Raw genomic sequence first — 115,343 nt, forward strand, 5'->3', positions numbered from 1 at the left:
GCTCAGCCGCGGGCGGTGCACACCTCGTCGGCGTAGGCGACCTCGTCCACGCTGACGACGGCGATGACGGTGAAGCAGTAGTCCCCGTCGGCGTCGAGCCCGTCCACCGCGGCCTCGGTCTCCCCGGGCACCACGGCGGCGAGCGAGGCGGGGACGCTGCCGAGCGGTCCTCCGACCACGTGGTGCGCCGCCTCTCCCCCGGTGTTGTCCTCCCAGGTCAGCACGACCGTGGCGCCGGAGTCCTCCAGTTCGACACCGGTGGGCGCCGCCTCGGCGACCACGTTCGCCCGCGGCGCGTCCGACGCGTCGTCGGAGGGCGAGGCGGAGGGATCGGCCGCGGACGGCCCCGGGTCCGCGCCGGACCGCACGACGACCACGACGCCCACCGCCACGGCGGCGAGCACGAGGACCGCGCCCGCGACGGCGGCGTAGAGGGGCCACCGCCGGCTCGGCATCGGGGTGGCCCGCACACGCGTCTCCGGAGGCGTCCACCCGGCGGGCGGGGCGGGAGGCCCGGCTTCGGCGGGGTTCCGGAACCCGGGCGAGGGCGGAGGCGGGGGCTCCCGTCTCGGCGGAGGACCCGACCAGACGTCCAGCCCGGCCCAGGGGTCGTCGGAGGGCGCCGGTTCGGGTGCGCGGTCCGGCGGCGGGGAGGGTCGGGGGGCGTGACCGCCCTCGCGCACACCGGTCGTCGGGTGACCGTCGGAGGACCCGTCCTCACCGCGGTTCACCACTGAGACGGTGTCGGGGTCGTCCCCTCCGCCCGCCTCGCGCGAGCCCGCGCCGGTGTCCCACCACGCGCGGACCCCAGGCTCGTCGGCGGTACCGGGCTCCCCGGCGAGAGACGACGGCGCGGCCTCCCCAACCGCTCGGTCGTCGTCTCCGGCTCGCTCCGAGGACCCCTGATCCGACTCCCACCACGCGGGTTCCTCTGGCGCCTCGGTGACGCTGACCGCCCCATCGGCCCCAGGCTCGTCGGCGGTACCGGCGTCCCCGACCGGAGGCACCGGCGCGGCCTCCACCGCCGGGGCGTCGTCTCCGGCCGGTTCCGAAGACTCCTGGATCGTGTCCCACCACGCGGGCTCCTCCAGCCCGACGGTGGTGTCGACCGCCCCCTCGGCCCCCGCGTCAGCGTCGGGCTCGGGTGGCACCTCCGGTTCAGGCCCACCGACCGCACCGTCCTCCCCGGCAGGAGACCTCGATGCCGCTTCCTCGGGCACGTCGAGCCCGACGTCGGGGGCGCCGGGAGCGACCGCCTCGGCCAGCGCCTCGGCGAACCCGGCGGCGCTGGCGAAGCGCTCGGACGGCTCCTTGGCCAGGGCCCGGCCCAGGACCGCCTCCAGAGCGGCGGGCACGTCCTCGCGCGCGATCCGCGGCGGAGCCTCGCCGAGCACGCGCTCCCGGTACCCGAACGGGTCGTTCGACGCCGGGTCGTCGAAGGGCGCGTGCCCGGCCAGCAGCGTCCACAGCGTGACCGCCAGCCGGTAGACGTCGGAGGCCGCCGAGTGCGGCTCGCCCCGCAGCGCCTCCGGCGGCGCGTACCGGACGGCGTGCACGTCGAGTCCCGCCGCGGGCGGAACGGCGTCGACGGGCAGGACGGCACCGGCGTCGGCGAGCACGGCGCCCTCGTCCGACAGCAGCAGGTTGCCCGGTTCCACCCCGTGGTGCAGCAGACCCAGGGCGTGGACGGCCCCCAGCGCCTCGGCGACGGCCAGGCCCACGCCCACGACCTCGTCGACCGGCAACGGGGAACGGCGGCGCAGGGCCGCACCGTAGTCGCCGCCGTCGGCACACGCCATGGCGACGAAGGGCCGTCCCGAGGTCGTGTGCCCGTCGCCGACCACCGGGACCACGCCCGGAAGGCCGGACAGCTCGCGCAGCCGCGCGACCTCGGTCGCCCCGTCCGCGTCGCGCATCACCTTGAGGGCGACCGGCTGGTCACCGCCGTCCGGCATCCCCCGGTACACGGTCGAGGCCGAGCCGCGGTGCAGGACCTCCAAGGAGTGGAATCCCGGCACCAGACTGCCTCCGCGCGGCCCACCGCTCACGAGGCCCCTTCCCTTCTCATCTCATCGGTCACGGACCCCGGCGCACGGCCCCGGCGGCGACTCACCGATCCCGCCACAACAGCGGGCGGGGGTCGAACCACCAGGTGAGCGCCCGCGCACGGCCCCGGCTGAGGCGGAGTGCCCGCGTCTGGCGCCGGACGCCCTCCGCGATGGACGACGCCTGCGCCTCGGGAATGGCGACGCCGGGAGCGAACGCGACGCGGTTGACCGCGCGGCCGAGCCACCCGAGGTCCACCTCGGCCCACCCCCGGGCGTGCGCGGGGAGCAGGTCCGTGACGAGGGCCAGCGTGTCGCTGACCGTGTTCCCCGGCGGCGGGGTGACCGAGCACAGGCGCAGGGCGTCGCGCAGCTCCCGCCACGCCCCGAGGACGCGGCGCTCGGGGGTGCCGGACCGCAGGCGGCGCCGCCCGCGGAGCAGCCGCAGCCCCGGAACGGCGAGCACGGCTCCGAGCAGGCCGCCCGCGATCGCGGCCGCCACCCACCACGGGGCCGGCGCCTCCTCGTCGTCGGCCTCGGACGCGTCGGAGGGCTCGTCCCGCGCGGCCTCCTGGTCCTCCGCGGTCTCGGCCTCCTCCGGCTCGGACGTGTCCCGGGCCGCCTCCTCCGAGGCGTCCGCGCCCTCCTCGCCGGGCGTGACCGAGAACGGCACCCATCCGACGCCCTCGAAGTAGACCTCGCCCCAGGCGACGGCGTCCCCCGTGCGTACCGTGTGCGTGCCGCGGCCCTCGTCCGATCCCGGACCGAAGCCGACGGCGACGCGGCTGGGCAGTCCGGCGGCCCGGGCCAGCATGGCGAAGGCGCTCGCGAACTGCTCCGAGGTGCCTCCGCCCCCGGGCTCCCCGGGGCTGGCCAGGACCGCGGCGACGTTCGCGTACCCGTGACCGCCGGGGGTCTCGGGGTCGAAGGTGTGCGACTCCCGCACGTACTCCGCCAGGGCGGTGGCGCGCTGGTAGGGCGCCCCCTCGCTGGCGACGGCGGCGACCACCTCGTTGAGGACCGGCGGCGCGCCCTCCGGGAGCTCCCGGTAGGCGTCGAAGACCCCTCCCACGGGCGTGGTAGCCCTCGCCAGCTCGTCCCCCCGCCAACCGGGGACCTCGCCGACGACCTGGTACGTGGTTCCGGCGACCGGGCCGTCCATGTTCACCACGGTGCCCGTGGACGCGTCGTACCCCGGCGACGGCAGGTCGATGCTGCGGGGGGCGCCGACGACCGGCACCCAACTGCCCGGCAGGTCCTCCCCCACCGCGATCTCCACACCCGTCTCGGTGGCGTGGGGCAGCGGCGGCACGGGTTCGGGGAGCGCCTGGCCCGCGGCACGGTAGCCCGCCTCGGGCAGCCAGGTGGTGCCGGTGAAGTCGGACATGGTCGCCCACCGCAGGCTCACCGGGTCGTCGGAGGTGACCGTGAGCAGCGGTTCGTCGGCGTCGGCCGCCCAACCGGAGAGGTAGCCGAGCGGATTGAGCGCCGCCTCCGGAGCCATGGGCGGGGTCAGCGCCTCGCGCGGATCGCCGGGTTCGGCGTCCCATCCGGCGAGGAGGAGCGGGCCTCCGAACACCGCGGCGGCGGCCGTCAGCGTCGCGACGGCTCCCGTGACCGCCGCCCGCGCCCACTGTCCGGGGGACGTCTCGCCGGGAGTGTCGACCTCGATGGTCAGCCCCGACGGATCCGACGAGGGGCTCCGGTCGTCCCCCTCCCGAGGGGCCGACATGACGACGGCGGCGGCGACCGTGAGCATGCCGATCGCGAGGAACCCGGGCGGCGCGACGGGCCCGTTGAGCACGGCGGCCCCGACCAGCAGCAGCAGACCCGGCAGCAGGGCGAGCGCCCGGCGGCGTCCGCACCAGGCGAGGGCGGAGGCGGCGGCGGCGAGCCAGGTGGCCAGGAGCGGCAGCGTCAGGGTGTCCACGTTCGCCGGGGTGGGCGCCGTGCTCGTGAGGATCCGCGCACCCGAGTGCAGGACCGCCTCCCCGGCCGCACGCCACACCCCGGTTCCGTCACCCGGCAGCCACACCGCGCACGCCACCACGGCGGTGAGCGGCAGCGGCAACCCGGCCAGGAGGCCGAGGGAGGCCGACACGCGCCGCCGCAGCAGCAGGGTCGCCACGACACCGAGCAGGGCGCTGGAGGCCACCACCGCGTAGACGTTCGCGGGCACCGCGTATCCGGGGGCGATCACCACGCCGCCCGCGGCCGAGGCCAGGAACAGTCCCAGCACGGCGAGCGGTCGGACACCGCCCTCCGGGGCCGGTCCTCGCACGGAGTCCGCGGCGGGCCCGGCCGTGCGCCGCGTCTCCCCCGGAGCCCGCGGCGGAGTCACCGTGACCATGGCGCCTCGTTCCAGCGGTCGGCGAACCCGGCCGCGTCGCCGGCGGTGAGCAGGGTGACGTCGGCGGGAGCGGCGGGGCGTTCCCCACCGCCGACGACGACCGCGACCAGGCCCGCGTAACGGTCGGCGAGCCGCGCGAAGGACCGCAGGTCCGCGCCGTCGAGCGCGCCGCTGACCAGGATCGCGGTGTCCCCGGCGGGGCGCGCTCGGGCCAGGGTCAGGGCGGCGTTCAGGTCGGCCGCGGGGGTCGCCCGCGCCTCGGCGAGCAGGTCGAGCAGCGGGGGCAGACCGCCCGTGCTCTCCCTGGCCCCGCCGCTGGCCAGGCGGAGTTCGCAGTGCAGCGACGAGCGGACGCCGGTGGCCAGGACGGAGGCGGCGGCGCCGGTGACCTCGTCCAAGCGCTCCTCGCCGCCGGGCGTGGGCCGGTCGTCGACGATGACGCACACCCGCGTCCTGGAGGTGTCGATGTACTCGCGCACGACGAGCTTGTCCAGCCGCGCGGAGCTGCGCCAGTGGACGTGGCGGAGGTCGTCGCCCCGGACGTAGTCCCTCAGGGCGTGGAAGGTCAGCGTTCCCGCGGGCGAGCCGTCGGCCGCGCCGTCGGGGTCGGCCACGCGGCCGATGGGGACCGCGCGCAGGTACTCCCAGCGCGGGTGGACCCACAGGCGGTCGGCCTCTCCGTAGTCGCGGCGCGCGGAGGCCAGACCGAGCGGGTCGGAGCGCCCGGACCGGAGAGGGCCGAGTTCGACCACCCCTCTGCGCGAGGCCGCGATCCGGTACTCCGCGTCGGCCGACGCGCGCCCGGCCAGGGGGCGCAGCCGAACCGGCCGCTCGCCGTCGGCGGCGCGCACGCGCTCCGTGATCCGCAGCGCCCGTCGGCCGGTGTTCCTCGCGTGGAGCGAGACGCGCACGGCCGTGCCCGGCGAGGTCCGGGTGACGGGGACCGAACGCCGCACGTGCACGGCGGCGGGACGCCCGACCACCAGCACCGCGAGCACCACCACGGTCACCGCCACACCGCCGAGCAGCGCGACCTCCTGGTACTGCGAGACCACCCCGACGCCCAGCAGGAGGACCCCCACCCCGACGACGAGCCATCCCCGAGTCGTCGGCATCAGTGGCCCGCCGGTGCTCCCGAGTCCCGCGGCGAGGGCGCCGGGGTCTCCCGCAGGATCTCCGCCAGGACGTCGGCGCCGGTGCGGCCGCCGACCGAGGCCTCCGGCGACAGCACGAGGCGGTGCGCCCACACCGGCTGGGCGAGGAGCTTGACGTCCTCGGGCTCGACGTGGGGGCGGCCCGAGGTGAGCGCGAGCATCCGCATCACGTGCGCCATGGCCACCGTCGACCGGGTGGACAGGCCCACGCTCAGCGCCGGGTCCGTGCGGGTGGCGTGCGCGACGCGCAGGACGTACTCGTAGATCGCGTCGTGGACGTGCACGCGCCCGGCGGCCTCGCGCATCCAGGCCATCCGCTCGGCGTCGCAGGTGGGCTTGAGGTCGCCGGGCGCGGTCAGCCGGTCGCCCCGGATGATCGCGAGTTCGGAGGCGGTGTCGGCGTAGCCCAGGGACAGCCGCATGAGGAACCGGTCGAGCTGGGCCTCGGGCAGCCGGTAGGTGCCCGACATCTCCACGGGGTTCTGGGTCGCCACCACCAGGAAGGGCGAGGGCACCGCGTAGGCGCTGCCGTCCACGGTGACCGTGCTCTCCTCCATGACCTCCAGCAGCGCCGACTGGGTCTTGGGCGAGGCCCGGTTGATCTCGTCGGCGACGACGACGTTGGCGAAGACCGGGCCGGGATGGAACTCGAACTCGCGCGTGGCCTGGTTGAAGACCGTGACCCCGGTGACGTCGGAGGGCAGCAGGTCGGGGGTGAACTGGATCCGGCGCCACGTGCCGTCCACGCTGGCGGCGATGGCCCGGGCGAGCGTGGTCTTGCCGGTGCCGGGGACGTCCTCCAGCAGGACGTGGCCCTGGGAGAGCATGGCGACGAGGGCCAGGCGCACGACGTCGGTCTTGCCGAGGACCGCCGACCCGACGGAGGAGACCATGCCGTCGAACTCGTCCGCGAGGAGCACGGCCTCGTCCGCCGTCACCGGTGTGGTCTGAGCCGGGAGAGCAGGGGTGTTCACAGAGGGTGGGTCTTTCCGCGAAGGGTGGTGATGAGGAGGAGGCGCCGTCGACTCCCGCGGGGAGGAGGGCGTCGGGAGCGCGCGCGAGGGCGCTCACCGGGGTGAGGGTACCGCGATCGCCGTGAGCTGGGGAAGGCCCGGGGCCAGGGGGGGGCGCCCCGCAGGAGCGCCCCCGCCGGAACACCCGGCCCTACGCCGCCAACCTGAACTTCTGTTGGTGCGGTGTGAGCGAACTGCCCATCCCGTAACTCTGCCCGGACGCTCCTTGCTCGAACGCCGAGGCCAGAGCGCCGAGCAGGCCCGCCGCGTTCCCGAGCGCGGCGCCCGCCGCTCCGACGAGGGTCGAGGCCAGGCCGCCGCCGGGAAGCGCGCCGCCGAGTGCTCCGAGCCCCTTGGCCCCGAGCTTGAGGGCGAATGCCGCGCCCTTGAGCCCGAGCACGGCTCCGCGCTTGAGCCCGGTGAAGGCGACGGCGAGGGCGATGCCCTTCTTTCCGCCGACGCGGCCCATGATCCACGGCGCGGCCCTTCCGCCGTGCGTCGCGAGCCACGAGGCGCCCCTCTGGCCGATCCAGCGGCCCGCGGGCACGATCGCCCTCTGCATCAGGAAGCGGCCCACGTGCGGAGCGGCGGCGCGGGCCGCGGTGCCCAGCACGGGGAGTGCGAGAGCGGCGAGAGGAAGAGCCATGGTGAACGTCCTTTCAGTCGTGCTTCGGCGAGTGCGGGAGGCCCGTCACGCGTCGAAGGTGTCGCCTCCGCCACCGCCGTCGGAGGAGTCCGGAGTGATCCGCACGGCGCCGACGAAGTTGGAGCGGTAGTACTGGGTGTCGAGCGGTACCTCCTCGATCGGCTTCCGCGAGTTCGCGGCGTGCACCATCATGCCTCCGCCCGCGTACATTCCGACGTGCGACGGACTCGACTGGTTCGGGTTGGTGTGGAAGAAGAGGAGGTCGCCGGGTTGCAGGGCGGAGACGTCCAGAGTTCCGTCGAGGACGCGTCGGGCCGTCCCACCCCTGTAGTCGGGATGTCGGGGGTTCCATTGTGTCTGTGAGACCCGGGGGATCTCCACCCCCGCCGCTCTCCACGCGGCCTGTGTGAGGCCCGAGCAGTCGTAGCCGTCTGGGCCTGTGCCGCCCCACACGTAGGGGAGCCCGATCTTGCTCCGCGCGGTCTGCACCGCCGCCCGGTGGCCCTCGCCCGCGTTGCCCAGGAAGGCGGCCTGGTCGACGCCGCCACCGCCCGGGGGGCAGTCCTGGTCCGAGTCGGACGCGGAGACGGTCTGGATGTTGAGTGACGGCGACGTCGGGGCGATGCCGGAGCCGCTGTAGTACTCGGCCACCTCCAGCACCTGGTCGACGTACCATCTGGCGCGGTTGTGCATGAAGATCGTGCACTCGATCGGGGTCAGATCCCCCCGCCCGCTCCCGCAGACGGCGGCGGAGCCGCGCTGCTCGGCCTGGTTGGCGTAGTAGGCGAGCCGGAACGCCCCGGACGCGATGTTGTCCCACGGGTCCCAGACGTTGACCATGCCGTCGTCGTTGCCGTCGATGCCGAAGTAGCGCGGGTTGCCGGGCATCTCGCCCACCTCGTAGTGGTAGTCCCGTGCTGAGACCGGCTCCTTCGGCATCCCGCCCCAGGCGTTGCCCGCGCTGCCCAGACGGCCGCCCGCTCGTCCGGTCTCCGGGTCCAGCACACCGAACTGGACGATCCCGGCCGCGCCGTAGGGGTTGCGCTGCCCCTCGACCAGACCGGAGTGCCAGTTCGGATCCGAGGAGACGTACTGGCCGTTCTGGGTCTCGATCGCGCCGACCGCGGCGACGATCTCCCACGGCAGCCCGTAGGCCTCGGCGGCGGTTCGGTGAGCCCGCAGGATGTTCTCGGGGATGTCCACGCGGACGGTCTTCTGGGACGAGCCCCGCTCCCCGTGCGAGCTGATGGTGATGACCGTCCTGTTCGCCGACGTCGACAGGGACGCCTGGACGACACCGCCCGACGACGCGCTCTCCGCCGAGGTGAAGCCGCTCGCCGTGGCGCCGCCCGGTCCGCACATGGTCGAGACGAAGGCGATGCCCGCCATGACCGCGAGTCCCGTGGCGCCGCCGCCCACGCGCGCGGCCGCGGCTCCCAGGTCCCCGCCACGGCCCCGGGGGGGCAGGAGGAATGCGAGGACCCGGCCCCACAGGCGGGTGACGGCCCCCCTCACGCCTCCTCCGCCAGGTTTCCGAGGGCGGCGTCCTGGAAGGCGTAGACCACCCATCCACCGCCTTCGGGGACCATGGTGACCGCGTACGACAGGGGTGCGTTGCCACCGTCGTCCCCGGTGTCCGTCAGGAACCGCACCTCCACCTCGAAGATGACCGACTCGGTTCCGATGTTGCGGATCCCGGTGACCGTCGCCGACGCACTGGTCCGCTGCGGATTCTGATCGCTCCCGCTGTTCGGGGTGCCGAGGATCTCGTATTCCAGCGCGCCGAAGAACTCCTCCGAGACCATCGGGGAGAGGCGGTCGAGACGCTGCTCGTCGCTCTCGTCCGGGTCGACCTCGCCATAGGCCTCGATGAACTGCCGTGCGGCCTCGGCGCCGGTCGCGAGGTCGGCTTCCGAGTGGGGCAGCAGCGACATGACGTCGTCGACGCTTCCGCCCCCGGTCGCCGAAGCGTTCTCGTCCGCGGCCGTCCCGGAGTCGGACGCGGATCCCTCGTCGTCCGACCCCGGCAGAAGCTGGAAGCCCAGGAAGACGAGGGCGGCGACCAGGACCGCGACGATCCCGAACACGATCGTCTTCTCCCGCGAACCCCCGGCGAAGTCGCTCATGCCGGACCCACCACTCTGATCATGGGCACCCACTCGTCGAGAATGCGGACACGAACGCACCATCCCTACCTGCGAAGAATCCGAAATGCAAGTGGTATGGAAAGCCGAAACCGTTACGATGAGCGATCATTCTTAACGGTTTGATCAAAGGTACGCGCGCGCCGTTCACCCGACGGACACGAGCTGGCAGGGTTGACGGGAGGAGTCCACCGCGTTGACCACGGCTCATCACTCAGCAGAGCCGATCGAACTCCTTCAGTTCGCGAATGAGAACATGATTCATTCGCTTTGTTTCTCAGCTTCGGACACCTTGCGCCACGCAAAGTAATCGTGACGTCGGTAGTCACTTGATCCTCTTCGGCTCGGGCCGGTATATATTGCCTGCCGTCCGGCCCCGGACCCGGCCCCAACGGTACTGCTGGCATCAACGTGTCCGCGCGGCTCCCGCGTCGGCCCGACGGGGGACGACACGTGCACGACGCGGACGGGGGGAGCCATGGCGAGGCGCAGGAAAGATACCGCCAGGGCGGAGGAGCCGCTGGCCGCGGCGCTACCGGGCTGGGCCAGGGAGATGGCCGTGCTCGGTTGCCACGGCGGGGCCGCCACCACCACGCTGCGCGTCCTGCTGAACACGCCCTGGGAGCTCGGCGCGTACGCGGCCGAGCGGGGACAGATCGACACCTTCGGCCGCCCCCTGGTCCTGACCTGCCGCAACAGCGTCGCCTCGACGGCGCGGGCGGCGGAGGTCCTCAACGTCCTCGAACGGAACGGACTGCGCCCCGCGGCCCTGGCGGTCGTGGCGGACGGCGCCGGACCAGAACCTTCCGAGTCCGCGGCGCGTCTAGGCCTGGTGCGGGACAGGGTCGGACTCCTCGTGCGGTTCCCCTTCGTCCCGTCGCTGCGCTACGTGGACGCCGCCGACGCGGACCAGGTGAAGCTACCGACGAGGGCCCGACGGGCCTTGGACCAGATCAGGAACGCCTGCCACGCGGCGGCCACCGAGACCCTGGCACGACAGGGCACAGGGTGAGGAGAACGGGAAACGTATGGACACCTTCCTGCACGCGAGTGACCTGGTCAACACTGCGGCCATGGCCCCCAGCTTCAACTGGAACAACCAGCCGGAGCTGCCCAGTTTCAACAACAGCACCAACCCGGTCCAGCAGATCATCAACTGGGGCCAGGGCATCATCGTCGTCATCGGCATCATCGGCATCCTCTTCGCCGCGGGCAAGATGGCCATCGGCAAGTTCGGCCGGTCCGACCTGGCCGCCGACGGCGTCGGCGGGCTGGTCTGGACGATCATGGGCATCTCCCTCATGCTCGTCGCCATCCCGGTCATCACGACGCTCGCCGGCGTCGGGGGCGGCGGCCAATGACGCTGGCAGGACTCCTGCCCGCGCTCGCTGACACCATCCACCTGAGCGCGGTGCTCCCCAGCGAGATTCAATGGAGCCCCGAGCCGAAACTGCCGGCGTGGGGGGCAGGGAGCGGCCAGGACGACGTGGATCCGATCGCGCGATTCATCAATCTGGCGCAGGGAGTCATCGTCGTTCTCGGGATCTTCGGCATCCTCTACTCGGCCGGGAAGATGGCGGTCGGGAAGCTGGGTCGGTCAGAGATGGCCGCGGACGGGGTCGGCGGCGTGGTGTGGACCATCATGGGGGTCTCCCTCATGCTGGTCGCCGTTTCCGTCGCCACCACGATCGCCGGGGTCTGAACAACGCCGAGAGAGCTCGGCACGGGGGAGGTGGAATCCTTGGAACTGGCAGGAACCCTCGCGATGCCGAGTTTCGAAACCAGTGGAAACGATCTCCTGGGCTACGTCGCCGGTATTGGTGTGGTCCTAGGCGTCCTCGCACTGATCATCGTCGGCGGTCGGATGATCCACGCCAACTTCACCGGTGACCCCTGGATCGCCGCACGCGGCATGGCCGACCTCCCGTACATCGTCCTGGCGCTGGTGCTCATCGTCGCGTCGGGCAGCCTGACCGCCATGCTCTTCCAAGGCTCCTACCACGACCCCGAGGAAGACGTTTCCGCCAGCATCCAAGAACTCGTGCAGCGACAGACCCGAGAGGAACGGGAATCAACCGAGTGCGGTCAACGCGCGCTCCGAACCGACAACGGCAACTACATCTGCCCCGACGACGACGGGTACGAAGAACTCAACCACACCGTCCCGTTGTCGGGTCCCGACGACCCCCGCTGCACGTTCGACGGCGCGGAGGACTGCTACGACTACTGTTTCGTACGGACTTTCGGCGCGTTCTCCAACCCCCCTTCCGGCCCCTGCACACCAGATGACGAGGATCTCATGGAGGCCTCGAACTGGAGCTTTGCCCCCTATCACTGCCCCAACCTCAACTCGGCGTGGTGGGGGGACAGAGGTAAAGCCTGCAAGGACAACCCGTTGGACGACCCCGGGGATATCCCCGAGGAATACCTCGATGGTCGTTTCCTGCCGCATGAAAACGAGCAGAGATACTACGCTTGCACACAATATCCACAATGGGTGAGAAGCAACCAGGACAAGAGAGAGGTCTACATAAACTTCTGCCCGTCGGATGACGATTAACAAGAGTGACCTGACCAAGAACCGAGGGGGTGGAGTCAATGGATGAGGACAGGGTCGAAGGATGGGTGACGGAGAGCCTCCAAGGAATCATCGATCGCATGTTCGATATTCTGCTCGAGACTGAATTCGACAGCCCCATCTACAATGCGGACCGCCGGGGAACGGGCGCTCTCAATCTCCAGATCGACCAGGGCATCCTGCAGCTTCAGGACGTCTTCAACCCCTTGGTTCTGTTCCTCGCCACACTGGGCATCCTGTTGGCGGCCATCCGACTGCTGTGGACGCGTCGGCTCGACCCGATGATGGACATGATCCGCGGCCTGCTCACGGTCATCGTCGTCACCTTCGGCGGGATCTTCCTCATCTATGTCCTGAGGAACTTCAGCACCTCACTCAGCTCCATGATCCTCCAGACGGGGACGTTCGGGGACCAGGGCACCTTCCTCGAATCCGCGCAGCAGGTCTATCCGAGCATCATGCGTGTGGGCGTCGGCGACAACGACCTGGGTTTCGGGGACAACGAGGTCGCCCGCGGCGCTCTGAGCTCCATGGTCGGGCTCGCGGTGATCCTCGGCCTGATCGCGCAGATGGTCGTCCTCGCACTTCTGAACGCGATCGTCTACCTCCTCGCCTGCCTCCTGCCGTTGGCCGCGGCGAGCGCGATGATCCCTGGCCTGAAGATCTTCTCCAAGGTCATCGGCTGGCTGTTCGCCTGCTTCCTGTACAAGCCCCTCCTGCTGATCATGTACCTGGCCGGGCTGGTCATCCTCGCGAGCGCGAACGAGGACGACCACCTGCTCAAATACCTCCTCGGGGCGGGAATCATGCTCCTGGCCACCGGCGCCCTCCCCGTGCTGATGAAGCTCATGAGCTCGGGAAGCGTGTGGATGATGGCCTTCGCGGCGGGCGGCCTCAACTCCATCACCAGCGGCGGCGGTGGCGGCGGAAGCGGTAGCAGTGGAAGCAGCGGAGGTGACAACGGGGGCAGCGGCGGGAGCGCCAACGCCGACCCCGCCAACGCCATGAACAGCGCCAACTCCGGAACCGGCGGAGCCCAGGCCGCCGCGGCCGGAGCCAACGAACGCGCGGCGGGCGTCGCGCGCAACCTCGACGAGGGCGGTCCCGGCGCGGGCGGCGACGGGTCCGTGATGGCGGCGAGCGCCTCCGACACCGGATCGGGGGCCGCGGCGACCGCGGCCCTGGGCACGCAGAACGGTCAGCTCTCCGCACTGGGCGGCACCGGCGACGGGGGTCCTGGCGCCGCCGAGGGCGCGATGAACGGCGGCGCCGACGGCGGCGCGGACATGGCGGCCTCCGGCGCGGCCGAGTCCGTCAGCTCCACGGTGAGCGGTTCGGACTCGTCGTACAGCCAGACGGTCGCGTCCGGCGCGGACGACGCCGGCGGGGGCGCACCCGCATCGGGCGGCGACGCCCCCGGCGGCGCGGTGTCCGGCTCGGACGCGCCGGGCGGCGCGTCCATGGTCTCGGACGGCGGCGGCTCCGCCTCGGGCGGAGGCGGATCGGCGCCCTCGACGGGAGCGGGTTCGGGATCGCTCGCCGACGGAGCAGACGGAAGGATGGTCTAGGTGGTTCGCACGTACGGAGGTTGGCGCCGCCGACGCAGCATCGGGTTGTTCGGACTGGGGCTCAACGCCACGCTCTTCCTGCTCGGCGGCCTGGTCCTGCTGATGCTGTCCGGCATGTTCGCGCCGGCGTTCGCCCTCTACCTGCTGCCGGTCCTGACGGTCGCCTTCCTGTTCGCGGCGGTGCCCGTGCGCGGCGAGTCGCTGCTGGCCTTCCTCCTCGCGCGACTGCGGTGGTGGTGGGCCAAGGTCCTCGGGCACACCCGCTACCGGGCGGGCGTCATGGTGGAGCACCCGCGCGCCTTCCAGCTGCCCGGCATCCTCGCCCCCGTCGCCCTGCTCTCCTGCGAGGACGGCAGGGGCGGCAGGTTCGGGCTGGCGTGGAACCGCCGACTGGGGCACATGACCGCGACGATCCTGGTCTCGTCGAACTCCGTGTGGCTGGCGGAGCCCTCCGACGTCGACACCTGGGTGGCCAACTGGCACCAGTGGCTGGCCTCCCTCGGCTACATGCCCTGGGTCCAGTGGGTCACGGTGACCGTCGAGTCCCGGCCCGCCCCCGGAAGCGCGCTGCGCGGCAGCGTCGAAGCGGACATCGACCCGAAGTCCCCCGCGGCGGCCAGGAAGATCATGCGCGACCTGGTCGTGAACGCCCCCACCGTCAGCGCCCAGGTCGAGACCCGGATCAGCGTCACCTTCGATCCGCGCAAGTTCCCCGTGGCGCCCAAGGACCGCATGCAGGCGGCCGTGGAGATCAGCGGCTACCTCAACCAGATCGAGACCAGCCTCGCCAGCACGGGCGTGTCGGTCCTGGGCCGGGCCACCCCCGAGCAGCTCGTCGCGATGGTGCGCTCCGCCTACGACCCGACGGTCGTCAACGACCTCAGCTCCATGCTGCACGACAAGCCCCAGGACATCGGGACGCTGGACTGGACCGACGCCACGCCCGTCGAGGCCGAGGTGCACCACGACCGGTACACGCACGACAGCGGGACGAGCGTGGCGTGGATCTGGCAGGAGGCGCCGCGCACCCACGTCACCAGCACGGTGCTCGCCGAGCTGCTCTCACCCACCCGCTGGATCAAGCGGACCACGCTGCTGTTCCGGCCCTGGCCCGCGGCCGCCGCGGCACGCGCCCTGGAACAGCAGAACGCCGCCGCCCAGTACAAGAGCGACCTGTCCGCGCGGGTGCGCCACCGGGTGAGCGCCCGGGACCGCCAGGACGTCGCCTACGCGCAACAGGCGGCCCAGGAGGAGACGCGCGGCGCGGGACTGGTGCAGGTGAGCCTGTACACGACCGCGACCGTGGACGACGAGGAGAGGCTGAAGCAGGCGGTCGCGCACACCGAGTCGGCGGCGGAGACGTCCCGTATCCGGTTGCGCCGGGCCTGGGGCAGCCAGGACGTGGCCTTCGCCACGACACTGCCGCTCGGGGTGTGCCCGCCCTTCCTCATCCAGCGCGGCATGGGTTAGGGAGGAGCGACCGTGGCGATCATCGACCGGCAGAGCCGGCGGGAGGAGCGCCGCCTGCAGAAGGCGGAGCGCAAGCGCCTCAAGCAGAAGGAGGCGCAGAGGGCCCAGTCGAGTCAGCCCGACCGCTCGAAGGAGCGGGACCGGGAGGTCATCGCGCCCCTGCAGGGATGGAAGCACCGGGGCGGCGGCGCCTCGCCGAACATCCCCAACGCGGTCGAGTACCAGGCGACCACCGCTCAGGCGTGCGGGCTGTTCCCGTTCGTCACGAGCAGCAAGCCCCCGTCGGTCGGCACCCCGATCGGACGCGACCTGCTGTCCGGGGAGGCCGTCTGCCTCGACCCGATGGCCTGGCTGCGCGCCGGGCTCATCACCAACCCCGGCTGCTTCGTCCTGGGGCAGCCGGGCACGGGGAAGTCCACGTTCGTCAAGCGGCTGGTCACCGGAGCGGTCTCCTTCGGCTCCCAGGCCATCATCCTGGGCGACACCAAACCGGACTACACCGACCTGATCCAGCACCTGGGCGGCCAGGTGATCCGGATCGGGCGGGGCCTGGACCGGATCAACCCGCTGGACGCGGGCCCCCTGGGCTCGGTGATGGGACGCCTGTCCGAGGTGGAGCGGGAGAAGCTGCGCTGGGAGGTCCGCTCCCGGCGGATCTCGCTCCTGATGGCCCTGTGCACCCTGGTCCGCGAGGACCGGATCAGCAACTCCGAGGAGGTCGTGCTCGGCGCGGCGGTGGACCTCCTCGACGAGCGGCTGTCCGGGCGGCAGCCGACCGTCGTCGACGTGCTCAACGTCGTGGAGGAGGGCCCCGCGTCGCTGCGGTCGTTCGCCCGGGCGGACGACCGGGACCAGTACGACAAGCGCGTGGACGACCTCGTCTTCACCCTGCGCCTGCTGTGCACCGGCTCCCTGGCGGGTGTGTTCGACGCCGAGACCACGAGGCCGCTCGACATGGAGGCGCCCGGGATCAGCGTCGACATCTCCCGGGTCGGGGCCGCCGGGGACAAGCTGCTGACCGCCGCGATGCTGTGCACGTGGAGCTACGGGTTCGGCATGGTCGACGCGGCGTCCGTGCTGTCCCAGCTCGGACTCATCCGCCGCCGGTCCTACATCGGCGTGATGGACGAGCTGTGGCGCGCCCTGCGCGGCGCCCCCGGCCTGGTGGAGTTCGCCGACTCACTCACCCGGCTCAACCGCTCCAAGGGCATGGCCTCGATCATGGTGACGCACTCCCTCAACGACCTGGAGGCGCTGGCCACCGAGGAGGACCGGGCCAAGGCGCGGGGGTTCGTCGACCGCTCCGCGATCACCGTCCTGGCGGGGCTGCCGCCGCGCGAACTCGCCGCGGTCAACCGGATCACCCCGATGACCGGCCCCGAACAGGGTCTGGTGGCCTCGTGGTCGTCGCCGGACTCCTGGCAGCCCGGCGCACGCCACCCGGGGCGCGGCAAGTACCTGATCAAGACGGGAGCCGAACGCCTCGGGATCCCGGTGCAGATGACGCTCACGAGCGACGAGCTCCGCCTGTACGACACCGACCAGGCGATCCGGGGAGAGTGAGGTCGGCCATGGCCCGCGAGAAGGAGAAGTACCAGGTCCGCGGAGGCGCCGCCGCCGCGGGCGCGCCCCCGCTGCTCATCCTGCTGGCCCTGTGGGGCGCGGTGGGGCTGTTCTTCCTCTTCTGGCTGTCGGCGCGGCTCGTGGCGGTCGCCACCGGGGGCGCCGTCGGCGCGTTCGGCGTCATGTGGGTGGTCTCGCTGCTCACCTGGGACACCGACGCGACGTGGCCGGGCACGCCCAGCGCCGCGGTCGTCGTGGTGTTCGCGCTCCTGTCCACGGCGGCGGTCACCGGTACGTGGCGGCTGCTGCGGTGGTTGAGGAACCGGCTGTACGGGCAGCCCGACGCGGTCACCGCGCTGAACAAGGACAACGAGACGGTCGCCGAACTGGCCCGTCCCGAGGCCGCCGACAAGGCGGTGCGGCTGCGCAAGCACTCGCTGCGCGGCATGAAGGGCAAGGGCCTGCCCGAGCCCCAGGTCGGGCTCGTCCTCGGCGACATGAAGAGTCCGACGGGCCGGGGGGCGGGGCCGCGCCTGTTCGCGTCCTGGGAGGACACGATCCTCGCCTACATGGCGCCCCGTGCGGGCAAGACGACCGCGATGGCCATCCCCTACGTCCTGGACGCGCCCGGCCCGGCACTCGCCACCAGCAACAAGGGCGACGTCTGGGCCGCCACGGCGAAGATCCGCGAGCGCACGACGGGCGAGCGGGTCTGGCTGTTCGACCCCCAGCACATCACCCACCAGGGCCAGGAGCTGTGGTGGAACCCGCTGGCGAACGTCCGCAGCGTGGAGGACGCCTACCGCCTCGCCGGTCACTTCGTGCTGACCATCGACGACGACTCCAAGAAGGACATGTGGGGTCCGGCGGCCCGGGCGCTGCTCTCCCAGCTCATGCTCGCCGCCGCCCTGGGGCGGGAGAACCTGGCCAAGGTCGGTGAGTGGCTGCACGACACCAAGCTGCCGCAGCCGGTGGACCTGCTCTTCGACCACGGCTTCACCGCCTACGCCGAGGCGCTGCGCGAGACCCAGAACATCGTCGCCGAGACCCGCGACGGCATCTACACCACGGCCCGGACCGCCGCCCGTTGCCTGGACGACCCCGAGATCATGGCGTGGGTGACGCAGCCGAGGCACGGGACGGTGCCGGAGTTCGATCCGCGCGACTTCGTCACCACCCGGCAGACGCTGCACCTGCTCAGCAAGTCGCGCGCGGCGTCCGCGCCGCTGATCGCCGCCCTCACCGACGCGATCTTCCTCGCCGGTGAGGAGGCCTCCGAGGGACAGGGCGGCAGGCTCGACCCGCCGCTGGTGGCCGTGCTGGACGAGGCCGCCAACATCTGCAAGATCGCGGACCTGCCCGACATGTACTCCCACCTGGGGTCACGCGGGATCGTCCCGGTCACCATCCTCCAGAGCTATCGGCAGGGGGTGCGGGTGTGGACCGAGAACGGCATGGAGGCCATGTGGTCGGCCGCGACCGTCAAGGTGTTCGGCGCCGGGCTCGACGACCACAAGATCGTGGACGCGCTGTCCAAGCTGATCGGCCAGCACGACGTGTCGACGTCGTCGTTCAGCTTCGGCGAGAACAAGGGGAACTTCTCGGTGCAGCTGAGGCGCCAGGAGATCATGCAGGGGTCCGACATCCGCCAGATCGACAAGGGCGAGTGCCTGCTGTTCGCGACGGCGGCCAAGCCCACGCTGCTGCGGATGCGCCCCTGGTACAGGACCCCGAAGGCCAAGCTCATCAGTGCCGCGATCAAGGACGCGGAGGAACAGATCACGATCGGCGCGCGCACGCGCTACGACACGCCCGTCCGCAGGTGAACCACCGCCGGTGACACCCGGACCGACCGGCGAGGAGGACGCCCGTGGCCGAACCGAACTCCGCGGAGCCCGCCCATGGGCTACGCGTGGGCTGGTTCTTCCCCAGGACCCGGCTCCGTCGGGAGGTGGAGCGGCGGATCCAGCAGATCGGAGTCGAGAGACTGGCGGCCGGCGACATCCTGGAGATGTACACCCGCTACAACCGCTCGCGAGACGGGCTGAACGGAGTCCTCCGGGCCGCGTACGAGCGCGGGGAACGGACGGCGACGGCGGCACACCAGGCTTACGTGAAAGCGCTCGACGAGCGCGCGGCGGACCTCGGGTCCGCCACCGATCCAGTGAGGGGCCCGGTGACCGGGGAGCGCCTCAGCACCGCCCTCAGGACGGACGTCGAGAAGGCGGACGCGGCTCGGCGGACGTTCGACGCGGCCATGGGCGCAGCGCACGACGAGGTCATGCCCGGTTCGAGGAACACCAGAACGTGGAGTCAGCCCGCCGAGGTGCGAACCACGCCGCCCGTGACCCCTCCCACACCCCAGGAGTTGAAGAACCGCCCGATATCCCTGGCCAAGCCCCCGCCGAGGACCGCCCGTATCGAGCCCGCCGCGCGCAGGGAGACCCCGCAACGGCGACGGGGACGGGGGCGGGGTGCGTGACGACGTGCTGGGGCCCGTGCCCCCAGCCGGTGACACCCGTTCGATCCGACCGGTGAGAAGGAGAGCGACCATGGCGGACCGAGGACCTGTGGAGCGGGGTCCGGGGACCGGGTTGCCGGCCCGGCCCTCCCCGCTCTTCCGCGAGGCCCTGCGGCGGTGGGACGGAATCGACAGGCAGTGGAAGGAGGCGACCAGCGAGATCGGGCGAGTCGAGAAGGCGGTCCAGGAATCCCTTGACCACGCGCGGAAGAACCGCCCCGAGCACCTGGCCACGGTCCAGGTGGGCGGCGCCCAGGCCGAGAAGCTGGCGTTCGACGCGGTGGTCGACTTCCTCGACACGCTCAGGGTCCGCCGGTTCAACCTCAGGTCGGCCGTGCGCGGCGCGGGAGCAGCGGCGACGGAACTCGCCGACATCGTCTCCAACGACCGCGTGCTCGAAGAACAGAGCCGGCGGCGGCTCCAGGAACGGTTGGACAAGGCCATGGAGAAGGCACGCCCCGAGTGGCTCTTCGCACGTCAGGACTCCCGCGCCTCCCTCCACGGGCCACGGGTCCCCAAGGCGCCCCGGAAGGCGCGCGGAACCGTCGCCGCCACCCGGCGGCGGCAGGCAAGGACCTCGCGTCCAGGCCGGACACACTCATGAGGAACGTCCCAAGGCACCGAACACCGGCGCACGAGTCCGACTGACCGGCGAGAAGGAGAGCGACCATGGCGGACCCCATCCCCAGGCGCGGGCCGGCGCCGCGGGCCGTCCAGGCGACCAGGCGGATCCTCCTGGCGCCACAACGGTTCTTCGCCCGCCGAGCCATCAGGAAGCTGATGGAGAAGGCCTCCGACGACCTGACGGAAGCGTCACAAATGTTCGAGACCGTCCGTGCGCGCGCGGATGAGGTGAGGACCGCCGAGACCGCGGGTGTGGTCGGAGGCGTGGTCCGGCCGGTGACGTATGCCTACGACGACTACAAGGCCCGCCTCGACGACCGTGTGCGGCGCCTGAGGAGACTCTCCCGGAGCGGGACGCCGTCAGGTTGGGACGCGGATTTCAACGCGCTCCTGGTGGCAGGGGAGGGGCGGGATTTCGGGGAGAAGGCGGAAAGGGCCCTCCGGGACCTGACCGCCCTGGAGAACGCCCGAGCACGGAACCGGGAGGGGCAGGGCGCCTCCCCGCTCTACCGCGATGTCGAGCGGCGGTTGGCCGCCGCCAAGGACGACCGGCGGACGGCGTTCGACGCTCCGACGGAGGTTCGCAGGGCCGCCCGGCTGTCCGAGGACCACGCGAGGGAGAACTACCGGCATCTCCTGCCCGAGGTCGAGTCGAGCACTGCCCGGGCCGAGAAGGCCGTGGACACGGCGTGGTCCGGCTTCATGGGCGCGGTCGGCAGGCGCGAGGCCGCTCTCGGATCCGCCCTGCTCGCATGGGGCAGGGGAGAGATGTCGGACGCCGACGTCCGCCGAGTCCTCGCTGACGACCGGGCCACGGCGGCGTCGAGCCAGGCGGAACTCCAGAGGAAGATCAGCGAGGCGATGGACAGCGCGCGCCCCGCCTGGCTCTTCGAGATGGACGGTCCTCACGTGAACCCCGCGACGCACGGCACACAACCACGGACCGCGCCCACCGACGTGCCCCCGGCCCTGCACGACCAGACCCAGCGGACACCCACACGCACCACCGGCAGGACCACCGTCAAACCAGCGGCACGGCGCCCCTTCACCCGGCGCGGGAAGGGACCGCGGGTGCGATGAGGCGCCTCCATCCGTAGATGAACCGGCACAGCTGACATCCGAACCGACCGGAGAGGAGCACGACCGTGGCGGACCCGAAACCGGTCTCGCCACCCGTATGACCGGCGACCGGGCCAGGGAAGCGGCATGTGACGACCTGACCAGGGGTCCACGACCCACAGCCGACAGCACCCGTTCGATCCCACCCCAGAGGAGTCAACCATGGCCCACCCCGACCCCAGGCCCGGACTGCCGACAAGGATGCTCCAGGGGCTCTCGCGGGCCGCGATCGGAGCGGTCGACGTGCCCCTCCGGTCCCTCGGCCTTCTCGTGCGGGCACCCGGCCTGGCCCTGCGCCGCCGAGAGGTCAGGAAGCGGATCGAGGAGATCAGGAGCGCCAGGGCGGACGCAAGCTTCGCCCTGGACCAGTTCGACCGTTTCGCCGAGTCCGAGGGGCGGGCGGGACGGGCGACCCCGGACAGTCGGGAGCTGGGCGCGCAGAGGGCGGGAGACGCCTACGGTGACTACACGCGCGCGCTCGACCTGCGCGGGGCGCAGCTCCGGTTCGCCGCGGACCCGTCGAGGAGTCTGGTGACGGGTGCGGACCTCAGGGGCAGCCTCGAACGCGATCAGCGGGAGGCGGAGACCGCCCGCAGGGATTTCGAGCGGGAGTTGCGCGCCGCGAGGCGCATCGCCGCTCCACCCGCGTCGGAGAGCACCCCGGGAACACGGACCACGACCGCTGAGGACGTGTCCCGCCCCGCCCTGCACGACCAGCCGCGGCGGGGGAGCCGCGCGCGCGACGCCGGTGGTAACGCCGCGTCAGAGAATCAGAAGACCTCGAAGCGCCGCGGCCGGGCCCGTTCCACGGTCCGGGCCGCGGAGGTCCGTCCGCGGCGGAACGACTCCGCGCACAGGGGACGGGCACGCTCGTGAGACCGACGGAGGACGACATGGCAGACCCCGGCATCACGCGACTGGTGGGGGACGCGCTGCTCCCGAACCGGCTCACCCCGCTCCACCGGGACGTCAGGAGTCAGCAGGAGCAGACCGAGGCCGACGTCCGCATGGCGTACGCGGCGGAGGCACGGGTCCGTGACTTCGCCGGGAAGTTCGTGGCGAACGTTGCGCAGGAGAACCCCGATCTGACGGCCGCGGCCGAGGAACGCCGGAACCAGGTCCTCGGTGACGTCGAAGCGATGCGCGGCGAGTTCGTCCTCGGGGTCTACAGACGCCAGGCGTGGCTCGAGGGCGTCGCGCGGCCGGGGCCAGGAGTGTCGAAGAGACACCTCCACGACGCCCTGGACAAGAACACGAGGGACGCGGCGGAGGACCGGCGGGAGTTCCACCGCCGCCTGTCCGAAGCGGAGCGTAGCGTCCACCCCGACCCGAGCTTCAGGGAACCCCTCGTGCCGCCCGCCGCGGAGCCGTCTGGGACTCGGGCCGCCTCCGCCGTCACACCACCGCCTCATGCCGCCCTGCACAATCGGCCAAGGCAGCAGACGCCCACGCGCGGCACCGGCGCGGACGCCGCATCGGAGCAGCGCAAGGCCCCGGGGCGCAACGGCCCGGCGCGTTCCACGGTGCGGGCGGCGGAGACCCGTCAGCGGAGGAACGGTTCCGAACACAGGGGACGGGCACGCCCGTGAAACCGAGGGAGGACGACATGGCGGACCGGGACTCCGAGCTCCGGAGTGCGGCCGATCAGCAGTGGGCCAACACCCTGGCCGACTGGGACGAGGCGAAGCGCCGCGTCATGCAGGTGCGGGAGACCGCCCGGAAATCCGTAGAATACTCGCGGGAGAACCGCCCCGAGCACCTCCCGACCATCCGGTTGAGCGGTGATCAGGCCAGCGATCTGGCGGTCGCGGCGGCGGGCGACTTCATCGACACGATCACATCACGGCAGTTCGATCTCAGATACGCCATGGGCGTCTGGGGAGACGGGGTGACCCCAGCGGTCCTCCACGACATCGTCACCCGGGACAGGCACGAGGAGCAGACAAGCCGGGAGAAGCTCGACAAGGCCATGGGGAAGGCGATGGACCTGGCACGACCCTCCTGGCTCTACAAGACGTCGCAATCCGCCGCCGCATCGGAGACTGTCACCGCACGGGCACACGCCGCGCCGACCGGCCTGTACGCGCCGCGACCCCCGAGGACACGCGGCACGGCACGCACCACCGTCAGCGCGGCGAGGGCGGCTCAACGGCGGGGCGCCCAACCCCGCAGAGGCAGGGCGCAGTCGTGAGACGCCTCCTGGCGTATGAACCGCCGACGTCGGCACTCCCCTATCACCAGACCGGCAAGGAGTAGTTCCATGGCCACCCCTGCAGCCACTGAAGCTCCACCCGCCCCCCAGGCCGGGAGTGAGTCAGCCGAGCGCGCGCCCGTCCGTTCCCCTGACGCCCACCAGCGGCGCGGACTGGATCGTGGAGCACCGGCCCAGACCACCGGCGGGAACGGCGACATCGCGTCAGAGACCGTGGGCGCGATGACCACGATCGCCAGCATCGCCTCGAAGGTCCTGGACTTCGTGTCGGGTCTCTTCATGATGGCCCTCAATGCCCTGATGAGCCTGATCAACCTGCTGGTCGTGCGGCCTCTCGCCTACCTCGCGCGTCGTGGGCTCCGCCGCCGCGTCCAACGCGGGCGCGTCTCGACCCGCACGCGCGTCCGGGCGGCGAGGGTACGGGCCAGGCTCGCCAAGACACGGGCGCGCCGGGCTCTGAGAAAGGTCGCCAAGCGTGCCGAGGACCATGTGCGATCAGAGAGGGAGCGCGGCGAGGGGTTGGTGACCGCGGCCGAACGCCGACGGGACGCGGTCGTGGGCCGGGCGGAGACCCGGGCCAGAACCGAACTGGCCGCTGCCGAGGCGAGGCGCACGGCACGGATCGCCAACGCCCGCGAACGCGCGAACCGCGTGGTCGCGCAGGCGAGGCGGACCGGGGACGCGGACGTCCGGCGCGCGACGCAGGAAGGGGAGCGACTGCGCAGGGCCGCGTCCGGCAGGGGCGCCAGCGCGGAGAGGGACGCGCGGGCCCAGGCGGACGCTCTCGTGCAGAGGGCGAACGACAGGCGCACGGGACGCGTCGCACGAGCGAGGAACAGGGCCAACCAGTGGGTCACCGCGGCGGTGAACGCCGGTGACGCGGACGTCCGAGCCGTGCGCGCGACGGGCGACGCCCGAGTCGACGACGCCAGGCGGCGGGGCGCCCGCTGGGTGCGCACGGCCGAACAGGACCGCGATCAGATCGTGCGGACCGCGATGGACCGGGCCGATCTCGCGATCCGGAACGCGCAGTCGGCGCATGACACCTACGTCGGTCAGATCGACCACCGCGTGGAGGATCTCAAGGGCCTCGCGAAGAGGGACGTGCCGAAGGACGACGCGAAGGAGCTCCTCCGCTGGAACGCTGCCAAGGGAGGCGTCCAACGACGGAAGTTCAACGAGCGGATGGCCGCGGCCGACCCCGCGAACATCACCCTGCCCGCGGCGCCCGCGACCACGGCAGCGGCGACGGGTGGCGCACCGGCTTCCCCCGCTGCGACCGGTGCACCCGCGGCCGCTCCGGCGACCACGCACGGCCGAGGCCTCAACGGTGCCCGCGCCATCCGCAACGCCCGGCACGCGGCCCGGGGGCGGGGCGCGGGCGCGGTCAGCGGCAGGATCGCGCGGATGCGCACCGCGATGGCGAACAGGTCGGGCGCCGGGCGGGCCGGTCGTCGGACCCCGTGACGGTGAGCCCCCGCCCGCGGAGAGGAGACTTAGTAGGGCATGAGTGAGAACAGACCGGGGAGCGCTCAGCTCATCGGTGAGGAGGCGGACGCGCGGCGACGCACCGCCGCGCGGTTCGCCGAACTCCGGAAGGCCGTCGGCTCGGAGTCCGGTGACGGTAACAACGGCAGCGGCGGCGGCAACAGGGAGATCGCCGAGGCACTGCTCCTCGCCGCCCTGGGCGCCACCGTCGGCCGCGGCGGCCTCAGCAACGCGGGCTCCCTCTCCAGAGCCGCCCTCCACGGCTCCCTCCACAAGCGGAGCAGCCAGAGCAGGGGCGAGGGCTTCTTCCCCGAGGAGCACGTCGCGTTCTCGCCCAACGTCTCCATGGCGGGGCTCACCCTCGCCCGGCAGGGCGACCCACGCATGGTCGCCCAGGCTCTGGGGCTCGACGTGGACAGGGTCCGCGAGGTCCAGCGGAACCTCCGCATCCAGGACATGGACACGGTCCTGCGCGGCGACTACGACCGCGGGGTGATCGAACAGGCGGCCCGGGTCAACGTCTGGCGGCAGGGGCCGGACCCGAACACCCCGCCGGAGCAGCTCTGGCGGCGCGCGCTCGGCGAGGACGCCGACCTCAGCGGGATGAACGCCCGCGAACTCGCGCTGACCTGGCTGAGCGCGGCCAACTCCACCGAACCCGGCGCCCGGGAGGCGCAGGAGAGGGTGTTCGACGAGCTGGCAGAGAAGCACCCGCAGGTCGCGGAGGCGATCGAGCGGCACACGAGGAAGGACGTCAACTTCGTCGGCGACCCCCACTCCGCGCGCATCGACGCCAACTCCGTCATGTCGGCCGCGTCCCCGCAGGCGAACGGCCGCCCGATGGAGACGATGGAGCAGCTCTGGACCAGGACGATCCCCACGTTCAAGGACCCCAGGGAGAATCTCGACAAACTCCGGGACACCGCCGAGTCGCTGACCGCCGCGGTCGTGGACGGCAGGGCTCCCGTCACCTCCCTGGGCGAACTGCGACAGAACGCGAGTGCCAACAAGGCTCTCCCCGGGTTCGCCAAGGACTACCAGGAGGGGAGGCGGCTCGCACAGGCACGCGCCGACAAGGGCCAGCTGAACGCCTTCCCCCAAGGGGACGGCATCCTCTACGCGCTCGACAAGGGCCGCGGCTTGCCGGTGGACGAGCAGCCGCGCGGCCGGGCCGAGTTCATCGCGGCGGGCAACGCGGTCAAGGCGGATCTGCGTGCGCACGACGCCTCGCGGTCGGCGAACCCGCGCCTGGTGATGGACTCCCGGCTCCCCGAGACCCTCGGTCAACTCGGTCAGGCACAGCAACTGGCCGGTGCCAGCGCGGTCGCCCGCCCGCAGGAGAGCCGCACAGCCGATGCGCGGGCCAGTGCCACCACCGGGAACTCCGACGTCCGGTACCCGCGGGGTGAGGCCGCACGCGAGGCGCATCGCGACGGTGGCGGCGTGCGGCTCGGAAGGCTCGACGGAAAGCAGGTCGCAGCGGGCAACCGCCACACCAGGGACTCGGGCACGCGGTATCGGCACGGCGAGACCCTGAAGGCCGTCAAGGGTGAATCCCCCGTCGGTCTGCCGAAGAAGCAACGCCAGGCTCGCGCGGCTCTGGCACGGCTGAAGGTGCAGGAGACCAACAGCAGGCGCACCGCGAGGACCACCAGGACGCGCCGCGCCGCCGCCCGATGACCCGGCCGCAGGCCCCGACACGTTGAACACCGTGGGAAGAGACGACGCAGGACATGAGCGCTGAGCAGAACCAGCAGGTGAGCGGGCAGACGGAACTCCCCGAGGGCGTGTGGGGGGAGCCCGAGTACGCGGAGCGGCTGAGCCCGGGGGCGCCCGGCCTCACCTCGGAGGCCCCCGACGTCACCGCCGCGGTCGCCGGGGTGGACGCGGGCGGCGACGGCGACGGGATCGAGGACGAACCGGCTCCGGAGCCGGTGTTCAAGAACGTCGAGGAGTTCGTCCGCCTGCGGTTCCTGCCGGTCTACGTCCGTCCCGAGGGCGGCCAGTTCCGCTGGTGCAAGGAGTGGTGGCGGCACGCCGAGGCGGTCTCGCGGTTCCAGGCGCTGTGGCACGCGTGGGAGGTGCTGCGCTGGGAGGCGGGCACCGGCATGGCCGTCTGGTACCGCGACCACCTGGACTTCCAGATGAACATCCTGCTCGGTGACACGGGTCCGTTCCGGGAGTGCACGTCGCGCCGCCACCAGGAACCGCGACCGCTGCCCGCCGAACCCGCCCCCGAGGGCTGGTTCGAGGACGAGTGGTGATCGCGTAGGACGGACATGACGAAGGGACCGCGGGGACTCCGCGGTCCCTTTCTCGTGGTTCCCGACTGTTCACCCGGCGGTCGCCGTGCCGATCCCCGTCGAGGAAGGTCCCGTCCACCCGTCCCAGTAGACATGTCCCGGCCCGCGAACGCGGGGATGGACGGACCGGGAAGGCGCGCGGGTGGACCCCCTCCAGTTGGTGATGACGCTCGGCTCCGCCTTCATCAGCGCGACCAGTGTCCTCGTCGCCTCGGTCGCCCTCGGCGCCCGTTGGGAGGGACGCAGCGAGTCGGACCGGGAACTCGCGGACGCCAAGGCCTACGAGATGCGGGTGATGCGGGACCCCCGCGTGACCGAGGTCAGGTACCTCGAGGCTCTTCTGAGCGCGTACGACTCCGCGCACAAACCCGTGGACAAGGACCTGGAGAGACGCACGCAGCTGGTCAGCCGGGCCGAGAGCGAGGCCCAGACCCGCGCGAGGTTCGTCCAGACCTACCTGGAGACGCTGCGGGACTACGAGCAGGTCTCCGGGCGGGTGCTGGACCACGACCGGACCAGGGGGGTGCGCGGCGTCCTGCGGAGCGCGCGCCGCGGCCTCACCCGGCCGTTCAGGGGTGAGCGCGCGCCCGGGCCCGCCACGCGCAGCGGCAAGGGGGTGCGGATGTGACCGAGGCCATCGTCATCGCGCTCGCGGCGGGGCTGCTCGCCACGGCCCGGTGGGCGCTGAGCGGCTTCCACGCGGCCCGCCGTGTGCATCCGCCGCGGGGGTGGACCGAGACGGACGCGAGAGCGGACGCGGAGCGGGCCCTGGAGCGGTCGGGCGACCTCGGCGCGTCCACGGGGCACGTGCGGGCGTGGCGCGATCTGCTGTCGGCCGCCGCTGAGGAGGCGGCGCGGGCGCCCGTCGGGGGTGAGGCGCCCGAGGGTCGTGAGGCCCTGCGGAGTGCGTTCGACCGGGAGGAGCGCCGGATCCGATCAGCGCTCTCCGACCTGGAGACGCCCGGGGCCTCCGGCCCCGCCCGATCCGGCGACGCGTGGGAGGGGACTGACCAGTGGAGTGGTTGATCGCGGCCGGGGCGGTCCTGGGAACGGTCTTCGGTTCCGCCGTCGTCGTGTTCCGCCGGAGTCTGGAGAAGGCACGCGAGGGCGGCCGTTCCAAGGTCGAACACGTCAGGGCGGAGGCGGAACGGATCCGCGCCCGGGCCAACGCGCTGCTCCTCGAGACCGAGGTGAAGGCGCCCGGACTGCGCACGCGGGCCCAGAGCGCGGAGCAGGCGGGAACCCAGGGCCGCACCGCCGACGAGATCCTGGAGCGGCAGCGGGCGGCGGAGGCCTCCGCCCGCCGGTCGGCGCAGTCCTTCAACGCGGCCCTGGGCCAGCACCGGAGAGGGTTCGACGTGCTCCGGGACGTCGGGCTGCTCCGTGACGGCGCGGCTGGGCCGACGGTCGACGTCAGCCGTCCCCCGGCACGGGCGCGGGAGGACGCGGCCGAACTCGGGCGTCTGATCCAGGAGTTGGAGTGGTTCAGAGTCAACGGCGACGAACTCGGCATCAGCGGCCCGCTGTCCACCCCGGTCGCGATCACCGAGGGCGAGGTCGCCTCGATCAGGGCTGAGCTGAGCCGACCGGACCGCGTCGACAAGCGGCGCATCCACGCGCTCACACACGCGGTGCCGCTCGGACGCGATCTACTCGCGGAGAGCCCGGACCGGCCCGATCGCGCCGGGGAGGGGCTGAGCCGTGGACGCACCCCGGGGACGGTGTCCGGATCCGACCCGCTCAAGGAGGTTCCGACGACCCTGACCGCGGCTCTGGAGAAGCAGAGGCAGAGGGGGACGGGCCGACCCGAGATGCCGCGGCGCCTGAACGTCGAGAAGGCCCGCCAGAGGGTCCCGCGGCCCTCGGGACCGAAACCGTGAGACGTGGAGGAGGAAGCGCTGATGGGCACACTCGACGTGGGTGACGTCGTCACGCTGCTGGTGGCGGTCGCGGCGGTGGCGGTCTGCGTCTGGGTCGCCTCCGAGTCGGTCAGACGGGTCCGGGGACACCGGTTCGACCACCCGTCGGCGCTGCTCGGCAGGGACGGACAGACTGAGGAGCACGCGCTGCGCCGCGGCTTCCTGGAGCGCCGGTACGCGCTGGTGGACACAGCGAGCGCCCAGGTGCGCGAGGGCGCCCGTCTGGGCGGCTCCGGGGCGACGGCCGCCGACCTCCCCGACCCGGTGCGGGTCGTGGCGGATCTCGACCGGGACCTCGCGCGTCTGGACTCCGAGGAGAAGTGGCGCGTCGATCGGCTGCGGGCGGAGTTCGAGGACCGGCGGAAGCTGGCCGAACGCCGGCGCGACGCCGCCCGGTGGCTGGACGTCGCGTGCGTCGGGGCGGCTTCGCTGGTGGCCGGAGGCTCCATGGCCGCGGCGGTCGCGACGCTGTTCTGACCGGCCCGGTCCGCCCTCGTCAGACGGGGACGCACCGGGCACGGCTGGGTGTGGCGCCGCTGGGGTCACGCCACACCCGGGGAAGGGGAACACCGGTCCGGGACGGTCAGACCGTGGTGGTGTTCCCGCGGAAGCGCTCCACGTCCTCCTGCTCCCAGCACTCCACGTTGGCCAGCTCGGGCATGGTGTCCTTGGTGAACACCGGGTCCTTGCCCTGCTTGCGCTGCTGGACGAAGTCGCTGAGCAGTCGGCACGCGATCGGCGCCAGGAAGGCCAGCGCGGCCAGGTTGACCAGGGCCATGAGCCCCATGGTGGTGTCGGACAGGGTCCAGACGACGCCGCCGGAGCCGATCGCGCCGAGGAAGGTCACCACGATCACCACCGCCCGGAAGCCGGTCATGGCCGCGGGGTTGCGGGTCAGGTAGCTGACGTTGGCCTCACCGTAGAAGGTGTTGCCGAGGACCGAGGTGAAGGCCACCAGCAGGATGATCAGCGTGAGCAGGTGCAGCGCCCAGGAACCGAGGTTGGCCTCCAGCGCGTTCTGGGTGAGCGTGGGACCGGCCTCCGCGCCGTAGGTGGGGTTGGAGACGAGGATGATGAACGCCGTGGTGGAGCAGACGATCAGCGTGTCGAAGTAGACGCCCAGGGTCTGCACGAGGCCCTGCTTGACCGGGTGGCTGACCGCGGCGCTGGCGGCGGCGTTGGGCGCGGAACCCAGGCCCGCCTCGTTGGAGAACATGCCGCGGCGCATGCCCTGCACGATCGCCGTGCCGATGCCGCCCGCGGCGATCTCCCGCAGGCCGAACGCGTGGGTGACGATCTCGGCCAGGACGGCGGGGACCTGGCCGATGTTCATCGCGACCACGGCCAGACCCATCACGAGGTAGACCCCGGCCATGAACGGCACCAGCAGCGTCGCGGTCTTGGCGACCCGGCGCCCGCCGCCGAAGATGATGACGCCGGTGACGGCGGCGAGGACCACGCCCACGGCGTAGGGGATCCACGAGGCGGCGTCGTTCCCCGTGGCGGTGGAGACCGTGTTGGAGATGGCCGCCGCGATGGTGTTGCTCTGCACGCTCGTGAACACCAGGCCGAAGGTCACGGTGATGATGATCGCGAAGAGCACGCCCATCCACCTGGACCGGAGCCCGTACTCCATGTAGTAGGCGGGGCCGCCGTAGTAGCCCTCCTTGCCCCGTGACTTGTAGAGCTGGGCGAGGGTGGACTCGACGAAGCTCGCGGCGCCGACCAGCAGCGCCATGGCCCACATCCAGAAGATGGCGCCGGGGCCGCCGAGGGCGATCGCGGTGGCCACGCCGGCGATGTTGCCGGTGCCGATGCGGGCGGCGGCCGACACGGCGAAGGCCTGGAACGCGGAGATGGGCTTGCCGCCGTCGGCCGCGAGACCGGGGTCGCCGCGCATGGCGCGGAACATCTCCGGGACGAGACGGAACTGCACGGCGCCGGAGCGGACCGTGAAGTACAGGCTCAGGATGATCAGCAGGGGGATGAGCAGGTACGCCCAGAACACATCGTTGAAGGCGACGATGCCCTCGTTCACGGCATCCACAGGGGGACTTTCCCTTCGTCGTCGGCGGAGACGGCGTTGTCTCGCTCCGCGACCGATTCATGTCCCGCGGGGGGCAGGGCGGGTGTGCGTGGTCTGATCTGCTTCCGGACACGGGGTGACCGATCCGCCGAGGTCATCGCCGCGAGTCACCTGGAGACCCGTGGGGGTGGTTCGGGCCGCGGACCAGGAAACGGCAAATCCGACGCGAACGCAAGATAGATCACGAGTGGCCATGACCCCCACCACTCGGCCCCTCGGCACGCACCACGGGGCACGAGGGGCGGAGCGGGCCTGGCACGGAACACCGACACCGGCCCGGGAAGGACGTGCTGAACGGGCGTTTCCTCCGAAACGGGACCGCGTCCCACCGAATGCGGAACGCGGTGCCATCCCGGAACGCGCCCGACCAGAGCGGAATTCTGTTGTGACGCGAATCACATCCACAATACCGCCAAGGCGACAGGGAATGGCTATACGCACACGCTCAGCGACCACCCGAGAATTCGATGTTATGCAATCGAGACATGTTGCGGGCGTGTTAACTCGTTCGCTACTGTCGCCGCCGTGGTACAACTTCGTATAGCTCTGGCCCAGACCAACCCGACCGTGGGTGACCTGGAAGGTAACTGCGACAGCGTCGTCGCGCACGCTCGCCTCGCGAGTGACGCTGGAGCCCATCTCGTCGTTTTTCCCGAGATGGTCGTGACGGGATACTCGGTCGAGGATCTCGCCCTACGGGACGCCTTTGTCTCCGCGTCCGTCAAAGCCACTCATGCCCTCGCGGAACGCCTTTCGGCGGAGGGTCTCGGACACCTTCCGGTGGTCGTCGGCTTCCTCAGCCGGAGGGAAGGGCCCGGCCCCCGGTTCGGCCAACCCTCGGGCGCCCCGCAGAATTCGCTCGCGGTGCTGCACCACGGCCGGATCCGCCTCGCGTCGGCCAAGTACCACCTGCCCAACTACGGCGTCTTCGACGAGTTCCGCTACTTCGTCTCCGGGGACACCCTCCCCGTCCTACGGCTGCACGGCGTCGACATCGCCTTCGCCATCTGCGAGGACCTGTGGCAGGACGGCGGCCCCGTCGCCGCCGCGGCCGACACCGGGGCCGGGATGCTCATCACCCTCAACGGCTCCCCCTACGAGCGGCACAAGGACGACGTGCGGCTCGGACTGTGCCAGCGGCGCGCACGCGAGATCGGCGCCGCCATCGGCTACGTCAACATGACCGGCGGCCAGGACGACCTGGTCTTCGAGGGCGACTCCCTCATCGTCGACGCCGACGGGGAGCTCGTCGCCCGGGCCGCGCACTTCGAGGAGGAACTCCTGGTCACGGACGTGCGCCTGCCCCGGGCGCTGCCGGGTTCGGACCAGCTGGAGCGGACGGGCGGCTTCCGGATCGTCCGGTACACCGTGTCGGACCAGCCCCTGGCGCCCTACGAGGCGCGGCGACCCGTGCTCACCCCCCGGCGCGACCCCCTGAGCGACCTCGGCGAGGTCTACACCGCGCTCGTCACCGCCGTGCGCGACCACGTCCGCAAGAACGGGTTCACCTCGGTCCTGGTGGGCGTCTCCGGCGGCGTCGACTCCGCGCTCACCGCCACCATCGCCGCCGACGCCGTCGGGGCGGCCAACGTGCACGCCGTGCTCATGCCGGGCCCGGACACCGGAGACGGGGCGCTGGGCGACGCCGAGGACCTGATCAAGCGGCTGGGACTCACCCGCAGGCTCTACCCCGTGCACCAGCTGATCGACGCGCTGAAGTCGGCCGTCGCCGTGGAGGGACCGGGGCGGCGCGACCGGCTGACCCAGGCCAGGGGCGCGCTCGTCCTGGCCCTGTCCCGGGAGGAGGGGCACCTGGTCCTGGCGACCGGGAACAAGAGCGAGCTGGCGACCGGGATGTGCGTCCACCACGGCGACGGTGTGGGCGCCTACGCGCCGCTCAAGGACTGCTGGAAGACCCTGGTGTGGGAGCTGGCCCACTGGCGCAACGCCCGCGACGCCAAGGAGGGGAGGATCCCGCCGATCCCCGGGCGCTCCGTCAGCCGCGACCCGATCGGAGCGTGGGACACGGTGACCCCGGAGGTTCCGGTGCCTCCGGCGTACGAGGTGCTCGACGCGCTGCTGGACGCCTACATCGGCACCGACCAGGGCGCCGCCGCGCTGGTCGCCGCGGGTTTCGACGCGGACCTGGTACGCCACGTGATCAGGCTGGTCGACCGGGCCGAGCACAAGCGCCGCCACTACCCGCCGGGCCCGAAGATCACCAAACGCAACCTGGGACGGGACCGGCGCCTGCCGATCACCAACCGCTGGCTGACCTGATCCGGTCGCCGCGGGAGCCGACCCGGGAGCGGCCGTGCGGGCGGCGTCCCGGCGGCCGGACGGCCGCTCCGACCGGTCCGCGCGTCAGGAGAAGAGGGGAAGCGCCGCGGCCACCAGGGCGACCATCGCGGCGACGGACAGGACGAGGAGCACGGCGTCGGCGGCCAGCGCCGTGCGCCGGCGCCGGCGGTAGCGCGCCAGCTCCTCCTCGGTCTCCGCGTCGATGCGTTCGAGTTCCTCGTCCGCCCTGGTCCGCCGCTCCTCGAAGGACGCGTTCAGCGCCTCCAGTTCTCGGCGCAGGCCGTGCTCCTCGGCGATGGCCTCGGTTCCGTCAGGCACGGTCGTGTCGTTCGCCAGCGCCTCGACGACCCGCTCCTTGCGGTCGATGAGTTCCCTCTCCACGCGCAGTGCGGCCGAGGCGACGTTCTGCCTCCTCCGTGTCCCCTCGTTGCGCACGCCCAGCCCGGCGTCGAAGAGACCGCGCTGGCGGATCCTCAGGAAGGAGTTCCCCGCGATGACCGCGGCCGTGAGGAAGAAGACGTAGAAGGCGAGCTGGTCAATGTCCATCGGGGTGGTCCTTCGGGCGGAGCGGCGGGAGTGCGCGGCCGTTCGGCGGGCCTGCCGGGTCGGGTGTCGACGGGATCGGGGTCGGGGTCGGGGTCGGGGTCCTCATGTCAGCGACCCGCCCGCCTGGTGATCCTGGACAGAAGACCCCCGCGACGCAACTCGACGAGCCCGCGCGGGTCCGGCGAGGGCGACAGGTTCCGGCCCTGACGTGCCTTCTGGTCCCCGTCCAGCGTCTTACCGGTGTCGTTGTGGAACTGCCTCGCCGCCGCGCCCGACAGGGTGAGGTGCCCGGTCTCCCTGAGCGTCGTGAGGATCTTCTCCCCGGCCTCCATGCCGTTGTTCCTGACGATGTCCTCGATGGTCTTCGGGTAGTCGGCCAGGATGTTGCTCACCCAGTTCTCGAAGTCGGGCAGCTTGCCCTGTTCGAGGGCGTCCCGGGCGCCGAACCGGATGTCCATCCCGAGGATGTTGTAGGCGTCCTTGATGTGCCGGTCCATGAGGTCGAGGTTGTCGCGTACGGCGGCGATGCTCCTCTCGGTGGCCCTGACCTCCTCCACGGAGAGAAGGTCCTCGGGCTGGTACCTGGACGCCTCGATCAGGGTCCTCATGTCGTCCGGGGAGACGCTGTTCCGCTGGAACCCGCCCCGCCTCAGACCGGCCACTCCCCTCAGGACCGCCGCCGGAGCCTGTGACTCCCGCGCCAGAGCGGCGGCGTCGTCCCTGGAGAACCGCTCCCCGTTCGCGATGAGCGTCAGCGTCCGCTCCGAGAGCTTGGACTCGTGCAGCAGGCTCTGGAGTTCGGCCGCACCGAGCCCCGTCCGCTTCGCCAGGCGATCCATCACCTCTCCGGCGAGGACCGGCGTGTTCGGCAGCAGCGGCCTGATCGTGACGGTGGACCCCGGCCGCATCATCTCCTCGAAGGTCTGGTCGGTGAGGCCGTGGGCACGGAGGTTCTCCACGACCGCGTTCACGACCCCCAGCTGGCGTTCGAGGATGAGCAGGTTGGTCGAGGCCTCCAGGGTGATGGCCTCGCCCTCCATCCTGGCGGCGGACTCGGTGAGGGGGAACTCCTCCCGGTTCCACACCTCGGTGTTGATCTGCCGGGCGATCTCCTGGATTCTGACGCGTTCGTTCTCGGTCAGCTCGTGGAGGTCGTGATCCGACTTCGCCTTCTTGATGGGCAGGTACCTGCTGGCCGCCCTCGCGGCGTACACGCCGAAGCCGAACGCGCCCAGGTTGGCGATCGTCGCCGCGAAGGTGGACAGCACCGTCCCCAGCGTGCCGCCGAGGCCCGAAAAGAACTCAAACAAGGTCTTCCTCCCGCCCTACGGCCGGGTCGTGTCCAGAGGGATCGGTCACCCGACGAACAAGGCGCTGACGAGCAGTGCCACGAGCACGGCCATGCACGCGGCGTGGACGTAGCGCATGGACACCCGCCGGCGCTCCTCGGTTCGCCCAGCACCGCCTGTGGAGCTCGTCTTCTGCTCCCGCTCCACGGAGTCGGCGATCTCCCCGTCGAGCTCGGCGACCATGGCGGAGTACTCCGCGATCCGCGCCTCGGCCTTCTCCGAGAGGTCCGGGGCGAGTTCCTCCGCGTCCGAGAACGTGCGGTAGTTGGCCATCCCGACCATGTTGTCCAGGACCGCGCTCTTCTCCAGCACCGCGCTCCTGCCCATGCTCAGGGGGTTCTCCCTCAGCTCCGACCAGCGGGTCTCGTTGAGGGTGTCGTGGAAGTCCGGAAGGCTCCTGGGATGGACTCCGGACCTGTCCAGGAGTTCCGTCACGACGAACCTGGCGGCGTAGAGGAGCAGGACGACCGCACAGACCACGGACAACATGGACCCACCTTCGACTGATCCGACTGAGACTTCCCGGGTCGGGGACCCGAACGGCTCACGAGAGCTTCGACCTTCTGTTCTCGGCGCCACCGCTCGCCGCTGTGAGCTGCCCCTTGAGGGCGACTCCGTGGCGCGCGGCGACACTCTCCCTGTCCCGGAAGTCCTGCACGCGGTCCTGCCCCTCCTTCTTGGCGAGGTAGCCCGTGATCGCCTTCCTGTGGAAGGGGATGGACCACAGGTTGGTGAGGTGCTGGCCGATGTTCTCCACCGCGGTCCGGATCGTAGTGGCGACCCGGCTCACGCGTTGGACGTAGATGTTGTCGAGGTCCGCGACCCTCAGGTAGGCGGGTGTGTTCTTCGCCTTCTGTCGCCGGGCCTCCCTGGCCTGCTCGTCGTTGAAGGCGTGGATCTCGTGGCCCTGGAGATCGTTCTTGGCCATGGCGGTGTCCAGGTACGACTTCCAGAACACGCCGACGGCCGCCCCGCCCAGGAGGTTCAGGTAGATGGGCGAGGACGAGATCATCGCCCACAGGGCCGACCCCAACTGCCCCAACGACGCCAGATCCATTGGTGTGGTAGCCCTTCGACGCGACCAGCGGAAGACGACGGACCGCTTCGGCGCGACCGCGCTCACGGAGGCGAAGCGTCCACTGTCAGCGGGGGTCGAGAGCAGGGATCCCCGGTGAACGTGTGAGAAGTGTGCCCCGCGGAAAGCCTTGCTGAACAGGAGATGAAGCGCGAGGTGGGGTACATCATAGGGATCATCGGGTCATTTGTCCCCTCCCGGCAGGAAACGCACCACCTGTCCCAGGTCAGCTCCGGTCGGTGCAGACCTCCGCCGAGGGGGCGAGGACCTCGGCGGACTCCACCGCGACCACCCGGAAGCAGTACTCCACGGTGGGGTTGAGCCCGCTGATCTCCACCTCGGCCGCGCCGCTCTCCACGTCCGCCATCGACGACGACGCGCCGCCGACCGGTCCGCCCACCACGTAGTGCGGGGTGTCGCCGCCGGTGTTGTCGGTCCACGTCAGGGAGACGCTGAAGGACTCGTCGACCACCGCCACATCCGTGGGAGCGATGTCCGCGCCGGTCTCGGGCCGGGCCTCCCCCTCCTCCACCGCGGGTTCGGTGCTCTCCCCGCCCTCGGCGACGTCGGACGGCGCGTTCTCGGGAGCCCCGGAGGACGCGAAGGAGCTGACGAGGACGTAGCCGCCCGCTCCCAGGGTCACGACCACGAGGACCACGAGGCCCGCCAGCGTGAGCACGCCCGTCAGCCTCGTGCGCCGCTCGTCCGGGTCCGTGGGGTCGCCGCCGATCCCGGAGGACGGCCGCCAGTCGGCGGGTTCGCCGGCCGACCACGGCGCCGGTGCGGGGGGCTGGGCCCTCGGGCGTACCGGTTCCGCTGGCCGGACGGGCGGTTCGGGACGTCCGAACGGCGGCGGAGGCGGCGGGGCGGGGTGGGACGGCGCGGGGGTGGCGGGGCCGGACGGCACGGCGTCGCCCGGCGCCTCCCGGGCGGGCTTCCGGTCGGCGTCCTCCGGCTCGGCGGGCGGGTTCCCGTCGGCGCCCGACGGCGTGCGGACCTCGGGCGGGGCCGCGGGCGCGGGCCGCTCCGCCGCGGGCGCGGGGCCGGGCTCCGGGTCCTCCCACCAGGGAGGTTCCCCGTCCGCCTCGCGTTCCCGCGTCGACACCCCGTCGGCGGAGGCGTCATCGGCCCCGGTGGAACCGTCCGGCTCCGCGGACGTCCCGCCCACCGGATCGCTGTGTTCGGGCTCCTCCCACCAGGACAGCTCCCCGTCGGGCTCGGCCGACGGCTCGCCCAGCGGCTCCGTGCCCACGGACCTCTCCCACCACGGAGCGTCCCCGGCTGCCTCCGCCGGCCGGATCACCGGCGTCGGCTCGGTGCCCTCCGGCTCCGCGTCGTCGGGGTCCTCCCACCACGGGACCGCCGCGTCGGGCTCGGTCGGCCTCTCGTCCTCCGGCGCGGTGGCGTCGGCCTCCTCCCACCAGGGCGTCTCCCCCTGGTCCTCCTTCGCGGTCTCGCCCAGCGTGGTCACCGGCGCGAGCCGGTCGGCCTCGACCTCAGCGCCCTCCTCGGCGGACTCGTCGGAAGCGGGCACGTCGGAAGCGGGTTCGTCGGAGGCAGGCACGAGCCCGGCGTCGGGGTCGGGGCCGGACGGCGACCGCTCCAGCCGCAGCGCCTCGGCGAACTCCTCCGCGCTCGGAATCCGCTGGTCCGGGTCCTTGACCAGCGCCCGGCGCAGGACGGCGTTCAGCCAGTCCGGCACGTCCTCACGGGGCAGGTCGGACACAGGCGCCGTGAGCAGGCGCGTCCGGTACTCCTCCAGGCCGACGGGCGCGTCCTCGTCGTCGAACGGCGCGCGCCCCGCCAGGAGGGTCCACACCGTGGACGCGAGCCGGTAGACGTCCGACGCCGGGCTCGGACGGGCGCCGCGCAGCTCCTCGGGCGGAGCGTTCCGCAACGTCGCCCGCGAGTGGTACACGGGCGGGAACGGGTGGTCCGTCGGCAGCGCCGAACCGAAGTCGATCAGGGTCGGACCGGCGTCGGTCCGCAGGATGTTGGCCGGGGTCACCGCGTGGTGCAGCAGGTCCAGTCCGTGCACGGCGGCCAGTGCCCGTGCGATGGCGGCGCCCACCCGGACGGCCTCGTCGACGGGGATCGGGGTCCCGCGCCGGAGGAAGTCCTCGTAGCTGCCGTCGGGGGCGTACTCCATCAACAGGTACGGCCACCCCGCCTCGGTGGTGCCGGCGCCGAGCAGCGGCTGGACGCCGGGGCTGAGGGAGAGCTCCTCCCACAGGCCGGTCTCGTCCCGTCTGCCCTCGATCGGCCGACTCCCGAGGACCTTGGCCACCACGGAAGCGCCGTCGAAGTCCAGTTCTCCCTGGTACAGCACCGCGTCGTCACCGCGGTACAGCGTCGTCAGGGAGTGCGTGCCCGGAACCGGCGAGGCCGGTTCCTCCCGACGGCCGTTCCTCCTCATGCTGTGCCTCCTGACCACGTTCCCCGTGTGCGGCGGAGGGCACGAAGGCGCGGATGGACCCGTCCGACGTGCCGCCGTCAACCTTGATGCTCGGAGGAACGGAGAAGTTCCCGGGGGCGTCGCCTCCCGCCCGGCTCAGGGAGCGTAGCGCGTCGGGCCCGCGTCTGGAGGCGCTGGGCTGGACGACGTCACCGACGTGCCCTCGGGGCAGGGAGGGGCCGTCCGACGCCTAGCCGTCATCCGTGCGGCCCGCGGAGCCTCTGGTCACGGAGTATTCTTTTTCTTGCTGGAGATTCCCGTGAAATAACGACGCCGCAAAGCTCCGGCGCTCTCACCCATTTCACGGCCAGGAACTTGCTTTTCACCGGCAGGCTTCTCGTTCTTGGGCATCTCCTTAGGTGTGAGCGACCTCTCCCAGAGACTGGGCTTCTTTCCCTCATTCGACTTACTCGACCCTGATTTCTGACTGCTGTTTCCAGGCGTCGGGTTCTCAGGCATCGGCTTAGGGGTGAAAATGCCCATTCTTTGCTTCCTTCGTATCCGTTGCCCCACAACATTGCCGGGCAAATAGGAGGGGTGTGGTTCCTGGTCGCGGCGCCGGTCTTCCGCATTCGTGTGGGCCGTGGCGACAGCGTCCCGGCATCGCCCCGCCTACCGAGGGCCGACCGCTGTCAGCGGATCACCTGCCGCGCCCGGGGCTGTTCTCGCCGATATTGCGCAGCCTGGATTCGAGATCCGCACGTCGGTGCCGTGATTCCGACTCCCTGTCGCGTTTCTCTCGGGCCGCCACTTCCCTCGGAGAGTCGCGCTGCGCGTTCCTCCTGCGGGCGGACAACTCTCGGGGACTCATGCGGGCGATGTCCTCCGTGCCCCGGATCCCACTGCCGTCGTCGTCGGCCATGAGGCCTCCTTGTCTGCAAGATCGTGACCGTGCGGCCCTTCGGCGCCCCGTACCGATGGCCGATCTTCGACGAGAACCCGCCACCGGGTCAAGGGGTCTCATGGGGGGCAGGTGCCGCCGCGCGACGAACGTGCGGGCGCCGACGGACGGCGCGACGCCTCCCGAGCGACTACCATCCCCTCAACAGGCGGTCGCAGCTGTCCCCAGCCCCGGACTCCCCCCGACGGATTGGACCCCCAGTGCCAGAACCGCGTCCCCTCCCCGCCACCACCGACCAGCGCCGCGCCGCGCTCGACGGGGTCGCGGCGGCCTACCTCGAACTACTCGACCCGCGCGCCGCCTTCTCCGCGATCCCCGGCGACCTCGTCGAACGGGCCATCGACGCCTGGAGCGCCCGACAGGCGAACGCGACGACCACGTGGGACGCCGCCCGGCGCACGGCGTTCCCCCACGGGGCCCGCGATCACGGAAATCTGGTCGGTCTGGCCGAGGCCTTGCTGGACAGGGGGCATCCGCTGGCCGCGGCGGCGGTCCATGCCGAACGGCTGCGCGCGTCCGACTACCGGGAGCGCGCGTTCCGCACGAGGCGCGCGGACATCGAGCAGTCGATCGCGCGCCTGCTGGAGCAGGCCGACCGCCCCCGCGACGCACTCCAGATGTACCTGTCCGCGTTCGAGGGGTTCTCCGCGGATCCCCACCGCTCCGCGTCGGTGAGGGAGTGCAGGGACGCGGTGAACAGGGTCCTCGACGCGCTCGGCGACGCCGACGGAGCGACGGTCCAGGTCGCCCAGGCCCGCGCCGAGGAGGCCGTGGCGGCCGAGGTGGAGCGGCTCGCGCGCGAGGACCGCGAGACCTTCGCGAACGGCAGGTCCACGGACGGCACGACCCGGTCGGAGTTCCGGAGCACCGAAGAGCTCCTCGACAGGTGCAAGCAGCATCTCGACGACAAGGAGTACGGCAGGGCGGAGGCGGTCGCCCGGGAGATCCACACACGGTTCACCGGTTGGGCGCCCACGTTCCACGGCATCCTGAACGCGACGATGCTCGCCGGACTCCTGGAGGCACGCGGCAGGGCGGCGGAGGCCGAGCCGCTGCGCGAGACCGCCTACCGCGCGTCCGCCCGTCTGTACGGGCCCGGCGATCCGCGGACGCTGGAAGTCGTCCGTGACTACGTCGACAACCTCAGGCTCAGCGGTCAGTACGAGAAGTCGTCCGCGGTCGCCAAGGCCGCGCAGAGAAAGGCCGGGAGGGCGCTGGGGAAGGCCCGGAGGATCCGTGACCTCCTCCGCTCCCCCGGACTCCGCGGCCTGCCCTCGGTCGTCGGAAAGGCGCTCGACGCCGCGATCACCTCACTCTCGATCAGCCACCAGCTCAGCCACGTGCGCGCCCTGACGGGCTTCGAGTCCGTCGAGGCGGGCCAGGGGGCGCGGCCGGGCGGCGAGGTCCGCCAGGGCCCTCCCCAGCTCTACACCAACACCGGGCACCGTCTGAGGGACGCCGTCGGGGGAACCCACAGGGACGGAAGGGCCCGGCAGGCTCTGTCGGGGATGCGGAGAGCCGTGACGGGCAACCGGCCGGGCGCTCCGCGGACCCTGGGCTGAGGACCCGCGGCGCGCCTCCTCAGCGGCCGTACGGGGGCTGTCGGTCCGGGTACGGCCGGCGTGCCTCGCGGAGGGTGTCCGGGCTCCCGATCCCCCGGGGGAACGGGGCCCGGAGCGCGGACGGGTGCGTGCCGTGCGCCAGGAGGGCGCGCTTGAGCCCCTCGACGTCGCGGACGCGCGCGATCAGGTAGTCGCCGTCCCCGGTCACGAACTCCATCCCCTGGCCGGGGCGACGCTTGGTGAAGTTCCCGTCGGTGCGGAGCGTGATGTCGCGCAGGCGGAAGCGCGCCCCGCCCGCGTAGACGATCGCGTCCGCGCGCAGCCGCGCGTGCCGGCTCTCCCCGACCTCCCCGAGGAACGGGGCCACCGCCTCCAGGAACGGCATCCTCGACAGCGTCAGCACCCCGTCGCGCACCTGGATCCGGACCGAGGCGACCCGGGAGATCCACAGGCTCACGAGAACCCCGGCCGCCAGCACCACGAGCACGTACGCCGTCGCCGGTCCGGCCTCGTACCGGAGGTAGAAGGCCGTGGACAGGGCGACGAACGGGACGGGGAGCAGGAAGCCGAACAGGCGCACCAGCGGGGCCACGGTGACCCGTTGGCGGTGGCGCGGTGCTGCGGGGTGGGGATGCGACACGGTGCTCACTTCCGGGGGATCGGCGTCTCCTCTGTCCGTCCGACGTGCGCCGCGGCCGATCGGTTTCCCCCGGATCTCAGCTGGGCTCGTCCGACGCGCCGTCGGTCGGCTCCGCCGTGGGCTCCTCGTCCGGCCGCGGACCGAAGACGAAGCGCTGCCGGTCCCGCACGAGGATGGCGTGTCCGCTGTCGTTGACCGCCTCCACGTACGCGGAGAGCTCGTCGGCGACGACGTCCATCGTCCGCGCCTCCAGGACCAGCTGTTCGTCCGCGCCGTCGTTGGTGCGGGAGTCGGCGAAGACGAGGCCCCCGTGCGCGAAGGCCGGCGAGATCGACACGTCGTCCTCCTCCAGCCCCCACAGCACGTCGCCCTCCGCGAGGTCGACGGCGACGAGGGTCGCCTCCCCGCTCGCCTGGGGCAGCAGGAGGGTGCCCGTGGTGCCGTCGTAGAGGCTGCCCGCCGCCTCCGCCGGGTCGAAGGGCTCGCCGACGGGGTTGGGGCCGGGTTCCTCCAGGGCCCACAGGAGCCCGCCGTCGCCGCGGTCGTAGGCGGCGAGCGTGGACGGCTCCTCGCGACCCGCCCAGCGCACGACCACGACGTCCGCGCCGGGTCCGGCGCCGTCGGCGCCCTCGTCCGCCTCACCGGGCAGCGTGTACAGGCCGAGGACGCTCGGAACCGGGGCCGGAGCCGAGGCGGGGCGTCCCAGGTCCTCGTCGACCCCGCTGACCGACCACAGCTCCTCGCCGGCCGCGTCCCCGTCCAGCGACGCGGCGCGCACGACGGGGCCGCCGGAGGCCATCAGCACTCCGCCGTCCCAGGCCGCGACGGGGACGCCCGCCACGGGCGCGTCCTCGTCCGTCCGGTCGCCGCCGTCCTCGGCGTCCTCCTCCGGTTCCTCGGCGGGTTCCCCGCCCGAACCGGTCGGGGACTCGTCGTCCGCGGGCGCCGGCGCGTCGAACGCGTACTCCCACAGGGTCGCGCCCTCGGTGTCCAGGACCGCGTAGTCGCCCTCGGGGGCGTCGAAGCTCCACCCGTCGGGGTACCGGACGGTGACGCCGTCGAGGTAGGTGTCGCCCTCCTCGGCGGCCTCCCACACGCGTTCTCCGAGGGCGTCCAGAACGAAGGCTCCGTCGTCGTCCGTCATCCGCATGACCGTCGCGCCGGACAGGTCGGTGTCGAATCCCCGGAACCGCGCCTCGCCCTCCCAGAGCGTCCCGCCGGTGGCGGCGTCGTGCAGCAGGTGGCGGTCGGCGCCGCCCGAGCTGATGAGGAAGGCCGCGCCGACGGGGCTGATCCGCACGCCCAGGGGGTCGTCCAAGATCTCGTGGACGTCCGCCTCGTCGCCGTGCAGGAAGCGCAGGACGGCGCCGTCGATCCCCGGCGGCGCCTCTCCGTCGAAGGAGGTCGGAAGCGGTGAGGGCGGACCCTCGGGTTCCGGCGCGGGCCGACCCTCGGGTTCGGGGTCGGTGGTGCACCCCGCGGCCAACAGCACCGCGAGACCACAGGACAGCACCTGGGGCACGCGTGGGCTGCGCATGGACGGTGACTCCCCACGAACGATGACGTATACGGCAAATCCTAGGTCGGCCCCATCGCGGCGACACGGGCGGGCGTCCACTCGTTACGGAGGTGTAAGCGTCGGGGACCGCCCGTGGCGTGCGCCTCGCGGTCAGGGCGCCGCGGGACCGTCGGCGCCGGGCTCCACCTCGACGACCGTGCTGCCCCGGACCCCGTACTCCGCTCTGCCGCCCGTCAGTTCGGCCAGGCGGACGCCGAAGCCGGGCAGATCGGGCTCGGGCAGGGCCACCTCGATCCGGACGCGGTCCTCGTAGGCGACGTCGCGCACGACCAGCGGCGAGTCGCGCAGGTCGCTCTCCAGCCGACCGCCGAGCACGTAGTCGGCGAACACGTCCACGACCAGCAGCCGCCGCCGTTCCAGGACCCCGAACTCGTCCACGGCGGCGGACACGGCGTTCCCGTAGGCGCGGATGAGGCCGCCCGCGCCGAGTTTCACCCCGCCGAAGTAGCGGGTGACCACGGCGACCGTGTCGGTGAGGCGGCGGTGCCGCAGGACCTCCAGCATGGGCACCCCGGCGGTGCCGCCGGGCTCGCCGTCGTCGCTGGAGCGCTGGACGCCGCCGTCCTCGCCGAGCACGTAGGCCGTGCAGTTGTGGTTGGCGTTCCAGTGCTCCCTGCGCCGCTCGGCGATGAAGTCGCGGGCGGCCTCCTCGCTGTCCACCCTGGCCAGCGCGCAGATGAACCGGGACTTCCGGATCTCGGTCTCGTGCTCGCCGCCGCGTCTGATGGTTCGCATGTCGCCTGTTCAGCAGGGGTCGTGGGTCGACTCCAGTCTGCCACCCCGCGGCGGGTCGGGCGGCGGACGCAGAATGGTCGTATGGACCACGCCTCGATCGACGCCGCCCACGCCCTCGCCGACCCCGTGCGGCGCCGACTGTACGAGTACGTCGCCGCCTCGGACGACGACGTCAGCCGGGGCCGTGCCGCCGACGCGCTCGGACTCCAGCGCACCCTGGCCGCCCACCACCTCGACCGGCTGGTGGACGCGGGCCTGCTGGAGGTGACGCGGCGCAAGGTGAGCGGGCGCGAGGGTCCCGGCTCGGGCCGCCCCGCCAAGCTCTACCGGCGCGCGGAGCGGGAGCTGTCCCTGCACCTGCCGCCCCGCGACTACCAGCTGGCCGCGCGCCTGCTGGCGGAGGCGGTCGAGCGGCACGGGGCGGAGGAGGCCCTGCACGGCGCGGCCACGGCGGAGGGGCGGCGGATCGGCGCGGCGAGCGACGCCGCTCCGCTGCCGGAGTTCCTGCGGGAGCGCGGCTACGAGCCCGAGGACACCGGGGACGGCCTCCGGCTGAGGAACTGCCCGTTCCACGCACTCGCCCGGGAGTTCCCGCCCCTGGCCTGCGGGCTCAACCTGGCGCTGCTGCGGGGGGCGCTGGAGGCGCGGGGCGAGGACGGCGGGCGCGCCCGGATGGACCCCGCCCGGGGCCGGTGCTGCGTGGTGGTTTCCAAAAACAATGAGGATTGACATAGAAGTGTCCGCCGTGGTGTCCTGTGCCCCATGGACACCTCCGCCCCCGCGTACCACCTGGCCCAGCTGAACATCGCCGTCCTCCGCGCGCCGCTCGACGACCCCTCGATGAAGGACTTCGCCGACGCCCTCGACCCCGTCAACGCCCTCGCCGACGCCTCCCCCGGCTTCGTCTGGCGACTCAGGGAGGACGGCGAGAAGGACGCCACCCACCTGCGCCCCTTCGGCGACGACGTCCTGCTGAACTTCTCCGTGTGGGAGGACGTCGACGCCCTGTGGAACTTCTCCTACCGCACCGAGCACCTGGACTTCCTCCGCCGCCGGCGCGAGTGGTTCGAGCACATGCGGCAGGCGTACATGGTGCTGTGGTGGATTCCTGCCGGTACGATCCCCTCCGTCGAGGAGAGCGGGCGTCGACTCGACCTGTTGCGCGAAAACGGCCCCTCCCCCGAGGCCTTCGACCTCAGGTCCCCCTTCCCGCCCCCGACGCACCGCGATTCGCACGTTTAGTTATCCTCGGGACACCTTGGGTAACGTTGCGGTGGACCACAGCGATCACACCGGGAGTCCCGTCATGCGCACGACCTCGCTCACCGTCGGTCTGGTACTGACCGCGCTCGTCACCGCCGGATGCGCCGGCGACGGCACGGACACCGAGGGGGACGGCACGGCGACGGACGCCCCGACCCTCCGCCCGACGGCCTCCCCGAGCGTCACCGCGTCGATCTTCATGCCGCCCGGCCAGAGCGAGGCCGCCATCACCTACGACGAGACCGCCGTCCCGGAGGGGGCCACCTCCGACATCCAGGTCCGCGTCGAGAACGGCGAGACGTACGTGCAGTTCACCGGGACGGGCCTGGAGGCCGACCGCGACTTCGGCGCGCACGTGCACACCCAGCCCTGCGGCGAGGACCCCGCGGACGCGGGTCCGCACTACCAGAACGAGGCGGACCCGGCCGCGGGCGGGGGCGAGCCGTCGACCGACCCCGCCTACGCCAACCCCGAGAACGAGGTGTGGCTGGACTTCACCAGCGACGACGGCGGGAACGGCTTCGCCGCCGCCACCGTCCCGTGGGAGTTCCGCGACGGCGAGGCCAACTCGTTCGTCCTCCACGACCACCACACCATGACCGAACCGGGTGAGGCGGGCACCGCGGGAGACCGCCTCGCCTGCGTCACCGTGGCGTTCTGACCCGGGCGGCGTGCGGTTCCGGCACGTTCGCTCGCCGGAACCGCCCCGGAGGGACGCGCGCACGCGTCCCGTCCGGGTGGGTCCTGGTCGCCGCCCGCGGGCTGTTCCTCCTCCTCGTGGCCCGCCTGACCCGGTCGGAGGCCGCCGCGGGGTGAGGGCCCCGCGTCAAGGCAGCAGGCGCCGGAGCAGCAGGCGCTCGCCGAGCGTCCACGCGGTCGTGGTCAGCAGGTACAGCCCCGCGGCCAGCGGCACGAAGGCCGCGAACACGACGGTCGTGAAGCCGATCCACGACACCGCCCCCGCCATGGGCGACGGAGCGGCCCCCAGGGCGGGCAGCACGAGGTAGCGGCGGCTGGCCCACGCCACCAGGGCGAGCAGCGCCAGCAGCACCGCGAACACCGGGGCGGCCTGGAACCCGTCCGCGCTCGCGCCCAGGGTCGCCCCGAGCTCGACGCCGAGGAAGGTGTGCGCCAGCAGCGGCTCGTCCGCCACCGCCGCACCGGTGAACACCCCGTACACGCACAGGAGCACCGGCGCCTGCGCCAGGCTCGGCAGGCAGCCCGCCAGCGGGGAGGTCCCCGCCTCGGCGAACACCCGGCGCTGTTCGTCGACCAGCCTGGCCGGGTCGTCGCGGTACGTGGCGGTGAGCTCGGCCAGCTGCGGCGCGAGTCGGGCCCGGGCCTTCTCCGCCCGTACCTGGGCGACGCCCAGCGGGAGGAGGAGCAGGCGGACGAGGATCGTGAGGGTGACGACGGCGGCTCCGGCGGCGAGCCCTCCGACGAGGGGAGCGAGGAAGGCGGTCAGGGCGGCGAGCACCGCCGACAACAGGGACACGGCGGCCGCGATCGGCCCGAATCCGTACAAGGGTGAGGCCCTTCGTCTGGGTGGGGTGGTTCAGACGTCTGGCCGCTCGGAGAACGGGCGCGCGGAACGCGCGCGAGGGGTCAGAGAGCGGCCGGAAGGGCCGGTCCCGGGGCTCTGGGACGGGGCCTGCCCGCCGCGTCCGGGTCGCACAGGGTGAGCACGGGCAGGCGCTTCGACCTGCGGCGCATCGCGCGCGCCACCGCGCTCGCGGAGTCGGCGGCGGGCCAGGGGGCGAGAGCGCCCAGGAAGTGGAGGGCCAGGACCGCGCCGACGGCGGCCAGCAGGGCGAAGGCGCCCGGCAGGGGCACGAGTTCGGTCGGGAACAGGCCCAGGAGGAGTGCCTCGGCCACGGCGAGCAGAACGGTCACAGTGGGCACCTCCTCCTCCGCTCGGTCCGACCGAGCCTACCAATCGCCCGACACTCCGTCGGAGCTCCCGCCCTTTCATCTGATCCTGTAGCTAAATGACACAGAGTAACCACCTCCGTGCCCGCGCCGGCACGGCCGAAGAGGGGAACCCCGTGCCGATCCGCCCAGCCAACCTCGCCACCATGTCCGCCACCATCGCCGGAGCGGTCTCCGGGCTGACCAACAGGGAGGACGCGTCGTCCACCGTGCGGGTCACGTTCGAGTCGGGGTTCGAGCAGACGGTCCGCAACGGCGGCTGCAGGACGCTCCGGACCGGTCAGGGCGGAGTCGTGGAGGTGGACTCCGAGGCGGGCGTCCGGTTCGCGCTCTTCTCCGGCACCAGCTGCCAGGGCAGCCGGGCGCTCGCCTCCGGCAACGGGGCCGTGCGGTTCGGCGTCCCGGTCCTGGCCGGAGCCATCGTCATCGGCTGACCCCCCTGCGCACGGACCGGCCGGGCAGGCGGTCGGTCCGGCGGCCGTCCCGGACGGTGAACTCCCCTCCGACCAGGACGTGTTCGATCCCCACCGGGGCACGGCGGGGCTCGGCGTAGGTGGCTCCGGCCGCGACGGTGCCGGGGTCGAACACCACCAGGTCGGCCACGGCCCCGACGTGCACCACGCCCCGGTCGGTGAGGCCGAGCCTGCGGGCGGCCCGCGAGGTGAGGTGGCGGACGCACTCCTCCATCGTGAACACGCCGAGGTCGCGCGCGTAGTGGCCGAGGTAGCGCGGGAACGTTCCCCAGCCGCGCGGGTGGGGCCGTTCCCCGACCAGGATCCCGTCACTGCCCCCGGTGTGCGAGCTGTGCCGCATGATCGTGCGGATGTTCTCCTCGTTGCCGACGTCCATCAGGCAGCCGGAGCGCAGCCCGTCGGCGACGAGCAGGTCGAGGTAGAGCTCGCCGGGCTTGCCGCCGCGCCGGTCGGCGAGGTCGGCGACGGACGAGCCGACCGCCCACGACAGCACGGGGTCGCCGACCCCCGTGACGACCAGGGTGGACCAGTCCAGGGGGACGCCGTGGTTGCCGTCGGTGCCCTCGACCTCGATCTCGTGCAGGACGCGGACGCGGACTCCGTCGTCGCGCAGGCGCGCCACGGTGGCCGCCGCACCGCCCTCCTGCACCCAGCCGGGCAGCGGTGCGGCGAGGTAGGTCGCGCTGGCCGTGTAGGGGTAGCTGTCCAGGGTGACGTCGAGCCCGTAGCGGACGGTGGCCTCGTCGACGGCGTCGAGGACCTCGGGGGCGCGCCCGCGGTTGAGCGGGAAGTTGACGTGGCAGTGCGCGAGGTGGAGGGGCACGTGGGCCCGGCGGGCGACGTCGAGGCACTCCTGGTAGGACTCGACGGCGCGGGAGCCGTAGTTGCGGTGGTGGGGGCAGTAGTAGCCGCGCGCCGCGCGGACGGGTTCGAGGAGGTCGACGAGCTCGTCGTCGTCGGCGTACATCGCGGGTGCGTAGGTCAGGCCGGTGGAGAGTCCCTGCGCGCCCTCGTCCAGGCCCCGCGCGATGATCGCGCGCATCCGCTCGGTCTCGTCGGGCGTGGGCGGCCGGTCCCCGTCGCCGACGACGGCCATGCGGACATTGCCGTGCGGCACGAGGCAGGCGACGTTGACGGGGGCGCCGCGGTCGACGAGGTCCAGGTACTCGCCGACACCGCGCCAGGAGCGGTCGAGGTCGGGGGCGCCGTTCCATCCGGCGATGCGGGCGCGGATCTCGTCGGCGGTGGCGTCGGTGACGGGCGCGTAGCCGAGGCCGTCCTGCCCGACGACCTCCAGGGTGACGCCCTGGAGGACCTTGGCCTCGTGCGCGGGGTCGGCGAGCACGGCGAGGTCGGAGTGGGCGTGCATGTCGATGAAGCCCGGGGCGACGACGAGCCCGCCCACGTCGACGACCTCACCCGTGGTCCGGACGGTCCCGGGCGGGGAGAGGTGGCGGACGCGGCCTCGCGCCAGGACGACGTCGGCCGCGCGGGCGGGGACGCCGGTCCCGTCGACCACGCGTCCGCCGGTGAGAACGGTCTCGGACTGCACTGTTCCTCCGTTCGCGGTGCGCGCGGCACCCGTTCGGCGAGCCTCCGGCCGTGTTCCGGTGTGACCACGATACGCCGTACCCACCAGAATCGTTAGGTTTGTTTCCTGTTACTTCCGGGAAACCGCTCGTGACGCGGCACGGGCACCGTCCCGGGCAGATGCACGTGCCGACAGAGCCGGTCCCGCATCGCGCGCCGGTTCCCGGTCAGCCGTCGTCGGCCTCGAACTCCTCCAGGCACAGGTCCAACAGGGCCTGGACCCGGTCGGTGAGCCGCACCCGGTCGTGCGCCCGCAGCGCCGTCGCCCCCTCGATCAGCCGCACCCGGGTCAGCCCCAGCAGCACGGCCGCCACCAGCGAGGCGTGCACGGGCGCGTCCTCGCCGCCGAGGTAGGCGGAGAGGGGTTCGAGCATGGCGGACTTGAGCCGCCCCTGGTACACGGCCTGGAGGTCGGGGTCCCCCGAGGAGTGGTCGAGCGCGCGCTGCAACGCCGTGCCCTCGCCGTGCAGACGGCCGACGGCGTGCTCGGCGAGGCGACGGGTGAGGGTGTCGGGCTCGCCCTCGATCAGCCCGGGGAAGACGCCGTCCTCGCGCAGGATCTCGGTCAGGAGCCCGCGTTTGGCGCCGAAGTAGCGGTTGATGAGGGCGACGTTGACCCCCGCGTGCGCGGCGATCATCCGCGACGAGACCGCGCCGTACCCCTCGCTGGTGAACAGCTCCCGGGCGCTCTCCAGGATGCGGGCGCGCGTCGCCTCACGGCCGCGCGTCGGCGCGGAGCCGCCTCCGGTTCCCTCCGGACGGACCATGTGCACACCCTTCGGCGGACGCGGACTGACTCTGAGATATCCAGGTTGACACCTCCGCCACCCACACGCATACCGATTCGGCGGCACAGATACTGATTTGACAGGTCAACAGCGTTTACATATACCGGATCACGGACGCCCCGCCCCCGGCAGTCAGCCGCGGGGCGTTGCCGCGCCCGGATTCGGGGGACCCATGGAACAGTCGGTACGGCACGAGCGCGACCCCGGAGGCGGGCTCCCCGAACCCGGGCCCCGGCCCCTCTCCGCCGCGACCGCCGACGCCCCTCCGACACCCCCGGCGGCCCCGCCCGACGCCGCGGTGCCCCGGCGGACCGTGCGCCGCGTCATGGCCGGGCTGGTCCTGGCCATGCTCACCTCCATGCTCACCAACTCGATCATCGGGACCGCGCTGCCGACGATCATGGGCGAGCTCGGCGGCCAGGACCGCCTGGCCTGGGTCGCCACCGCGGCGCTCCTGACGATGACCGCGTCCACACCCGTCTGGGGCAAGCTCTCGGACGTGTGGGGGCGCAAGCTCCTCTTCCAGATCGCGCTGGGCGTCTTCATCGCCGCCTCGCTCGCCGCGGGCACGGCCCAGGACGTCGACGCGCTGATCGCGGCCCGCGCGCTCCAGGGACTGGGCCTCGGCGGCCTGGCCACGCTGCCCAACATCATCCTGGGCGACGTCGTGCCGCCCCGCGAGCGCGGCCGCTACAGCGGCCTGATCGGTATGGTCTTCGGCGTCTCCACCGTCCTGGGACCGCTGGTGGGCGGGTTCCTCGTGGACAGCCCGCTGGGCTGGCGGTGGTGCTTCCTCATCACCGTGCCGCTGGCCGTCGTGGCCTTCGCCGTCATCCAGGCCATGCTCACCCTGCCCGCCCGGCCCCGCCGGAGCGCGCCCGTCGACTGGCTCGGCGCCGGTCTGGTGTTCAGCGCGGCCAGCACGCTGATCGTCCTGCTCAGCCTGGGCGGCACCCAGATCCCCTGGACCTCGCCGACCGCCGTCGCCCTCGGCGCGGGGACGCTGCTGCTCACCGTCGCCGCCGTGCTCGTCGAACGGCGCGCCGCCGACCCCATCGTCCCCACCCGCCTGTTCCGCGACCGCACGTTCGTCCTGGCCTCGACCGGCTCGGTCTGCGTCGGCGTGATGATGTTCGGCCTGATCATCTACATGCCGCAGTACCTCCAGATGGTGCACGGCATGTCTCCGACGGTCTCCGGGCTGATGACCCTGCCGCTGGTCGTCTCGTTCCTCGTCACGTCGATCGGGTCGGGGTTCGCGGTGAGCGGGAACGGCCGGTGGAAGGGGTACACGGTCGCTGGCATGGTCCTGGCCGTCGCTGGCTTCGCCGTCCTCAGCGCGAGCCCGGTGCTGCCGGGCCTGGCCGTGGTCGTCGCGGGGCAGGCGCTGGTCGGCCTCGGGATCGGGCTCAACCTCCAGCTCCTGCTGCTCGCCACGCAGAGCGCCCTGCCCACCGCCGACCTGGCGTCGGGGACGGCCACCCTGACGTTCTTCCGCAACCTCGGCGGCTCGACGGGCGTGGCCGCGCTGGGCGCGGTGATGGTGGCCCGGCTCAACGCCGAGCTGGGCGCGGCGGCGGACGCGGCGCCCGCGGACGGGGCGGCACAGGACTGGGCGGGCGCGGCCGAGGCGGCACAGGGGTCACCGGAACTGGTGCACTCGCTGCCGGGACCCGTCCGGGAGGTGATCGTGGGCGCGTTCGACCACGCCATGCAGGGCGTGTTCGTCGCTGGAGTCCCTGTCGCCGTGCTCGGCCTGGTCGCGGTGCTGTGCATGCGCGGGGTGCCGCTGCGCGGCGGGAACGCGCCCGAGCCGGACGGTCAGAGGTAGCGGCGGAAGCCCTCGTGGGAGGCGTCGAACCCGAGCGCGGCGGAGAAGCCCGAGGCACGGTCGCGGCTCTCGTGCGCGAGCAGCTCGACCTTGTAGCAGCCGGCCCTGGTCGCCCGGTCCAGGGCGTCCTCCATCAGCGCCCGACCGATGCCGCCGCCGCGCCGCTGCGGGTCGACCACGAGGTTGTCCACCACGGCCCACGGCTGGGCGTCGTGCGTCAGGTTCGCCACGATCAGCAGGTCCAGGGTGCCGATGATCTGGCCGCGCTCCTCGGCGACGAGCACCATGCGGTCGGGGTCGCCCTCCATGCGCGTCCAGGCGCGCACGGCCGCGGAGGACATGCGGACGTGTGCGCTCTGCGTGTCGGTGGAGTCGCCGAGTTCCCTGAGCAGACGCAGAATCGCCCCGAGGTCGGACCGGATGGCCGCGCGTATCATCATGGCTGACGGCATCGTAGCCGACAGCCTGCGACAAGGCGGACGTCGGCCTACAACTGGCCACAAAACGCCAAGGGCGCGTTCGGTGGATGCTGCTCGTCGCGCAGCAGGGCAAGTGTCCGCCGAACACGCCCTGGGGGCGGGACCGCTGGTCCCGCCCCTTGTACCCGGTGATCGGACCGGGTGCGACCGTGGCCGCTACTCCCTGCGGAAGATCCGCACGCCCTCGTCGCCCTTCGGCGGCTGCGGGGACTCCGGACGGTTGTACACCCCGGTGATGTCCGTGTCGGCGGCCCCGCCGGGAGGCGTGACCGGCTGCTGCGGTCCGCTCGGCACGCCGGGCCCGCCCGGAGCCGGAGCGCCGGGGGCCGGGACGCCGTGCACCGGACCGCCGGTGGGCGGAGCCGCGGCCTGCGGCGGACGCGGAGCCGCGTCGGCGACCTTGGGGCCCTCCTGCGCGTTCTGCCCGGGCAGGGACACCGGCGTGATCCGGACGGTGGCCTCGTCCGACTCGGGCTTGACCGGGGTCAGCTTCGTGGTCGCCTCGTCACCGAACCCGGGGGCGTCCGCGGGCTTGGACGTGTCCACGGGCTTCGGGGCGTCGGCCGGCCTGGCCGCCCCCGCGGGCTTGGCCACCGGGACCGGCTTGGCCGCCGGGACCGGCTTCGCGACGCCCGCGGGCCGCGCGTCCTTCGGCTCCGCGGCGGTGTCGGCGGCGGGCTTGGCCGCCTTGGCCTTCGGGTCGGGCGGCGGGAGGATGTTCTCCTCGCGGCTCAGACCCGTCTCCAGCGCGCCCGCCTTGTCCTCGGCCGTGACCAGGTCGGCCAGCGTCGAGTGCATGTCCTTCAGGCGGCGGAGGGCCTCGGCGTGCGTCGCGGTCAGGGTCGCGAGCCTGCGGTCCGCGGTGTCGTGGATCTTCTTGGCCCGCGTCTCGGCCTCGTTCAGACGGCGGTCGCCCTCCGTCTTGGCCTGCTCGCGCAGCTGGTCGGCCTCCTTCTTCGCGCTGGAGACCATCTCGTTGGCCTCGGTGCGCGAGGAGGACACGATCCGCTCGGCCTCCTTCTCGGAGTCCTTGCGCCGCTTGGCGATCTCCTCCTCGGCCTTCTGCCGGGTCTCCTCGACCTCGGCCGCGACCTTGGCACGACGGTCCGCGGCCTCCTCCTCGGTGATCCTGAGGATCTCGGCCATCCGCTCGCTGATCTGCTCGTGCTCAGGCTTGACCTGGGCCTTCTCCCGAGCGATCGCGAGGTCGCGCTTGTACTGCTCCAGCTCGTCGTCCATCCGCTGCAATCGCTCGCGGAGGTCCTTGAACTGGTTGTCCATCCGTACGAAGTAGTCGTCGACGTGCGCCTTGTCGTAGCCGCCCTTGCGCACCGTCGGGAACCTGTCTTGTTGCAGTCCGCCGCCCGGCAACATTTCGCTCATGTGCCTTTCATGTCCTTAACACCGTCCGACTGCACGTCGCAGAAGGTGAGTTGCCCCGTACCCAGTTGTCGGCGGGACACCCGCCGGACCCGTTGGCCCGGGTCGCGCCCGCGGGCTGTCCCGCCCCGCCGCGCCGACCGGATGGGGGAACCGGCCTCGCACGGAACGTCACGTCGTGGACACCGTCCAGGCGACCACGGTAGACCCCGGTGACACGACCCCGTCAATATCCCCGACGGGTACATCACCGTGTGGCCGCTGGTCACGTTCTTACTAAGGTAAGCGCGATCATCCCCGGGCGGGGGCTGAGCGGTCAACTCCTCCCCCACCTTTCACGAAAATCACGCATACTCGGGCAGCCCGAATGCCAACAGCACGTATGGAGGACCTGAAATGGACGCCATGGCCAACGATCGCCCGGACGGCACGGGACCGATGATCGGCGGGGCCCCGTTCGGCGAGCCGGACATCGACCCCACCGCCTGGATCGCCCCCGGCGCCGTCGTCGTCGGCCGGGTCCGGCTCGGCGCCGAGAGCAGTGTCTGGTACGGATCGGTCCTGCGCGCCGACACCGAGGACATCGTGGTCGGCCGGAGGGTGAACATCCAGGACCAGTGCGGGATGCACTCCGACCCCGGCCAGCCAGCGATCCTGCACGACGGCGTCAGCCTGGGACACAAGGCGATGGTGCACGGCGCGGTCGTCGAGGAGGGCGCGCTCATCGGGATCGGCGCGATCGTCCTCGGCGGCGCCCGTGTCGGGAGGGGCGCGCTCGTGGCCGCCGGGTCCCTGGTTCCCCCCGGCAAGACGGTGCCGCCGGACACGCTGTGGGCGGGCGTGCCGGGCAGGGTCGTCCGGGAGTTGAACGACGACGACCGGAGCGTCCTGGAGCACACCCCGACCGCGTACGCGGGCTACGCCGTCCAGCACCGGGACGTCGCCTGGCGCTGACCGCCCGGTCCGGGGAACCGACGAGAGCACGGGTCGGCGGCGCGGGAGGGGCGGACGCGGTTCCATCCCTGACTAGACCGGGTGACCCGGCCACTGGTCCGCACGGGTCATGTGCGCCCGACCGCGCCCCGCGTAGCCTGGGGGGTCCCACGCCCCGTGGCCAGGGTCCGTCGCGCCCGCGCCACGCCGGACCGGAAGCGGGCGTTCCGTCACCCGACCCGCGGCACCGCTGTCATCCGGGAGGTGTGCGTACGTGGACCACGACCCCGGCGCCCGCCCGCGCGACCCCCTCCACCTCCACGACCACGTCGCGCTGGACGAGATCGAGCTGTACGCCGAGGTGCTCATCGCCGTGGCCGACGCGGACGGACCGCTCAGTCCGTCCGAGATCGACCGCGTGCTCGGAGTGATCCGCTCCAACGGGACCCCGGCCGCACCCGGCCCCGCCCGGCCGTCGCCGCCCGTCCGACCGGTCGGGGCGCGGTCACCGGACGCGGGCGCGGACGCTCCCCCGCCGACCGGTCCCCGCTCCGGCGCCGCCGGCGGCGGTCGGCCGCTGCCGACCGCGGGCCGCCTCCTGCCGGGACCGCGTGTGCTGCCCGACTCACCGCAGCCGCCCACGCCGACCCCCGTGTCCGGAGCGGCGACGCTCCCCCACCCCTTCGCGCCGCCGCGCACCGGTCCGTTCACGCCGCGCGTCTCCCGGGCGGCGCTCCTGCGCCTCTGGTCGGGCTGACCCGGGCGGGACCGGGTCACCGGCGGTGGGCGCGCGGGACGCGCTCACAGGGGCAGGACGGCCCGCAGCAGGAAGCCGCCGTCCCCGGTCCGCGCCGCCGACAGCGAGCCGCCGCCCGCCGCGACCCGCTCCGACAGCCCCGCCAGCCCGTTGCCCGAGGCCGCCTCCCTCCGCTCACCGGACCGCGCGCGGTCGTTGGCCACCTCCACGACCAGCGCCCGCGGACCCGCGCTGGCGTCCGCGGTCCGCGTGAACACGATCCGGCACCGGGTGGCGTCGCTGTGCCGCAACACGTTGGTCGCGCCCTCGCGCACCACCCACGCGGCCAGCGCCGCCGCCCCGGGCGAGGCCTCCACGCCGTCCAGCCCCGTGACCGTGACCTCCGTCCGGTCGGCGCGCAGGACCGCGCTCACGGACGCCACCTCCTCGGCCAGGCTGACCTCCCGGTAGCCGCTGACCGCCGCGCGCACCTGCGCGAGCGACGTGCGCGCCAGCGCCCGGACCTCGGCGATCTCCGCGGCCGCCCGTTCGCGGTCCCGTCCGGCGAGCCGCGAGGCCAGTTCCGCCTTGACCGCGAGCGCCGACAGGCTGTGCCCCAGCAGGTCGTGCATGTCCCGGGAGAACCGCAGCCGCTCCTCCGTCACCGCCAACCGGGCCCGCGCGCGCTGGCCGGCCACCGCGTCGTTCACGATCTCCCAGAGCCACACGCAGGTCAGCATCCCCACGCACAGCATGAGCGCGTACACGATCCCCAGCGCCCACGTCACCAGGAACGGGACGATCTGGACGTCCACCTGGGTGAACGGGATGAGCAGCCACGGCAGGGCCAGGGTCAGCGCGCTGACCGCCGCCCCCCGGCGGCGCGAGGCGACGAACACGACGACCGCCCACCACAGCGCGAGCACGATCACGCGGTGGAGGGGCGACTGGACCGCCGCGCAGCACAGCACGATCAGGACCACCGACCCCCAGTACGGGCCGGGGGCGGGCTCGCGCCGCCCGTCCAGCCTGCCCAGGAAGAGGAGGTGCAGCAGGACGGCCGCCCCGACCGCGAGGGGCAGGGCGACGACGGAGGGCCACAGCGCGATCCCCTCCACGGCCGCCGACACCGCGTCCAGGAGTACGAAGAAGACGAACAGGGCGTCGAGCATGGACATCGACGCCACGAGTGCCCGCCGGGCGACGCGGATCCTCCGGTCGGCTCCCGCGTCCTCGCCGTTCCCGCCCCGGCCCGTGCCGAGTCCGCCGGTCACCGCGCTCCCCTCTCCGCCAGGGCGGTCTCACCGGTCTCCGCCGTCCGCCGTCCCACGGGCAGCACGGCCCGTACCAGGAAGCCCCCGTCCCCGGTCCGCGCCGCCGACAGCGAGCCGCCGCCCGCCGCGACCCGCTCCGACAGCCCCGAGAGGCCGTTGCCGAAGACCGTGCGGTCCCCGGACGCTCCTCCCGCCCGGTCGTTGGCCACCTCCACCACGAGCGTCTCCGTCCCCGTGCCCGGGTCCCTGGTCGACGTGAAACCGATCCGGCACCGGGTGGCGTCGCTGTGCCTCAGCACGTTGGTCACCGACTCGCGCACCACCCACGCGGCCAGCGTCTGGGTGTCCCGGGGCAGGTCCAGCCCGTCCAGTCCGGTGACGACGGCCTCGGCCCGGCCGGCGCGCACCAGGGCGGTCACCGACTCCACCTCGTCGGCCAGGCGCACCTCGCGGTACCCGCTCACGGCGCAGCGCACCTGCTGGAGGGAGGTGCGGGCCAACGCCTGGACCTCCGCCATCTCGGCCGCCGCCCGCTCCGGGGACGCCTCCAGCAGGCGCCCGGCCAGCTCGGACTTGACCGCGAGCGCCGACAGGCTGTGCCCCAGCAGGTCGTGCATGTCCCGGGAGAACCGCAGCCGCTCCTCCGTCACCGCCAACCGGGCCCGCGCGCGCTGGCCCTCCACCGCGTCCGTGGTGGCGTCCCACAGCCAGAGGGAGGCGGCGGAGGCGCCCGCCATCAGCAGCGCCTGGAAGAACGCGACGACCCACATCACCGCGAACAGGGCCACGGAGTGCTCCCCGGGGGACAGGGGCAGGTACAGCCAGGTCACGACGGCCAGGGCGGCGGTCACCCGCGCCGTGCGCCGGGTCGGGGCGGCGAACACGGCCAGCCCCCACCAGACGCCGACCGTGAACAGGGCGAACACCGGGTTGGCCATGAGCGCGTAGGTCGCGCAGACCAGCCCGAGCGAGCCCCAGTAGAGCCACGGATCCGCGTTCCGCCGCGCGTTGATCCGCCGCCAGACGATGACACAGAGCAGCGCGGCCGCGCCCACGGCCGGAACCAGGCACAGCGTCGGCGGCCAGGGGGCCGGGTCCTCCAGCTCGGCACGGGCCACGACGTCGACCACCGGCCAGACGAGCACCCCCGACACACCGCTGAGGACCGTCACCAGGATGACGAGCCGCGCCGCCCTGAGCTTGAACCCGTAGCGCCCGTCCGTGCCGTGGGCTCCTCCCACGTCGCCGCCCACGCTGCCTCCCCGCCTCCGGTGACGGCCCGCCGCCCGCCGGGCCCCTTCGAGTATCGGTGCTCCGTGCGGCGCCCGCACGCGCGGAAGGCACCGGGGAGGGGGGTGCCTCCGCGGCGCCTCCGCGCTCGTGGCCCGGTCTCACGCCTGGCGGGGGTCCCACCGGAACACGCGCTTGACCAGCAGGGACAGCAGCACCATCCACACCAGCACCACGCCCACCTCGGGCAGCGCCGCCAGCCACAGCCCGAGGAAGCCCGTGGGCTCCGCCCCCGCGTACCCGCCGAAGACGTCGTACCCGGAGTAGGCCGCCTGGGCGAGCTGGGCCGTGGGAGCCACCGGCAGCAGCTCGACCGCCTGGCGCACACCGTCGGGCAGGAAGTCCAGCGGGAAGTACACGCCGCCCAGGAGCAGCAGGCCCATCATCGGGAGCACGGACACCATCTGGGCGCTCTCGGCGTTGCGCACGTACGGCGTGACGAGCAGGCCGACCAGGGTCATCACGGCGGCGTTCAGCGCCACGGCCACCGCCAGCATGAGCGGGTCGCGCGGGGTCTCGCCGAGCAGCACGGCGATCAGGCCGACCATCACGACGGCGGCGGCCAGTGAGAAGAGGACGATGATCGCGGTCGTGGCGCCGAAGACCACCAGCGGGGGCACGCCGCTCACCCTCAGCCGCTTGAGCACGAGGGACTCGCGGCGGGCGGCGAAGACGTTGGAGGCGTGGCCGACGCCGACGAACACGCCGGTGGTGCCCAGCACCCCGGCCATGGCCAGCTCGGCCGAGCTGACTCCGTCCAGCACCTCGGAGGCGGGCATCTGCGAGGTGAGGAGCAGGAACAGCAGCGGCATCGACAGGATCCACCAGGCGGTCTTGTACCGCACGAACAGGGTGAATTCGGTGCGGGTCAGCCTCAGTGTCCGCCGGACCCAGTGGAGGGAGGGGCGGGTGGTCGGCGCCTGCGCGGTGGTCGCTGTGGTGGGGCTCACGGTGGCTCCTCGGGTGGGACGCGCCGGGGGCGGCGCGGGTCTCGTCGGGGATGGGACGGGGGTCAGACCAGGTCGGCGGCGCCGTCGGCGACGCTGAGGAAGACGTCCTCCAGGGAGGCGCTCCGGACCTGGAGGTGGCGCAGGGTGGTGCGCCGCTCCCCGGCCCAGGCCAGGAGGGCCGCGACCGCGTGGTGGGCGCGGTCGGCCACGTCCGCGTGCCTGACGGTGTAGGTGGCCCAGAGGGCGTGGTCCCTGGTCTCCACCGCCAGGTCGGCGCCCTCCAGAGCGGGCAGGTCGTCCGTGCTGACGTCCTCCGGGACGGCGAAGGCCACCCGGTCGCCCCAGCCCTCCACCACGTCCGCCAGCGTGCCCTCGACGCGCACCTCGCCGCGGTGCATGATCGCGAGCCGGTCGGCGAGCCGCTCGGCCTCCTCCAGGTAGTGCGTGGTCAGCAGGATGGCCACGCCGTCCTTCTTCAGGTCGGAGAGGGTCCGCCAGGTCTCGATCCGCGCCTCGGGGTCCATGCCCGTCGTCGGCTCGTCGAGGTAGAGCACCTCGGGGGCGGTCACCAGGGCCAGGGCGAGGTCCAGGCGGCGCTTCTGCCCTCCGGACAGCTGGCGGACCGGGACCGCGCGCTTGTCGGTGAGGCTCACCATGTCCAGGACCTCCCCGGCGCCGCGCGGCTGGGCGGCCAGGTCGCGGGCGAGGTCGACGGTCTCCTGGACGGTCAGGTCCTCCATCAGGCCGCTGCCCTGGAGGACCGCGTTGGTGCGCTCGCGGATCGCGGCGGGTTGGCCGTAGGGGTCCTCGCCGAACACGCGGACGGTGCCGGAGCTGGGGCGGCGGAACCCCTCCAGCGTCTCGATGGTGGTGGTCTTGCCCGCGCCGTTGGTGCCGAGGAGGGCGAACAGCTCGCCGGGGCGGATCTCGAAGGAGACGCCCCTGACCGCCTCGAAGTCGCCGTAGTGCTGCCGGAGGCCGCTGACGGCCACGGCGGGTCCGCCGGTCGCGGCGCTCGTCGGGCCGTCGGGGGCTGCGGTGTGCGCTCTCGTCGTCATGTCCACCATGCTCGCGAACCGCGTCCACGCCGACCAGACGCCGTTGTCACCGCCTCGCCGTGCGGAACCACCCGGCTTCGGCACTGACAGATGTCACGTTCCGGGGCCCGTCCCCCTCCCAGAATGGGACCACGACGAGGAGGCCCCCATGCCCCAGACCGATCCGCCCCGAACCGATCCCCCGACCGTCCCCGACACGGCCCTCCGGGAGGCCACGGACCACTACGTCGACCACCGCGAGCTGCTGTTCTCCGTCGTCTACGGCATGCTCGGCACGGTCGCCGACACCGAGGACGTCCTCCAGGAGACCTGGCTGGCGTGGTCCGCGCGCCACCGGGACCGCACGGCGCCTCCCGTCGGGCACCCCCGCGCGTACCTGGTCCGCGTGGCCGTCAACCAGGCCCTGGCGCGGCAGGAGGCCGTCCGCCGCCGCAGGGAGTCCTACCTCGGCCCGTGGCTGCCCGAACCGCTCGTCACCGGCGAGGACGCCTCCGCGGAGGTCCTGCGGACCGAATCGGTCTCGCTCGCGCTCCTCGTCGTCCTGGAGTCGCTCTCGCCGCTGGAGCGCGCGGTGTTCGTCCTCCGCGAGGTCTTCGGCTACGGGAACACGGAGATCGCGGGCATCCTCGGCCGCACCCCGGCGGCCGTCCGCCAACTGGGCCGCCGCGCCCGCCGGCACGTGCGCGCCCGGCGCCCCCGCTACGAGGCCGATCCCGGACTTCAGCGGGCCGTGACCGGCAGATTCGTCGAAGCGGCCCTGAGCGGGGACGTCGCGACCCTGATGGAGGTCCTCGCCCCTGACGTGACCATGTGGAACGACGGCGGCGGCAAGGTCCGCAGAGCGAGCCGCCGTCCGATCGAGGGGCGCGACAGGGTCGCCCGCTTCCTCGTGGGGATCGCCACCGGCCGTGACCCGATCAGGGAGTTCACGCACGAACTGGTCAACGACACCCCAGCCGCGCTGCTGCTCCGCGAGGGGGAGCTCTTCGCCGCGGTCGTGCTCGACCTGCGAGGCGACCGCGTCAGCGACATCTACACCGTCGCCAACCCCGACAAGCTCGCCCACCTGCGCCCGTCCACCGCCGGGAGGACCTCGTGACCCACCCAGAGAACCCGCCCCGCCTCTCCCCCGGCGACACCGTCCCCCCGAGGGAGCTGACCACCATCCGCTCCGAACGCGTCCCCGTGCCCGACCCCGACCGGCTGGTCCACCTCCAGTTCCGGCGGTTCGCCGGATGCCCGGTGTGCAACCTCCATCTGCGCACGGTGGCCCGCCGGTACGACGAGATCACCGCCGCCGGCGTCCGGGAGGTGGTCCTGTTCCACTCCAGCGTCCGCGACATGCTCCCCCACCAGGGAGCGCTGCCGTTCGACGCCGTGGCCGACCCCGACCGGGAGCTGTACGCCGAGTTCGGGGTGGAGCGCGGGGTGCGCGCGCTCCTGCACCCCCGGGTGTTCACCTCGCCGCTGCGGCCCCGCAGCTGGGCGGTGATCCGCGACGGAGTCCGCGCGGGGGCGCCCCTGACCGGGTCGCCGGACGGGGACGACATCCTCGGGCTGCCCGCGGACTTCCTCGTCGGCTCCGAGGGGCGGATCCTCGCCCGCAAGTACGGAACGCACGCCGACGACCAGTGGTCGGTGGACGAGCTGCTGGCGCTGGTGCGCGGGCGGACGTCGGCCTGACGCCGCGACGACGCGGTACCGGCCGTGCCCCGGGCTGGCGGAAGGAACCGGGACACGGCCGGTCTACGGGTGGGACAGGCGGGCCTGCTCCGCGAGCAGGTGGTCCAGATCGGCCCAGGTGGCGGCTTCGATGCGGTTCACCATGCCGCGCGAACGCTGGTCGTCGGTGAGTTCGGGCAGGCACAACCGGCGCTGGGCGACCAGGCCGCCGTCGTGCGCACCGATGACCCACCGTCCACGGATGGCCGCGGCGACGCGTGCCTTGGCTCCGGAGCGCTGGTGTCGCGTCACGGCGACTCCCGGCGGGGTTCGGGGACCGTGGCCGAGAGCAGCATGTCGGTCGCGGCCTCCACGTCGCCGGACTCCAGAGCGGCATCGATCGCGATCGCCACGGCGACCGCGTTCGCCCGCGTGGTCGCCGTGCGGACCGCCTCGGCGTCGGGCGTCGCCCCGCCCGGCACCAGGAGCGCGGACCGGATGGTGTCGAGGAAGTCCTCGATCCGCATGTCCATCACCGGCCTCGCCTCCTCTTCCCGAGGGTGCGGCCGTCGGTGCCCGTCAGGTCAGCCCGTGCGCGGAGGTTCATCGGACCGCCTCCAGCCAGATCTCGACCGCGCGGGCGATCAGCGTGGAGGCGAGGATCCACGCGGGGGCGGGGTCGGCGTAGCGGCGGACGCGGTGCGCTCGGCGGCGGCGTCGCGTGGTCATGACCCCACCCCCGCGAGCTCGTGCCAGCCGCGCAGAGCGACGGCCAGGTCCTCCAGGTCGACGGACGGTGTCTCCGGAGGCGCGGTGACTCCGAAGGTGAGGGTGTCGTGGCGCTCCTGGACGGCGGGCCGCAGGGTGCGGCGGAGCTCGGCGGCCAGGAGGTAGGGGCGCGCGAGCGTGGGGTCGTCCACCGGGGTCGGGGGCGGCGGGGTCGACGAGACGGACGCCCGCCGGGGAACCGGGGGGCGGGGCCGGGGGATCGGGTGGCGGCCGTCCAGCGAGGCTGGCCGGAGGTTGAAGCGGGCGTGGCGTCCGCAGGGTGGGGGCCACAGCCTCAGGATCAGGTTGCGCAGGTATCGCACGGGGCGACCTCCTGTTGAGCACAGAGGGTTGACGCCGGATGGGTGGTCCGGCGGGGACGAATACAGGAACCATAATGACCTTGTCAGACTGACAGGTCAATAGGACCTCGTCAGACTGACCGGAATGACCGGTTCTGAGTAGGAGCTTTATGATCCAGAAGGCACCACCCGACCCAGCGAAGGCAGACGTGGCAGCACAGAAAGACCGACCGAGCATCGAGCGGCGCCGGTTCGCCGCCGAGCTTCGGAGCATGCGCGAAGCCGCCGGAATGACCATCGAAGAGGCACGCCTCGCGCTCGACTGGTCGTCCGGTCGCCTCAACCACATCGAGGGTGGCCGCCACTCCGTCCCAGACGTTTCGGCGCTCAAAGCCCTCTTGGACCTCTACGAGGTCAAGGACCCAGCCCGAAGAGACGCGCTCCTCGCACTGCGCAAGGAGGCCCGGCAACGGCCCTGGTGGCACGAGTACGAGGACGTCCTCGACGACGGCTACGTCGGGTTCGAGGCCCGCGCCCGCCGCATCACGGCCTTCCACCCGATCGTCGTGCACGGGCTGCTCCAGACCCCGGCCTATGCCGCCGCGTCCGCTCGCGCCTCACTGGCCCGCACGGAAGAGGAGATCGAGCGCATCGTCGAGGCCCGGATGGAACGGCAGAAGCTCCTCTCCCGACCGGACGCCCCCGAGTTCCGGTGCGTCCTCGACGAGGCCGTCCTCCTCCGCCTGGCCGTGGCTCCGGATCTCGCTCGTGACCAACTCCGCCACCTCGTCGACGTCGCCGAAGCTGTCGACACGGTCACGCTCCAGGTGTTGCCCATCAGCGTGGGCCTGCACGGCTGCATGCATGGGTCCACCGTGCTCCTCGACTACGAGGATGAGCGGGACCCCAGCCTCGTCTACCTGGAGACGCGTGGTCGAGGCACCTATCTGGATTCTTCGGCGCAGGTGGCCGACTACCGGGTCGCGCTGGACGACGTCGCCGCCGAATCCCTGTCCAGGAGCGCCAGCATCGATCTGATCAAGAGCATGATCACCGACTAGAGGTAGGCCGTCGTGCATTCATCCCGTGAGTTCCACACGTCCAGCTACAGCGCCAACGAAGCCGCGTGCGTCGAGGTGTCGGAGGGCGCCGAGACGCTCGTCCGCGACACCCGGAACAGGACGGCCGGGCACCTTGGGTTCCCCAGCGGGGAGTGGACGGCAGTCCTCCGAGTGCTCCGCCTGGCGCGCTAGCCCGAGCGTGCGGAGGCCCCCGACACGTGGTCGGGGGCCTCCGTGTACTCATCCCGCGCCGAGTCTACCGAGCGGGGGCGGACGCGACCAGCGTCCGAACGGCCCTGAACGGCTACGGGCGCGCCACCTCGTTCGTCGGATCGTCCAGCCACACGTGCTGCCCGTCCGGCGTGACCGTGAGGCCGAACCGCGTGTGCTCGGGGCTCCCGAGGCCCTTCCACCACGCGTAGGCGGCCTCCAGTTCCTCGAACAGCCGCCGTGGCCCGTGCTGGCGCACCGTGTACTCGGCAGAACCCGGTTCGATCCGCCACGACGCCCAGGACTCGGCGTAGGGATCCATCAGGTACACCGTGTACGAACCGCACTCGGGATCGTCATCGTCGAACACCACGACGGAGGTCATCGCCGGAACGCGCAGGCCCACGGCGAAGCTGGCGTCGAAGCCCCCGACCGGTTCATAGGGATGCAGACCGGTCATCAGCTCATCGACGTCGTGCTCGGGCAGCACCCGGTCCTCGACGGCCCCGTGCGGGGCACGCTGGGCACGGGTCCACATGAACGCCGCGTCCCCTCCGAAGTTCCCCTGAGCCGTCGCCCCATCGGAGCCGACGCGGAGACGGAGCAGGGTCCCGCTGTGGAAGACCGTTCCGAACGGGGTGAGGACGATCCCGGCCGGACGTGTCTGTTCGACCCACGCGTAGGGGACGGCCCGCACGGCCGCGGTGGCCACGACACGATCGAACGGCGCGTTCTCCGGGTGCCCCTTCTCACCGTCGCCGTGGACGACCTCGACCGGCCAACCGGCGCGCTCCAGTGCGGCGGCGGCCCGCTCGGCCAGCACGGCGTCGATCTCGATCGTGGTGACGTTCTCGACGCCCACGACGGAGGCCAGCAGCGCGGCGTTGTACCCGGTCCCCGTGCCGATCTCCAGTGTGCGCAGACCAGGTGAGAGATCCGCCGCGTCGAGCATTCCGGCGACGACCGCGGGCATGGACGCCGTCGACGACACGTACCCGGGCCCGCTGTCGTCCCCGTCGTCGAGCTGGACCGCGACCGGGGCGTCGGAGTAGCAGATCTCCAGCCAACGGTCGGGGTCGTCCTCGCGTCGGAGGGCCTGTGGGCGGCCGTCGGTGTCCCTGACCCAGACGGTGTCCGGGATGAACTCGTGGCGGGGCACCCTCCGAAAGGAGTCCCGCCACGCTGTGGGCATGCCCTGCGCGAGGCGGGACCGGAGAGTCTGGTCGTCGGTCACTTGTCGTCCCGCTCGTGCTTTCCGCCGCCGCTCCCTCCGTCATTGGGGGTGGGCGGGGGCGGGGGCTTGTCCTTCTGCCCGTCCCAGCGGGAGGGATCGTCATGCTTCCCCACGGGCACCTCCGGGGGTTGGGGACACCGTCACGTCAACGGTAACCGCGCGCGATCGGACTATCACAGGAATGGCCGCATGTGGCCTGACGAGCATGCACACACCCACACCAGACCTCCGACAACACGCGGGGCCGGCCCCGACCCGCAGGTCGGCGCCGGCCCCGCGCCGGGTCCGTCGTCGGATCAGGCCTCGGCGGGCTCCTTCTCCCCCGCGGCGGGGCTCTCGCCCTTGACCGAGCGCAGCAGGAGCTGGGAGACGTCCACGACCTCCAGCGTCTCCTTGGCCTCGCCCTGCGACTTCTTCTCGTTGATCGCGTCGCCGAGCATGACCTGGCAGAACGGGCACGCGGTGGAGACGGTGTCGGGGTTGGTGGTCAGCGCCTCGTCCACCCGCTCGGTGTTGATGCGCTTGCCGATCCGCTCCTCCATCCACATGCGGGCGCCACCGGCGCCGCAGCAGAAGCCCCGCTCCTTGTGGCGGTGCATCTCCTGCGTCTTGACGCCCGGGACCTTCGCCATGATGTCGCGCGGCGGCGTGTACACCTTGTTGTGGCGGCCGAGGAAGCAGGGGTCGTGGTAGGTGATGTTCTCGTCCACGCTCCGGACCGGCGTCAGCCTGCCCTCGTCCACGAGCTTGGCCAGGAGCTGGCTGTGGTGGACGACCTCGTACGTGCCGCCGAGCTGCGGGTACTCGTTGGCGAGCGTGTTGAAGCAGTGCGGGCAGCTGGCCACGATCTTGGTGACGCCCGCCTCGTTCAGCGTCTCCACGTTCTGCTGGGCGAGCATCTGGAAGACGTACTCCATGCCCAGGCGGCGCGCGGGGTCACCGGTGCACGCCTCCATGCCGCCGAGGACGGCGAACTTCACGCCCGCGATGTCCAGCAGCTCGGCGATGGCCTTGGTGGTCTTCTTGGCCCGGTCCTCCAGGGCGCCGGCGCAGCCGACCCAGAACAGGTACTCGGTGTCCGGCGACAGCTTGTCGTCGACGACCTCGACCTCGACCGGGTTCTCCTGCTCGGCGAGCTCCTGGATCCAGTCCATCCTCCGGTCCTCGGCCATGCCCCACGGGTTGGCCTTGTTCTCGAGGTTCTTCAGGAGGGTGTTGGCCTCGGACGGGAAGTTGGACTCGACCATGACCTGGTAGCGGCGCATGTCGAGGATGTGGTCGATGTGCTCGATGTCCACCGGGCACTGCTCGACGCACGCGCCGCAGTTGGTGCAGGCCCACAGCTCGTCCGGGTGGATGACGCCGCCCTCCTCCTCGGTGCCGACCAGCGGCTTGTTGAGGAGAGCGAGGACGTCGACGCCCGCGTGGCTCTCGTCGGGCTTCTCGGCGAGGGTCTCCTCGGTGATGCCCTGGAGCAGGTACGGGGCCTTCTCGTAGGCGTGCCGCTGGAGGTCGAGGATGACCTTCTTCGGCGACAGCGGCTTGCCGGTGTTCCAGGCGGGGCACTGGGACTGGCACCGGCCGCACTCGGTGCAGCTGCTGAAGTCGAGCAGGCCCTTCCAGGTGAAGTCCTCGATCTTGCCCGCGCCGAACGGGTCCTCGTCGGGGTCGGCCTCCTCGAAGTCGAGGGGCTTGACGCCGCTCTTGTCCATCATCTGCTTGGCGGCGCCGTGCGACGGCGCGCCGTCGGCCTTGCGCTTGAAGTAGATGTTGACCGGCGCGAGGAAGCGGTGCCAGCCGACGCCCATGGTGAGGTTGACCGCCAGGACGACGAAGAACGCGTAGCTGATGACCAGCTTGAACGCGGCCACGAGGGCGATGGCGGGATCGGCGACGGCGGCCTCACCGGGCAGCACGGCGCCGACCGCGTGCGAGATCGGGGTGGCCCAGACCGGGAACGGGAACTCGCCCGAGGCGACCTTGAACCCGCGGATCGCGAAGATCGCCAGCAGCAGGCCGATGATGTAGGCCTCGACGTAGTAGGCCGTCCAGTGCTTGGAGTTCATGAAGCGGGACGCGCGGCCGATCCGCTTCGGGCCGTACAGCAGGCGGTAGCCGGTCAGGCCGAGGATGCCGACGAGGCTGGCGCCCGCGATGATCTCGATGGCCAGGCCGTAGACCGTCCAGTCGTGGATCAGCGGCAGGTGGAAGTGCGGATCGAAGACCTCGCCCTGGGCCTCGATGACGGTGAACACCAGCAGCGGGAAGGAGACCATCACGAACCAGTGGGCCACACCGACCCACGGCCGCTTGAGCATCCTCGTGTGCCCGACGATCTCGACGAGCGTCATCGTGAGCCGCTGCCCGAACGGCCCCTTGCGCTCCGGCTCCACCGGACGGCCGATGCCCACGGTCCGCACGATCTGGCGAAGCGCCAGGGCGAACATGGTGAACGCGACCACGGCGAAGACCGAGGTGATGATGCCCAGTGTCAGGTACAGCATCGCCCGTGGCCTCCCATCCTGCTGTGTCGTCCGGTGCGCCACACACCGGCGGTCGAAACATATGTTACTAGTGAGTAATAGCCCGGCCGCCACCGACCCGCCCCCGCCGCGGGGACCGTCGGCGGCGCCCGCGCCGCCACCCGGGTTCGGAGCCGGGTCGCGGGACCCGGCCCCCGTCCGCGCTCCGACGCCGCTGGGCGCCGACACCACGGAACCACGCGGGCACTCCGCGGACGACCGCGAACACACCACGCACACCTTTATGTGTAGCTGACATCTGTCACGGAAGGGCACCGCGGGGCATCCGTGACGTGACCGGTTCTCCCGCGCGCCGCCCTCAGGGTTCCCCTGGGCCGGAGTCAAGGATCCCCCCGACTTGGCCCGGGTTTGCGCCATTTCCTCCGTGAAGTCCACCCAGCCGGGAACACCAGGCCTGGGCCGACCGTTGTCCGTGCGTAGACAGCAACTTGAGTCGGGTGGACTCAACTGATTTGACAGCGATCACCTGACGAAGCAAACTTACGTCTGAACGACTCAATCTTGACGGAGGTAGCAACCATGGCTCGTGCGGTCGGAATCGACCTCGGTACGACGAACTCGTGCGTCGCTGTCCTGGAGGGCGGCGAGCCCACGGTCATCGCCAACGCCGAGGGCTCCCGCACCACCCCCTCCGTCGTCGCCTTCGCCAAGAACGGTGAGGTCCTCGTCGGTGAGGTGGCCAAGCGCCAGGCGGTCACCAACGTCGACCGCACCATCCGCTCGGTCAAGCGCCACATCGGCACCGACTGGACGGTGAAGATCGACGACAAGACCTTCAACCCGCAGCAGATCAGCGCCTTCATCCTCCAGAAGCTCAAGCGCGACGCCGAGGCCTACCTCGGCGAGGACGTCACCGACGCGGTCATCACCGTGCCCGCCTACTTCAGCGACGCCCAGCGCCAGGCCACCAAGGAGGCCGGCACGATCGCGGGCCTGAACGTCCTGCGGATCATCAACGAGCCGACCTCGGCCGCCCTCGCCTACCACCTGGAGAAGGAGGACGAGGCGACGATCCTCGTCTACGACCTCGGCGGCGGCACCTTCGACGTCTCCCTCCTGGAGGTCGGCGACGGCGTCGTGGAGGTCAAGGCGACCAACGGCGACAACCACCTCGGCGGCGACGACTGGGACCAGGCGGTCGTCGACTGGCTGGTCGAGCGGTTCAAGAACGCCAACGGCGTGGACCTGTCCAAGGACAAGATGGCCCTGCAGCGCCTGCGCGAGGCCGCGGAGAAGGCCAAGATCGAGCTCTCCAGCTCCAGCGAGTCGGTCATCAACCTGCCCTACATCACGGCCTCGGCCGAGGGCCCGCTGCACCTGGACGAGAAGCTCACCCGCGCCGAGTTCCAGCGCCTGACCTCCGACCTGGTCGAGCGGACCAAGACGCCGTTCCAGCAGGTCATGAAGGACGCCGGGATCCAGCTCAGCGGCATCGACCACGTGGTCCTGGTCGGCGGTTCCACCCGCATGCCCGCCATCGCGGACCTGGTCAAGGAGATGACCGGCGGCAAGGAGCCCAACAAGGGCGTCAACCCGGACGAGGTCGTGGCCGTCGGCGCCGCGCTCCAGGCCGGTGTGCTCAAGGGCGAGGTCAAGGACGTCCTGCTGCTGGACGTCACCCCGCTGTCGCTGGGCATCGAGACCAAGGGCGGCGTGTTCACCAAGCTCATCGAGCGCAACACGACCATCCCGACCAAGCGCTCGGAGATCTTCACGACGGCCGACGACAACCAGCCGTCCGTGCAGATCCAGGTCTACCAGGGCGAGCGCGACATCGCCCAGTACAACAAGAAGCTGGGCGTCTTCGACCTGACCGGTCTGCCCCCGGCGCCGCGCGGCGTCCCGCAGATCGAGGTCGCCTTCGACATCGACGCCAACGGCATCGTCAGCGTCACCGCCAAGGACCTGGGCACCGGCAAGGAGCAGTCGGTCACCATCTCCGGCGGTTCGGCGATGTCCAAGGACGACATCGACAAGATGGTCCGCGAGGCCGAGCAGTACGCCGAGGAGGACCGCAAGCGCCGCGAGGAGGCCGAGGTCCGCAACAACGCCGAGTCCCTCGTCTACCAGACCGAGAAGGTCATCAAGGACAACGAGGACAAGATCCCGGCGGACGTGCGCTCCGAGACCGAGGCGGCCGTCGCCGAACTGAAGACCGCCCTGGAGGGCTCCGACGTCGAGGCGATCCGCTCCGCGAGCGAGAAGGTCGCCCTGGCCAGCCAGAAGATCGGTTCCGCGATCTACAGCCAGAGCCAGGAGGGCGCCCCGGCCGACGCCGGGCAGACCTCGTCCGACGCCGACGACGCCGACGTCGTGGACGCCGAGATCGTCGACGAGGACAACGGCAAGGGCCCCCAGGCCTGACGCCGAGGCCGACGGACGAGTGGAGGAAGGAGGGCGCGTCACAGATGGCGCAGTCGGACAAGACCAACGGCTCCGGCGACGGTGAGGAGCACCAGGGACCGGTGATCCGCGACAACCGCCGGATCGACCCGGAGACGGGCCAGGTCCGCGACCCCAAGGCGGCCGAGGCCGCCGCGGAGGCCGACGAGGCCACCGAGGCCGAGGAGACCATCGAGGTCCCCGACACCCCGGAGGCCGTGGTGACCGAGGCGATCAACGCGGACGAGCGGGTCGTCGAGCTCACCAACGACATCAAGCGGGTGCAGGCCGAGTACGCGAACTACCGCAAGCGCGTCGAGCGCGACCGCGTGGCCGTCCGCGAGGTGGCCACCGCCCAGGTCGTCGGCGAGCTGCTGCCGATCCTGGACGACATCGGGCGCGCCCGTGAGCACGACGAGCTCACGGGGGGCTTCAAGGCGGTCGGCGAGGCACTGGAGTCCGTGTCGGCCAAGCTCGGCCTGGAGCGCTACGCGGAGGCGGGCGAGGAGTTCGACCCGAACCTCCACGAGGCGCTCACCCTGGTCCCGGCGCCCGACGTCTCCGTCCAGACGGTGATCGAGGTGTTCCAACCGGGGTACCGCATCGGTGAGAGGATCCTCCGGCCGGCCCGCGTGGTCGTCGGGGACCCCGTCGAGGGCGCCTCGGCCGGGTCGGACGAGACCGGCGACGCCGACGCCTCCTCCGACGGGGGCGAGGAGACGGACGGCAGGTAACGGGTTCGCCCGTGGTTCCGCTCCGGTCGTGTCCGCCGTGTGGACGGCGGGCATGACCGGAGGGACCGGGGGCGTGCTCCCCGGACGCTGCTCGCCGCGCCGCGGAGCACGTGTCCGCGGACCACGCCCCGACCCCGGTTCCGCACGGAGGCGGGACACGTGTAAGCATCGGACGCAACCGGCACCAGCGGGAGAAGGCACCAGTCGATGAGCACCAAGGACTACCTGGAGAAGGACTACTACAAGGTCCTCGGAGTCTCAAAGACCGCCTCGAAGGACGAGATCAAGCAGTCCTACCGCAAGCTCGCCCGGGAGAACCACCCCGACGCGAACACCGACGACCCCAAGGCCGAGGAGCGTTTCAAGGAGATCTCCGAGGCCTACAACGTCCTGTCGGACGACAAGCGGCGCAAGGAGTACGACGAGGCGCGCTCGCTGTTCGGCGGGTCCTACCGTCCGGGCGGCGGCACCGGGCCCGGCGGATTCGACATGGGCGACCTGTTCGGCCAGGGCACCGGCGGCGCGTCCGGCGGCGAGCGGCTGAGCGACCTCTTCGGCGGCCTGTTCGGCGGCCGGGGACGCGGCGGCGGGGGCGGACGCAGCCGCCGCGGCACCGACGTCGAGACCGAGACCACACTGAGCTTCCGCGAGGCGGCCGAGGGCGTGACCCGCTCCTTCCGCCTGTCCAGCGACGCCCCGTGCCCCGCGTGCCGGGGCACCGGCGCCAAGGCGGGCACGGCCCCGCGGATGTGCCCGAAGTGCTCCGGCACCGGGCACGAGAACACCAACCTGGGCGGCTTCTCGCTGTCCGAGCCGTGCGGAGAGTGCAAGGGCCGGGGCCTGGTCGTCGACGACCCCTGCGGCGAGTGCCACGGCAGCGGGCGCGGCAAGAGCACCCGCACCATCCAGACGCGGATCCCCGGCGGCGTGACCGACGGCCAGCGGATCCGGATCAAGGGCAAGGGCGCCCCGGGCGAGCACGGCGGCCCGGCCGGCGACCTGTACGTCGTCGTCCACGTGAAGGAGCACGCGGTGTTCGGTAGGAGCGGCGACAACATCACCATCACCGTGCCGGTGACCTTCCCCGAGGCCGTCCTCGGCGCGGAGGTGCGCGTCCCGACGCTCAACGGGTTCCCGGTGACCGTGAAGGTCCCGCCGGGCACCCCGAACGGGCGCACGCTGCGCGTCCGCGGCAAGGGGGCCAAGCGCAAGGACGGCACCACGGGCGACCTGCTCGTGACCGTCGAGGTCACCGTTCCGACGAATGTCAGCGGCGACGCGCGCGAGGCGCTGGAGAAGTTCCGCGCCGCGACGACCGACCACGACCCGCGCGAGGGACTCGAGGCGCGGGCGAAGGGTGCGTGAACGACGTGAACGACTCCTTCGGCGCCTTCGGCGCCGACGCTCCGGTCTACGTGATCTCGGTGGCCGCGGAGCTGGCCGGGATGCACCCGCAGACCCTGCGGCAGTACGACCGGCTGGGGATCGTGTCACCGGGGCGGACCTCCGGTCGGGGCCGGCGCTACTCCATGCGCGACGTGCAGCTCCTGCGCGAGGTGCAGCGCCTGTCGCAGGAGGAGGGCATCAACCTCGCCGGGATCAAGCGGATCCTGGAGCTCGAACACGAGGTCGAGCAGCTGCGCGAGCAGGTGTTCCACCTGGCCAACGAGTTGGAGGCGGCACGGCGGGCGGTGGCACGGCGCGGGCGCCCCGCTGAGGGCGGGGGCGCGCGCGGCGAGCTGGTGCGCCGCACGCGCGTGACGATCTTCAACACGGCCGAACGGCCGGAGGACGACGGGACCCGGGACTCCGGTTCCGGGCAGGGCGGTTCCCGGCAGGACCGCGACGACGAACAGGACTGACGGGGCTCCGGAACGGCTGCACGGGGGCACGGTCGGCCATGACAAGTCACCCTGGGTGACGGGACTGGTGAAAGGAGTCACCGGACGATGAACTACAAGCTCACGAAGAAGAGCCAGGAGGCCCTGTCGGTGGCCGTCCGGCGCGCGACCGCGGACGGCAGTCCGGAGGTGGACCCGCTCCACCTGCTGGCCGCGCTCCTGGACCAGGCCGAGGGGGTGACCCGCCCGCTGCTCAAGGAGGTGGGCGCCAACCCCGACACGCTCAAGGACCGGGTGGAGGCGGCGATCGACGCGCTGCCGAAGGCGGCCGGGTCGACGGTCAGCTCCCCGAACTCCTCCCGCCAGCTCATCGTGTCGATCAACACCGCGGCCAAGCGCGCCCAGCAGCTGGAGGACGAGTACGTCTCCACCGAGCACCTGCTGGTGGGGCTGGCGACCGACGGCGGCGAGGCCAGGCGGCTGCTCGACGAGGTCGGCGCCACGCCGGAGGCGCTCCTGGACGCGTTCGAGCGGGTGCGCGGATCGGCGAAGGTGACGTCGGAGAACCCCGAGGACACCTACCAGGCGCTGGAGAAGTTCGGCGTCGACCTGACCGAGCGGGCCCGCGAGGGCAAGGTGGACCCGGTGATCGGCCGCGACGGCGAGATCCGCCGCGTCATCCAGGTGCTCAGCCGCCGGACGAAGAACAACCCGGTCCTCATCGGCGAGCCCGGCGTGGGCAAGACCGCGGTCGTGGAGGGGCTGGCCCAGCGGATCGTGGCCGGGGACGTGCCGCAGTCGCTCGTGGGCAAGCGCCTGGTGAGCCTGGACCTGTCCGCGATGGTCGCGGGCGCCAAGTACCGGGGCGAGTTCGAGGAACGGCTCAAGGCGGTGCTCTCGGAGATCAAGGAGTCCGAGGGCCAGATCATCACGTTCATCGACGAACTGCACACCATGGTCGGCGCCGGCGCGGCCGAGGGCGCCATGGACGCGGGCAACATGCTCAAGCCGATGCTGGCGCGCGGCGAGCTGCGGATGGTCGGCGCCACCACGCTGGACGAGTACCGGGAGCGGATCGAGAGGGACCCCGCCCTGGAGCGCCGGTTCCAGCAGGTCATGGTGGGTGAGCCGTCGGCGGCGGACACCATCGCGATCCTGCGCGGGCTCAAGGGCCGCTACGAGGCGCACCACAAGGTGCAGATCGCGGACGCCGCCCTCGTGGCCGCCGCGACCCTGTCCGACCGGTACATCACCGCGCGGTTCCTGCCCGACAAGGCGATCGACCTCATCGACGAGGCCGCGTCCCGGCTGCGGATGGAGATCGACTCCAGCCCGGTGGAGATCGACGAGCTCCGCCGCGCCGTGGACCGCCTCAAGATGGAGGAGCTGGCGCTGGCCAAGGAGTCGGACCAGGCGAGCGTCCAGCGCCTGGAGCGGCTGCGCGCGGACCTCGCCGACCGGCAGGAACAGCTCAACGCGCTCGTCGCCCGCTGGGAGCAGGAGAAGGCGGGCCTCAACCGGGTCGGCGAGCTCAAGGGGCAGCTGGACGACCTGCGCACGCGCGCCGAGCTGGCCGAGCGCGAGGGGGACTTCGCCCAGGCCTCCCGGCTGATGTACGGGGAGATCCCGCAGCTGGAGAAGCAGATCGAGGAGGCCTCCAGCGCGGAGGAGGAGGCCGCGAGCTCGGGCGGCGACACGATGGTCAAGGACGAGGTGGGCGCCGACGAGGTCGCCGACGTCGTCTCCTCGTGGACCGGCATCCCCGTCGGACGGCTGATGGAGGGGGAGACCTCCAAGCTGCTGCGCATGGAGGAGGAGCTGGGTCGGCGGCTGATCGGCCAGAGGGACGCCGTGGCCGCGGTGTCGGACGCGGTGCGGCGCGCCCGCGCGGGGATCTCCGACCCGGACCGGCCCACGGGTTCGTTCCTGTTCCTGGGCCCGACCGGTGTCGGCAAGACCGAGCTGGCCAAGGCGCTGGCGGAGTTCCTGTTCGACGACGAGCGCGCGATCGTGCGGATCGACATGAGCGAGTACTCCGAGAAGCACTCGGTGTCGCGCCTGGTGGGCGCGCCCCCCGGGTACGTGGGGTACGAGGAGGGCGGTCAGCTGACCGAGGCGGTGCGCCGCCGCCCCTACACCGTGGTGCTGCTCGACGAGGTGGAGAAGGCGCACCTGGAGGTGTTCGACACGCTGCTCCAGGTGCTGGACGACGGTCGGCTGACCGACGGCCAGGGCCGCCACGTCGACTTCCGCAACACCATCCTCATCCTCACCTCGAACCTCGGGTCGCAGTTCCTGGTCGACCAGTCGCTGCCGGAGGAGCAGCGCAGGGACCGCGTGATGAACGTGGTGCGGTCGACCTTCAAGCCGGAGTTCCTCAACCGGCTGGACGACGTGATCATGTTCGACGCGCTGTCCACGGAGGACCTGGCGCGGATCGTCGACCTCCAGGTGGAGAAGCTGCGGCGGCGTCTGGCCGACCGCCGCGTGGAGCTGGACGTGACCGCCGGGGCGAGCGAGTGGCTCGCGCTCACGGGCTACGACCCGAACTACGGCGCGCGTCCGCTGCGCCGCCTGGTGCAGTCCTCGATCGGCGACCCGCTGGCCCGGGAGCTGCTGTCGGGTGAGCTGGCCGAGGGGGACACGGTCGTGGTGGACGTCGACGACGGCGCGGACAGGCTGGTCGTGACCCCGGTGCGGGCGCAGGCGCCGGCGGTCTGACCGGCGCGGCACGCGGGGCCCGTCCTCCCGGGAGGGGAGGGCGGGCCCGCGTCGTGCTGTCGCAGACACTGAGCCCACTCAGATGATATCCTTCACTAGGAAGATTCGATATCGGAGAAAGGGATCATGAGATGTCAAGAACGGTCATCGACATTGACGACGACGCCCTGACCGCCGCTGCGGAGGAACTCGGCACCAAGAGCAAGGTGGAGACCGTGAACAGGGCCCTTCGCGAGGTCGCTGCCCGGAGACGGTCGCACGAGTTCCTCGATCTGATCGAGGGCATGGATCTCGACCTGGACCAGCGGACAATGAAGGAAGCCTGGCGTTGACCCTCTACCTCGTGGACAAGTCGGCCTACGAGCTGGTGAAGCGGAGCCCGGAGGCCAAGGAAGCACTCCGGGCTCTCGTCTCACCCGGCAACGCGATCGCCATGTGCGAGATGATCGCGCTGGAGCTGCTGTACTCGGCCAGGAACACGACCGACTACGAGCGTCTCCGCGCCGGATACGAACGGCTGCCATGGTTGGCGACGGACCACCGGGCGATGCGGCGTGCGATCGAGGTGCAGCACGAGCTCGCCCGCAAGGGCCAGCACCGCCGCCCTCTGCCCGACCTCATCATCGCGGCGACGGCGGAGACGCATGGGGCAACGATCGTCCACTACGACAAGGACTACGACCTCATCGCCGCCATCACCGGCCAGCCCACCTCGTGGATCGTCTCCGCCGGGACGGTCTGACACAGTCAGTTCTCGTCCTCCAGGGCGTGCACGTCCTCACGCGTGATCACCGTGCCCAGGTGGACCACGGGCAGGCCGGTCTCCACACCGCGGGACACCGCACCCGCGCCGCCACAGGTCGGATCTCGACGGTCGTCACACATGCTCGAATCCTTGCATCCGCGCCCCGGCGTCGGCTGGGCGCACGGATCGGCCGACCTCAGCGCCCGAGCAGCTTCGCCTCCACCTCCGGGTCCAGGCCGACCGCGGGCCGGTCGGCCCGCCGCGGCGCCTCGCCGCCCAGGGCACGCAGCCACGACCAGGTGTCCGCGACGGTCTCACCGACCGGGCGGCAGCGCAGGCCGGTGGCGAGGGCGCGCGACACGTCGCCCCGGTGCAGGGTGTCGTACAGCTCGCCGGGCGGCAGCCAGATCGGCAGCTCCGTCCAGGGCTGGACGCCCGCGTCGAGGATCCGCCGGGGGTCGGTCCAGACCAGCTCGGCGTCGGAGCCCGTGGCCGCGGTGCACGCCTCCAGCAGCGCGCCCATCGTGGTGTGGCCGGGCGGACTCACCAGGTTGTACGGGCCGCCCAGGCCCGACTCGACGGCGTCGAGGATCCAGGCGGCCATGTCGCGGACGTCGATGTACTGGAGCGGGAGGTCGCGCGGGCCCGGGGCCAGGACGCGGCCGCCCCGGGCGATCCGGTCGAGCCACCAGGGCAGGCGCCCGATGTTCTCGTACGGGCCGATGATGAGCCCGGCGCGCGCGAACAGCGCCCGGTCGCCGAAGACCGCCTCCACCGCGAGCTCCCCGCCCCGCTTGGCGCGCGCGTAGTCGGCGGCGTCGCCGTCCTCGGGCGAGCCCTCCACGACCGGCCCGTCCTCGTCCAGCCCCGCGGCGGCCGGGTAGGTGTACACGGACCGGCTGGAGACGTACGCGTAGTGGCCGACCCGCCCGTCGAGCAGGCGCGCCGACGCCGCGACGGCCGAGGGCGCGCCCGACCACGTGTCGACGACCGCGTCCCACTCCCCCGACCCCAGCTCCGCGAGCCCGCCCGCCCCGGTCCGGTCGCCGTGCAGGACGGCCACGCCCCCGGGGGCCGGATGGCGGCCGCGGTGGAACACGGTGACGTCCCAGCCCCTGCCGAGGGCCGCCTCGACGACGGCCCTGCCCACGAACGCGGTGCCGCCCAGCATCAGAAGTCTCATGTCCGGCAGTCTGGCGGTTCGCCGGGGCGAAGGCCAGACCTTGCTGCCGTCAGCAGAAGCGCGGCGGCGCGGGCACCCGGGGAACAGCGTTTGCCCGCGCTTACACCAACCGGGAGGAAGCCCGGTCTAGCGTGGACAACGCCGCCGGGGGGAGGAGCGATGAGTCGGACCGTGACGGACGTGGAGTCGCTGTGGGAGGCCGTCGACCGGCACACGGCGGCGATCGGGTCGAAGCTCGTCGGCTGGCGCCACCACCTGCACGCGCACCCCGAACTGCCCAACCGGGAGCGGGACACCGCCGCCCTCATCACCCGCCACCTGTGCTCGCTGAACCTGGACGAGGTCCGGACGGGTGTGGCCGGGTACGGCGTCGTCGGCGTCCTCAGGGGCGGCCTGCCCGGCGACCGGGCCGTCGCGCTGCGCGCCGACATCGACGCCCTTCCCGTCAGGGAGGACAGCGGTGTCGACTTCGCCTCCACCGTCGTCGACGAGGACTACCCCGGCGGGCCGTTCCCGGTGGCGCACGCGTGCGGCCACGACTGCCACACGGCGATGCTCATGGGCGCCGCCGAGGTCCTGTCCGACCTGCGCTCGGAGCTCCCGGGCACGGTGCTCTTCGTCTTCCAGCCCGCCGAGGAGGGCCCTCCGGTGGACGAGGTCGGCGGCGCGCGCGCCATGGTCGCCTCCCCGGCTCTGCTGGACCCCGCCCCGACCATGGTGTTCGGCCTGCACGTGGTCCCGCTGCCCACGGGCATCGTCGGCTACCGGGTCGGCCGCCTGCTGGCCGCGTCCTGCCTGGTGAAGATCACCGTCCGGGGCCAGCAGGTGCACGGGTCGATGCCGTGGCTGGGCGTGGACCCGATGCCGCCGGCCGCCGAGATCGTCTCCGCCTGCGGCCAGCTCTACCGGCAGGTCCCGGCGACCTCGCCGATCACCGTGTCCATCGGGCACGTGGAGGACGTGGGCCGGTTCAACGTCATCGGCGCCTCGGTGGTCCTGTGGGGCACCGTCCGGTGCCTCGACGCGTCCGACATGGACACCGTGCGCGGCCGTCTGCGCCGCGCCGCCGAGCACATCGCGCTGGCCCACGGATGCACGGCCGACGTCGAGTACCTCCAGAGCGTGCCCCCGGTGGAGAACACGCCCAGCTGGACGTCGGCGGTCCTGCCCACCCTGAGGCGGGTGGTCGGGGAGGGCCGGGTCAAGCGGACCGAGGCGGTCCTCGGCTACGACGACGTGTCGGAGCTGATCGACGCCTTCGGCGGGGTCTTCGTGCTGCTCGGCTGCCAGGACACCGAGTACGTCGGGGGCGCGCTGCGCGCGATCCCCGGGCAGCGGGGCGCGGCCACCAACCACGACCCCGCCTTTTACGCGGACGACTCGGTCCTGGCCACGGGGACACGGCTGTACTCCCACGTCGCCGTCGACCACGTGGCCGGACGCCTGGACCCGGCCCTGGTGGAACAGCCCGGCCCGCCCCCGTTCTAGGCGGCGTCGGCCGTTCCCCCGTCGTGCGCCCGGTGAACGCGACCGACGCGTCCCCGGGGTTCGTCTCGCGGCTTCGGCGTGGCCACAAGCGGACACATCCGACCCTCGGGGCCGTTCTGAACTGGGGGGTTCGGTAGAGTCCGGGACGGTTCGGCGTTCGCGACCGCCCCCTGTGGCCGCCGCCCCGAACCACGGCAGCGGAGTTCACGGGGGAGGAGGGCGGCCGATGGGACTTTTCCTGAGCACCGCCTTCGGTTTCCCCACCGCGCTGTTCACCCCGCTGCTGGTCGTCGCCGCCCTCTACTGGGTGTTCGTGGTGATCGGCGCGGCCGACACCGAACTCCTCGACGGCGTGGACGCCGACGGCGAGGCCACCGGCCTGAGCGCGCTCATGACCCGGGCCGGGCTCCTGGGGAACGCGGGGCGGTCTGCCGCGCGCGGGCGCGACGCCGAGCGGTCGGGGCGCGCCCCGGTCACCGTCTCGCTCACCCTGATGGTGTGCGTGGCCTGGTTCGTGAGCATGATGGGCGGCATCATGACCAGCCTCCTCGAAACCACGTCCACCCCCCTGCTGCTCGCCCTCGGCGCCGTGGTCCTCCTGATCGCGCTGGTCGCCGCGTGGGCGGTCACCAGCGGACTGGTGATGGCCGTCGCCCGGTTCCTGCCCGGCGGGCGCGGCGACTCCAAACACGACCTGGTCGGCCGCACGTGCGTGATCCGCATCGGCGAGGCCACCGGGGACTTCGGCCGCGCCGGGATCACCACCGACGCCGGAGCCGAGATCTCCGTCGACGTCCGCACCACCGGCGGCGAGGTCCTGCCCCCGGGCAGCACCGCCCTGATCTTCGAGCACGACCGGGACCACGACGTCTTCCTGGTCACCGGCTTCGACGCCGCCCTCGATCCCGGCCGGGACTGATCCCGGCCCCGCGGAACCGTTCCGCTGACCGCCACGTCAGATCCACACGAGCGCCCCGGACGCGGTCCCCGCCGCACGCCCCTCCCCCGGCGCACGTCGCAGCCCCCGCACGTCATGTGAACAAGGAGACCCCCACGTGTTGTCGAGCGCCACGACCACCGGGCAGGAGGCGACCAGCGCGGCCTTCCTGACCGTCGGCGTCGCCCTGGCCGTCGGAATCGTCGTCCTCCTCGCCCTGATGCTCATGGTCACGCGGCTCTTCCGGAAGGTCGAGCAGGGCAAGGCCCTGATCATCTCCAAGCTCCGCGACGTCCACGTCACCTTCACCGGCGCGATCGTCCTCCCGGTCCTCCACAAGGCCGAGGTCATGGACATCTCGCTCAAGACGCTGACCCTGGACCGACGCGGACGCGAGGGTCTGACCTGCAAGGACAACATCCGAGCGGACATCCGGGTCTACTTCTACGTCCGGGTGAACGAGACCGCCGAGGACGTCAAGAAGGTCGCCAAGTCCATCGGCACCGAGCGCGCCAGCGACCAGGACACCCTCCAGGAGCTGTTCAACTCCAAGTTCTCCGAGGCGCTCAAGACCGTCGGCAAGCAGTTCGACTTCGAGGAGCTGTTCACCCAGCGCGAGCAGTTCCGCCACGCGATCGTCTCGCTCATCGGCACCGACCTCAACGGCTACAGCCTGGAGGACGTGGCCATCGACGAGCTGGAGCAGACCCCGCTGCACCAGCACGACGCCAACAACATCCTCGACGCGCAGGGCATCAGCAAGATCACCGAGCGCACGTCGAGGGAGCACAAGCGCACCAACGAGTTCGAGAACGACCGCAAGAAGGAGATCGACCGGCAGAACACCGAGACCGCCGAGACCCTCGCCGAGCTGGAGAAGCGGCGCGAGGAGGCCGCCGCCAAGGCCAAGCGCGAGATCGAGATCATCCGCGCCCGCGAGGAGGCCGAGACCGCGCGCGTCCAGGCCGAGGAGCGGCTCAAGGCCGAGACCGCCAACATCCGCACGAGCGAGGCGCTGGGCGTCCAGCACCAGAACCAGCAGCGTGAGATCGCGGTCGCCGAGAAGAACCGCGAGCGCGTCATCGCCATCGAGTCCGAGCGGATCGAGAAGGACCGCCTGCTGGAGGTCATCGGCCGCGAGCGCGAGACCGAGCTGTCCCGCATCGCCAAGGACAAGGAGGTCGAGGGCCAACGGCGCGAGGTCGCCGACGTCGTCCGCGAGCGGGTCGCCGTCGACCGCACCGTCGCCGAGCAGGAGGAGGCGATCAAGCGGCTGCGCGCGGTCGAGGAGGCCGAGCGCACACGCCAGGCGATCATCATCCAGGCCGAGGCCGAGGCCCAGGAGAACCTGGTCAAGGACATCAAGGCCGCCGAGGCGGCCGAGGCGGCGGCCAAGCACCGCGCCGCCGAGGAGCTGACCCTCGCCGAGGCCCGCCAGCAGGCCGCCGAACTGGACACCCGCGCCAAGATCCGTCTCGCCGAGGGCCTCCAGGCCGAGGCCGCCGCGGCCGGTCTGGCCGAGGTCCAGGTCCGCGAACAGGACGCCGAGGCGATCGAGAAGGTCGGCCGCGCCGAGGCCGTCGTGGCCCGCGAGAAGGCGGAGGCCGAGGCCCAGGCCATCGAGAAGAAGCTGCGCGCCGAGGCCGCGGGGCTCAACGACAAGGCCGGGGCCATGGCCGCCCTGGACCAGGTCAGCCGCGAGCACGAGGAGTACCGCCTGCGGCTGGAGGCCGAGAAGGAGGTCCGCCTGGCCGGGATCGACGTGCACCGCCAGGTCGCCGAGGCCCAGGCCGCCGTTCTGGCCTCCGGGCTGGAGAGCGCCGACATCAGCATCGTCGGCGGGGACGGCGCCTTCTTCGACCGGATGGTCAACTCGATCGGACTGGGCAAGGCCGTGGACGGCTTCGTCGGCAGCTCCGAGACCGTCCAGGCCCTCGGCAACGGCTTCCTCAACGGCGAGACCGACCTCGGCGCCGAGCTGCGCCGGTTCCTGTCGTCCGTCGACTCCGAGGACGTCAAGAACCTCACCGTCTCCGCCCTGCTGGTCAAGCTCATCGGAGCGGGCGGACCGCAGGCCGACAAGCTCGGCCAGCTGCTCGGCAAGGCCCGTGAACTGGGTGTGGACACCCTCCCCGTGACCGCGCTCGCCCCCGTGAAGCAGTGAGGCGGCCCTCCGTGACCGAGGCCCAGTCCCAGGAGACCGCGAGCCCCGGACCGGACGCCGAGGACGCGCGGACGCTGGACGCGGGCACCTACGAGGTGCTCCGCGCCCGGCTCCGCGAACAGACCGGCGAGCTGGCCCGGCGGACCGAGGCCCTCAACGCCCGCCGCCTGGAGGTGTTCGGCGGGTCGGACATGACCCTGCTGGGCACCGAACGCATCCGCACCGAGCACAACTGCGTGCCCCGGGACATCATCAGCGTCGGGCGCTCCGTCGGCGACGGCGCCGACGGGGACATGATCCTGTTCGGCTACAACGTCTTCATCGGCCTGCGGCGGGAGACGCGCGTCCGCGACGTGTTCTCCGTGCACCGGCACGAGCACGGGGACGACGCTTTCGCGTTCGTCCCCGCGCCCGAGGACGCCGTCCCCGGGCTGCTGTCCGACGAGGCGTTCCAGCAGGACTTCGCGCAGCTGTACCGCTACTACCGGGACACCCGGCTGCTGCAGCTGCGCCGCGTGGAGGACCGTCTGCTGGCGGTGTTCCAGACCGGGCCGAACACGGAGGACGTGCGCGTGCTCCGGTGGGCGGTCTCGCCCACCGGCACGCTGTCCTACCTCGACAGCCGCGGCGAACGCGACCACGTGCGCCCTCCGTCGCACGACTTCACGTGGACGGAGACCACCCGCGAGGACCACGTGTCGGGCCGCCACCCGCACATCTCGATCCTCGACGAGCTGTTCGTGGAGACGGTCAACGGCGACCTCACGATCAAGGTGGAGAACAACACCGAGGTCGGCGAGGGGATCTACAGCGAACCGGTCGACGAGCCGCTGCAGAGCCTGGCCGACGCGTCGGTCCACTACGCGCGGGTCGGCGCTCTCGTCCTCCTGCGCGTCCTGCCCTACAACGAGACCGCGTGGCGCCACCTGGTCTTCAACACCCGCACCAGGGAGGTCGTGCGGCTCGACGGCGTCGGCCAGGCGTGCCAGCGCCTGCCCGACGACCAGGGCCTCATCTTCCCCGGCGGGTACCACCTGACCACGGGCGCCGTCCGCACGTTCGACACCGACGTCACCGACCTGGAGTTCGAGCGGGTCGTCCGCTCGCCCAACGGCGAGGACGTGCTGTACGTCTTCCACTCCCCGGCGGACGGCCGCAGTCTGCTGCTGTCGTACAACACCATCCGCAAGGAGGTCGCCAACCCGATCGTCTGCCACGGGTACTCCCTGTTCGACGACGGCACGATGACCGTCTTCCGGGAGACCTCGGACGAGCCCACCCGCGTGCACCCGATGCAGGTGTGGCGGACGCCGTACGTCTCCGACGTGTACGCGGCGGCCCAGCCGGCGGGCACGGGCCCGCTGGAGCGGATCGGCAACGCCGAGCTGGTGCGGGGCGTGTCCGAATGCCTGTCCGTCGCCCGGATCGCCAGTGACATGAGCCCGTCCACCGGGGTCTTCGAGGCGATCATCGCGTCGTGCCGCCGGGTGGCCGACCGGTTCCACTGGCTGGGCGACGGGGAGCTGGGCGACCTCGCCTCGCCGCTGGCCGAGGTGCGCGCCACCGCCGAGCGGGTGCTGGAGGAGTACGAGACCGTCCAGGCCCTGACGCGGCAGTCCGCCGACGCCCTCGCGGAGACCGAGGCGCGGGTGACGACGCTCATCCGCACCTCGCGCGGTGAGACCCCCCGGTCGGCGGAGGGCTGGGTGACCCGGCTGACCGGGCTGCGCCGCGCGCAGGGGCAGGCCGCCACGCTCGGCGAGACGCGCTACGTCGACACCGAACGCCTGGCCGGACTGGACGCGCGGCTGACCGAGGAGATCGGCGCGGTCGGCCGGCGCACGGTGGCCTTCCTCGAACAGGACGGCGCGTTCGACGGCTACCACGCCGAGGTCGCGCGGCTGGTCGAGGAGGCCGGGGGGATCGACGCGGTCAGCGCCGCGACGGCCGTCGGCGAGCGGATCGAGGAGCGCGCCGAGGGCCTCCAGGTGGTCACCGAGACCGTCGGTTCGCTCGACATCGGGGACGCGCGCGTGCGGACCCGGATCCTGGAGCGGATCAGCGAGGTCCTGGCCGGGGTCAACCGGGCCCGGGCCACCCTGGAGGCGCGCCGCGGGGAACTGCTGGCCAGGGAGGGCCGGGCCGAGTTCGCCGCCGAGTTCTCGCTGCTGGGCCAGGCGATCACCGGGGCGCTGGCCGCCGCCGACACCCCCGACCGGTGCGACGAACAGCTCGGACGGATCATGCTCCAGGTCGAGAACCTGGAGTCGCGGTTCGCCGAGTTCGACGACTTCCTCGCGGAGCTCTCGGACAAGCGCGAGGACGTCTACGAGGCGTTCTCCACCCGCAAGCAGTCGCTCGTGGACGAGCGCGCCCGCCGGGCCGACCGGCTGGCCACGTCCGCCGCCCGGGTCCTGGAGGGCGTGCACCGCAGGGTGGCCGCGCTCCCCACCCTGGAGGACGTCAACACCTACTTCGCCTCCGACGCGATGGTCGCGCGGCTGCGGCGCACCGTCGGGGAGATGCGCGAGCTCGGCGACAGCGTGCGCGCCGAGGAGCTGGAGGGGCGGATCCTGTCGGCCCGCCAGGAGGCAGGGCGGGCGCTGCGGGACCGGACCGACCTGTTCGAGGGCGGGCCGGGCGGCGAGACGATCCGGCTGGGGCGGCACCGGTTCGCGGTCAACACCCAGCCGATCGACCTCACGCTCACCCCGCACGGCGGGGAGATGGCGGTCGTGCTCACCGGCACCGACTTCCGCGAACCGGTCACGGACGCGGCCTTCGGTCGGACCCGCCACCTGTGGAACCGGCTGCTGGTCTCCGAGAGCGACGACGTCTACCGGGCGGAGTACCTGGCGACGTCGATCCTGGCCGCGGCCGAGGAGGGCGCGGACGGGCTCAGCCTCGACGCCCTGGCCGAGGCGGGCGTGCACGCTGAGAACGGGTCGCTGCTGGAGCTGGTGCGCGGCGTCGCCGAGAACCGCTACGACGAGGGCTACGAGCGCGGCGTGCACGACCACGACGCCGCCCTGATCCTGTCCGCGCTGCTCAGACTGCGCGCCGGGGCGGGTCTGCTGCGGTACCCGGGCGCCGTGCGGGCGGTGACGCAGCTGTTCTGGGCCTACGGCGCGGGCGAGGAGGACCGGTCGGCGTGGCGCACGCGCGCGGGATCGCTGGCCCGGGCCCGCGCGGTGTTCGGCGCGCGGCGCTCGGCGGCGGTCGACGCGCTCCGCGCGGAGCTGGCCGGGGGCGTGGACGCCTTCCTCACCGAGACCGGACTGTTCCAGGACACCGACCTGGAGCTGGTGGGCGAGTACCTGTTCGAGGAGCTGGCCGAGGGGTCGCGGACGGCGGCGGGCTTCGTCACCGGCGCGGGCGCGCGGACGCTGCTCGACCGGTTCCACCGCGCGTTGGGCAGTACGCGGGAGACCACGCGCAAGGCGTTCGAGGACGACCTGCGGGCGTTGGAGGGCGACCTGTCGGCGCGGCACCAGCTGGTGACCGCGTGGCTGGAGGCGTTCGCGGGCACGCTCGACGCGGTGGATCCGGGCGACCTGCCCGAGGCGGCGGCGCTCGAGCTGACCGGCTCCGCCGTGGACCGGTACGAGTCCTCCGCCTCCGTGCACGAGACGGTGACGGGCCTGCTCGGCGCGCATCCGCGGGTGCGCGAGCGGTCCCTGGACGTGCGGTTGGACGAGATCCTGCCGCGCACGCGGTCGTTCCGCACGCGGGACGTCCCCGAGTTCCGGGACTTCCAGCGGCGCCGCAACGCGCTGGTGGCCGCCGAGCGCGAGCGGCTGCGCCTGGAGGAGTTCCGGCCGAAGGTGATGAGCGGGTTCGTCCGGAACCGGCTGCTCGACGAGGCGTACCTGCCGCTGATCGGCGACAACCTGGCCAAGCAGCTGGGCGCGTCCGGCGACGGCAAGCGGACCGACCAGAGCGGGCTGCTGCTGCTCATCTCGCCGCCCGGGTACGGCAAGACCACGTTGATGGAGTACGTGGCGAGCCGCCTGGGCCTGGTGTTCGTCAAGGTCAACGGGCCGGCGCTGGGGCACGGCGTGACCTCGCTCGATCCGGACGAGGCGCCCGACGCCACGTCGCGGCAGGAGGTCGAGAAGATCTCCTTCGCGCTGGAGATGGGCAACAACGCGCTGCTGTACCTGGACGACATCCAGCACACCAACCCCGAGCTGCTCCAGAAGTTCATCTCGCTCTGCGACGGTCAGCGTCGGATGGAGGGCGTGTGGAACGGCCGGACGCGCACCTACGACCTGCGCGGGAAGCGGTTCGCGGTGTGCATGGCCGGCAACCCGTACACGGAGCAGGGCAAGCGGTTCCGCATCCCGGACATGCTGGCCAACCGCGCGGACGTGTACAACCTGGGCGACGTGCTGTCCGGCAAGGAGGAGATGTTCGCGCTCAGCTACGTCGAGAACGCGCTCACCTCCAACGCCACGCTGTCCCCGCTGTCCACGCGCGACCGGGAGGACGTGTACACGTTCGTGCGCATGGCCGAGGGCGACGCGTCGGTGGGCGCGGACCGGCTGCGGCACCCGTACTCGGCGGCCGAGGTGGACCGGATCGTGTCGGTGCTGCGCAAGACGCTGCGCGTGCGCGAGGTGGTGCTGGCCAACAACCAGGCCTACATCGCCTCGGCGGGGCAGTCGGAGGACGCGCGCACGGAGCCGCCGTTCCAGCTCCAGGGGTCGTACCGGAACATGAACCGGTTGGCGGAGAAGATCGTGCCGGTGATGAACGACGCCGAGGTGGAGGCCGCGATCGACGACCACTACCTGGGCGAGGCGCAGACCCTGACGTCCGGGGCGGAGGCCAACCTGCTCAAGCTCGCGGAGCTGCGCGGAGTGCTGACGCCCGAGCAGGAGGCCCGGTGGGCCGAGGTCAAGGAGGCGTTCCGCCGGAGCCGCGCGCTGGGCGGGGCAGGGGACGACCCGATGACGCGGGCGATCGGCGCGATGGGGCTGCTCGCCGACCGGGTGGGGTCGATCGGCACGGCCATCGACCGCGCGGCCGGGAGGTAGGTCCGCTCGGACGGACGCGGGCCGCCGCCCCGGCCGGGGCGGCGGCCCGGCGGCGTCGGGGCGGTCAGAGGCGGACCGGCTCGCGCCCGGGGTCCGTGAGCAGTCTCGGGTCGCGTTCGCGCAGGAGCGCGACGAGCGGGGCGGCCGTCCCCGCCTCCTGCGCGTCCGCGCCCTCGGCGGCGAGCAGACCCACGAGCTGGAAGAACATGACCAGCCCGTTCTCCGTGTCCATGGCGCGGACCTCGACGTCGGGGACGATGACCAGCGACGTCATGTCACCGTTCGCGGGTTCTCCGCCGAGCGGTGACGGGGTGACGATCCAGTGGCCGACGTCCAGGTCGCTGCCAGCGAGGAAGCGTTCGGCCAGCGCGTGCAGGACGCGCAGGATCCAGGCGGGCACGGAGCGGTCGGCGGGGTCGCGGGGGATCCGGCAGGTGAACTCGAACCCCGCGCCGGAGATCCGCTTCTCCTCGCTGGTCTTCTCGCCCAGCTCCGTCAGGCCGAAGGTCACCAGGAGCCAGTGCCCCTCCAGGGGGTAGGCGAGGACTCCGTCCAGCCCTTCCCCGCCCTGGCCGTCCGCGGCGAACTGGATGGTCAGCGGTTGGACGTCGGGGTACCGCCGCGCCCACTCCTCGTAGATCCGGGTGAGCCCGGGCAGCATCTCCAGCATGGTGTCGTGGCTCCCCACATCAGGTGTTCGTGCACGTCCGAGCATAGGAGCACGTCGGGCGCAACGTTCTGTACCTACTAGTATGTACAATCTCGGTGTGAGCACAGCGGAACGACTCATCGAAAGCACCCGGGAGCTCCTGTGGGAGCGCGGATACGTCGGCACCAGCCCGCGGGCCGTCCTCGAACGGGCCGGAGCGGGGCAGGGCAGCATGTACCACCACTTCCGAGGCAAACGGGAGCTGGCGCTGGCCGCCATCGGCCGCACCGCCGGAGAACTGCGCGACCGGGCGGAGGAACAGTTCGGCGGACCGGGCACCGCCCTCGACCGGATCACGGCGTACATGCGGCGCGAGCGCGACGTCCTCAGGGGCTGTCCGATCGGCCGACTGACCCAGGATCCGGACGTGATGGCCGACGCCGAGCTGCGCGCCCCGGTGGACGACACCCTCCGGTGGCTGCGCGGCCGCCTGGCCGAGGTCGTGGCGGAGGGGCGCGACCGGGGCGAACTGGACCCGGCGACGGACCCGGACCCGATCGCCGCCGCACTGGTCGCCGCCATGCAGGGCGGCTACGTCCTCGCGCGCGCGGCGGACTCGACGGAGCCGTTCCACCAGGCCGTGGCGGGTGTACTCGCCCTCCTGGCCGACCGCGCCACGCCCGGCTCCGACTGACTCCCGAAGGAGATCTCCCGTGTACGCCAAGCAGTACGAGGTCACCCTGCCCGCCGACTACGGCATGGGCGTCATCCGGAAACGGGTGGCCTCGAACGGACACGTCCTGGACGACCGCGCCGGTCTGGGCCTGAAGGCCTACCTCATCCGGGAGCGGGGCGTGCACGGCTCGCCCGTCAACCAGTACGCGCCGTTCTACCTGTGGAACGACGTGGGCGCGATGGCCGGGTTCGTCGTCGGCGGGGGCGGGTTCCAGAACATCGTCCGCGACTTCGGCCGACCGGCCGTCCACCACTGGACCGGTGTGACCCGCGAGAGCGGCCCCGCGCGGAGTTCGGCCCCCAGGTCCGCCACCCGGCGGCTGACCGACGTACCGCCCGGCTCCGGCACGGACGGCCTGGGCACCGCCGAGGCCGTCCGCCGCGAGATCGACGCGCTGCGCGAACTGGCCCGGCACGACGGCGTGCACACCGCGGCGCTCGGCCTCGATCCCGAGCGCTGGAGGCTCGTGCGGTTCGTCCTGTGGCGGGACGCGCCGAGCGAGCCGGACGAGGCCGCCGAGCGGTACGAGGTCCTGCACCTGTCCGCCCCGCACCTGGACGACCTGCCCGACGGCCGCGCCTGGTGATCCCGGGAGGCGGTGCCGGGCGGCGCCGGCTCCACGCGCTACCGTTGCCCCGGCGACGCTGAGAACCACGCCCGGGAGCGATCCCATCACCCTCGGCGACAGCCGGCTTCCCACCCCTGACCTGCGGCGTCGCCACAGTTCACTCTCCCGCGCGCCAGAGGGCGCTTCCCCCACTGGCGCACGGTGCTACTGGGTAGTAACATTGACTTGTTACTAGTCGGTAGATCCGCGTGTACAGACACCGCGGCCGGGACACAGCGGAGCTGTCCATGACGCATTACAAGAGCAACCTGCGCGACATCCAGTTCAACCTGTTCGAGGTGTTCAAGCGCCAGGACGTGCTGGGCAAGGGCCCGTTCGAGGAACTCGACGAGGACACCGCCCGCACCATCCTCGACGAGGTCAACCGGCTCGCCACCGGTGTCGTCGCCGAGTCCTTCGAGGACGCCGACCGCAACCCGCCGGTCTTCGACCCGAAGACGAACACGGTCGCGATCCCCGAGAGCCTGAAGAAGTCCTACCAGGCCTACATGGACGCCGGCTGGTACAACCTCGACCTCTCCCCCGAGCTCGGCGGTCTCGGCGCGCCCCGCTCGCTCGTCTGGTCCGCGGCCGAGCTCATCCTCGGCGCCAACCCCTCCATCCACATGTACTCGGCGGGTCCGGGCTTCGCGAGCATCCTCCACGCCGAGGGCAACGAGAAGCAGAAGGAGTTCGCCAAGCTCGCGATCGAGCGCGGCTGGGGCGCCACCATGGTGCTGACCGAGCCGGACGCCGGCTCCGACGTCGGCGCCGGGCGCACCAAGGCGGTCGACCAGGGCGACGGCACCTGGCACATCGAGGGTGTCAAGCGCTTCATCACCTCGGCCGAGCAGGACATGACCGAGAACATCTTCCACCTGGTGCTCGCGCGCCCCGAGGGCGCGGGCCCCGGCACCAAGGGCCTCTCGCTCTTCCTGGTCCCCAAGTACCTGGTCAACGAGGACGGCTCCCTCGGTGAGCGCAACGGCGCCTACGTGACCAACGTCGAGCACAAGATGGGTCTCAAGGCCTCCACCACCTGCGAGCTGACCTTCGGCGACAAGCACCCCGCCATCGGCTACCTCGTCGGCGACAAGCACGACGGCATCCGCCAGATGTTCCTCATCATCGAGTACGCGCGCATGATGGTCGGGACGAAGGCGATCGCCACCCTGTCCACCGGCTACCTCAACGCGCTGGAGTACGCCAAGGAGCGCAAGCAGGGCTCCGACCTGACCGCCGGCGGCGACAAGAACGCCCCGAAGGTCACCATCACGCACCACCCCGACGTGCGCCGCAGCCTCATGACGCAGAAGTCCTACGTCGAGGCCATGCGCGCCCTCATCGTGTTCACCGCCACCCAGCAGGACGCGATCCAGATCGCGCACGCGGCCGGTGAGGACGTCACGGAGCTGGAGGCGATGAACGACCTCCTGCTGCCGATCGTCAAGGGCGTGGGCTCCGAGCGCTCCTACGCGCTGCTCGCCGAGTCCCTCCAGACCCTGGGCGGCTCCGGGTACCTCCAGGAGTACCCGATCGAGCAGTACATCCGCGACGCCAAGATCGACACCCTCTACGAGGGCACCACCGCGATCCAGGCCCAGGACTTCTTCTTCCGCAAGATCGTGAAGAACGGCGGCGCCGCCATCGGCACGCTCGCCGCGGAGATGAAGGCCTTCGCCCAGAGCGAGGCGGGCAACGGCCAGCTGAAGGAGGAGCGCGGTCTGCTCCTGGAGGCCGTCGAGCACGTCGAGAAGATCGTCGAGCTCATGGTCGGCCACACGATGGGTTCGGTCGGGGAGCCGCGCGAACTGTACAAGGTGGGCCTGAACTCCACCCGCCTGCTCATGGCCTTCGGTGACGTCGTCCTGTCCTGGCTGCTGCTGCGCCAGGCCGAGATCGCGCTGAACAGCATCGACGGCGCCGAGGGCGAGGACAAGGACTTCTACACCGGCAAGATCGCCGCCGCGCGCTTCTTCGCCGAGCAGTTCCTGCCGCGTATCGCCGCCGAGCGCCGGATCGCCGAGGGCGTGAAGCTGGACCTGATGGACGTGCCCGAGTCCGCGTTCTGACGCACTCGGACACCCGAGGACGGGCGGGGCGGCGGACGGCCGCCCCGCCCGTTCGGCGTTCTCCGGGGAGGCGGCGGCTAGTCGGCCGGCACGGGCTCTCGCAGCACCTCGACCAGCGCCGCGATGCTGTGCTCGCCACGGCCCTGCTCCACGGCCTTGCGCAGCAGGCCGTGCAGCGGGGCGTTCCACGAGACGTCGACGTTCGCCTCCCTGCCCAACTCCTCGTCATAGGGGATCCCGGCCGCGAAGAGGTCGACCGTGGAGCGGGGCTCGGAGTAGTCGCCGCTGTCGATCTCCTCCGCGAGCCTCGGCAGCTCGTCGGCGATCATCTCCAGCCACTTGACGGTGAACCGCACCATGCTCTCCGCCCGCAGTCCGCGTGACCGGACGGCCGCGGCCCCCTGGAAGAAGCCCACGAGGGCCGGGAGGAGCGTGCCGCCCACCGCCATCTCGTAGAGCGCGGCCAGGTCCGGTTCCTCGCCGAGGTGGACGGTGTCGCCGCCCAGCGCCCTGAGGGTCGCCTCGTGCTCGTCGAAGACGGCGCGGCTCCCGCCGTAGTAGAGCAGCGTGTCGGGCAGTCCCACGGCGGTCGGCACGTTCTTGACCGCGCCGGCGAGGAACCGGGCTCCGTGGCCGGTCGCCCACGCGGCGGTCTCGCGGGCGCCCGCCGGGCTACCGCTGTTGAGGGTGACCAGGGTGCGGCCGGTCAGCGCCGAGGCGGCCGGCTCCAGCGCCTGGCGGGTGTCGTCGTAGGTGGTGAGACACGTGACCGCCAGGGGACTCGCGGCGACCGCGGCCGAGATCGTCTCGGCCTGGACCGCGCCCCCGGCCACGAGGGGCGCGGCCTTGTGGCCGGTGCGGTTCCACACGGTCGTGGGGTGCCCGGCCGCGAGGAAGGCCCCGGCCAGCGCCGTCCCCATCAGGCCCAGTCCGATCACGGTGACCGGTGGGAGGTCTCGGGATGCCATGGTCGTCGTCCCATCCGTTCAGAGGGTTCGAGAACGCGCGTGGAGGCACGCGCGACGGGGCACCGTCGCGGCCGGTCCCGGCGCCGTTCGGTGCGTGTCCCATGCTCACCCCTGACGAACATTCCATCAAGTACCTACAATTTTGACGGGTACTGACATCGATGTTCGTAAGGAGGGCGCATGACCGACCGAACGTTCACGTGCGGTCTGGACGCGGCCGTCGCGCTCATGGGCGGCAAGTGGAAGGGACTGATCCTGTTCGCCCTGCAGGAGGGGCCCCTGCGCTTCGGCGAGTTGCGGCGGGAGGTCGCCGGCATCAGCGAACGCGTGCTGATCCTGCAGTTGCGGGAGATGGAGGCGACCGGGCTCGTGCACCGCGAGGTCTACCGCCAGGTGCCCCCGAAGGTGGAGTACTCGCTCACCGGCTTCGGTCACTCGCTCAACACGGCGATGGGCCCGCTCGGCGAGTGGGGAGAGCGGAACATGGCGCGCATCGAGGCGGCCTTCCGGGAGCCGGACCCCCGGGGCGGGGACGCCGGGGAGGCCCGGTAGCCGGTCCCGCGTCCCGCTTCGCGTGGGACGGCGGAGTCAGGCGGCCCTGAACCGTTCCACGGGCTGGGCGGTGACCCCGGCGACCAGCCCGCAGTCCTTGTCGCGGTGGAGGACGGCCTGTCCGGCGCGTTCGGCCGCCGCCGCGATGAACGGGTCCGGCACACCGGGGGCCCGGTGCTGACCCCGGTCGGCGAGCATGGTCCGCACCTCGGCCGCCCGCTCCTCCGTCGCCGGTGTGGCGTACGCGGCCGGCATCGGCACGAGCGGAGGGCGGTCGGGGCAGTTCCTCGGTGCGCCACCGGACCTCGCGGAGAACCCCACCTCCAGCCGGGTCACCCCCACGTGGCAACTCCTGATGTCCACCGTGGAGGTCAGGGGCGCGGGCGCCGCAGGACCATGGCCCAGAGCGCGGCCGTCGCGGCGAGCGTGGTCGCGCAGAGGGGCGCGAACGCCCACTGGAAGGCGGTCGGCGTCTCTGGGAGGACCTGGAGCACCGACCCGGCCAGCACCGTGCACAGCACCGTCGTGGAGAAGCCCGCCATGTTCACCAGACCGGAGGCGACCCCCGTCCGGCTCGCGGGCAGGCCGTCCCGGGCGAAGTCGAAGGAGATCGTCGGCGCGAGCACCTGGCCCAGGGCCAGCACGGCCAGCACCGTCACGCCCACCGGCGTGGGAGCCCCGCCCGGCCACGCCACCAGGAGCGCCAGACCCGTACTCGCCGACGTGGCCAGGGTCAGCCCCAGCCACACGCGCGTGCCCGGCCGCCGCCCGATCACCGCGCCCGCGAACGGGGCGATCCACAGCGTTCCGGCCGCCAGCGCCGTGAGCGTCAGCGCCGCCGCCCCCTCGGCCAGCCCCAGACCGCTCACGAGGAACGGGTAACCCCACAGCACCATCATCATCGTGAACGGCGCCATGACGGCCGCGTGGTGCACCATCGCGATCCGCGGACCGCGCGCCCGCAGCGCCTCTGTGAGCGCCTCCCAGACGGGGAGGGGTTCGGCCACGGTCGCCCGCCCGGCCGCCCCCGCGGGACGGTCCCGCACGATCACGAGCACCAGCGACGCCATGAGCGCCGTGAGGCCCGCGGTCGCGAGGAAGGCGGGCACCCAGCCCACACCCTCCAGGGCCCAGGCGAGCGGCGCCGCGCTGGCCACCTGGCCGGTCCCGCCGACCACGCCGGTGAGCCCGCTGACGAGGGCGTAGCGCGCCCGGGGGAACCACAGGGCGGCCAGGCGGATGACGTTGAGGAAGACGAGGGCGTCCCCGACACCGATGAGGAGCCGGCCCGCGACGGCCGCCTCCACCCCGGGCGCGAGCGCGAACAGGCACGCCCCGGCCGCCATCGCGCCCATGCCGACGACGAGCGTGTACCGGGGCCCGAGGCGGTCGGCCAAGAGCCCGGAGGGCACCTGGAGGAGGACGTAGACGAGGAGTTGGAGCATCGGCAGCAGGGAGAGCAGCGCCGGACCGACGTCGAACCGCTCCTGGGCCTCCAGCGCGGCGACGCCGAGCCCGTTGCGGTTCAGCATCGCCAGGAAGTAGCCGCCGACGGCGACTCCCCACACGATCCAGGCGCGGGCGCCTCCGACGGGTTCGGCGGGGACGGTCTCCTCGCGCTCGGCGATGGGGTCACCGGATGTATGGGTGTGTGTCACTGCGCGGCTTCTCTCCTCGTTGGACCCGGTCCAGTGTCCTCCAACCGCGCGACCGGCCCATACACGGGGGTCGACGGCAGCGCAAAGCGGACTCGAACGCCCGTGGCCAGGCCGGTCCGCATCGGGCAAGACACGCCCGGAGCCGGGTCAAGAGTCCCTCACCTGCGTAAAGTCACCGTCAGTGACATCTACTCACCAACGAGTCGCGAAATCGGGTGACGCTGGCGACAGTCCACGCGAGACACCGGATCTCTTTCGGCGCGCGAACGAGCCGCAACAGAGTTCGAAAGACAAGCTCTGACCTGGTGGTTCTTGAATAGGTACAGTCGATACCCATTCGTTAAATGTGATATTGGCCACATTCAAAAGCCTCGACCACAGAGGGTTGGGTCCTGCTAGCATCCGGAGCGCAAAGAATAACTACGAGGTAACGACACAGTTCACGCCTCGCCAACTTTGTGGAGGGAACCCGCCACGGCGGCGCCCCTCGTACCGCGGCGCATGGTCGCGACAAGCGCACACGGTCAGCACCGCGGCACCCGAGACACCCACTGGAGACGACCTTGAGTCACTGGCGCCTGAACAATCCCCGGGCCTCCCGGGCGAAGTCGGCTCTCGCCAGGCGAGTCAAGCACAAGCCCCGCCACGCGTTCTGCGCCGAGCGCGCGATCATGGCGCTCCTGGGCGAGCTCGCCTCCCTGACCCCCCGCCAGCTCTACTGGTCCGGAACCTCGGAGATGGCCGTGATGTCGGTCCAGTGCGACGTCAACGTCTGGTGCCGCGATGGCCGGTTCTTCTGGAACGACCTCTTCCGCGGCGGTCAGACCGTCTCCCACCCCGCGAGCGACCCGGTCGGCGCGGCCGCGCTCCTCAACCCGTTCGCGCGGATCTCCGAGTCCTCCTACACCCAGCACCGCCGCGCGCTGGCCGGACTCACCGCCGCCTGATCCTGGACGGGCCCGCACACCTCCTCCCCTCCGCTCCGAGCGTCGCGCCTGGAATGTCCTGATCTGCGAAACTGTCCCTTCCAACGCAGACAGACGAAGGGACGCACCGTGGGCACACACGTCGCGAGCGAGGACCGCTACGACTCCGTGGAGTACCGCCGCTGCGGTCACAGCGGCCTGCACCTGCCCCGCCTCTCCCTCGGCCTGTGGCAGAACTTCGGCTCCGACCGCGACCTGGAGGGCCAGCGCCGCATCCTCCTGCGCGCCTTCGACCTCGGGGTCTTCCACCTCGACCTGGCCAACAACTACGGCCCTCCGCCCGGCAGCGCCGAGGAGAACCTGGGCCGGATCCTCGCCCGGGACCTGCGCCCCTACCGCGACGAGCTCGTCATCACCACCAAGGCCGGATACGTCATGGGCCCCGGCCCCCACCAGCACGGCGGCTCGCGCAAGTACCTGCTCTCCTCCCTGGACCGCTCCCTCCGGAGGATGGGCCTGGACTACGTCGACGTCTTCTACAGCCACCGCCCCGACCCGGAGACGCCGCTGGAGGAGACCATGCTGGCGCTCCACCACGCCGTGGTCTCCGGCCGCGCGATGTACGCCGGGATCTCCTCCTACGGCCCCGCCGCCACCCGCGAGGCCGCGCGGATCATGCGCGAGCTGGGCACGCCGCTCGTCGTCCACCAGCCCTCGTACTCCATGCTCAACCGCTGGGTCGAGGACGGACTCCTGGCCGCCGCCGACGACGAGGGCATGGGCGTGGTCGCCTTCTCCCCGCTGGCCCAGGGCGTGCTGACCTCCCGCTACCTGGGCGGCGACGTGCCCGCCGACTCCCGTGCCGGGATGGGCCGCCCCAGTTGGCGCGAGCACATGCTCTCCGGCGCCGTCCTCGAACGCGCACGCGCCCTGAACGGGATCGCCGCCGAACGCGGCCAGAGCCTGGCCCAGATGGCGATCTCCTGGGTCCTTCGGGACCAGGGCCCGCGCTCGGTGACCACGGCGCTCGTGGGCGCCTCCAGCGTCGAGCAGCTCGAACACAACCTGGAGGCGCTGAACGCCCCGGAGTTCACCGACGAGGAACTGCGCCGCATCGACAGGTGGGCGGTCGAGTCCGACGTCAACATCTGGGCCGGAGCCACCGCCTCCCGTCCCTGACGGTGTTCTCTCCGGGCGCCCCCAAGGCCGCCCCCGGGGGGGGAGGGGAACCGGACGGGGGGTGGGGCACTGGGACGACCGCGCGCGAACGGCTAGATTGACGCACAGGACGCCCCCTCTCCTCCCCACCCAGCCCCGCCCCGGCCGGAACGGCCGACGGCCGGGCCCGCGACCCCACGTGAGGACGCCCACCCGCCGTGCAGCCGCTCACCCCCGGAGACCCTCCGCGCATCGGTCCACACCGCCTCCTCGCCCGCCTCGGCGCGGGCGGGATGGGCGAGGTCTACCTCGTGCGCAGCCCCGACGGGCACCTGTGCGCCCTGAAGGTGGTCAAGGAGGACCTGGCCCACGACGCCCAGTTCCGGGCGCGCTTCCGCCGGGAGATCCGGGCCGCGCGGACGGTCCGGGGCCCCTTCGTCCCCGGGATCGTGGACGCCGACCCCGACGCGCCCGCCCCGTGGATGGCCACCGAGTACGTGCCCGGACCCACGCTGAAGGAGGCCGTCCTGAGGGGCGGCCCCTTCCCCGAACCGTCGCTGCGGGTCCTGGCACTGGGGTTGGCCCGCGCGCTGTGCACCGTGCACGACGCGGGGATCACCCACCGCGACCTCAAACCGAGCAACGTCCTGCTGTCCCCGCGCGGCCCGCAGGTGATCGACTTCGGGATCGCCCGCGCCGTGGAGGGCACCGTCCTGACCCGCACCGGCCAGACCCTGGGCACCCCCGCCTACACCTCTCCGGAGCAGATCACCGGCGAGGAGGTCACCCCGCGCAGCGACGTGTTCTCGATGGCCGGGACGGTCGTCTTCGCGGCCTGCGGGCAGCCGCCGTTCGGCGCGGGCCGCCCGTCCGCCGTCCTGAACCGGGTCCTGGACGGCGACCCGTTCGTCGACGCGGTACCCGCGGGGCCGCTGCGCGACGTGGTCGCCGCGTGCCTGGCCAAGGACCCCGAGGACCGGCCCGACGCCGAACGCGTGCGCGAGGCGCTGTCCGCGCTGCCGCTGCCGTCGGCGGAGCACGGGTGGCTGCCCTCCCCCGTCACCCGGCAGATCGACGTCAGGGAGGGCGAGTCCCGTCGCGCCGACGAGGCCGAGCGCACCACGGTTCCCCTGGACGGCGGCGCGGCCGCGTCCGACCCCGCGCGGACCGGTCCCCCGCCCGGCGCCGGAGCGGACTCCCTGGACGGCGGCGCCCACCGCGCGTGGTGGCGGCGCCGCGCCACCGCCGTGGCGGCGGCGGTCTGCGCCCTGGCCGTCGTGGGCGCGGCAGCGCTGGCGGCCGTCGGAGTCCCGCTCCCCGGCCAGGATCCGCCGCCCGCCGCCGACGGCGGCGACCCCTCGGACGGTCCCTCCGGCGATCCCGGCGCCGAACCCTCCGACGCGGTGCCGTCGGTGAACCTCGACGGTTTCGTCTACGACCTGGTCTTCTCCGACGACGGGGAGACGCTGTACGTCTTCGGCTCCGGCACCCTCTCCGCCTGGGACTGGCGCGAGGGCGTCCCCGTCGACGTCTTCGAGCCCGCCCCGTACGCCGCCCACGTCACCTCCACCGGATACGTCGCCGCCGCGGCCGACGGCTACGTCGAGGTGTGGGAGGGGTCGAGCGAGAACCGCGTCGCCGTGGTGGCCGACGACAACGGGGAGTACGGCGCCTACGACATGCCCGCCCTGACCGACGACGGCTCCCGCCTGGCCGTCCTCGTCTCCGAGGACGGGACACCCGAGGGCGACCGCGCGATCCAGATCTGGGACGTGGCGGCCGACACCGCCGAGGTCGAGATCCCCGTCGAGGGCGTCGTCGCCGACATCCGCTTCACCGGCGACGGCTCCCGGCTCGTCGCCACCGTCGCCACCCGCGACTACGCGACCCACCTGGGCGTGGTCGTGTGGGACGCGGCCACCGGCCGGGAGCTCCACCGGATCTCCGGGGACGGGCAGTACGCCTTCGCCCTCTCCCCCGACGGATCCGCCCTGGCCGTCGTCGACGAGACCAACCGCGCCCGGCTCGTCGACACCGGCACCGGCGCGACCGTCCGGGAGTTGGCGCCGGTCGACGAGGGGCACGAACGGATCTACGACCTCTCCTTCTCGGCCGACGGCGGGCGGGTCCTCGCCGGGACCTACCCGTGGCCGGACAGCCGGGGCAGCGTGTGGGACACCGCGACCGGCGCGCTCCTGCGCGACGAGGACGTCTTCGTCTACGACCCGGTCGCGGTCCACCCGGACGGGGAGCACATCGCCACCCCCGTCTCCGAGGCCGGGGGGAACACCATCCTGATCCTGGACTCCGAGTTCGCCGTCGTCTCCGAACTGTCCTGACCCGCCCCGGAAGGCCACCATGCAGCAGCCCGCCCCCGACGACCCCCGCAGGGTCGGCCCCTACCGGATCGCCGCGCTCCTGGGCGTCGGCGGCATGGGCCGCGTCTACCTCGGGCTGGACGCCGCGGGAGCGTCCGCGGCCGTGAAGGTGGTCCGGGCGGAGTACGCCTACGACCCCGACTTCCGCGAGCGCTTCGCCCGGGAACTGGACCTGGCCCGGCTCGTCCTGGGCGGGAACGTCCCCCGGGTGCTGGCGGCCGACACCGCCGGCCAGATCCCCTGGATGGCCACCGAGTACGTCCGGGGGCCCTCGCTGCACGACCTCGTCCACGCCACGGGACCGCTCCCCGAGGAGAGCGCGCGGTTCCTCGGCCGGGGCGTCGCCCGCGCCCTGGAGGGCGTCCACGCCAAGGGCCTGGTGCACCGCGACCTCAAACCGGGCAACGTCATGGTGGCGGCCGAGGGGCCCCGGGTGATCGACTTCGGCATCGCGGGGGCGGTCGGCGACGCCCGCCACGGCCACGCGGGCCGCGAGCGCGCCGGGGAGGACCGCGAGGACGCGGAGCGGACGCGCCCCGTCGGGACGCCGGGCTACATGTCCCCGGAGGTCGTCCGCCAGGAACGGCACGGTCCGCCCTCGGACGTCTTCGCGCTCGGCGGGACGCTGGTGTACGCCCTCACCGGGACCGGCCCCTTCGGTGAGGGGCACCCGTCCGCCGTGATGTACCGCGTCGCCCACCGGGACCCCGTCCTGACCGACGTGCCCGAGTCGCTGCGCGGGATCGTCTCGGCCTGCCTGGACAAGGATCCCGGCCGTCGGCCGACCGCCGCGGAGGTCCTCCGCGCGCTGGGCGGCCCCGCGGAACCGGCTCCGACGGCCTCCGCGTGGCTGCCCCCGGCCGCGTGCGCGGTACTCGACGGGACAGCGCGCGGGCACCGCGACGCCGTGCGGTCGGCGGCCCGCACCGAGGGGGACCGGGGGTCCCTGGCCGGACGGCTGCTCATCGCCGGAGCGGCGGTGGTCGCGCTGGTCCTCATGGGCGGGTTCGGGGTGTGGTCGCTGGGCGGGGCCGATCTCCTCCGTGCCGGGGCCCTGGGCTCCGAACCCTCCCCGCCCGGGACATCCGCGGCGCGCGAGGTGTGCGACCCCGCCGAGCACCTGGCGGAGGAGTTCACCCGGCCGGCGGAGGCCGGCACGCTCCCGGACCCGGACGGGCCGCTCCACCCGGCCTTCTCCAGCGACGGGTCGGTCCTCGCCGTCGGCGCGCCCCAGGGGATCTTCCTCATGGACTGGCGGGACGGCACCCGCCGCGCGTGGATCGACGTCGAGATTCCGCCGCCGTACGGCAGGCCCGTGTTCAGCCCGAACGACTGCCTGCTCGCCTTCACCACCGACTCCGGGGTCCGGGTGTACACGCTGGAGACGGGGGAGGGCGCCGTGATCGGCGAGGGGCAGGAGGTGAGCACCGCCGAGTTCTCCCCGGACGGGTCGGAGCTGACCGTGGCCACCGCGGAGGGGAGCCCCGGTGTCGTGACCTACGACGCGGCGACCGGCGAGGTCGTGCACGCCTACCCGGAGGCCCGGAGCGGGGCCCGGATCGCCACGTACTCCCCGGACGGGTCGTACCTGGCGGCCCACGCCTACGCCAGCGACGTGTTCGTGTGGGACGCCCGGACGCGCGAGGCGGTCGGCCGGTGGGAGGACGTGGACTACAGCCTGGGCGAGACGGACCTGGTCCTGACCGGGGACGACGACCTGCTGTTCTACGCCGAGGACGGACCGCGCAGGCAGGACGTCCGCGGCGGCGGGGAGCCCACCGCGTTCGTGCCCGCCGTCCAGCCCGAGGGGACCCTGGAGCAGTTCGTGTACAGCCCCCGGGCGGACCGCCTGTACGCGACCTACCTCGCGTCGGGCGCCGACCGGTCCGAGGGCGTGATGAAGGTGTGGGAGTACTCCACGGGCGAGGAGCTGACGGCGGAGTCGGACGAGGGGTTCGTCACCGAGATCACCCTCCACCCCGACGGCGAGGTCTTCGTCGGGTTTCCGCCGAGCGGCTCCGGCATGTGGGTCGTGGACGCGGTCGAACTCCGCCTGATCACCACCATCGGCTGACGGTTCCGCACACCACGGGAAGGTCCCATGCTCCCGCTCCACCCCCACGACCCGCCGTCCGTCGGCCCCTACCGCCTCCACCGCCGGTTGGGCGAGGAGGCGTTCACCCGGGTCTACCTGGGCTCGCGCGGTGACGGGGTCCCCGTCGCCGTCAAGGTGGCGCGCTCCGAGCACGCCACCGACCCCGACTTCCGGTCGGCCTTCGCCCAACGGGTGGTGTCGGCGCTCGACGCGACCGGCCCCCACGTGTGCGCCGTGTGGAACGCGGACCTGGAGGGCGCGGTGCCGTGGGTGGCCGTCGCCCGTCCGCTCGGGCCGAGCCTGGCCGAACTGGTGCGCGAGCACGGGCCGCTGCCGGCGGACGCGTTGGCCCCCCTCGCGCTCGCCCTCGCGCAGGGGCTGGCCGACCTGCACGCGTCCGGCCGCGCGCACGGGTCGCTGTGGCCGGACGGGGTGCTGCTGACGCCGGACTCGGCGGTGCTGGCCGACCCCGGGTTGGAGTGGCTGGCGCGGGACGGGGCCGAACGCGCGCCGCACCCGGCGTTCGCCGCGCCGGAGGGCGGGGCCGGACCGGCCGCGGACGTGCTGTCGTGGGCGGCGACGCTGTGCTTCGCGGCCAGCGGGGTCGAGGGGCCGCGCGGACTGCACCGGATCCCGTTGCAGCTGCGGGGGCTGGTCGACGCGTGTCTGAAGCGCCACCCCGCCCTGCGCCCCAGTGCGGCGGACGTGGTGCGGATGCTCGGGGGTCCCGGCGACCCGGAGCCGTGGCCGTCGGCGGTGCGGGCGGCGGTCGAGGCCACGGCGGCGCGGCAGCGGTCGGCCCTCGCCTCCGGCGGCGAGGGGGCGCGGGGCTCCGGTCGGCGCGACGGGGACGGCGGTGCGGACGGGGCCCGGGCGCGGCGACGCCGCGGCCGGGTCCTGGCGGCCGTGGGACTGGTGCTCGCCCTGGTCGCGGGCTCGGCCGCGGCCTGGGCGTACGACTGGCCGCCGGACGCGCCCGCCGGGGAGGGCGGCGGGAACGACGCCGGAGGAGGCGGCGCCGGGGGGCTGGTCACCGACGCGGGCTGTCTGGGCGGCAGCGGCTACCCGGCGCCGGGGCCGGAGCCCGACGGGGCCGAGGCGCGGCCGATCGGCCTGGCGTTCAGTCCGGACGGGGACGCCCTGGCCGTGACCGACCAGGAGTACGGGCTCATGGTGTGGGACTGGCGGGCGCGGGAGGAGATCGCCCGCCCGTCGGACACGGTCGGCTACGCGTCCGACCCCGTGTTCGCGCCGACGGGGTGCGCGGTGGCCGCGTCCGTCCCCGTCGAGTACGAGGCGATCGACGGCACGGTGTCGGTCGCGCACACCTTCGACCTGCCGTCGGGCACGACCACCCGGCACCTGGGACCGCAGGTCGGACCGGAGGAGACCGGCGGCGTGTGGTCGGCCCGGCCGCGCGACGCGCTCGACATCGCGTTCGGTCCCGACGGGCGCCTGCTCGCGGTGGCGGTGACGGCGGACCTGGACGGTGACAGCGTCGGGCTCGTCGACCTGGCGACGGGCGAGGCGGCCGGGTCCCTGGCGCCCGGCCGGGTGGCGGAGATGGAGTTCGCCGGACCCGACCTCCTCGCCACGGTCCAGTCGGGGGCGGTCTCGGTGTGGGACGTCCGGACGGGCGAGGAGCCGTACACCGTGCGCGGGGTCGTGTCCTCGCAGTTCGCCGTGGTCCCCGGACGCGAGGAACTGGTGCACGAGGACCGGCGGGGGCTGGTGCGGGTCGACTACACCACCCGCGCCGAGTCGGGCTCGTACGCGCCGGCCGGGCTCCCCGGAGACGCCTCGCTGGTCGACATCGCCGTGGGGCGGGGACGGGTGTACGCGACCTGGACGTCCTTCTCCGGCGCGGAGGGGGTGAACCGCGCCGTGAGCCGCGTGTGGGACCTGGAGACCGGCGAGGACCTCGTCGACCGCGACGGCGCGCCGGACTTCCGGCGGATCGCCGTCCACCCGGAGGGGGAGGTCCTGGCCGCCGTGACCGCCGACGGCCGGGTGGTGCTCGTCGACCCGGAGACGCTGGAGCCCGGCGACCCGCTGTTCTGACGGGGCGGGCGGTAGCGTGGACATCCGTACCCGTCCGGCGAAGGAGCAGGACCATGCTGAGATCCGCGATCCGACGTGCCCGACGCGCCGACGGCGCGCCCGTCCGCCGTCCGAGCCCCGCGCTGGACGCGCTCACGCACATGGTCGAGCGCACCGGCGGCGCGGCCAGGGCCGCCACCGTGTTCGGCGAGCCGGTGGCGTCGGGGGCGACCACCGTCGTCCCGGTCGCGCGGGTCAGCGCCCTGAGCACGATGGGCGGCGGATCGAGTCGGATCCCGGGAGCCGACGGCGCCGGGGGCGCGGGGCTGGCGCGGGTGCGGCCCGCCGGATTCATCGTCCTCGACGGCGGGGGCGCCGACTACCGCCCCATCCGCCAGCCCGTGGCCATGCTCGTCGTGCCGCTCGCGGTGATCGCGGCGGTCACGGCCACCAGGATCGTGGGGGTCTCGCTCAGGGAGGCCCGTCGGCGGCGCCGCCGCGCGAGCGTGCGGGGGCTGCGGGGTTCGGCGGCGTTCGCGTGCTCGGAGTGCCGCGAGCGCTCCCGCGAGACCGACGTGGAGGAGACCGGGCAGTCCTGACCGGCACGCGGCCCGGTCACGCGACCCCGGACATCCGCGCGACGAACGCGAACAGACCCATCCCCCAGGCGAAGACCGCGCACAACGCGATGATCACCAGCACCTCGGTCCAGTTGAGCAGGCGGCGCAGCGAGGCGCGCGGCACGTCGGTCAGGCGCACCCAGCTCAGCACCCCCGACACCATGCCCGCCGCCAGCACCGCCACCGGCAGCCACGGGCCCAGGGCCGGGTACTCCCCGACCGCCGCCACGCCCGTGGCCCCGAGGCCGATCACGCCCGCGAGCCGCAGTGGCAGCACGTGCCGGATCCGGTCGAACAGCCGCGAACGCATCACCAGCAGCACTGAGAGCAGACCGCCCAGGAGCAGGTCCGGCAGCCCCTCGGCCATGAAGGTCAGCAGCACCGTGACCGCGCCGCCGCTCAGCGCGGCGCCCAGCACGATGCCCAGCAGCAACCGGTCGCTGTTGCCGAAGGTGTCCTCGAACCGCTCCGTGGCGACCTGGCCCGAACGCCCCACCTCGTAGTCGAGCCCCGACAGCCCGCCCATCACCATGGCCACCCGCGGGAGGGCGCCGACGCACAGGGCCAGGGCGAGCCCCATCGCGCGGACACCCTGCACCGGGGCCACGAACGCGCCGACCCCGACCAGCACCGCCGCCGTCACCGCGATCACGCCCAGCGCGGCGATGTAGGCCAGCCCCGTCTCGTGCAGCGCCCAACCGATCCCGGCCACCAGGAGGGCACCGGTCAGGGCGAACGCCGACGTCACCAGGACGTCGGCGTCGGCCACCAGCCCCACGGCGAGCACGGCGGTCACCGCGCCCCAGGCGCAGGCGGCGGCGAACAGGACGTGGGCGACGGCGGGCAGCGGGCGCCGGGCGGCGAGGAGCATGGCCGCGATCGCGAAGAGCGTGCCGACGCTCGCCACGCCCAGGTGACCGACCGACGGGCGCAGCCACATCATCGACACCAGCATCGCCAAGGGGCCGATTCCGGCCACGAGGAGGCCGAAGGAGAGCGTCGTCGTCGGATTCCAGATCCGGGCGGTCTCGTCGACCCGGTCCTCCACGGCGCCGCGCACGTCGTCCACGTGCGCGGGTCGGCTGGGCGCGGTCCGCCGGTCGAGCATGAGGACGTCGCCGTCGTAGACCCCCGCGCTCTCCAGCGGTTCCTCCAACCGCACCGGGGAGCCGTCGACGGTGGTCAGGGACCAGTGGGCGGGTTCGGTGCCCTCCTCGCGGGGCCCGCAGACCTCCACGATGCGCGGCATCAGCGTCGCCACGGGCACGCTGCCGGGCAGTGCCAGGTCGGCCCAACGGTCCGGTCCGGTGACGGTGACCCGGCAGTATCCACTCACACCCATGATTCCTTTGCCGTCGTCCTAGGGGGTCGTCTCCGCTCGGGGGTACAGACCGACGCGAATTAGGCGATTCGCGGTGTTCGCGAGATCATTCCTAGCGTAGTCACCCAGACACCCAACCCCCGTAGGTGGACGGAAAGAGATCACTGTGGCGACGAGACCGGTCCCCCGCCCCGCCCGCAGCGTCCCGACTGCCCCCGGGAACACCCCCCTGGTCATCGCGACCCCGCCGCAGATGCCGGAGAACCCGCCCGCCTCCAGTTCGGGCGCGATGATCATCATGCCGATCATCACCGGCTCCGGTTCGCTGCTGATGTCGATCACCATGGGGCACCGCCCCCTCATGGCGGTGGCGGGCGTCATGATCATGATGGCCAGCGTGGTCGTCGGCATCATCATGTTCGTCGCCCAGCACAACGGGCCGCGCAAACGCATCCGGGAACAGCGGGAACGCTACGTCGACTACCTCGACCAGCTGCGCGAGATCGTCCGGGACGTGGCCGCCACGCAGCGCGCCGACAACGCGTTCCGCCACCCCGACCCGGAGCTGCTGACCGAACCGGCGCGCTCGCGGGCCCGGCGGTGGGAGCGGCGCGCCACCGATCCCGACTTCCTGGACGTGCGCGCGGGTTCGGGGACCCGACCGCTGTCCCGCGCCCTGAGGCTCCGGGTGGACAACTCCAACCCGCTCATCGTCTACGACCCCGTCTGCCAGGGGGCCGCCGACCAGCTCATCGAGCTGTACGGGGACGTGCCGGAGATGCCGCTGGTCGTCCCGCTGAGCGCCTACGGCGTGGTGTCGGTCGTCGGCGACCGCGAGGCCGGGCGCGGGCTGGCGCGCGCGATGATCGCGCAGTTGGCGACCTTCCACTCCCCGCACGACCTGCGGATCGGCGTGGTCCGCGACCAGAAGCTGCGCCCGTGGTGGGAGTGGCTCAAGTGGCTGCCGCACAACACCTTCGACGAGGCCCAGGACGGCCCGATGCCCGCCCGGCTGGTGGCCGGGAACACCGTGCAGATCGCCGAACTGCTGTCCGAGGAGATCGAACGCCGCACGGTCGACCTCCAGCGGCGGCGCGGCAGGCCGCCGGGCCCGGGCACGCGGCGGCTGGTCGTGGTGCTCGACGGCGAACACCAGTCGACACTGTCCGGCCTGCACGCCGAGCCGCCCGTGGCCTCCCTGTCCGACCTGGGCATCCACGTCATCGCCCTGGTGGCCGACCGACGCGAGGAGCCGGAGGCCGTCGACCTGCGGCTGACGGTCGACGCCGACGGGAACCTCGCCGAGGACACCGAGAACCCGGGCGCGGGCGAGGAGTCGGCGCACACCCCGGTCGAGGGCCGTGCCGACCGGTCGAGCGTCGCCCACCTGACGAACCTGGCGCGCTCCCTCGCCCCGTACGGGATCGCGGTGGCCGACTCCGACGACGCGATGCACGAGACCGTCGGGCTGCCGGAGATCCTCGGCGTGCCCGACGTCGCGCAGCTGGACACGCGGCGGACGTGGCGCAAGCGCAGCACCGGCGACTACCTGCGGGTGCCGATCGGGATCGGGCCGAGCGGCAACACGGTGCTGCTGGACCTGAAGGAGTCGGCCTTCGGCGGCATGGGGCCGCACGGCCTGGTGGTCGGCGCGACCGGTTCGGGCAAGTCGGAGATGCTGCGGACGATGGTGGCCTCGCTGGTCATCAACCACGCGCCGGAGAACCTGGCGCTGCTGCTGGTGGACTTCAAGGGCGGCGCGACGTTCGCGGACACCGACCGCCTGCCGCACAGCGCCGGGCTCATCACCAACCTCGCCGACGACGACGGTCTGGTTATGCGCTTCCGCGAGGCGACCTTCGGCGAGCTGGTCCGGCGCCAGCAGATCCTGAAGAACGCGGGCAACCTGCCCAACCTGCACGCCTACGAGGCGGCGCGCGAGACAGCCCCCGAGCTGGAGCCGCTGCCGCATCTGCTCATCATCATCGACGAGTTCTCCGAGCTGCTGACCGCCCACCCGGACTTCGCGGAGCTGTTCGTGGCGATCGGCCGGATCGGCCGGTCGATCGGGGTGCACCTGCTGCTGGCCACCCAGCGCCTGGAGTCGGGCAAGATCAAGGGCCTGGAGTCCCACCTGTCCTACCGGGTCGGCCTGCGGACGTTCTCCGAGGCGGAGAGCCGGGAGGCGATCGGGGTCGGCGACGCCTACCACCTGCCGCCCGAGCCCGGCTCCGGCTACCTCAAGGTGGACACCTCCGTCTTCGAGCGGTTCAAGGCGGCCATGGTCTCCCAGCCCTACGAACCGCCCCAGCGGGAGGAGAAGGACGAGCACGAACCCGTCCTGCCGCTGCTGTCCTACAACGGCCTGGCGAAGGTGACGGGGGCGGGTTCGCTGGTGGACTCGCTCGTGGGCTCGGTCAGGGCCAAGGAGGAGGAGAAGCGGCCCAGGCAGGAGAAGCGGACCACGCTCCAGGTGACCGTGGACCGGCTGGTGGCCTCGGGCGCCGAGCGCGTGCGGCCGGTGTGGCTGCCGCCGCTGCCGGAACTGCTCACCCTGGACACGGTGCTGGCCGACCTCGGGGAGGCCGACGGCCTGGAGGGGGAGGGCGCCGAGCCGGACCCGGCCGAGGCCAGGGCGGTCATCGGCCTCACCGACATCCCGCGCGAGCAGCGGGTGGTCCCCGCGGAGCTGGACTTCACCGGCGGCGAGGGCAACATCGTCATCCTGGGCGGGCCGCAGTCCGGCAAGTCGACACTGCTGCGGACGATCATCGCCAGCCTGGCGTGGAGGTACCCGCCCGGCAGGGTCGGGGTGTACGCGATCGACTTCGGCGGCGGCGCGCTCCAGGCGATGGACGAACTGCCGCACGTCGCGGGTGTGGCGGGCCGGGCCGACCCCGAGCGGGTGCAGCGGATCCTCACCGACGTGTCGGGACACCTGGACCGGCGCCAGCGGGTGTTCCGCAAGCACAAGCTGGACTCCCCGGCGGCGCTGCGCCAGGCGCGGGCCGAGGGGAAGCTGCCCGCGAGCGTGGTGGGCGACCTGTTCCTCATCGTCGACGGGTGGTCGGCGGTCCGGGACTCCTTCGACGCGGCCGACGACTTCCTCATGGACATCGCGACGCGCGGGCCCTCCCTGGGCGTGCACACGATCCTGACGGGAGCGGCGTCGTCGCAGATCAGGTCCCGGTTGCAGGCGCTGTTCGGCGGGCGCTTCGAGCTGCGGCTCAGCGACCCGATGGACTCGGGGATCGGCCGCAAGGCCGCCGAGGAGATCCCGAAGGACACACCCGGCCGCGGCCTGACCTCGGAGGAGCACCACACGCACGTGGCGCTGCCGCGGGTGGACGGCGCGGCCAACGCCGAGGACGTGGCCGACGGGATCCGCGACCTGGTCGAGCGGGTCCGGGAACGCTGGCCGCAGAAGGCGGTGCAGGGGGTCCGGACGCTGCCCCAGCGGGTGGAGCTCGACGAGCTGCTCAAGGGAGGCAGGGGCGGCAGGGGTCGGATGCGCGAACTGGTGCTGGGCATGGCGGAGAGTTCGCTCGCCCCGGTCACGACCCACCTCGACCGGGACCCGCACCTGGTGGTGTTCGGCGACCCGCAGACCGGCAAGTCGACGCTGCTGCGCGGTCTGGTCAAGCAGATCGCGCGGCGCCCGGCCACCGAGCTGGGCATCGTCATGGTGGACTTCCGGCGCTCGCACCTGGAGCTGGTGCCGGAGGACCACCTGCTGGCGTACTGCACCACGGCGGAGCAGACCAAGGCCGTCGCGGACAATCTGGCGGGGTCGCTGAAGCAGCGCCTTCCGGGACCGGACGTGACCCCGAAGCAGCTGCGGGAGCGCAGCTGGTGGAAGGGCCTGGACCTGTACATCGTGGTCGACGACATGGACATGATCGCCTCGCGCAGCAACCCGCTCGCGCCGTTGGCGCCGTACATCCCGCAGGGCGCCGACCTGGGCCTGCACGTCATCGCGGCCCGGCGTACGGGCGGCACGGCGCGGGCGATGTTCGAGCCGGTGCTCCAGGCGCTGAACGACATGGCCACGCCGGGCCTGCTGTTCTCGGGTGACCGGATGGAGGGGCGCCTGGCCAACGGCGTGGCCTCCAAGGCGCTGCCCCAGGGACGCGCGCAGCTGGCGCTGCGCGGGAAGCGGCCCGACCTGGTGCAGGTCGGCTGGAGCGAACCCCCGGCCTAGCGGCGTCCCGTGGCCGACTCCGGTCGCGGCGCCCACACCGCCCCGGGGAGGTGGAACCATAGGAGGTCCGGGTTGGTCCCACTTGTGGCAACTCCACCGTTCCCTCCCCCGAAAGGCAGATTCGTGCGGCGTTCCCTCGCCCTGATGTCGGCCGTGTGCCTGGTGGCCGTCACCGCCTGCGACGACTCGTCCACGGGCCCGGTCGACCCCCCGGAGACGGTGGAGGACATCGCCGAGCAGGGACTCACGGGACTCGCGCTGCTGCACCGCGGATACGGGGGAGCGGACCCGGAGACCGACCAGGTCCTGGTGTTCCACGACCCGGCGACCGGCCGGCCCGTGCACGAACTCGGCCTGCCCGAGGGCGCGGTGGACCCCATGGCGCCGTCCGTGCCGGTGCACTCCCAGTTCTCCGCGGACTGGCGGTTCTTCGCCTACGCCACCGCCGAACCGTCGACGATCACCGTCGCCGCGCTGACCGACCCCGGGGACGTCGACGCGACGGGGGCCGCCGACGAGGAGGGCGATGCGCCGGAGCGGATCACCTACCAGCCGGTCGAGTCGGTCGCGGCGGCTCCGGGCGAGGTGCTGTCGCGGCCGGTCATCCAGGGCGAACGGCTCTGGTACGTCTCCGACGACGAGCAGGACGGGCAGCCGCCGCGCGTGATGTCGGTGCCCCTGGACGCCCCCGGCGGCACGCCGAACCAGGAGGGCACGCTCCCGCTGGGCGACTACCAGGTCCCGAGCGACTGGGCGCTCACACCGACGGGCGAGCTGCACATCCGCAACAGCGTCCAGACCGAGCAGATGACCGGAGCGGACGGCGGGACCCTGGTGGTCCGGCGGACCAACGGCACCGTGGTGAACGCGTCCCTCACCGCCGGCGGAGGCCAGTGGCAGACCTACGACGACGCCCCCGTCTGGGGCGGGGGCACCGCCGTGCTGGGCACCGCCCCCGCAGGAGCCGAACCCCTGGGCGGCGCCTACCTGGTGAGCGTGGAGGGCCAGGCGTTCACGGCGACGCGGCTGCTGGAGGAGGGCGGTCCGGTGCTCCAGTACGCGCCGTCGCCCGAGCGCGACGCGGTCCTGCTCCAGACGGAGGAGGCGTGGTTCCGCGTCGACCTGGCGGAAGGCGGGGTCACTGGGACGGAGGAGGCCTTCCCCCGGTTCCACGACGCGTCCATGGACGGGTACCCGCTCGTGGTCCGGTGGGCCACGCAGGCCCCGGAGGACGCGCCGAGCGCCAGCCCCTCCGACTGAGCGCCTCGCGGTACCCCGTTCCTCGGTGAAATCTGTGGAACCCCCGCCGCCCCCACCCGATCACGTGTCGCCTCGGGCACGCTGGAACCCCGCGCGGCTCCGCCGCGTCGCATCTGGCGAAGCTTCCGCGGCCTCCGTCCCGCACCCCCGGCGGGCGGATTCCGCGAGTCGAGGGCCGTGACGCGCCCTCCCGGTGACCCCGCACCCACGAAGGAGGACCCGCATGAGCACCGAAGCGGGCGGCAACACGATCGAGGCGATGGAGGGCGGTGAGTACGCGGAGACCCTGGCCGCCGCCATGGCCGGACTCGCCGACACGTTCGACATCCTCATGGAGGACGCCGAGTCGGCGTCGGGCCACGAGGACGTCAGGGCCGGGTTCAGGGCGCTCAGGGAGGAAGCCGCCCAGGCGCTCATCGACGTCCAGGAGCACGGCCTGTCCCTGGCCGACAACATCCAGGCGGGTTCGGGGCGGATCGCCGTGAACGACCTGGACAGCGCACGGGACTACGACCACCCCTGGGAGTCCCACCGCGACATCAACTTCGGGGACTGACCCCCGCGCCACCGCCGTGCCCCCGCGTTCCCCCCCGTTCGCCACCCACCCCGAGGACGACCGTGGCCACCATCGCCCTGACCTTCCACCCCCGCGACTTCTCCTCCGGCCCCGACCCCATGTACGAGTGCGCCGCGGACCTGGAGGTCCTCAACGCCCGCGTGCTCGGCCGAGCCGATGATCTCGGGGGGAGTTTCGACTCCGCGGCCCGCGAGTTCACCGACGTCATCGCCTGGGACATCAGGAACCTCTCCGAGGAGGACGTGCAGAACTGGCGCGACGCCGCCGTCACGGTCACCTACGCCGCCTCGGTCGCCGAGATGTGGGCTGACGCCGTCAGGGCCTTCCACACCGAGCGCGACGCCCAGATCAGCGACTGGGAGAACAGCAGGTCCGAGAAGGAGGCGGCCGTCCCCGCCGAGTACCAGGACGACCGGATCACCGCGTCCCACCCCCAGGTCGACGGCTGGTGGTTCACGGACTGGGGCGCCGGGGACCAGCGGAGGTGCCGGGAACTCTACGACGAGCTCGCCAGCGTCCGGGAGGGGCTCGCCACCCGCGAGCGGACCAACTGGCAGGCCCTCCAGGACGCCGCCGACGAGACGCGGGAGATGCTCGAACGGGGCCCGACCCCGGAGAACGTCCGCAGGCTCATCGCGGCGGGCAACGCCGGCTGGGCGTTCCTCAACCTCGACCCCGCCCGCTACTCCTCCCTCGTCGAGGACGGCGGCCTCACCCCCGACGACGCCGAGGAGTTCGCCGGGGAACTGCGGGCGTACTGGTCCGGCGACAGACCCCTGGACGACCGCTACCACGAGCTCATGCTCGTACTGTCGATGGTCGGGACCAGTGCCCGGCAGCACCAGCGGGACGGCACGGAACCCGCGGCCGAGGAGGTCGCGTTCCTGGAGGAGTTCTACCGCCAGCTGGAGGAGCCCTACCGCGGCAACGGCGCCGGCACCGGCGTCATGGCCTACCCCGCGCTCATGGCGGAGTCCGGCATGAGCGACGAGGAGCGCCAGCGGGCTCTCGGCGTGCTGGGCGACGGGCTGCTCGCGCTCTCCGACCCCCGGCTCGGCGGCGGCTACGACAGGCTGCCGGAGAGCTTCCGGCACGCCGTCGAGGGAACGTGGACCAACCCCGACACGGAGAACTCGGCCCCGGGCACACCCACGGCGTTGGGCATGGAGATGAGGTCCCTCTCCGACCTGCTCGCGTACACGGACGAGGACCTGGAGGCGGGCTACGGCCTGTCCACCAACCTCCACCTGTCCACCGGCGCCTACCTCGACACGTGGGGCGACATCCCCGACCCCGATGGCGTGCTGCCCGACTCCGAGCAGCTCTCGCACATCATCGACGCCGCCAGCCGCAACAAGGACGCCGACTACTACGTGCTCACCGGCGAGCACCGGGGCGGCGAGGCGGGCGTCGACCACGGAGACGAGGACCTCCGTACGCGGGCGCTGGAGGGCGTCCTCACCCACGAATGGCACGACGACGGCCGCACCGCGCGCCAGCTCACGGACTGGCTCGCCGAGGACCTGCACAGCGACGACCCGGAGACCAGCCGGCGCGCCGGAGAGGCGTTCGCCGGGTTCATGCGGACCATCACGGACGCGGACGTGCACGAGGCGCTCACCAACACGGGAGTCGACGTCACCGAAGGCGACAACGAGTACTCGAACGCCTCGTTCACGCAGTTCAACGGCGAACTCGCCGACAGCCTCGCCGACGTCTTCGACGCGCACGTCCACAGCTTCGCCAACGGCGACGTCCTGGACGCCGACGACGAACCGGTGACCGGCGTCGGCGACTTCACCCCGGGCACGAACCACGTCCGTATGGGCGCCGGGGAACGCGCCCTGTTCATGCAGCTGCTGATGGGCGACGACCAAACCGCCGGACGCGTGGTCAACTCCGTCGACGTCTACCAGCAGATCGAGGCCGTCGCCTACCTGGAGAGCGGGAACGAGGCCACCGCCGCACGCGGCGCGGGTCAGCTCCAGGGCCTGTTGGAGCGGGCGCTGTACCTGGAGTCGCAGGACCGCAGCGCCGACCTCGACGAACAGATCGAGCGCAGGACGCAGATCTCGGAGTTCCTGGTCCGGGAGGCCGGCGATCTGACGAAGAAGGTCCCGGTCATCGGCACGGCGGTGTCCAAGGGGCTGGGACTGGCCAGGGAGAGCATCGTGAACGCCATCATCGACGGCGAGTACGAGATCTCCCCGCGCCTGCCCACCTACACGAGCGACGAGACGATCCGGCGCAACTTCGGCGCGCAGACACTGGACTACCTCGTCCGCAACGACCCCGAGGCGTTCAACGGCGGCACGGAACGCGCCGACCTGCGAACCCTGGTCGCCGGTGGCGCCCTGACCGTCGAACGCGACGGCGAGGTGCTGACCGCGTCCGACATCGCCAACGGCTTCGTCATCGACGATTCCGTCACGATGACCTTCGAGAAGGATCCGGATCGGTGGTCGGACAACGAGGACACCGGGCTCGCCGGCATGGACGATGCCATCAGCAACATCATGGACACCACGAGAAACACCGCCATCAGCGCGGATCCGCACACGGGGGAACCCGTCGAGCGCACCGGGCCCGGGCGGGAATGGGTGGAGGACTTCACCCGGGAGTTCGGCGACGGCTACGGCGAGACGCGCGACTACTTCGAGGGGCGTCTCGAAACGTTCGGCGCCTCCCCCGGCGAGTGACGGCGCGGGCGCCGTGCACCCGCGCCCCTCGTCGACAGTTGTGGCGGGCGGCCGTGATCCGCAATGAATATCACCACATTGGCCGAATCCGGCCGCCGAGTCGCGAAGGGTACGTGAGCATTGACCCACCGATGAGATCCTTACTATCGTCCGTCATCCCCCCTCCTCCCGTGTTCCGCCCCACGAGGAACACCGTGCCCGCGGAGGACGGGCACACCGCACAGATCCCCTCCCCCAAGGAAGGTTTCAGATGTCCCAGCACGCCGGTCTCGAAAACGTCAACGCACTCTCGACGGGCGGTGAAAACCTCGGCCTGGAGTCCGACGGCCTCCGCACCCAGATGAACCAGCTCATCCAGGACATGTCCAACGACGGCGACGCGCTGCAGGGCCAGGCCCTGCACGATTTCCGTGCGGCCCGCAACGCGCTCACCGAACGGTTCGACGAGCTCATGACCTGGTGCGGCCAGAACGGAATCACGTTGAACGAGGGCCAGCAGCAGTTCAACGTCACCGACGCCGATTCCGCGGCCGACATGTCGCAGGCCGGAAACGACCTCGGCGGCCTCGCCCGCCCCGTCAACGCGTAACTCCCCCACCTTCCCCGCAGAAAGGCGAACACTCATGGGTAACCAGTTCGACGTCTACGGCAATGTCGGCCAACTGGAGGGACTGGCCGAAGACCAGCAGGCGCACCTGGGCCGTTTCACCGCGATCATGAGCCAGATCAACGAGCAGTCCGAGAGCACCGTCAGCCAGTGGGAGGGTTCCGGCAGCCCGCAGTTCCAGGCCAAGGCCCAGGAGTTCGACGCCCAGTTCTCCGAGGTGAACGCCGCCTTCGCGAAGATGATCGCCGCGACCAGCGACACCGCCGACAAGTACGGCCGGCTGACCCGCTACCTGGACGGCCTGTTCTAGTAGGCTGATCGCCGATGTCCTCCCCCACACCGCCGCCACCGGCCCCAGCGGATCCGGACCCGCAGCTCCCCGAGGCGTTCCACTACACGCCCGACGAGGAGAAATACGTCCTCCAGGCGGACGCCCTGCGCCACCGCCAGCTGCGGTCGGCTCTGCTGTACGGGTCCAGCCGCTACTGGCGGCGCCGGCAACAGGTGTGGCCAGCGGTGATCGGCGGTCTCATCCTCACCGCCCTGATCTGCGGGGTCATCGCTCTCATCGGAGCGTTCGGCCGCCAGCAGGAGGTCAACGAGGAACGTGGGTTCGGCACTCTCCGGCAGCAGATGGTCCAGGAGCCCGCGTCCGAGGCTCCACCGCCGCCGGAAGGACCGTGACCCGCCGCGTCACCATCCCCCACGCCTGACCGCTGGGGCCTCCACCACGAACACCGCAAGGGGGTCGCTCACTCTTGTCCGGCTCCGAACACGCCGCATGGGCGCCCGGATACGAGCCGTCCACGGTGCTGCGCCAGGGGCGCCGTGCCAGGATCGTGCGTGCGACGCGTTCGACCAGCGGCGCCGACGTCGTGCTCAAGGTCCTGCCCGCCGCCCCGGGGCGCGCGGAGCTCGACCGGCTGCGCGACCTCAGCGGCGTGCCCGGTGTGGTGCCGCTGCTGGACGCGGGCACCACGGCCGAGGGTGAGCTGTTCGTGGTACTGCCGTTCTACGCGGACGGTTCCTTCGCCGACATGCTCGCGCGCAGGGGACCGGCTCCCATCCAGGAGGCGGCCGCGGTCGCCCGCAGCGCGGCGGCGGCCCTGGGCGCCATGCACGGTCGGGGTCTGGTGCACAACGATGTCAGTCCGGGCAATGTCCTGAGGGCGGGCCGTACCCCGGTTCTGACGGGCTTCGGCGCCGTTCACCCGATCGGCGCGGCCGTGCCCCCGCCGCCCCCCGGGTCGGAGTCGTTCCTGCACGCGTCCCCCGAGGCGCTGCG

The 115,343-nt window shown here is 72.3% G+C and carries 104 protein-coding genes (1 of these 104 running past the window's edge); 63 read left to right on the plus strand and 41 right to left on the minus strand.

Features of this window, described 5'->3' with window-relative positions:
* Window positions 1–2: 2 nt before the first annotated feature.
* From ACIBFB_RS07060 to ACIBFB_RS07090, 7 genes are all read right to left on the minus strand, one after another.
* Entirely contained in the window at window positions 3–2,018 is a 2,016-nt protein-coding gene (locus tag ACIBFB_RS07060) for a protein kinase (RefSeq protein WP_397227158.1), read from the minus strand.
* A 91-nt stretch (window positions 2,019–2,109) separates the two neighbouring features.
* Window positions 2,110–4,395, minus strand: coding sequence for a DUF3488 and transglutaminase-like domain-containing protein (locus ACIBFB_RS07065; protein WP_397227160.1), 2,286 nt, complete (start codon window positions 4,393–4,395; stop codon window positions 2,110–2,112).
* Entirely contained in the window at window positions 4,383–5,510 is a 1,128-nt protein-coding gene (locus ACIBFB_RS07070) for a DUF58 domain-containing protein (protein WP_397227162.1), read from the minus strand. The genes ACIBFB_RS07065 and ACIBFB_RS07070 overlap by 13 nt, the downstream gene beginning before the upstream one ends.
* Window positions 5,510–6,469, minus strand: coding sequence for an AAA family ATPase (locus ACIBFB_RS07075; RefSeq protein ID WP_397227520.1), 960 nt, complete (start codon window positions 6,467–6,469; stop codon window positions 5,510–5,512). The genes ACIBFB_RS07070 and ACIBFB_RS07075 overlap by 1 nt, the downstream gene beginning before the upstream one ends.
* A gap of 244 nt (window positions 6,470–6,713) precedes the next feature.
* On the minus strand, window positions 6,714–7,208 hold the full coding sequence (locus ACIBFB_RS07080; RefSeq protein ID WP_397227164.1) for a hypothetical protein: 495 nt from the start codon (window positions 7,206–7,208) through the stop codon (window positions 6,714–6,716).
* A 45-nt stretch (window positions 7,209–7,253) separates the two neighbouring features.
* Window positions 7,254–8,723, minus strand: coding sequence for an NlpC/P60 family protein (locus tag ACIBFB_RS07085; protein WP_397227166.1), 1,470 nt, complete (start codon window positions 8,721–8,723; stop codon window positions 7,254–7,256).
* On the minus strand, window positions 8,720–9,334 hold the full coding sequence (locus ACIBFB_RS07090) for a hypothetical protein (RefSeq protein ID WP_397227169.1): 615 nt from the start codon (window positions 9,332–9,334) through the stop codon (window positions 8,720–8,722). The genes ACIBFB_RS07085 and ACIBFB_RS07090 overlap by 4 nt, the downstream gene beginning before the upstream one ends.
* 496 nt (window positions 9,335–9,830) lie before the next feature.
* Here ACIBFB_RS07090 and ACIBFB_RS07095 point away from each other — a divergent pair, with 496 nt between their 5' ends.
* The 21 genes from ACIBFB_RS07095 (at window position 9,831) to ACIBFB_RS07195 (ending at window position 29,194) form a co-directional block, all read left to right on the plus strand.
* Window positions 9,831–10,364: a hypothetical protein gene (locus ACIBFB_RS07095; RefSeq protein WP_397227172.1), complete on the plus strand. Its 534-nt coding sequence runs from the start codon at window positions 9,831–9,833 to the stop codon at window positions 10,362–10,364.
* 16 nt (window positions 10,365–10,380) lie between these two features.
* Window positions 10,381–10,713 (plus strand): hypothetical protein, encoded by a 333-nt coding sequence (locus tag ACIBFB_RS07100; RefSeq protein WP_397227174.1) that lies wholly within the window; start codon window positions 10,381–10,383, stop codon window positions 10,711–10,713.
* Window positions 10,710–11,054: a hypothetical protein gene (locus ACIBFB_RS07105; protein ID WP_397227176.1), complete on the plus strand. Its 345-nt coding sequence runs from the start codon at window positions 10,710–10,712 to the stop codon at window positions 11,052–11,054. Before ACIBFB_RS07100 ends, ACIBFB_RS07105 begins: the two co-directional genes overlap by 4 nt.
* 39 nt (window positions 11,055–11,093) lie before the next feature.
* On the plus strand, window positions 11,094–11,912 hold the full coding sequence (locus ACIBFB_RS07110) for a TrbC/VirB2 family protein (RefSeq protein ID WP_397227178.1): 819 nt from the start codon (window positions 11,094–11,096) through the stop codon (window positions 11,910–11,912).
* 98 nt (window positions 11,913–12,010) lie between these two features.
* Entirely contained in the window at window positions 12,011–13,498 is a 1,488-nt protein-coding gene (locus tag ACIBFB_RS07115) for a hypothetical protein (RefSeq protein ID WP_397227180.1), read from the plus strand.
* A complete protein-coding gene (locus ACIBFB_RS07120) occupies window positions 13,499–14,968 on the plus strand; it encodes an SCO6880 family protein (RefSeq protein WP_397227182.1) in 1,470 nt (489 codons plus the stop codon). It begins immediately after the preceding gene.
* Window positions 14,969–14,980: 12 nt separating this feature from the next.
* A complete protein-coding gene (locus ACIBFB_RS07125; RefSeq protein ID WP_397227184.1) occupies window positions 14,981–16,531 on the plus strand; it encodes a hypothetical protein in 1,551 nt (516 codons plus the stop codon).
* Window positions 16,532–16,539: 8 nt separating this feature from the next.
* The gene (locus ACIBFB_RS07130; protein WP_397227186.1) at window positions 16,540–18,357 is read left to right on the plus strand and encodes a type IV secretory system conjugative DNA transfer family protein; all 1,818 of its coding nucleotides are present in this window, start codon (window positions 16,540–16,542) and stop codon (window positions 18,355–18,357) included.
* Window positions 18,358–18,401: 44 nt separating this feature from the next.
* Window positions 18,402–19,013, plus strand: coding sequence for a hypothetical protein (locus ACIBFB_RS07135; RefSeq protein ID WP_397227188.1), 612 nt, complete (start codon window positions 18,402–18,404; stop codon window positions 19,011–19,013).
* Window positions 19,014–19,083: 70 nt separating this feature from the next.
* Complete coding sequence (locus ACIBFB_RS07140) at window positions 19,084–19,656, plus strand: hypothetical protein (RefSeq protein ID WP_397227190.1); 573 nt, start codon at window positions 19,084–19,086, stop codon at window positions 19,654–19,656.
* Window positions 19,657–19,721: 65 nt separating this feature from the next.
* Window positions 19,722–20,756, plus strand: a complete 1,035-nt coding sequence (locus tag ACIBFB_RS07145) for a hypothetical protein (protein ID WP_397227192.1) — start codon at window positions 19,722–19,724, stop codon at window positions 20,754–20,756.
* Window positions 20,757–20,957: 201 nt separating this feature from the next.
* A complete protein-coding gene (locus ACIBFB_RS07150) occupies window positions 20,958–21,671 on the plus strand; it encodes a hypothetical protein (RefSeq protein ID WP_397227194.1) in 714 nt (237 codons plus the stop codon).
* A 17-nt stretch (window positions 21,672–21,688) separates the two neighbouring features.
* Window positions 21,689–22,384 carry a hypothetical protein gene (locus ACIBFB_RS07155; RefSeq protein WP_397227196.1) on the plus strand — a complete coding sequence of 232 codons (696 nt, stop codon included), beginning with the start codon at window positions 21,689–21,691 and terminating at the stop codon, window positions 22,382–22,384.
* Between the two features lie 17 nt (window positions 22,385–22,401).
* Complete coding sequence (locus ACIBFB_RS07160) at window positions 22,402–22,986, plus strand: hypothetical protein (RefSeq protein WP_397227198.1); 585 nt, start codon at window positions 22,402–22,404, stop codon at window positions 22,984–22,986.
* A gap of 243 nt (window positions 22,987–23,229) precedes the next feature.
* Window positions 23,230–24,474 carry a hypothetical protein gene (locus tag ACIBFB_RS07165; RefSeq protein ID WP_397227200.1) on the plus strand — a complete coding sequence of 415 codons (1,245 nt, stop codon included), beginning with the start codon at window positions 23,230–23,232 and terminating at the stop codon, window positions 24,472–24,474.
* Window positions 24,475–24,513: 39 nt separating this feature from the next.
* Entirely contained in the window at window positions 24,514–26,175 is a 1,662-nt protein-coding gene (locus ACIBFB_RS07170; protein WP_397227202.1) for a hypothetical protein, read from the plus strand.
* Between the two features lie 53 nt (window positions 26,176–26,228).
* Window positions 26,229–26,759 (plus strand): DUF4913 domain-containing protein, encoded by a 531-nt coding sequence (locus tag ACIBFB_RS07175; RefSeq protein WP_397227204.1) that lies wholly within the window; start codon window positions 26,229–26,231, stop codon window positions 26,757–26,759.
* Between the two features lie 181 nt (window positions 26,760–26,940).
* The gene (locus tag ACIBFB_RS07180; RefSeq protein WP_397227206.1) at window positions 26,941–27,426 is read left to right on the plus strand and encodes a hypothetical protein; all 486 of its coding nucleotides are present in this window, start codon (window positions 26,941–26,943) and stop codon (window positions 27,424–27,426) included.
* Window positions 27,423–27,824, plus strand: a complete 402-nt coding sequence (locus tag ACIBFB_RS07185) for a hypothetical protein (RefSeq protein ID WP_397227208.1) — start codon at window positions 27,423–27,425, stop codon at window positions 27,822–27,824. Before ACIBFB_RS07180 ends, ACIBFB_RS07185 begins: the two co-directional genes overlap by 4 nt.
* Window positions 27,812–28,678 carry a hypothetical protein gene (locus ACIBFB_RS07190; protein ID WP_397227210.1) on the plus strand — a complete coding sequence of 289 codons (867 nt, stop codon included), beginning with the start codon at window positions 27,812–27,814 and terminating at the stop codon, window positions 28,676–28,678. The genes ACIBFB_RS07185 and ACIBFB_RS07190 overlap by 13 nt, the downstream gene beginning before the upstream one ends.
* A 21-nt stretch (window positions 28,679–28,699) precedes the next feature.
* Entirely contained in the window at window positions 28,700–29,194 is a 495-nt protein-coding gene (locus tag ACIBFB_RS07195) for a hypothetical protein (RefSeq protein WP_397227212.1), read from the plus strand.
* Between the two features lie 106 nt (window positions 29,195–29,300).
* Here the strand turns inward: ACIBFB_RS07195 and ACIBFB_RS07200 are convergent, their stop codons facing one another.
* A complete protein-coding gene (locus ACIBFB_RS07200) occupies window positions 29,301–30,764 on the minus strand; it encodes an alanine/glycine:cation symporter family protein (protein ID WP_397227214.1) in 1,464 nt (487 codons plus the stop codon).
* Between the two features lie 564 nt (window positions 30,765–31,328).
* Here ACIBFB_RS07200 and ACIBFB_RS07205 point away from each other — a divergent pair.
* Window positions 31,329–33,083, plus strand: a complete 1,755-nt coding sequence (locus tag ACIBFB_RS07205) for an NAD+ synthase (protein ID WP_397227216.1) — start codon at window positions 31,329–31,331, stop codon at window positions 33,081–33,083.
* An 84-nt stretch (window positions 33,084–33,167) separates the two neighbouring features.
* On the opposite strand, the gene ACIBFB_RS07210 is transcribed toward ACIBFB_RS07205, so the two are convergent.
* The 7 genes from ACIBFB_RS07210 to ACIBFB_RS07240 all read right to left on the minus strand — a co-directional run bounded on the left by ACIBFB_RS07210 (window position 33,168) and on the right by ACIBFB_RS07240 (window position 39,391).
* Window positions 33,168–33,650 (minus strand): hypothetical protein, encoded by a 483-nt coding sequence (locus ACIBFB_RS07210; protein WP_397227218.1) that lies wholly within the window; start codon window positions 33,648–33,650, stop codon window positions 33,168–33,170.
* A gap of 107 nt (window positions 33,651–33,757) precedes the next feature.
* On the minus strand, window positions 33,758–34,960 hold the full coding sequence (locus ACIBFB_RS07215) for a hypothetical protein (RefSeq protein WP_397227220.1): 1,203 nt from the start codon (window positions 34,958–34,960) through the stop codon (window positions 33,758–33,760).
* Window positions 34,961–35,005: 45 nt separating this feature from the next.
* Window positions 35,006–35,488, minus strand: a complete 483-nt coding sequence (locus tag ACIBFB_RS07220) for a hypothetical protein (RefSeq protein ID WP_397227222.1) — start codon at window positions 35,486–35,488, stop codon at window positions 35,006–35,008.
* A gap of 55 nt (window positions 35,489–35,543) precedes the next feature.
* Window positions 35,544–36,056: a hypothetical protein gene (locus tag ACIBFB_RS07225; protein ID WP_397227224.1), complete on the minus strand. Its 513-nt coding sequence runs from the start codon at window positions 36,054–36,056 to the stop codon at window positions 35,544–35,546.
* A 244-nt stretch (window positions 36,057–36,300) separates the two neighbouring features.
* Complete coding sequence (locus tag ACIBFB_RS07230) at window positions 36,301–38,490, minus strand: protein kinase (RefSeq protein WP_397227226.1); 2,190 nt, start codon at window positions 38,488–38,490, stop codon at window positions 36,301–36,303.
* Between the two features lie 264 nt (window positions 38,491–38,754).
* Window positions 38,755–38,880 (minus strand): hypothetical protein, encoded by a 126-nt coding sequence (locus tag ACIBFB_RS07235; protein ID WP_397227228.1) that lies wholly within the window; start codon window positions 38,878–38,880, stop codon window positions 38,755–38,757.
* A gap of 289 nt (window positions 38,881–39,169) precedes the next feature.
* Window positions 39,170–39,391 carry a hypothetical protein gene (locus tag ACIBFB_RS07240; RefSeq protein ID WP_397227230.1) on the minus strand — a complete coding sequence of 74 codons (222 nt, stop codon included), beginning with the start codon at window positions 39,389–39,391 and terminating at the stop codon, window positions 39,170–39,172.
* A 239-nt stretch (window positions 39,392–39,630) separates the two neighbouring features.
* Between ACIBFB_RS07240 and ACIBFB_RS07245 the strand changes: the two genes are divergently transcribed.
* The gene (locus tag ACIBFB_RS07245) at window positions 39,631–40,992 is read left to right on the plus strand and encodes a hypothetical protein (RefSeq protein ID WP_397227232.1); all 1,362 of its coding nucleotides are present in this window, start codon (window positions 39,631–39,633) and stop codon (window positions 40,990–40,992) included.
* A 19-nt stretch (window positions 40,993–41,011) separates the two neighbouring features.
* Here the strand turns inward: ACIBFB_RS07245 and ACIBFB_RS07250 are convergent, their stop codons facing one another.
* The 3 genes from ACIBFB_RS07250 to ACIBFB_RS07260 form a co-directional block, all read right to left on the minus strand.
* Window positions 41,012–41,632: a hypothetical protein gene (locus tag ACIBFB_RS07250; RefSeq protein WP_397227234.1), complete on the minus strand. Its 621-nt coding sequence runs from the start codon at window positions 41,630–41,632 to the stop codon at window positions 41,012–41,014.
* A gap of 76 nt (window positions 41,633–41,708) precedes the next feature.
* On the minus strand, window positions 41,709–43,169 hold the full coding sequence (locus tag ACIBFB_RS07255; RefSeq protein ID WP_397227236.1) for a hypothetical protein: 1,461 nt from the start codon (window positions 43,167–43,169) through the stop codon (window positions 41,709–41,711).
* Window positions 43,170–43,301: 132 nt separating this feature from the next.
* On the minus strand, window positions 43,302–43,946 hold the full coding sequence (locus ACIBFB_RS07260) for a YigZ family protein (protein ID WP_397227238.1): 645 nt from the start codon (window positions 43,944–43,946) through the stop codon (window positions 43,302–43,304).
* Between the two features lie 81 nt (window positions 43,947–44,027).
* On the opposite strand from ACIBFB_RS07260, the gene ACIBFB_RS07265 reads away from it, so the two are divergent.
* From ACIBFB_RS07265 to ACIBFB_RS07275, 3 genes are all read left to right on the plus strand, one after another.
* Window positions 44,028–44,675: a helix-turn-helix transcriptional regulator gene (locus ACIBFB_RS07265; protein WP_397227240.1), complete on the plus strand. Its 648-nt coding sequence runs from the start codon at window positions 44,028–44,030 to the stop codon at window positions 44,673–44,675.
* A gap of 33 nt (window positions 44,676–44,708) precedes the next feature.
* Window positions 44,709–45,188: a DUF3291 domain-containing protein gene (locus ACIBFB_RS07270; RefSeq protein ID WP_397227242.1), complete on the plus strand. Its 480-nt coding sequence runs from the start codon at window positions 44,709–44,711 to the stop codon at window positions 45,186–45,188.
* A 64-nt stretch (window positions 45,189–45,252) separates the two neighbouring features.
* Complete coding sequence (locus ACIBFB_RS07275; RefSeq protein ID WP_397227244.1) at window positions 45,253–45,870, plus strand: superoxide dismutase family protein; 618 nt, start codon at window positions 45,253–45,255, stop codon at window positions 45,868–45,870.
* Window positions 45,871–46,035: 165 nt separating this feature from the next.
* On the opposite strand, the gene yidC is transcribed toward ACIBFB_RS07275, so the two are convergent.
* Together yidC and ACIBFB_RS07285 are read right to left on the minus strand one after the other, a co-directional pair.
* Window positions 46,036–46,734: a membrane protein insertase YidC gene (gene yidC / locus ACIBFB_RS07280; RefSeq protein WP_397227246.1), complete on the minus strand. Its 699-nt coding sequence runs from the start codon at window positions 46,732–46,734 to the stop codon at window positions 46,036–46,038.
* 80 nt (window positions 46,735–46,814) lie between these two features.
* Window positions 46,815–47,102 carry a DUF6412 domain-containing protein gene (locus ACIBFB_RS07285; RefSeq protein ID WP_397227248.1) on the minus strand — a complete coding sequence of 96 codons (288 nt, stop codon included), beginning with the start codon at window positions 47,100–47,102 and terminating at the stop codon, window positions 46,815–46,817.
* 152 nt (window positions 47,103–47,254) lie between these two features.
* Between ACIBFB_RS07285 and ACIBFB_RS07290 the strand changes: the two genes are divergently transcribed.
* Window positions 47,255–47,572 carry a hypothetical protein gene (locus ACIBFB_RS07290; RefSeq protein WP_397227250.1) on the plus strand — a complete coding sequence of 106 codons (318 nt, stop codon included), beginning with the start codon at window positions 47,255–47,257 and terminating at the stop codon, window positions 47,570–47,572.
* Here the strand turns inward: ACIBFB_RS07290 and ACIBFB_RS07295 are convergent.
* On the minus strand, window positions 47,562–49,163 hold the full coding sequence (locus ACIBFB_RS07295; protein WP_397227252.1) for an amidohydrolase family protein: 1,602 nt from the start codon (window positions 49,161–49,163) through the stop codon (window positions 47,562–47,564). The two genes, ACIBFB_RS07290 and ACIBFB_RS07295, sit on opposite strands and share 11 nt — an antisense overlap.
* A 205-nt stretch (window positions 49,164–49,368) precedes the next feature.
* A complete protein-coding gene (locus ACIBFB_RS07300) occupies window positions 49,369–49,968 on the minus strand; it encodes a TetR/AcrR family transcriptional regulator (RefSeq protein ID WP_397227254.1) in 600 nt (199 codons plus the stop codon).
* A gap of 193 nt (window positions 49,969–50,161) precedes the next feature.
* Here ACIBFB_RS07300 and ACIBFB_RS07305 point away from each other — a divergent pair, with 193 nt between their 5' ends.
* Window positions 50,162–51,820, plus strand: a complete 1,659-nt coding sequence (locus ACIBFB_RS07305) for an MFS transporter (RefSeq protein WP_397227256.1) — start codon at window positions 50,162–50,164, stop codon at window positions 51,818–51,820.
* Here the strand turns inward: ACIBFB_RS07305 and ACIBFB_RS07310 are convergent.
* Together ACIBFB_RS07310 and ACIBFB_RS07315 are read right to left on the minus strand one after the other, a co-directional pair.
* Entirely contained in the window at window positions 51,811–52,260 is a 450-nt protein-coding gene (locus ACIBFB_RS07310) for a GNAT family N-acetyltransferase (protein ID WP_397227258.1), read from the minus strand. The two genes, ACIBFB_RS07305 and ACIBFB_RS07310, sit on opposite strands and share 10 nt — an antisense overlap.
* A 195-nt stretch (window positions 52,261–52,455) precedes the next feature.
* On the minus strand, window positions 52,456–53,673 hold the full coding sequence (locus ACIBFB_RS07315) for a cell division protein DivIVA (protein WP_397227522.1): 1,218 nt from the start codon (window positions 53,671–53,673) through the stop codon (window positions 52,456–52,458).
* A 411-nt stretch (window positions 53,674–54,084) separates the two neighbouring features.
* Between ACIBFB_RS07315 and ACIBFB_RS07320 the strand changes: the two genes are divergently transcribed.
* Together ACIBFB_RS07320 and ACIBFB_RS07325 are read left to right on the plus strand one after the other, a co-directional pair.
* Window positions 54,085–54,633 (plus strand): gamma carbonic anhydrase family protein, encoded by a 549-nt coding sequence (locus ACIBFB_RS07320; protein ID WP_397227260.1) that lies wholly within the window; start codon window positions 54,085–54,087, stop codon window positions 54,631–54,633.
* 253 nt (window positions 54,634–54,886) lie between these two features.
* The gene (locus ACIBFB_RS07325) at window positions 54,887–55,369 is read left to right on the plus strand and encodes a hypothetical protein (RefSeq protein WP_397227262.1); all 483 of its coding nucleotides are present in this window, start codon (window positions 54,887–54,889) and stop codon (window positions 55,367–55,369) included.
* A 44-nt stretch (window positions 55,370–55,413) separates the two neighbouring features.
* Here the strand turns inward: ACIBFB_RS07325 and ACIBFB_RS07330 are convergent, their stop codons facing one another.
* From ACIBFB_RS07330 to ACIBFB_RS07345, 4 genes are all read right to left on the minus strand, one after another.
* The gene (locus ACIBFB_RS07330) at window positions 55,414–56,622 is read right to left on the minus strand and encodes a sensor histidine kinase (protein WP_397227264.1); all 1,209 of its coding nucleotides are present in this window, start codon (window positions 56,620–56,622) and stop codon (window positions 55,414–55,416) included.
* Entirely contained in the window at window positions 56,619–57,875 is a 1,257-nt protein-coding gene (locus tag ACIBFB_RS07335) for a sensor histidine kinase (RefSeq protein WP_397227266.1), read from the minus strand. Before ACIBFB_RS07335 ends, ACIBFB_RS07330 begins: the two co-directional genes overlap by 4 nt.
* 138 nt (window positions 57,876–58,013) lie before the next feature.
* On the minus strand, window positions 58,014–58,862 hold the full coding sequence (locus ACIBFB_RS07340; RefSeq protein WP_397227268.1) for an ABC transporter permease: 849 nt from the start codon (window positions 58,860–58,862) through the stop codon (window positions 58,014–58,016).
* Window positions 58,863–58,924: 62 nt separating this feature from the next.
* Window positions 58,925–59,920: an ABC transporter ATP-binding protein gene (locus ACIBFB_RS07345; protein ID WP_397227270.1), complete on the minus strand. Its 996-nt coding sequence runs from the start codon at window positions 59,918–59,920 to the stop codon at window positions 58,925–58,927.
* 148 nt (window positions 59,921–60,068) lie between these two features.
* Between ACIBFB_RS07345 and sigJ the strand changes: the two genes are divergently transcribed.
* Window positions 60,069–61,019, plus strand: coding sequence for an RNA polymerase sigma factor SigJ (gene sigJ, locus ACIBFB_RS07350; protein ID WP_397227272.1), 951 nt, complete (start codon window positions 60,069–60,071; stop codon window positions 61,017–61,019).
* Window positions 61,016–61,603, plus strand: a complete 588-nt coding sequence (locus ACIBFB_RS07355; protein WP_397227274.1) for a peroxiredoxin-like family protein — start codon at window positions 61,016–61,018, stop codon at window positions 61,601–61,603. The genes sigJ and ACIBFB_RS07355 overlap by 4 nt, the downstream gene beginning before the upstream one ends.
* A gap of 63 nt (window positions 61,604–61,666) precedes the next feature.
* Here ACIBFB_RS07355 and ACIBFB_RS07360 read toward each other — a convergent pair whose 3' ends face one another.
* The 4 genes from ACIBFB_RS07360 to ACIBFB_RS07375 all read right to left on the minus strand — a co-directional run bounded on the left by ACIBFB_RS07360 (window position 61,667) and on the right by ACIBFB_RS07375 (window position 62,673).
* Window positions 61,667–61,894, minus strand: a complete 228-nt coding sequence (locus tag ACIBFB_RS07360; RefSeq protein ID WP_397227276.1) for a hypothetical protein — start codon at window positions 61,892–61,894, stop codon at window positions 61,667–61,669.
* The gene (locus ACIBFB_RS07365) at window positions 61,891–62,115 is read right to left on the minus strand and encodes a hypothetical protein (RefSeq protein ID WP_397227278.1); all 225 of its coding nucleotides are present in this window, start codon (window positions 62,113–62,115) and stop codon (window positions 61,891–61,893) included. Before ACIBFB_RS07365 ends, ACIBFB_RS07360 begins: the two co-directional genes overlap by 4 nt.
* Window positions 62,116–62,185: 70 nt before the next feature.
* Window positions 62,186–62,311, minus strand: coding sequence for a hypothetical protein (locus tag ACIBFB_RS07370; protein ID WP_397227280.1), 126 nt, complete (start codon window positions 62,309–62,311; stop codon window positions 62,186–62,188).
* Entirely contained in the window at window positions 62,308–62,673 is a 366-nt protein-coding gene (locus ACIBFB_RS07375; protein ID WP_397227282.1) for a hypothetical protein, read from the minus strand. Before ACIBFB_RS07375 ends, ACIBFB_RS07370 begins: the two co-directional genes overlap by 4 nt.
* A 188-nt stretch (window positions 62,674–62,861) precedes the next feature.
* Between ACIBFB_RS07375 and ACIBFB_RS07380 the strand changes: the two genes are divergently transcribed.
* Both ACIBFB_RS07380 and ACIBFB_RS07385 read left to right on the plus strand, forming a co-directional pair.
* Window positions 62,862–63,713: a helix-turn-helix domain-containing protein gene (locus tag ACIBFB_RS07380; protein ID WP_397227284.1), complete on the plus strand. Its 852-nt coding sequence runs from the start codon at window positions 62,862–62,864 to the stop codon at window positions 63,711–63,713.
* 12 nt (window positions 63,714–63,725) lie between these two features.
* Window positions 63,726–63,905 (plus strand): DUF397 domain-containing protein, encoded by a 180-nt coding sequence (locus ACIBFB_RS07385; protein ID WP_397227286.1) that lies wholly within the window; start codon window positions 63,726–63,728, stop codon window positions 63,903–63,905.
* Window positions 63,906–64,017: 112 nt separating this feature from the next.
* Here the strand turns inward: ACIBFB_RS07385 and ACIBFB_RS07390 are convergent, their stop codons facing one another.
* On the minus strand, window positions 64,018–65,082 hold the full coding sequence (locus ACIBFB_RS07390; protein WP_397227288.1) for a methyltransferase domain-containing protein: 1,065 nt from the start codon (window positions 65,080–65,082) through the stop codon (window positions 64,018–64,020).
* A gap of 371 nt (window positions 65,083–65,453) precedes the next feature.
* Window positions 65,454–67,661: a (Fe-S)-binding protein gene (locus ACIBFB_RS07395; RefSeq protein ID WP_397227290.1), complete on the minus strand. Its 2,208-nt coding sequence runs from the start codon at window positions 67,659–67,661 to the stop codon at window positions 65,454–65,456.
* 558 nt (window positions 67,662–68,219) lie between these two features.
* On the opposite strand from ACIBFB_RS07395, the gene dnaK reads away from it, so the two are divergent.
* The 7 genes from dnaK to ACIBFB_RS07430 all read left to right on the plus strand — a co-directional run bounded on the left by dnaK (window position 68,220) and on the right by ACIBFB_RS07430 (window position 76,120).
* Window positions 68,220–70,064, plus strand: coding sequence for a molecular chaperone DnaK (gene dnaK, locus ACIBFB_RS07400; protein WP_397227292.1), 1,845 nt, complete (start codon window positions 68,220–68,222; stop codon window positions 70,062–70,064).
* A 44-nt stretch (window positions 70,065–70,108) separates the two neighbouring features.
* Entirely contained in the window at window positions 70,109–70,816 is a 708-nt protein-coding gene (grpE, locus tag ACIBFB_RS07405) for a nucleotide exchange factor GrpE (RefSeq protein ID WP_397227294.1), read from the plus strand.
* Window positions 70,817–71,023: 207 nt separating this feature from the next.
* Window positions 71,024–72,181, plus strand: a complete 1,158-nt coding sequence (gene dnaJ / locus ACIBFB_RS07410) for a molecular chaperone DnaJ (protein WP_397227296.1) — start codon at window positions 71,024–71,026, stop codon at window positions 72,179–72,181.
* Window positions 72,178–72,678: a heat shock protein transcriptional repressor HspR gene (locus tag ACIBFB_RS07415; protein ID WP_397227298.1), complete on the plus strand. Its 501-nt coding sequence runs from the start codon at window positions 72,178–72,180 to the stop codon at window positions 72,676–72,678. The genes dnaJ and ACIBFB_RS07415 overlap by 4 nt, the downstream gene beginning before the upstream one ends.
* Window positions 72,679–72,765: 87 nt before the next feature.
* On the plus strand, window positions 72,766–75,378 hold the full coding sequence (clpB, locus tag ACIBFB_RS07420; protein WP_397227300.1) for an ATP-dependent chaperone ClpB: 2,613 nt from the start codon (window positions 72,766–72,768) through the stop codon (window positions 75,376–75,378).
* Between the two features lie 131 nt (window positions 75,379–75,509).
* On the plus strand, window positions 75,510–75,710 hold the full coding sequence (locus ACIBFB_RS07425) for a type II toxin-antitoxin system VapB family antitoxin (RefSeq protein ID WP_397227302.1): 201 nt from the start codon (window positions 75,510–75,512) through the stop codon (window positions 75,708–75,710).
* Window positions 75,707–76,120, plus strand: a complete 414-nt coding sequence (locus tag ACIBFB_RS07430; protein ID WP_397227304.1) for a PIN domain nuclease — start codon at window positions 75,707–75,709, stop codon at window positions 76,118–76,120. The genes ACIBFB_RS07425 and ACIBFB_RS07430 overlap by 4 nt, the downstream gene beginning before the upstream one ends.
* 5 nt (window positions 76,121–76,125) lie before the next feature.
* On the opposite strand, the gene ACIBFB_RS07435 is transcribed toward ACIBFB_RS07430, so the two are convergent.
* Both ACIBFB_RS07435 and ACIBFB_RS07440 read right to left on the minus strand, forming a co-directional pair.
* Complete coding sequence (locus ACIBFB_RS07435) at window positions 76,126–76,263, minus strand: hypothetical protein (protein WP_397227306.1); 138 nt, start codon at window positions 76,261–76,263, stop codon at window positions 76,126–76,128.
* A 56-nt stretch (window positions 76,264–76,319) separates the two neighbouring features.
* The gene (locus tag ACIBFB_RS07440; protein WP_397227308.1) at window positions 76,320–77,306 is read right to left on the minus strand and encodes an NAD-dependent epimerase/dehydratase family protein; all 987 of its coding nucleotides are present in this window, start codon (window positions 77,304–77,306) and stop codon (window positions 76,320–76,322) included.
* Window positions 77,307–77,465: 159 nt separating this feature from the next.
* On the opposite strand from ACIBFB_RS07440, the gene ACIBFB_RS07445 reads away from it, so the two are divergent.
* The 4 genes from ACIBFB_RS07445 (at window position 77,466) to ACIBFB_RS07460 (ending at window position 86,934) form a co-directional block, all read left to right on the plus strand.
* A complete protein-coding gene (locus tag ACIBFB_RS07445; protein ID WP_397227310.1) occupies window positions 77,466–78,794 on the plus strand; it encodes a M20 family metallopeptidase in 1,329 nt (442 codons plus the stop codon).
* Between the two features lie 226 nt (window positions 78,795–79,020).
* Window positions 79,021–79,713, plus strand: a complete 693-nt coding sequence (locus tag ACIBFB_RS07450; protein ID WP_397227312.1) for a DUF1449 domain-containing protein — start codon at window positions 79,021–79,023, stop codon at window positions 79,711–79,713.
* Window positions 79,714–79,849: 136 nt separating this feature from the next.
* Window positions 79,850–81,895, plus strand: coding sequence for an SPFH domain-containing protein (locus ACIBFB_RS07455; RefSeq protein ID WP_397227314.1), 2,046 nt, complete (start codon window positions 79,850–79,852; stop codon window positions 81,893–81,895).
* 11 nt (window positions 81,896–81,906) lie between these two features.
* A complete protein-coding gene (locus ACIBFB_RS07460) occupies window positions 81,907–86,934 on the plus strand; it encodes a DNA repair ATPase (RefSeq protein ID WP_397227316.1) in 5,028 nt (1,675 codons plus the stop codon).
* 64 nt (window positions 86,935–86,998) lie between these two features.
* Here ACIBFB_RS07460 and ACIBFB_RS07465 read toward each other — a convergent pair whose 3' ends face one another.
* Complete coding sequence (locus tag ACIBFB_RS07465) at window positions 86,999–87,604, minus strand: suppressor of fused domain protein (protein WP_397227318.1); 606 nt, start codon at window positions 87,602–87,604, stop codon at window positions 86,999–87,001.
* Between the two features lie 97 nt (window positions 87,605–87,701).
* Here ACIBFB_RS07465 and ACIBFB_RS07470 point away from each other — a divergent pair, with 97 nt between their 5' ends.
* The 3 genes from ACIBFB_RS07470 (at window position 87,702) to ACIBFB_RS07480 (ending at window position 90,998) form a co-directional block, all read left to right on the plus strand.
* Window positions 87,702–88,277, plus strand: a complete 576-nt coding sequence (locus tag ACIBFB_RS07470) for a TetR/AcrR family transcriptional regulator (RefSeq protein WP_397227320.1) — start codon at window positions 87,702–87,704, stop codon at window positions 88,275–88,277.
* 19 nt (window positions 88,278–88,296) lie between these two features.
* Window positions 88,297–88,905 (plus strand): DUF4865 family protein, encoded by a 609-nt coding sequence (locus ACIBFB_RS07475; RefSeq protein WP_397227322.1) that lies wholly within the window; start codon window positions 88,297–88,299, stop codon window positions 88,903–88,905.
* A gap of 269 nt (window positions 88,906–89,174) precedes the next feature.
* Window positions 89,175–90,998, plus strand: coding sequence for an acyl-CoA dehydrogenase (locus ACIBFB_RS07480; protein WP_397227324.1), 1,824 nt, complete (start codon window positions 89,175–89,177; stop codon window positions 90,996–90,998).
* A gap of 77 nt (window positions 90,999–91,075) precedes the next feature.
* Here ACIBFB_RS07480 and ACIBFB_RS07485 read toward each other — a convergent pair whose 3' ends face one another.
* On the minus strand, window positions 91,076–91,966 hold the full coding sequence (locus ACIBFB_RS07485) for an NAD(P)-dependent oxidoreductase (RefSeq protein ID WP_397227326.1): 891 nt from the start codon (window positions 91,964–91,966) through the stop codon (window positions 91,076–91,078).
* Window positions 91,967–92,146: 180 nt separating this feature from the next.
* On the opposite strand from ACIBFB_RS07485, the gene ACIBFB_RS07490 reads away from it, so the two are divergent.
* Window positions 92,147–92,518 carry a winged helix-turn-helix transcriptional regulator gene (locus tag ACIBFB_RS07490; RefSeq protein ID WP_397227328.1) on the plus strand — a complete coding sequence of 124 codons (372 nt, stop codon included), beginning with the start codon at window positions 92,147–92,149 and terminating at the stop codon, window positions 92,516–92,518.
* A gap of 36 nt (window positions 92,519–92,554) precedes the next feature.
* Here ACIBFB_RS07490 and ACIBFB_RS07495 read toward each other — a convergent pair whose 3' ends face one another.
* Window positions 92,555–92,773, minus strand: coding sequence for a hypothetical protein (locus ACIBFB_RS07495; RefSeq protein WP_397227330.1), 219 nt, complete (start codon window positions 92,771–92,773; stop codon window positions 92,555–92,557).
* Between the two features lie 116 nt (window positions 92,774–92,889).
* Window positions 92,890–94,176, minus strand: a complete 1,287-nt coding sequence (locus ACIBFB_RS07500; RefSeq protein WP_397227331.1) for an MFS transporter — start codon at window positions 94,174–94,176, stop codon at window positions 92,890–92,892.
* Between the two features lie 563 nt (window positions 94,177–94,739).
* Here ACIBFB_RS07500 and ACIBFB_RS07505 point away from each other — a divergent pair.
* The 6 genes from ACIBFB_RS07505 (at window position 94,740) to ACIBFB_RS07530 (ending at window position 103,372) form a co-directional block, all read left to right on the plus strand.
* Complete coding sequence (locus ACIBFB_RS07505; RefSeq protein ID WP_397227333.1) at window positions 94,740–95,123, plus strand: hypothetical protein; 384 nt, start codon at window positions 94,740–94,742, stop codon at window positions 95,121–95,123.
* A gap of 108 nt (window positions 95,124–95,231) precedes the next feature.
* Window positions 95,232–96,281 carry an aldo/keto reductase gene (locus tag ACIBFB_RS07510; RefSeq protein ID WP_397227335.1) on the plus strand — a complete coding sequence of 350 codons (1,050 nt, stop codon included), beginning with the start codon at window positions 95,232–95,234 and terminating at the stop codon, window positions 96,279–96,281.
* Window positions 96,282–96,478: 197 nt separating this feature from the next.
* Complete coding sequence (locus ACIBFB_RS07515; protein ID WP_397227337.1) at window positions 96,479–98,599, plus strand: WD40 repeat domain-containing serine/threonine protein kinase; 2,121 nt, start codon at window positions 96,479–96,481, stop codon at window positions 98,597–98,599.
* Between the two features lie 19 nt (window positions 98,600–98,618).
* A complete protein-coding gene (locus ACIBFB_RS07520) occupies window positions 98,619–100,712 on the plus strand; it encodes a protein kinase (protein WP_397227339.1) in 2,094 nt (697 codons plus the stop codon).
* Window positions 100,713–100,739: 27 nt separating this feature from the next.
* Window positions 100,740–102,794: a protein kinase family protein gene (locus tag ACIBFB_RS07525; protein ID WP_397227341.1), complete on the plus strand. Its 2,055-nt coding sequence runs from the start codon at window positions 100,740–100,742 to the stop codon at window positions 102,792–102,794.
* 53 nt (window positions 102,795–102,847) lie between these two features.
* Window positions 102,848–103,372, plus strand: a complete 525-nt coding sequence (locus ACIBFB_RS07530; protein ID WP_397227343.1) for a GerW family sporulation protein — start codon at window positions 102,848–102,850, stop codon at window positions 103,370–103,372.
* A 16-nt stretch (window positions 103,373–103,388) separates the two neighbouring features.
* On the opposite strand, the gene eccD is transcribed toward ACIBFB_RS07530, so the two are convergent.
* Window positions 103,389–104,729 (minus strand): type VII secretion integral membrane protein EccD, encoded by a 1,341-nt coding sequence (gene eccD / locus ACIBFB_RS07535; RefSeq protein WP_397227524.1) that lies wholly within the window; start codon window positions 104,727–104,729, stop codon window positions 103,389–103,391.
* A 220-nt stretch (window positions 104,730–104,949) separates the two neighbouring features.
* Between eccD and eccCa the strand changes: the two genes are divergently transcribed.
* The 8 genes from eccCa to ACIBFB_RS07575 all read left to right on the plus strand — a co-directional run.
* Window positions 104,950–108,915: a type VII secretion protein EccCa gene (eccCa, locus tag ACIBFB_RS07540; RefSeq protein WP_397227526.1), complete on the plus strand. Its 3,966-nt coding sequence runs from the start codon at window positions 104,950–104,952 to the stop codon at window positions 108,913–108,915.
* Window positions 108,916–109,038: 123 nt separating this feature from the next.
* Window positions 109,039–110,175 (plus strand): hypothetical protein, encoded by a 1,137-nt coding sequence (locus tag ACIBFB_RS07545; protein ID WP_397227345.1) that lies wholly within the window; start codon window positions 109,039–109,041, stop codon window positions 110,173–110,175.
* Between the two features lie 223 nt (window positions 110,176–110,398).
* Complete coding sequence (locus ACIBFB_RS07550) at window positions 110,399–110,731, plus strand: hypothetical protein (RefSeq protein ID WP_397227347.1); 333 nt, start codon at window positions 110,399–110,401, stop codon at window positions 110,729–110,731.
* A gap of 62 nt (window positions 110,732–110,793) precedes the next feature.
* Window positions 110,794–113,451 carry a hypothetical protein gene (locus ACIBFB_RS07555; RefSeq protein ID WP_397227349.1) on the plus strand — a complete coding sequence of 886 codons (2,658 nt, stop codon included), beginning with the start codon at window positions 110,794–110,796 and terminating at the stop codon, window positions 113,449–113,451.
* Window positions 113,452–113,701: 250 nt separating this feature from the next.
* Window positions 113,702–114,040, plus strand: coding sequence for a hypothetical protein (locus tag ACIBFB_RS07560; protein ID WP_397227351.1), 339 nt, complete (start codon window positions 113,702–113,704; stop codon window positions 114,038–114,040).
* 34 nt (window positions 114,041–114,074) lie between these two features.
* Window positions 114,075–114,368, plus strand: coding sequence for a WXG100 family type VII secretion target (locus ACIBFB_RS07565; protein ID WP_397227353.1), 294 nt, complete (start codon window positions 114,075–114,077; stop codon window positions 114,366–114,368).
* 14 nt (window positions 114,369–114,382) lie between these two features.
* The gene (locus ACIBFB_RS07570; protein ID WP_397227355.1) at window positions 114,383–114,742 is read left to right on the plus strand and encodes a hypothetical protein; all 360 of its coding nucleotides are present in this window, start codon (window positions 114,383–114,385) and stop codon (window positions 114,740–114,742) included.
* A 74-nt stretch (window positions 114,743–114,816) separates the two neighbouring features.
* A protein-coding gene (locus tag ACIBFB_RS07575) for a serine/threonine protein kinase (protein WP_397227357.1) crosses the window boundary here: on the plus strand, window positions 114,817–115,343 show its beginning. It continues 1,462 nt past the right edge of the window; the window shows 527 of its 1,989 coding nt (coding positions 1–527); its start codon is at window positions 114,817–114,819; its stop codon lies beyond the right edge, outside the window.

Origin of the sequence: Nocardiopsis sp. NPDC050513, assembly GCF_044457925.1 — a bacterium.
Classification (GTDB): Bacteria; Actinomycetota; Actinomycetes; order Streptosporangiales; family Streptosporangiaceae; genus Nocardiopsis.

Coding starts and splice junctions, on each gene's coding strand:
- ACIBFB_RS07560 (WP_397227351.1), top strand. CDS start 113,702: ATGTCCCAGCACGCCGGTCTCGAAAACGTCAACGCACTCTCGACGGGC.
- ACIBFB_RS07225 (WP_397227224.1), bottom strand. CDS start 36,056: ATGGATCTGGCGTCGTTGGGGCAGTTGGGGTCGGCCCTGTGGGCGATG.
- ACIBFB_RS07445 (WP_397227310.1), top strand. CDS start 77,466: ATGAGTCGGACCGTGACGGACGTGGAGTCGCTGTGGGAGGCCGTCGAC.
- ACIBFB_RS07315 (WP_397227522.1), bottom strand. CDS start 53,673: ATGTTGCCGGGCGGCGGACTGCAACAAGACAGGTTCCCGACGGTGCGC.
- ACIBFB_RS07230 (WP_397227226.1), bottom strand. CDS start 38,490: ATGAGGAGGAACGGCCGTCGGGAGGAACCGGCCTCGCCGGTTCCGGGC.
- ACIBFB_RS07440 (WP_397227308.1), bottom strand. CDS start 77,306: ATGAGACTTCTGATGCTGGGCGGCACCGCGTTCGTGGGCAGGGCCGTC.
- ACIBFB_RS07300 (WP_397227254.1), bottom strand. CDS start 49,968: ATGGTCCGTCCGGAGGGAACCGGAGGCGGCTCCGCGCCGACGCGCGGC.
- ACIBFB_RS07490 (WP_397227328.1), top strand. CDS start 92,147: ATGACCGACCGAACGTTCACGTGCGGTCTGGACGCGGCCGTCGCGCTC.
- ACIBFB_RS07570 (WP_397227355.1), top strand. CDS start 114,383: ATGTCCTCCCCCACACCGCCGCCACCGGCCCCAGCGGATCCGGACCCG.
- ACIBFB_RS07080 (WP_397227164.1), bottom strand. CDS start 7,208: ATGGCTCTTCCTCTCGCCGCTCTCGCACTCCCCGTGCTGGGCACCGCG.
- ACIBFB_RS07525 (WP_397227341.1), top strand. CDS start 100,740: ATGCTCCCGCTCCACCCCCACGACCCGCCGTCCGTCGGCCCCTACCGC.
- ACIBFB_RS07170 (WP_397227202.1), top strand. CDS start 24,514: ATGAGTGAGAACAGACCGGGGAGCGCTCAGCTCATCGGTGAGGAGGCG.
- ACIBFB_RS07265 (WP_397227240.1), top strand. CDS start 44,028: ATGGACCACGCCTCGATCGACGCCGCCCACGCCCTCGCCGACCCCGTG.
- ACIBFB_RS07550 (WP_397227347.1), top strand. CDS start 110,399: ATGAGCACCGAAGCGGGCGGCAACACGATCGAGGCGATGGAGGGCGGT.
- ACIBFB_RS07345 (WP_397227270.1), bottom strand. CDS start 59,920: ATGACGACGAGAGCGCACACCGCAGCCCCCGACGGCCCGACGAGCGCC.
- grpE (WP_397227294.1), top strand. CDS start 70,109: ATGGCGCAGTCGGACAAGACCAACGGCTCCGGCGACGGTGAGGAGCAC.
- ACIBFB_RS07235 (WP_397227228.1), bottom strand. CDS start 38,880: ATGCCCAAGAACGAGAAGCCTGCCGGTGAAAAGCAAGTTCCTGGCCGT.
- ACIBFB_RS07260 (WP_397227238.1), bottom strand. CDS start 43,946: ATGCGAACCATCAGACGCGGCGGCGAGCACGAGACCGAGATCCGGAAG.
- ACIBFB_RS07465 (WP_397227318.1), bottom strand. CDS start 87,604: ATGCTGGAGATGCTGCCCGGGCTCACCCGGATCTACGAGGAGTGGGCG.
- ACIBFB_RS07115 (WP_397227180.1), top strand. CDS start 12,011: ATGTTCGATATTCTGCTCGAGACTGAATTCGACAGCCCCATCTACAAT.
- ACIBFB_RS07565 (WP_397227353.1), top strand. CDS start 114,075: ATGGGTAACCAGTTCGACGTCTACGGCAATGTCGGCCAACTGGAGGGA.
- ACIBFB_RS07095 (WP_397227172.1), top strand. CDS start 9,831: ATGGCGAGGCGCAGGAAAGATACCGCCAGGGCGGAGGAGCCGCTGGCC.
- ACIBFB_RS07165 (WP_397227200.1), top strand. CDS start 23,230: ATGACCACGATCGCCAGCATCGCCTCGAAGGTCCTGGACTTCGTGTCG.
- ACIBFB_RS07450 (WP_397227312.1), top strand. CDS start 79,021: ATGGGACTTTTCCTGAGCACCGCCTTCGGTTTCCCCACCGCGCTGTTC.
- ACIBFB_RS07435 (WP_397227306.1), bottom strand. CDS start 76,263: ATGTGTGACGACCGTCGAGATCCGACCTGTGGCGGCGCGGGTGCGGTG.
- ACIBFB_RS07210 (WP_397227218.1), bottom strand. CDS start 33,650: ATGGACATTGACCAGCTCGCCTTCTACGTCTTCTTCCTCACGGCCGCG.
- dnaK (WP_397227292.1), top strand. CDS start 68,220: ATGGCTCGTGCGGTCGGAATCGACCTCGGTACGACGAACTCGTGCGTC.
- ACIBFB_RS07485 (WP_397227326.1), bottom strand. CDS start 91,966: ATGGCATCCCGAGACCTCCCACCGGTCACCGTGATCGGACTGGGCCTG.
- ACIBFB_RS07370 (WP_397227280.1), bottom strand. CDS start 62,311: ATGACCACGCGACGCCGCCGCCGAGCGCACCGCGTCCGCCGCTACGCC.
- ACIBFB_RS07195 (WP_397227212.1), top strand. CDS start 28,700: ATGGGCACACTCGACGTGGGTGACGTCGTCACGCTGCTGGTGGCGGTC.
- ACIBFB_RS07130 (WP_397227186.1), top strand. CDS start 16,540: ATGGCCCGCGAGAAGGAGAAGTACCAGGTCCGCGGAGGCGCCGCCGCC.
- ACIBFB_RS07520 (WP_397227339.1), top strand. CDS start 98,619: ATGCAGCAGCCCGCCCCCGACGACCCCCGCAGGGTCGGCCCCTACCGG.
- ACIBFB_RS07140 (WP_397227190.1), top strand. CDS start 19,084: ATGGCGGACCGAGGACCTGTGGAGCGGGGTCCGGGGACCGGGTTGCCG.
- ACIBFB_RS07150 (WP_397227194.1), top strand. CDS start 20,958: ATGGCCCACCCCGACCCCAGGCCCGGACTGCCGACAAGGATGCTCCAG.
- ACIBFB_RS07495 (WP_397227330.1), bottom strand. CDS start 92,773: ATGCCGGCCGCGTACGCCACACCGGCGACGGAGGAGCGGGCGGCCGAG.
- ACIBFB_RS07070 (WP_397227162.1), bottom strand. CDS start 5,510: ATGCCGACGACTCGGGGATGGCTCGTCGTCGGGGTGGGGGTCCTCCTG.
- ACIBFB_RS07395 (WP_397227290.1), bottom strand. CDS start 67,661: ATGCTGTACCTGACACTGGGCATCATCACCTCGGTCTTCGCCGTGGTC.
- ACIBFB_RS07530 (WP_397227343.1), top strand. CDS start 102,848: ATGCTGAGATCCGCGATCCGACGTGCCCGACGCGCCGACGGCGCGCCC.
- ACIBFB_RS07065 (WP_397227160.1), bottom strand. CDS start 4,395: ATGGTCACGGTGACTCCGCCGCGGGCTCCGGGGGAGACGCGGCGCACG.
- ACIBFB_RS07175 (WP_397227204.1), top strand. CDS start 26,229: ATGAGCGCTGAGCAGAACCAGCAGGTGAGCGGGCAGACGGAACTCCCC.
- ACIBFB_RS07090 (WP_397227169.1), bottom strand. CDS start 9,334: ATGAGCGACTTCGCCGGGGGTTCGCGGGAGAAGACGATCGTGTTCGGG.
- ACIBFB_RS07305 (WP_397227256.1), top strand. CDS start 50,162: ATGGAACAGTCGGTACGGCACGAGCGCGACCCCGGAGGCGGGCTCCCC.
- ACIBFB_RS07320 (WP_397227260.1), top strand. CDS start 54,085: ATGGCCAACGATCGCCCGGACGGCACGGGACCGATGATCGGCGGGGCC.
- ACIBFB_RS07155 (WP_397227196.1), top strand. CDS start 21,689: ATGGCAGACCCCGGCATCACGCGACTGGTGGGGGACGCGCTGCTCCCG.
- ACIBFB_RS07310 (WP_397227258.1), bottom strand. CDS start 52,260: ATGATGATACGCGCGGCCATCCGGTCCGACCTCGGGGCGATTCTGCGT.
- ACIBFB_RS07240 (WP_397227230.1), bottom strand. CDS start 39,391: ATGGCCGACGACGACGGCAGTGGGATCCGGGGCACGGAGGACATCGCC.
- ACIBFB_RS07365 (WP_397227278.1), bottom strand. CDS start 62,115: ATGGACATGCGGATCGAGGACTTCCTCGACACCATCCGGTCCGCGCTC.
- ACIBFB_RS07425 (WP_397227302.1), top strand. CDS start 75,510: ATGTCAAGAACGGTCATCGACATTGACGACGACGCCCTGACCGCCGCT.
- ACIBFB_RS07480 (WP_397227324.1), top strand. CDS start 89,175: ATGACGCATTACAAGAGCAACCTGCGCGACATCCAGTTCAACCTGTTC.
- ACIBFB_RS07160 (WP_397227198.1), top strand. CDS start 22,402: ATGGCGGACCGGGACTCCGAGCTCCGGAGTGCGGCCGATCAGCAGTGG.
- ACIBFB_RS07255 (WP_397227236.1), bottom strand. CDS start 43,169: ATGCGCAGCCCACGCGTGCCCCAGGTGCTGTCCTGTGGTCTCGCGGTG.
- ACIBFB_RS07145 (WP_397227192.1), top strand. CDS start 19,722: ATGGCGGACCCCATCCCCAGGCGCGGGCCGGCGCCGCGGGCCGTCCAG.
- dnaJ (WP_397227296.1), top strand. CDS start 71,024: ATGAGCACCAAGGACTACCTGGAGAAGGACTACTACAAGGTCCTCGGA.
- clpB (WP_397227300.1), top strand. CDS start 72,766: ATGAACTACAAGCTCACGAAGAAGAGCCAGGAGGCCCTGTCGGTGGCC.
- ACIBFB_RS07220 (WP_397227222.1), bottom strand. CDS start 35,488: ATGTTGTCCGTGGTCTGTGCGGTCGTCCTGCTCCTCTACGCCGCCAGG.
- ACIBFB_RS07275 (WP_397227244.1), top strand. CDS start 45,253: ATGCGCACGACCTCGCTCACCGTCGGTCTGGTACTGACCGCGCTCGTC.
- ACIBFB_RS07100 (WP_397227174.1), top strand. CDS start 10,381: ATGGACACCTTCCTGCACGCGAGTGACCTGGTCAACACTGCGGCCATG.
- ACIBFB_RS07270 (WP_397227242.1), top strand. CDS start 44,709: ATGGACACCTCCGCCCCCGCGTACCACCTGGCCCAGCTGAACATCGCC.
- sigJ (WP_397227272.1), top strand. CDS start 60,069: ATGCCCCAGACCGATCCGCCCCGAACCGATCCCCCGACCGTCCCCGAC.
- ACIBFB_RS07105 (WP_397227176.1), top strand. CDS start 10,710: ATGACGCTGGCAGGACTCCTGCCCGCGCTCGCTGACACCATCCACCTG.